This window comes from Mesorhizobium sp. M8A.F.Ca.ET.218.01.1.1, from assembly GCF_004791165.1.
Lineage (GTDB): Bacteria > Pseudomonadota > Alphaproteobacteria > Rhizobiales > Rhizobiaceae > Mesorhizobium.
The window spans coordinates 385,436-499,975 of the sequence record NZ_SRUZ01000001.1 but is presented as its reverse complement, the minus strand read 5'-3'; the positions used below and the strand labels follow the sequence as shown (position 1 = coordinate 499,975).

Sequence of the window (114,540 nt, the reverse complement as noted above, 5' to 3'; positions counted from 1 at the left end):
GACGTACTCGGTCATGTACTGCGTGAGGTTGTCGGCGACGACCTTGACGATCGGCACGTCGGGCAGGCCGGGATCGGCGAAGATATGGTCAACGCCTGCGCCGATCGAGAAGATGGCGCGCAGATTGGGCAGCGACGACATCAAATTGGGCTTGTGCTTCCACACCACCGCGTAGGTGATCGAAGGATCCTTGGCGCCGTCCGGCTCCAGCACCACCTCGCGCTCGGCCGACAACAGGTCGCGCCAGCGTTGCGGATGAAAGCCGGTGACGGCAAGCAGGATACGGCCTTTTTCCATCGCGGTTCGTTCAATCCTTCCTTGTGCGGATCACTCGCTGACCGCGCCTGTCGGAGCCGTCTCGATCTTGAAGGCTGCCGAGATCAGCGCCCGAGTATAGTCGGTTTGCGGATTTCCAAAAATCTGTTCGGAATGGCCGGCTTCGACGATCTGGCCGTTGCGCATGACGATGACGTCATTGGCCAGCGCCCGGATGACCTTGAGGTCATGGCTGATGAAGAGATAGGCGAGGTCGTGCTTGGCCTGCAAATTGCGCAGGAGATCGACGACCTGCGCCTGCACGCTCATGTCGAGCGCCGATGTCGGCTCGTCCAGCATGACGAAGCGCGGGTTGAGCACCATGGCGCGGGCGATGGCAACACGCTGGCGCTGGCCGCCGGAAAATTCGTGCGGATAGCGGTTGCGGGTCGCCGGGTCGAGGCCGACTTCGTTCAGCACGGCGGCGACCTTGTCGTCGCGCTCGTCGGGCGACAGTTTCGGCTCGTGGATCTTCAGGCCTTCCTCGATGATCTCGGCGATCGACATACGCGGGCTGAGCGAACCGAACGGATCCTGAAAGACGATCTGCAGTTCGCGTCTGAGCGGCCGCATGGCGTTGAAGGTGAGCTGGTTGATGTCGCGGCCGTTGAACTGAATGGTTCCGGTCGACGAGATCATGCGCGCCAGCGCCAGGCCGAGCGTCGTCTTGCCGGAACCCGACTCTCCGACCACACCGAGTGTCTGGCCGGCGCGCACCGTGACATCGATGCCGTCGACCGCTTTCACATGATCGACCGTGCGCCGGAAGAAGCCCTGCTTGATCGGGAACCACACCTTGATGTCCTTCCCGGTCATGACAGGCTTGGCGTCGGCATTGGCGGCCGGCGGCTTGCCTTTCGGCTCGGCGGCCAGAAGGTGGCGCGTATAGGGGTGCTGCGGGTTGGCGAAGATGTCCTTGGTTGGCCCGGTCTCGACGATCTTGCCCTTGGTCATCACGCAGACCCGGTCGGCGATCTTGCGCACGATGCCGAGGTCATGGGTGATGAACAGCATCGACATGCTCTTGCGGCTTTTGAGGCCCGCGAGCAGTTCGAGGATCTGCGCCTGCACCGTGACGTCGAGCGCCGTCGTCGGCTCGTCGGCGATCAGCAGTTCCGGCTCGTTGGCGAGAGCCATGGCGATCATGACGCGCTGGCGCTGGCCGCCCGAAAGCTGATGCGGATAGGCGTCGAGCCGCTTTTGCGGATCGCGAATGCCGACTTCGTTGAGCAGGGCCAGCGTGCGCGCCTTGGCCGGACGGTCGCCCATGCCCTGATGCAGCTTCAGGATTTCGACGATCTGATGCTCGATCGTGTGCAACGGATTGAGCGAGGTCATCGGCTCCTGAAAGATCATGGTGATCTTGTTGCCGCGCACCTGGCGCAATTGCTTCTCGCTCATGGCCAAGAGGTCGGCGCCCTGGAACAGGATCTTGCCCGACGGATGGCTGGCGCTGGGGTAGGGCAGCAGCTTCAGCACCGACAGCGCCGAGACCGATTTGCCGGAGCCGGATTCGCCGACCAGCGCCACCGTCTCGCCCCTGGCGATGTCGAACGAGATGTGGTCGACGGCAACGGACTGGCCGCCGCCCTGGCTGAAGGCGACGCTGAGGTCCTGCACGCTGAGCAAGGGCGCTCCGCTCATTTGAACGTCTTGCGCGGATCGAAGGCATCGCGCGTCGCCTCGCCGACAAAAACCAGCAGCGACAGCATCAGCGAGATGACGACGAAGCCCGATATGCCGAGCCAAGGCGCGTTGAGGTTGCGCTGCGCCTGCTTGAGCAATTCGCCGAGCGAGGCCGAACCCGGCGGCAGGCCGAAGCCGAGATAATCGAGCGAGGTCAGCGTCGAGATCGATCCGCTCAGCAAAAAGGGCAGGAAGGTCAATGTCGCCACCATGGCGTTGGGCAGCAGATGCCGGAACATGATGGTGCGGTTGGGTACGCCGAGCGCGCGGGCCGCGTTGACATATTCGAAGTTGCGGGCGCGCAGGAACTCCGCCCGCACCACCCCGACCAGCGCCACCCAGGAGAACAACAGCATCAGGCCGAGCAGGATGAAGAAGCCCGGCGGCAGGATGGCGGCGACGATGAGCAGCAGATAGAGCACCGGAATGGCCGACCAGATCTCGATGAAGCGCTGGAACAGCAGATCCGTCCAGCCGCCGAAATAGCCTTGCAAGGCACCAGCCCCAACGCCGATGAGAGCCGAGCCGGCGGTCAGGATCAGGCCGAACAGCACCGAAATGCGGAAGCCGTAGATGACGCGCGCCAGCACGTCGCGTGCCTGGTCGTCGGTGCCGAGCCAGTTCCAGTTGCCGACATTGCAGGCTGGGTCATCGGCTCCTTGCGGATACTGGTTGCAGCGCGTCTTGGCGTCGTATTGCCAGGACGGCTTGGCGGGTGCCGCTTCCGGGATGGCGTTGTTGACGGTCTGGTAGGAATAGCGGATCGGCGGCCAGATCATCCAGCCATGGGCATTGATTTCGTCCTGGATCACCGGGTCGCGGTAATCCGTGACCGCATAGAAGCCGCCGAATTTTTCTTCGGGGTAAGCGACCATTACCGGAAACAGGATTTCGCCCTTGTAGGAAGCGATGATCGGCTTGTCGTTGGCGATGAATTCGGCAAACAGCGACAGCACGAACAGGATGAGGAAGATCCATAGCGACCAGTAGCCGCGCCGGTTGGCCTTGAAATTCTGCAGGCGGCGCTTGTTGAGCGGCGACAGGAACGGCCGTGGGAGCCGCTCCGGCAAGACACCGGCGGTAACGCTTGCCTCCGACATCAGACGTCTCTCCGCTCGAAATCGATGCGCGGATCGACCCAGGTGTACATCAGGTCGGACAGGAGCCCGATGAACAGGCCAAGAAGCGAGAAGATGTAGAGATTGGCGAAAACCACGGGATAGTCGCGCTCGACCACCGACCGGAAGCCGAGCAGGCCGAGCCCGTCGAGGGAGAAGATATTCTCGATCAGCAGCGAGCCGGTGAAGAAGGCCGAGATGAAGGCACCGGGGAAGCCGGCGATGACGATCAGCATGGCATTGCGGAAGACGTGGCCGTAAAGCACCTGCCGTTCCGACAGGCCCTTGGCGCGCGCCGTCACCACATACTGCTTGCGGATTTCCTCCAGGAACGAGTTCTTGGTCAAAAGCGTCGTCGTGGCGAAGGCCGACAGCACCAGCGCCGTCAGCGGCAAGGTCATGTGCCAGGCATAGTCGGCGATCTTGGCCGGCCACGACAACTGATCCCAATTGTCGGAGACAATGCCGCGCAACGGGAACCAGTCCCAGAACGAGCCGCCGGCAAACAGCACCATCAGAAGAATGCCGAACAGGAAGCCCGGAATGGCATAGCCGACAATGACGACGCCGCTGGTCCAGACGTCGAAGGGGGTGCCGTCCCTGACCGCCTTGCGGATGCCGAGCGGGATCGAGATCAGATAGGACAATAACGTGATCCAGAGCCCGATCGAAATCGAAACGGGCATCTTCTCCAGGATCAGGTCGAGCACCGAAATATCGCGGAAATAGCTGTTGCCGAAATCGAACCTGGAATAATTCCACAGCATCATGCCGAAGCGCTCGAGCGGCGGCTTGTCGAAGCCGAACTGCTTCTCCAGCTTCTTGATGAATTCCGGATCGAGACCCTGGGCGCCGCGATATTTCGAGCTGACGTCGCCGGCCGCGTCGAAATTGGAACCGCCCGCATCGCCGCCGCCACCGCCGAGGCGGTCGCTGCCGCCCTGGTTGGTCAGCTTGGCGATGACCTGCTCGACCGGCCCGCCAGGCGCGAACTGGATGACGGCGAAGGATATCGCCATGATGCCGAACAGCGTCGGGATCATCAAAAGGATGCGGCGCAGTATATAGGCGCCCATCAGATGGTATCCTCCTCAGGGAGAGCCACCGTGTCCGGCGGCACCCCCAAGGCAGTCGCTTCAGGCCAATTGTCGACGCCGGCGCCGCCCCTCATTGTCCTGCCGGACATTTCTCCCCGTATAGGGACGGGGAGAAAGGGGCTGGCCATGATCTCGGCGCTCTTATCGCGACGCTTGTAGTTGGCGAAATCACTGATCAGAGCACCCCTCTCCCCGTCACTATACGGGGAGAGGATGCCGGCAGGCAGGTGAGGGGCAGCGCCAACGCCCGCAAGAAATTCAGCCTTTGCCAATTTTTGCCGCCTTGCCCTTATCGAACCACCACAGCGCCTCGACCGGAAAGCCGAAATCGGGCTTCTGCTCGACAAAGCCGAACATGTCCCAATAGGCGACGCGGTGATTCGCCAGATAGTATGTTGGAATCCAGTCTAGCCGCGCGCGCAAGACCCGGTCGAGCGCTCTCAGCGCCGTGACGAGTTCTGCGCGGCTTTGCGCCTTGCCGGCCGCCACGATCAGCGCGTCGATGGCCTTGCTTTTCGTACCCGGATAATTGCGCTGCCCCGGTGTGTCAGCCATCCGGGAATCATAGAGCATTTCCAGCCCGTCATCAGTCGGTGTCGCTCCGATCGACCAATGGAGCATGTTGAGATCGAAGTCGAAATCGCTCTGCCGCTGTTCATATTGCGCTGAGTCGACTTGCCTGATCGATGCGTCGATTCCGATCGCCTTCATATTCTCGGACCACGGAGTGTAGATGCGAACGATGCCGTCATCCTCCGCCAGCATTTCAACCCGCAGCCGCTCACCCTTGTCGTTGACGAGGAAACTGCCCGCGCGCTTCCAGCCGGCTTGCGCAAGCAACCGCGAAGCCTCGCCCAGCTGCTTGCGGTCATGGCCCGAACCGTCGGAGAGGGGCTGCGTTACGGCTTCACCAAAGACCTCTGGCGGCAACTCGGCACGGAACGGCTCCAGCAGGGCCAATTCCTCAGGCGAGGGCAGGCCTTCGGCTTTGTAATCCGACCGTTCGAAATTCGATTGAGCGCGTTCGTAAGAGCCGTAAAACAACGCCCGCTTCATCCACTCGAAATCGAAGCATCTGGCGATCGCTCGTCGCACCCGTTCGTCGCGAAATTGCGGGCGACGCTGGTTAAGCGCGACGCCCTGCATGTCCGGCGTCTTTTCGCCGGGAAATTCCCGTTTGACGACCTTGCCGTCCTTCAACGCTGGAAAGTCGTATCCGGTCGCCCAGACACGCGCGGTGAATTCCTCGCGAAAATGCGTATCGCCCTTTTTGAAGGCCTCGAATGCCGCCTGCCGGTCGAGATAGAAGTCGATGCGGATACGGTCGAAATTGTACAGACCGCGGTTCACCGGGAGATCGCGGCCCCAATAGTCGGCCACGCGGTCATATTCGACAGTCTGTCCGGCCGCGACGCGTCCGATCCTGTAGGGCCCCGAGCCAAGCGGCGGTGTCATCGTTGAGGCATCGAAATTGTTGGCCGTATAAAAGGCCTTGGACACGATCGGCATTCCGACGACCGCTAGGATGTTTTGCGCGGACTGTTCGCCATTGAAGGTCAGGGCAAGGGTGACGGGATCGACCGCGACCGCCTCCGTCATATGCCGCAGCGCCTTGGAAAGGTTCGGGTGGCCTTGGTCCTTGTACAGCTTCAGCGCGGAGGCGACGTCTTCGGCGGTCAGCGGCGAGCCGTCATGGAAACGCGCTTGCGGCCGAAGCGCGAAGCGGAAGCCGTTGCGGTCTTGCGACAGCGTGACGGACTCGGCAAGCAGGCCGTAGACCGCATCCGGCTCATCGAGCGCGCTTGCCATCAGGGAATCGAAGCAGAGTTCGGCGCGCGGCGGCGCCTCTCCTTTCAACACCAGGAAATTCAGTGTGTTGAAAGTCAGGAAGCTCTGATTGAGGGTTGCGCTGGGCGGCGCGAAATTCATCTGGCCGCCCTTGGGCGCGTCCGGATTGACGTAGTCGAAATGAGTGAAATCAGGCTTGTATTTGAGGTCGCCGAAGGCGGACAGACCGTGCAGCTTGATCCCGGTGGCAATGTTTGCGAAAGCCTTGCCCGGCAACAAGGCGGCGGCAGTGGCAGCTGCGCCAAGAGCGAGAAAGTCGCGGCGGGGCAGGGCCGTCATCGATTGCCGCCCCATCAATTACCGCCTTTGTATTTGGCCGCCAGCGCTTTTTCCTTGTCGAGATCGACCCACCAGGAATCGATATCGGCGCCGACATAGGCAGGCTGCTTGTCGGGGAACTTGAACTTGTTCCAATAGGCCAGCCAGACGGCGGAACGGTAATATTGCGGCACCACGTAGAAGTTCCACAGCAGGATGCGGTCGAGTGCGTGGGTGGCGGCGACGAGATCATCGCGATCGGTGGCGAAGATGATGCGATCGACCAGCACATCGACGATAGGATCCTTGATGCCCATCAGGTTGCGCGAACCGGGCGCGTCGGCGGCCTTGGAACTCCAGAAATCGCGCTGCTCGTTGCCAGGCGACTCCGACTGGCCGAACAGACCCGTCACGACATCGAAATCGAAATGGTTCACGCGGTTGATGTACTGCGTCTGATCGATGATGCGCAGGGTAGCGTCGACGCCGATCTTGCGCAGGTTGGCAATGTAGGGGCTGGCGATCACCTGGTCGGTGTCGTTCCAGCCGAGGATCTCGAACTTGAACGGTGAGCCTGTCTTGGCGTTGATCATCTTGCCGCCCTTGATGACCCACCCGGCCTTGGCGAAGAGATCGACGGCCTGCTTCAGATACTTCCGCTCCGCTTGCGGCGAATCGTAGACAGGCAGCTTGAACTCCTGAGTGAAGAGTTCCGGCGGCAGCTTGTCGCGGTATTTTTCCAGGATCTCCAGCTCCTTGCCCTGCGGCAATCCGCTGGACGCCAGTTCGGTACCCTGGAAATAGCTCGATGTGCGGGTATTGAAGCCGAAGAACAGCGTGCGATTCATGCTCTCGAAATCGAATGGTATGGTCAGTGCTTCGCGGACCAGCCGATCCTGGAACAGCGGCCGCCTCTGGTTGAGAACAAAGCCCTGCATCGGCTGTGGCGACTGTGTCTGGAAGTCCTTCTTGATGACGTCGCCTGCCTGAATGGCCGGGAAATTATAGGCCGTCGCCCATTTGCGAGAACTGTATTCGCGGTTGATGTCTTCCAGCCCACCTTTCGTGAACGCAAGCCAGGCGGCATTGTCGTCGAGGATGTAGGTGTATCGGCGCGTGTCGAAATTCTCGCGGCCGATCTTTACCGGCAGCTTAGCCGCCCAATAGTCCGGCACGCGCTGCCAGACGATTTCCGAACCGGGTTTGAAGCTGGCGATCTTGTAGGCGGCCGAGCCGAGCGGGATTTCCAGCGTCGGCTTGGTGACATCGCGCTTCTTGCCGCTGGCATCGGTGCCCTCCCACCAGTGTTTCGGCAGCACGGCAAGGTCGCCCATGATCTTGGGCAGTTCCCGGTTGCCCTTCTGGTTGAAATGGAATTCGACCTCGCGATCGGAGATGGCGACCGCATCGGTGACGTTCTCGAAATAGCGGCTGTATTGCGGGCTGTTGGCCTTCAGCACCTGGAACGACCAGATCACATCGTCGACGGTGATCGGCTGGCCATCATGCCATTTGGCGCGCGGGTCGAGCCGGTAAGTCGCCGAGGAATAGTCAGCCGGGTATTTGTAGGCGTCGGCGATCAGGGGATGGCTGACGCTGCCCTCATCGGTCGCCTGTTCCATCAGCGTGTCGTAGAGCAGGCCGCCGCCGAAGCCGACAAGACCCGCGGCAGGCGATCCCTGGACGACATAGGGGTTGAAGCTGTCATAAGTGCCGAGCAGCACCGAATTCAGCGTGCCGCCCTTGGGCGCGTTCGGATTGACGTAGTCATAGTGCTGGAAATTGTCGCCGTATTTGGATTGGCCGATCAGCGATGAGGTTGTCCGCCACTCGTCGGCCCGGGTCGTCTGCAACCCTGCTACCAGCAGGGCCGCCGCCAGCAGCGACTTGAGAAGCGTTCGGCCAACCGTCATGCACTCTCCCTTTCGCGATGCGTGCCAGATCATCCAGAAGGGCGATCCTAGATGATTTGACGCTCGTGAAAACCGCAATGCGCCGGCTTTGTCGCCGCACCGCGCATTTTCCCAACAAAAAAGCCGGGCTGAACCCGGCTTTTTCAAGGACGTCGAGATGACAATCCGGTTATTTTGCCGGCGCTGCCGGAGCGGCCGGCGCCGCGGGCTTGGCCGGTGCGGCGCCGTCAGCCGGCTTGGCGGGCGCGGAGGCGTCAGCAGCGGCGCCCGGTGCCGGCAGCGGCTTGGGATTGTCCGACAGTGTGCGCAGATAAGCGATGACGTTGGCGCGGTCCTCGTCCTTGGGCAGGCCGGCAAAGCCCATGGCCGTGCCCTTCACGAATTTCTTCGGCGAAGTGATGAAGTGGTTGATGTTGTCGTAGGTCCACTTCTCTGTGCCGCCCTTGGAGAATTCCTTCATGCCGGCCGAATAGGCGAAGCCTTCATGCTCGGCGACAGGGCGATCGACGAGATCCCACAGATCCGGGCCGACCTTGTTGGGGCCGCCCTTTTCGCCTGAATGGCAGGCCTGGCACTTCTTGAAGACGGCAGCACCGGCCTCGACATTGGCGGTCGCCAAGAGGTCGGCGATCGGCTTGGCTTCGGCGGCTGGAGCGGCAGCGCCGCCTTCGGCGGGCTCCGCAGCCTCGATGGCGAAGCCGGGCTTTTCCGGCGCCGGCGAGGCAAACAGCGCGTCCGACACAATGCCGACCGAGAAGACGACGAAAACGGTTCCGAGCAATCCGGCGAGCAGCTTGTTGACTTCGTTGGAATCCATACGCCCCTTGCTCCCTTTTCCGGCGGACCGAACCGTCCACTCCGTCCGTCGGTATCGAGACCTGCCCTCCAGGGCCGGTCAAATCGGGCGGAAACTAGGTCTTTTGCTCCAGCGTTGCAACACCTATAAGGGCGCTGCCAGTGAGACCTTTTGCCACTTTTCCTTGTCCTCTTTTCGAACGCCTCGCCAGACCGATGTCCACCTTGATCCTGATCCCGGCCCGCATGGCCTCGACCCGCCTGCCGGGCAAGCCGCTGGCCGACATTGCCGGCGCCCCGATGATCGTCCATGTCGCGCGCCGCGCGGCCGAAGCCGGGCTTGGCCGGGTGGTGGTGGCGACCGACACGCAAGGCGTGGCCGAAGCGGTGCGCGCGCATGGTTTCGAGGCGGTCATGACGCGCATCGACCATGAATCGGGTTCCGACCGCATCCACGAAGCTCTGTTGGCGCTCGATTCCCGAGGCGAGGTCGAAACGATCGTCAATGTGCAGGGCGACCTGCCGACCATCGATCCCGGCATCATCGCCGCGTCGCTCAGGCCGTTCGAGGACGCCGCGGTGGATATCGCCACGCTCGGCGTCGAGATCGTCCGCGAGGAGGAAAAGACCAATCCCAACGTCGTCAAGATCGTCGGGTCGCCGCTGTCGGCCACGCGGCTGAGGGCGCTATACTTCACCCGTGCTACCGCGCCCTGGGGCGAGGGGCCGCTCTATCACCATGTCGGTCTCTACGCCTATCGGCGCGCGGCGCTGGAACGCTTCGTCGCGCTGAAGCCGTCGCCGCTGGAGCGCCGCGAGCGGCTTGAGCAGTTGCGGGCACTGGAAGCCGGCATGCGCATCGACGCCGAGATCGTGCAGTCGCTGCCGCTCGGCGTCGACACGCCTGAAGACCTGGACCGCGCCAGGGAAATCCTTTCAAACTGAGATATCGGCATGCCTGAAAAGACCAACAGAATATCCTTCCAGGGCGAGCCCGGCGCCAATTCCGACACCGCCTGCCGCAACGTCTATCCCTCGATGGAGCCGTTGCCGTGCCCGACCTTCGAGGACGCCTTCAATGCCGTCGAGACCGGCAAGGCCGATCTCGCCATGATTCCGATCGAGAACACCATCGCCGGACGCGTCGCCGACATCCACCACCTCCTGCCGGAATCCAGGATGCACATCGTCGGCGAATATTTCCTGCCGATCCATTTCCAGCTGATGGTGCTGCCCGGGGTCAAGCGCGACGAGATCAAGACCGTACACACACATATCCACGCGCTCGGCCAATGCCGCAAATACATCCGCAAGAACGGCTGGAAGGGAGTGGTCGCCGGCGACACGGCGGGCGCCGCCAAAATGATCTCCGAGGTCAAGGATCGCACCATGGCCGCGCTGTCGCCGGCGCTGGCCGCGACGCTCTACGGGCTCGACATCATCGAGGAGAATGTCGAGGACACCGACAGCAACGTCACCCGCTTCGTCGTCCTGACCAAGAGCAAGCAATGGGCCGAGCGCCCGTCACCCGACGTCAAGATGATGACGACCTTCATCTTCCGCGTCCGCAACGTGCCAGCCGCGCTCTACAAGGCCATGGGCGGCTTCGCCACCAACGGCATCAACATGACCAAGCTGGAGAGCTACCAGCTCGGCGCCTTCACGGCGACGCTGTTTTACGCCGACATCGAGGGCCATCCCGACGATCCGCTGGTCAAGCTGGCGCTGGACGAGCTTCGCTTCTTCTCGCGCGAGGTGCGGATTCTCGGCGTCTATCCGGCCAGCGAGTCGCGCGAGCAGTGGAAGGTGGCGGATTGAGCTACCAGCCCAGCGGCACGTAGTCGATTTCCATGAAGGTCTCGACCTCCGGCACCCAGCGGTCGCGCACGAAGGCGACATGGTCGGGATGGTCGTTGTACCTGGTGTAGGCGGCCTGGTCGGCGAACTCCATCGAGAAGCCGAACTGATAGTCGTTCTTGGGGCTGACCTGCCGCAATTGCTCGAAATGCGTGACGCCCCGGATCGCCGAGAGGATTTTCCTGGCGTCGACGAGAAACCGCTTTTCCTCCAGCGAGTGCGGCGGATGCTTCAGCGTGAAGACGACGGTGTGACGGATCATTTGTCTCTCCTGCAATGACTTCGATGACTATTCGCTGTCGACCCAGGCGCGGATGAGGTGATGCGCGATGGCGCCTTTCGGCGGGGTGACCAGCGTGTCGGGATGCGTGCGGTCCAGCATCAGGCGAACCTCGTCGCGCAAAAACCAGCGGCAATCCTCCAGTTCGTTGAGGTCGGCCTGGATGTCTTCGTTGAGCGGCTCGCCGAAGCATCCGATCATCAGCGAATAGGGGAACGGCCAGGGCTGGCTCGCGTGGTAGACGACGCGGCCGAGCCGGATCCCGGCCTCCTCCAGCGTCTCGCGGCGCACCGCCGCCTCGATCGTCTCGCCGGGCTCGATGAAGCCGGCAAGTGCCGAATACATGCCCGGCGCGAAGTGCCGGCCACGCCCGAGCAGGCATTTGTCCCGCGTCGCCGTCAGCATGATCGCCACCGGGTCGGTGCGCGGAAAATGCTCGGTGCCGCAATTCGGGCAATGGCGCTTGTAGCCGCCCGCCCGCATCTGCGATTGTGTGCCGCATTTGCTGCAGAAGCGGTGGCTGGCGTGCCAGGCGAGCAGGGCCGCCCCTTGTGCCATCGCGCCGGCGGCGGCCTCGTCGATCAGTCCTTGCATATAGACCGAGCGGTAATCGATCGCCTTGACGGTTTCGGGCAACTGTTCGGCATCGATGCCGGCCAGCACCGCCAGCACCGGCCCCTGTTCGGAAAACCCGAGCAGGACGCCCTGGTCGAAGGAAGGGCTGAAGGGATCGCTCTCGGCGATGCGGTACCAAGGGTCGAAACCGCCATCGGCGAGTTTCAGGTAGAGCCGGCCGCCATTCATCAAAAGCAGCCGTGTCGTCGGATCGGCCAGCGCCTTGTCGACCGAATCGTCGGCGCGGTTCTCGGATTGCCGGTCGATCGTGTTGCCGGCAAAGCCGACGAACTGGCTCGGCTCGCGCGGGGGCGCGTCAAACAGGCGGAAGCTCATATGGACTCTGGTGCTTTGGGATGGACATGCTTGGGATAGACACAGGGAAGGCTTATAGCGCTGCCCTTATCGTTTCGGCAAACCGGCGCAGGTCGGAGCGCTGATAGGGCTCGCGCAGGCCATGCCCCCACACCGGGCCGGGCCAGCCGGGATCCCCCTCGGATCGTGCGACGACATGGATATGCAGTTGGCGCACGATGTTGCCGAGCGCGCCGGTGTTGATCTTGGTGCAGCCGCTCACCTTCTTCAGCGCCTGCGCCACCATATTGGTCTCGAAGGTCAGCATCGCCTGGTCGAGCGGCGTCATATCGTGGATCTCCTCCGCGCCCGGCCGCTGCGGCACCAGGAGCAGCCACGGCCAGCGACGGTCGTTCATCACCCGCAATTCGCACAGCCCAAGCCACATCAACTGCTCGCTGTCAGCCTCCAGCCGGGCATCCAGCGTGAATCCGGCCTTCAGGCCCGGCAGCATCGGCGTTTCCCTTGCTTTTCTTGGCTTCCTCAAACCCTGAACGCTAAAGCGGCTGCATCGGGGCTGCAAGCGAATCTCGCGGTTCGCGGTGCCGATTTGCCTGCGCACTTGCATTTCGTCGCGCAATTGCCGATATGGACAGCGGGAGGTTGGTGGTGGACGATCCACTCGCCAACCGGGTCAGGTCCGGAAGGAAGCAGCCCTAACGAGCCCGGAACGGGTCATTGTTCCAGCCTCCCACCTCATCGGCCCTCCTCGCGACATTGACGACGCATTGCAGCGCGGGCGAGACTATGCGCAGGAATCGGCGCTTTGGGCGCGGCCTTTTGGAGCTTAACGGCGAATGAGCGAAGCCGGAAATTCGGGGCCCGATAGTTTGGCGACAGGCAAGGCCGCGGCCTACCGTGTGCTGGCGCGCAAATACCGTCCGTCGAATTTCTCCGAGCTGGTCGGCCAGGAGCCGATGGTGCGCACCCTCACCAACGCCTTTGCCACCGGCCGCATCGCCCAGGCCTGGATGCTGACCGGCGTGCGCGGCGTCGGCAAGACCACCACCGCGCGTATCCTGGCGCGAGCCCTGAATTATAAAACCGCCACCGTTGATCAGCCCTCGGTCGACCTCGCCGTGCTTGGCGAGCATTGCCAGGCGATCATGGAAGGCCGCCATGTCGACGTCATCGAGATGGACGCCGCCTCGCACACCGGCATCGACGACATCAGGGACATCATCGAGCGCGTGCGCTATGCGCCCGTCTCGGCCCGCTACAAGGTCTACATCATCGACGAAGTGCACATGCTGTCCACGCAGGCCTTCAACGGCCTGCTGAAGACGCTGGAAGAACCGCCGCCGCACGTCAAATTCATCTTCGCCACCACCGAAATCCGCAAGGTTCCGATCACCGTCCTGTCGCGCTGCCAGCGCTTCGACCTGAGGCGCATCGACGCCGGCGCGCTGGTCGCGCATCTCTCCTCGATCGCCGGCAAGGAAGGCATTTCGGTCGACGACGACGCTCTTGCGATGATCGCGCGCGCGGCGGAAGGTTCCGCCCGCGATTCGCTCTCCATTCTCGACCAGGCGATCGCCCATGGCGCCGGCTCGGTCAGCGCCGAGGCCGTGCGCGCCATGCTGGGGCTGGCCGACCGCGCCCGCATCGTCGATCTGTTCGAACATGTGATGAAAGGCGATGTGGCGGCGGCGCTCGGCGAATTCCGCGCGCAATACGACACCGGCGCCGATCCGGCCGCCGTGCTGACCGATCTGGCCGAGTTCAACCATCTGGTCACCCGGCTGCGCTTCGTGCCGACCGCAATGGACGATGCCTCGCTGTCGCAGGACGAGCGCCAGCGCGGCGCCGATTTCGCCAGGGCGCTGTCGGTGCGCGTGCTGTCGCGGACCTGGCAGATGCTGCTCAAGGGCATTCCCGAGGTACAGTCCTCCAACCGGCCGGTCAGTGCCGCCGAAATGGTGCTGATCCGGCTGGCGCACGCCGCCGATCTGCCGACATTGGACGAGGCGCTGAGATCGCTGGAGAGCGGCGCCTCGGCCACCGGCGCCGCGCCGCGTCCGAACGGCGCTCCCGTGAACCCTGGCAATGGCGGTCCTGGCGGCAATGGGGCCAGCGCCGTGGCGCAGGCGCGCATGCCTGGCGGCTCGGGCGGCGCGCAGACCATGCGGCTGGTCGAGGCCGCGCCCGCTCCGGCCGCCTTCGTCGCGCCCCCGCAGCCGGCGCCGGAGACGCAAGCCGTACCGCTGAAATCGCTGGCCGACATCGTTGCCCTTGCCGACGCTCAGCGCGACGTCGCCTTCAAGGTGCTGGTCAAGCGCTGCATCCGTCTGGTGCGCATCGAACCTGGCCGTATCGACGTCGGCCTGACCGACGATGCGCCCAAGATGCTGCTCAACGAACTGACGACGAAACTGCGCGCCTGGACCGGCCGCAGCTGGCTGGTGTCGCTGTCTAAGGAGGAGGGCGGCCAGACGCTGGCCGAAATGGAATCGACGAAGCGTGAAAACGCTTTCCTCGATGCCAGGAACGACCCGACAGTCGCCGCCTTCCTGACCCGCTTTCCCGGCGCCAAGATCATCGATGTGCGCATTCCCGACACGCCGGATGCCGAAGCGAGCGAGGCCGAAATGCCGGTCGAGCCGCCGGCCGATGACGACGAACCCTGATATCCAGCACTAATCCGCAAAGGATCGGACCATGAAAGATCTTCTCGGCCTGATGGGCAAGGCGAAGGAAATGCAGGCCAAGTTCCAGGCCATGCAGGATGAGATCGCCACGGTCGAAGCCGTCGGCCAGGCTGGCGGCGGCCTGGTCAGCATCATTTTGAGCGGAAAGTTCGACATCAAGTCGCTGAAGATCGACCCGTCTTTGTTCAAGGAAGACGAGGTCGAAATCGTCGAGGATCTGATTCTTGCCGCGCACAATGACGCCAAGGCCAAGGTCGAGCAGATCATGCAGGAAAAGACCAAGGCGCTGACCGCTGGCCTGCCCATCCCGCCAGGAATGAAACTGCCTTTCTAGCGCTCGGTGCGCCATGATCGACGAGCCGTCCGAAAGACTGATCGAGCAGCGTATCCGCAACAGGATCTACGAGATTCTGGAAATCCTCGCCGATTGCGATGCCGGTGTCGATCTGGTCGGCATCAAGGGCTACTTCAATCTCTTCGAGGATTTCGTGCACCGCCCCTCGATCGAGGCCGGCACGTCGGCGCTTTCGAAGGACGAACGCGCGATCGTGCTGGAAATCGCCGAATTCCTGGAGGCGGCCTCCGAAACGAATCCTGATTTCACCAAGGCCGAGTTCATCGACAGCGACTGGCCAGGCAAGATCGCGCCGGCGGCCAGGGAGGCGCGGGCGCTGTTTCTCGGGCGGGGCCTGTTTTCAGAGAAGGTCGAAGAGGTCGAACCCGGTCGGTCGGCGGCAATCGCCGCCGGGCGATAGGCTTTCCCGCGAAAGGCGCATAGCGTTTCCCCAAGGGAATTGCGGCGAAACGAAGAGAGAGCGGTCATCATCTGTGTGAAACGACGGCTCGATCTATCTGGAAAGCCGCAATTTGTGTCAATTCGGCAACAGTCTGCCGTTAATAACGTTTTGGCCATCATTTTGCCCGAAAGTGTCTCATTCTTGCCGCAGCCTGGGGGCGGGCATTGAAGTGAGAGGGTTACCTGTTGATCGCCACGCGATGGAAGACGCCGCTGTTGCTCGGCGTCGTCACGTCTCCCCTTTTCTTGGCCGCTTGCAGCCAGACCACCTCGCACGGCATGTCGGTTGCGAGCCTGACCGACGCCATCACGCCGAGTTTCCTAAGTTCGCGCGCCTACAGTCACACGCCGAAGGACAGGGAATGCCTGGAACGGGCGATGTTCTTCGAATCCAACCGGTCGAGCCGCGATGGCATGATCGCCGTCGGCACGGTGGTGATGAACCGGCTGCGCTCGGGCAACCACGGCAGCACCATCTGCCAAGTGGTGGGTGAACCCGGGCAGTTCGCGCCGGGCGTCATGACCCGATCGATGAATTCGCGCGCAATGCCCGATGTCGAGGAGGCCGCCGACGCCGTGCTCAAGGGCGAGCGCAAGGCCAAGCTCAAGAACACGATGTATTTCCACACCGCCGGTCTGCGCTTCCCCTACAAGAACATGCACTACACCATGGTTGCCGGCGGCAATGCCTTCTATGAAAAGCGCGGCCGCAACTGGCAGCCGCTGCCGGATGAACCGACGGTTGCCATTGCCTCGGCCGAGCAGCCAGCCGCCTTGCCAGGCGTGCCTGCGGTGCGCGTCGCTTCCGCCGAGCCCGTACCTGCGGCCAAGACATCCGCTCGCACCGCTCCAGCCCAGCAGGTCTACATGACCGCCGCGGCGGAGCCGACACGCCCCGGCAAGACGGCAACCGCCCGCACCGCTGCGGCCCAGGAGACCTATGTCACTGCGTCCGCGGCGCTGACGGCCAAGTCCGCACGCGTCTCGGCGAAGCCGACACTGGTCGCCATGCAGGAGCCGATGGAGGAGCCGGATGTCGCTCGTTTCGGCGGAACCTTGACCGGCGGGGCCTCGAACAAGAGGGTGATCTCCTCGGTTGAGGGCGAGCCACAGGAAGCGGCGATGGGCTTCCAGTCGACGCCTGAAAACACCGACGCGATAGGCGCGATGATCGTCAGCCAGGGCCGCCCGCTCGAAACCAACTGATGCGTGTCGCAAACCCGCAATGGCAGGATGGCGGGACATTCGCGGACGCCGGATGTTTCAAAGCGCTCTGAAAAATCCTAGATCAGGGCGATGTCCAAGCGAATCGCCGGTCCCGAGATCGAACGCCTGATCCAACTCCTGGCCAAGGTGCCGGGGCTTGGCCCCCGTTCGGCCAGGCGCGCGGCACTGCATCTGATCAAGAAGAAGGAACAGTTGCTGTCGCCGCTCGCCGCCGCCATGGGCGAGGCCGCCGACAAGGTGCGCATCTGCTCCACCTGTGGCAATGTCGACACCTCGGATCCTTGCATGATCTGTACCGATCCACGCCGCGATGCCGCCACCTTGATCGTCGTCGAGGACGTCTCGGATCTCTGGGCGCTGGAGCGGGCGGCGGCGATGAATGTGCGTTACCACGTGCTTGGCGGCACGCTGTCGCCGCTCGACGGCATCGGCCCCGATCAGCTCAACATCCGCTCGCTGATCGACCGCATCGCCGGCGGCGAGGTCAAGGAACTCATCCTCGCCGTCAACGCGACGGTCGAGGGCCAGACTACCGCGCACTACCTCACCGATCAACTCTCCGGCTTCGAGGTCAAGATAACACGGCTGGCGCACGGCGTACCGGTCGGCGGTGAACTCGACTATCTCGACGAAGGCACGCTTGCCGCGGCGCTGCGCTCGCGGACGGCGTTTTGACACGATTGCGGAGAGGATGCGCACGATGATTGCCACGCATCTTTCGAAGCTGGTGGTGCACGCTACAGAACGCGGCTTTCGCAAGTTCAGCTTTGCATTCTTTCTTGCAGCGCTCTTTGCCCTCATCGCTGCCCCCGCGTTCGCCTCCAAGATCGACGACCAGTTCAGGACCTGGCTCCAGACCGATCTCTGGCCCGACGCCAAGGCGAAAGGCATTTCCAAAAATACGTTCGACGCCGCGTTCAACGGCATCAAGCCCAATCTCAATCTCCCCGACCTTGTCATGCCAGGCGAGAAACCGAAGACGCCGCAGAAGCAGCACCAGGCCGAGTTCGGTTCTCCCTGCGCCTATTTTGCCGAGAAGACGGTTCGTGCGGTGACATCGGGCGGGCGCACCCGCGAAGCCGCCAATGCCCGCACGCTTGCCGCGATCGAAGAGCGCTATGGCGTGCCGGGCGGAATCATTCTGGCGATCTGGGGCCGCGAGACCGGCTTCGGCGCGGCGAAGATGCCCTACGACGCCTTCGAAGTGCTGGGCACCAAGGCGTTCATGTCGACGAAAAAGGATTTCTTCCGCACCGAACTGCTGGCGGCGCTGGAAATCGTCCAGCGCGGGCTGGCCCCGGTCGGCGCGATGAAATCGTCCTGGGCCGGGGCGCTCGGCCAGCCGCAATTCATGCCGACCTCTTTCCTCGAGCATGCGGTCGATTTCGACGGCGACGGCCGAGTCGACATCTGGAATTCGACGCCCGACGTGCTGGCCTCGATCGCCAATTATCTTGTCCATTATGGCTGGGTGAGGGGACGCGGCTGGGGTTTCGAGGTGATCGTACCTGAGAGCGTCTCCTGTTCGCTGGAGGGCCCGGACCAGGGCAAAAAGATCTCGCAATGGGCCGCCATGGGCATTGAGCGCGTCGGCGGTAAAGCCTTCCCGGCGAGCGAGCTGAAGGCGGAAGGTTTCCTGCTGATGCCGGCCGGGCGCAGCGGCCCAGCCTTCATCGCGACTCCCAATTTCTACGTGCTGAAACAATACAACACCAGCGACCTCTACGCGCTGTTCATCGGCCATGGCGCCGACCGCATCGCCCATGGCGATCAGAATTTTTCCGGTAGCTGGGGTCCGGTCGGCGATCTCCACCGCTCCGACATCGCCACCCTGCAGCGGGCCCTGGAAGCCAAAGGCTATGATGTTGGCAGCGCCGACGGTCTGCCCGGCTTCAAGACCCGCCGCTCGATCGGCAGATGGCAGGAAAAGAATGGTCAGGCCGCCACCTGTTTTCCCGATGCCGGCCTGGTCGCCGCGCTGAAATAGCATCGAATTTTAGCAGATTTTTCCCGATCCCCGGCATCATTTGGCCGGCGCATGCGTCGACACGCCGCTGTGTATTCTGATCCACTGAGGCCGTCTCGCAAATCCTCGTTGCCGGGCTGGGAGTCGCCGGATAAGGTGTTGACCAACTGGACAAAAACCACGACGGTAGCGAGTCAAGGGCTTTCATTGGAGCCCTGAAAGAACACCGCAACCCTGAGCCGGGAACTCAGGTCAACAAACAACAAAACAGGGAACAATCATCATGATGATGGAAAAGCTTGCTCTACGATCCCGCATCTTGCTGGCGGGCGCCGCCATGTCGGCGCTGCTTCTGGCCGGAGCGCCGGCTGGCGCGGTCACCCCCGCCGACACGCTTGTCGAAGGTTTTGCCATCGACGACATCATCTCGATGGATCCGGGCGAGGCGTTCGAGCTGTCGACCGCCGAGGTCACCGGCAACACCTATGATCTTCTTGTCCGCCTCGACCTCAGCGACACCTCCAAGGTCAAGCCCGATCTCGCCGCAAGCTGGACCGTCTCCGACGATGGCCTGACCTATACGTTCAAGCTCAAGCCGGGCCTGAAATTCGCCTCAGGCAACCCGATCACCGCCGCCGACGTCGCCTGGTCGTTCGAGCGCGCCGTCAAGCTGGACAAGAGCCCCGCCTTCATCATCGGCCAGTTCGGCATTAGCGGCGACAACGTCACCGAAAAGGCCAAGGCGGTCGACGACACCACCTTCCAGTTCACCGTCGACAAGGCCTATGCGCCAAGTTTCGTGTTGAACTGCCTGTCGGCCACCGTTGCCTCCGTTGTCGACGCCAAGCTGGTCAAGGAACATGTCGCGGCGGTCACGCCGAGCGCCGACTACAAATGGGACAACGACTTCGGCAACGCCTGGCTGAAGACAGGCTATGCCGGCTCGGGCGCCTTCAAGCTGCGCGAATGGCGTGCCAACGAGGCCGTCGTCCTGGAACGCAACGACAATTACTACGGCGAAAAGGCCAAGCTCGCCCGCGTCATCTACCGCAACATGAAGGAAAGCTCGGCGCAACGCCTGGCGCTCGAGGCCGGCGATATCGACGTTGCCCGCAACCTCGAACCGAACGACCTCGACGCCATCGCCAAGAACGCCGACCTCACCTCGACCAGCGCGCCCAAGGGCACCGTCTACTACATCAGCCTCAACCAGAAGAACCCGAACCTCGCCAAACCCGAGGTGCGTCAGGCCTTCAAATATCTGGTCGACTATGATGCGCTGGGTTCGACCATCCTCAAGGGCATCGGCGAGATCCACCAGACCTTCCTGCCCAAGGGCGTGCTGGGCGAACTCGACGAAAACCCCTTCAAGCTCGACGTCGCCAAGGCCAAGGAATTGCTGGCCAAGGCCGGCTTGGCGGACGGCTTCAGCGTCACCATGGACGTGCGCACCGGCCAGCCGACCACCGGCATGGCGGAATCCATCCAGCAGACGCTCGGCCAGGCCGGCATCAAGCTGGAGATCATCCCTGGCGACGGCAAGCAGACGCTGACCAAATACCGCGCACGCAACCACGACATCTATATAGGCCAGTGGGGCCAGGACTATTTCGATCCGAACTCCAATGCCCAGACCTTTGCCTCGAACCCGGACAATTCGGATGCCGGCAAGTCCCACACGCTCGCCTGGCGCAATGCCTGGGACATTCCGGACCTGACCAAGCAAACGGAAGCAGCCCTGCTTGAGAAGGATTCGGGCAAGCGCGCCGATATGTACAAGGATCTCGAGAAGAAAATCCTCGACACCAGCCCCTTCGTCGTCATCCACCAGCAGCTGGAAGTTGCCGGTCTGCGCAAGAACCTCAAGGGCTTCGCGCTCGGTCCGAGTTTCGACACCAACTTCGTCGGGCCGGTCTCCAAGGAATAGTGTTCGCGGACACGCCGCATGAGCACGATTGAAAACGAAAGCGGGCGCGGCAGCGCCCGCGCCGTCGCCCTTGCATCATCGCTTGGCCGCTTCCTGGTCATTGCGGTGACGACCTATCTCGGTCTTCTCGCGGTCACTTTCTTCATTGGCCGCGTCATCCCGATCGACCCGGTGCTGGCCGTGCTCGGCGACCGGGCACCCGCCAATGTCGTGGAGCGAACGCGCCGCGAGATGGGCCTCGACCTGCCGTTGATCGAGCAGTTCTACATCTATGTGAAACATGCGCTGAGCGGCGATTTCGGCATCTCCGTGCTGACCACCAATCCCGTCATGACCGACATCCGCCGCGCTCTTCCCGCAACGACGGAACTGGCGACATTGGGGACACTGATCGGCGCGCTGTTCGGTGTGCCGCTGGGAGTGCTGGCCGCGGTCAAACGCGGTAGCCTCGTCGATCAGATTGTGCGCATCATCGGCCTGATCGGCTATTCCGTGCCCATCTTCTGGCTGGGCCTGCTGGCCCTGGTGCTGTTCTACGCCAAGCTGCAATGGGTGGCCTTCCCGGCTCGGCTCGACGTCGTCTACGAATACACTTTCACGCCGGTCACCGGCTTCTACCTTCTCGACTCCGCGATGCAGGGGCAGTGGGATGTCTTTTACGACGCCTTCCGTCACATCATCCTGCCGGCCTCGCTGCTCGGCTATTTCTCGCTCGCCTATATCAGCCGCATGACGCGCTCGTTCATGCTCAATGAACTCGCCCAGGAATACGTCGTCGCCGCGCGCGCCAAGGGCCTGTCGGAAACCCGTATCATCTGGGGCCACGCGCTGCGCAATGCCGCCGTGCCGATGGTGACCGTGATCGCGTTGTCCTATGCCGGGCTGCTCGAGGGCTCGGTGCTGACCGAGACCGTCTTCTCCTGGCCGGGCATCGGCCTCTACATCACCAACTCGCTGCAGAACGCCGACATGAACGCCGTGCTCGGCGGCACCATCGTCATCGGCTCGGTGTTCATCGGCATCAATCTCCTGTCCGATCTTCTCTACCGCGTGCTCGACCCGAGGACGAAGACCGGATGAGCAGAGGTATCGCGCTTTCGGGCTTGGCTGCGGCAAATCACCCCCACTCCGGCCCTTCGGGCCACCTCTCCCCCTGTCCGGGGGAGAGGAAAAGGCAGCCGCACGCCTGGCGCCTTTCCTCTCCTCCATCGACCGGGGGCGAGATGGTCTGCGAAGCAGACCGGAGTGGGGGTCGACGGCTTCAAGAGGCATCGTCATGACCGTCTCCGACGCCCGCCCCTTCTCCCGTCTCGAATGGTTGTTGTCGGAGCGGCCGGCATCGCGGATGCAGGCAAGGCTCGGTCGCGCCTATGTCGCCTGGCGGCGCTTTTCCGCCAATCGTTTGGCCTTTGTCGGCCTGCTGATCATCATCGCTCTGCTGCTCGTCGCCGCCCTTGCCGGTGTGCTGGCGCCGTATTCGCCGACCTTCGGCGACCTGAAGAACGCGCGTCTGCTGGCGCCGAGTGCCCAGCACTGGTTCGGCACCGACGATCTCGGCCGCGACATCTATTCGCGCATCCTCTACGGTTCGCGTTGGACGCTTTATGTCGTCGTCCTGGTCGCCATCATCGCCGCACCCATCGGGCTCCTGGTCGGCACCGTCGCCGGCTATGCCGGCGGCTGGACCGACGCGATCCTGATGCGCGTCACCGATATCTTCCTTGCCTTCCCCAAACTGGTGCTGGCGCTGGCCTTCGTCGCCGCCCTTGGCCCCGGCATCGAGAACGCCGTGCTGGCGATCGCCATCACCTCCTGGCCGCCCTATGCCCGCATCGCGCGTGCCGAGACGCTCACCGTGCGCAACTCGGACTACATCAAGGCGGTGCAACTGATGGGCGCCTCTCCCTTCCGCATCGTGTTGCGCCACATCATGCCGCTATGCATCTCCTCGCTGATCATCCGCGTGACGCTCGACATGGCCGGCATCATCCTGACGGCCGCGGGCCTCGGCTTCCTCGGCCTTGGCGCGCAGCCGCCGCTGCCGGAATGGGGCACCATGATCGCTTCGGGCCGGCGCTTCATCCTCGACCAATGGTGGGTGGCCGGTGCGCCGGGCTTCGCAATCCTGATCGTCAGCCTCGGCTTCAACCTGCTCGGCGACGGCCTGCGCGACGCGCTCGATCCTCGGAGTGGCGACCAATGAACGGCCGAACTGGGACCCTGCTTGAGGTGGATGACCTGCGGGTCACCTTTCCGACCCGCACGGGCATGGTCGAGGCGGTGCGCGGCGTTTCCTTTTCGCTTGGCCGGGAACGCCTCGGCATCGTCGGCGAGTCCGGGTCGGGCAAGTCGCAAACGGGCCGCGCCATCATGGGCCTGACGCCGCCGCAGGCCCGGATATCGGCCAATAAATTGACCTTCGACGGCATCGACCTGCTCGGCATCTCGCCACGCCAACGCCGCGCGTTGCGGGGCAACCGCATCGCCATGATCCTGCAGGATCCGAAATATTCGCTCGACCCGGTGATGAGCATCGGCCGCCAGATCGTCGAGACGCTGCGCACGCACGAAAAGGTCGGCAAGGCCGAGGCGCGCGAGCGTGCGCTGGCCATGCTCGAGGCGGTGCAGATCCGCGATCCCAAACGCGTCTTCGACCTTCACCCGCACGAAGTGTCGGGCGGCATGGGCCAGCGCGCCATGATCGCCATGATGCTGATCGCCGGGCCGGAAATGATGATCGCCGACGAGCCGACCTCGGCGCTCGACGTCACCGTGCAGCTCGATGTGCTCGGTATCCTCGACCGGCTGGTCGCGGAGCGGGGCATGGGACTGGTCTTCATCTCGCACGATCTGCGCCTGGTTTCCTCCTTCTGCGACCGCGTCATCGTCATGTATGCCGGCAAGGTGGTCGAACAACTCAAGGCCTCGGAACTCAGCCAGGCCCAGCATCCCTATACGCGCGGCCTGCTCAACTGCATGCCCAAGATCGGCGCCGACCGTCACCCGCTGCCTGTGCTCGACCGCAAGCCGGAGTGGGCGGCATGACATCAGCGATTGCCGTCGACACGCTGGAGGTGATCTTCGACCGCTTTCGCGCGCTGAAGGGCGTCAGCCTTGATGTACAGCCGGGTGAATCCTTCGGCCTGGTCGGTGAATCCGGTTCCGGGAAATCGACATTGCTGCGAGCCATCGTCGGTCTCGCGCCGGTCGCCTCGGGCAGCATCGCCGTCAACGGCAAGACGCTCGGCGCGCGCCGCGATAAGGCCTTTTACCGCGAAGTGCAGATGGTCTTCCAAGATCCGTATGGGTCGCTGCACCCGCGCCAGACGGTCGACCGCCTGCTGCAGGAGCCGCTCGCCATCCACGGCTTTGCCGACGGCGAAAAGCGCATCGAGCGCGCGCTCGACGAGGTCGGCCTCGGCAACGGTTTTCGCTTCCGTTACGCGCACCAGCTCTCGGGCGGCCAGCGCCAGCGTGTCGCGATCGCCCGCGCGCTGATCCTCGAGCCCTCGATCCTGCTGCTAGACGAGCCGACCTCGGCGCTCGACGCCTCCGTGCAGGCGGAAGTGCTCAACCTGCTGGAGGAAGTCCGGCGGCGGCGCAAGCTGACCTTCCTGATGGTCAGCCACGACCTCGCCATCATCACCCATATGTGCGAGCGTCTGATGGTGATGCAGGGCGGCGAGGCAGTGGAAAATCTGGTGGCAAACGATCTGGTCGAGCGCCGTGTGACAAAGGATTATACGCGCAACCTGCTGCGAGCCAGCGACGGGTTTGTAAGAACCGCCTGAATTCGCTCTTCCTGTGCACAGACCAACGGGGGAATTCCATGGGGGAATGGAAGTTTGCAGATCCACCCAATGTCGCGGTGCTATCGGACAAGAGTATATTCAAATCTGACGATTGGATCGCATACGTCGTGCATGAAGCTGACCACGACGACATCTACAACGAAGAAGGTGGCAGCTGGCAGTTTCACAGCAGCGACACTCGAGATCGGAACGAACGTGAGATAATGCTCGTCGGCCTGCAGGAGGTGGTTCGGCGGGATGAAAGCATCTTGGCGTTGGCCGATTTGCCGAAAGGTTGGCATGCTTGGCGCAGCTCCAAATCGTCGCCTTGGCAGCGCGCCAAATCACTCCCCTCGCCCTCCAACGATAACGAGTGATACTGCAGGATCTTAAGTCGAACCTTGCGCCAGTTCGCCGTTCTCCGGAACGGATGGGTCGTCCCCTTGCTTCGGCTCCTTGATCCTGAACCACGTCACATAAAGCGCCGGCAGGAACAGCAGCGTGATCGCCGTACCAGCGATGATGCCGCCCATCATGGCATAGGCCATCGGCCCCCAGAACACTTCGCGCGCGATCGGGATCAGCGCCAGGCTGGCGGCGGCGGCGGTCAGCGCGATCGGCCGCATGCGATGCTCCGTCGCCTCGATGACGGCGGCCCAGCGATCCTTGCCTTCAGCGACAAGATCCTCGATCTGCACGATCAGGATGACCGAGTTGCGGATCAGGATGCCGATCAGCGCCAGCACCCCGAGGATGGCGACGAAGCCGAGCGGCGCGCCACTCGGCACCAGCGCCGCCACCACACCGATCAGTCCGAGCGGCGCGACCGCCACGACCAGGAACAGGCGCTGGAAGCTCTGCAACTGCACCATCAGGATGGTCGCCATCACGAACAGCATCAGCGGCACGACGGCGGCGATCGGCCCCTGGCTCTTGGCGCTTTCCTCGACGGAGCCGGCGGTCTCGACCGAATAGCCGGGCGGCAGCTTGGTGATGAAGGCGTCGACCGACGGTTTCAGCTCGTTGACGACGGTCGCCGGCAGCACGTCGCCAACCAGGCCGGCGCGCACGGTGATGGTCGGGATGCGGTCACGCCGCCACACCGTCGGCTGCTCCAGATCGTAGCGGAAATTGGCAACCGCCGCGAGCGGGATAGCCTCGCCATTGCCCGTCGGCAGCTGGATGTTCTGCAGCGTCTCGATCGAGCCGCGCTCGGCCCCGCGCGAACGGGCCACGACATTGATCAGGTAGGTCGCGTCACGCACCTGGGTGATCGTCGATCCGCCCACCGTGCTGTTCAGCGTGCTGGCGATATCGGAGGAGGTGATGCCAAGCTGGCGCGCCTTGTCCTGCAGCACGTCGACCCTCAGCACGCGCTGTGGTTCGTTCCAGTCGAAGGTGGGTGCGGCAAGTTTCGGATTGGCCGAGATGATGCCGGCGAATTGCTGCGCCAGTTCCCGCACCGTCTGGATGTCAGGGCCGCCGACGCGATATTGCACCGGGCGCCCGACCGGTGGCCCAAGCTCGAGCGGCTTGACGAAGGCGTCGGTGCCGACGAACTCCGCGCGCAGCAGCTTCTCCAGCGCCGGCTTCACCCGGTTGCGCGCCTCGATGCTCTTGGTGACGATCACGGTCTGGCCGAAATAGGGATTGGCGGGCTGCACGTCATAGGCCAGCACGAAGCGCACCGCGCCCTGGCCGATATAGGAGGAGAAGTGGTCGATGTCGGGATTGCCGACCAGCGCCCGCTGTTCGAAGCGCTCCATCTGGTCGCGCGTCTCGGTGATCGACGAGTTCTGCGGCAGGTTCCAGTCGACGATCAGCTCCGGCCGGTCGGAAGGCGGGAAGAACTGTTGCTGGACGAGCCCGAAGCCGGCGATCGAGCCACCGAACAGGAGCACGGTCACGACGATCGTCAGCCAGTGATGGCGCACCGAGCCGACAAGCACGCGCCGGAACAGCGACGTGAACCGCCCTGGTTGGTCGTGATGCTTCTCCTTCATCGTCGCCGGCAGGATGGTGACGCCAAGCAGCGGCGCGAACAGCACCGCCACGATCCATGACACCAAGAGCGACACCGCGATGACGACGAACAGCGTGAAGGTGTACTCGCCTGCCGCGCTCGAGTTGAGGCCGATCGGGATGAAGCCGGCGACCGTCACCAGCGTGCCGGTCAGCATCGGGAAGGCGGTCGAGGTGTAGACATAGGTCGCCGCCCTGCGCAGGGTGTCGCCAACCTCCAGCCGCGCCACCATCATTTCGACCGCGATCATCGCATCGTCGACCAGCAGCCCGAGCGCGATGATCAGCGCGCCGAGTGAAATGCGCTGCAGCGATATGCCGAGATACTCCATGACGGTGAAGGTGATGGCCAGCACCAGCGGGATCGACAGCGCGACGACGAAGCCGGCCCGCATGCCGAGGCTGATGAAAGAGACGGCAAGCACGATCGCCACCGCCTCGAACAGCGCGCGCGTGAAGCCCGAGACCGCCTCCTCGACGATGACAGGCTGGTCGGCGACCAGATGCACGCCGACGCCGACCGGCAGGTCGGCCAGCACCTTGTCCATCTCCTCATGCAGCGCTTCGCCGAACTTGAGCAGATTGGCGTTGGGCTTCATGCCGATGGCAAGCCCGATCGCATCCTGGCCGTTGAAGCGGAACAGGGCTGTCGGGGGGTCGGCATAACCGCGCGTGATCGTCGCCACGTCGCTCAGCCGGAAGAACCGGTCGTTGACGCGCAGATTGATGGCGCGCAGGCTCTCCTCGGAGGCGAACTGGCCGCCGACGCGCACGCTGATGCGCTCCGGCCCGGACTGGATGACGCCGGACGGCGTGATCGCGTTCTGCGCTTGCAGGCTGGCCACGATTTGCTGCTGGTTGAGGCCAAGCGCGGCGATCTGGCGGGTCGAGAATTCGAGATAGATCGCCTCGTCCTGCGCACCGACCAGATCGACCTTGCCGGCATTGGGCACGGTCAGGATCTTGGTTCGCACATCCTCCACATAGTCGCGCAATTGGCGTGGCGTCAGCCCGTCGGCGGTGAAGGCATAGATGTTGCCGTAGACGTCGCCGAAGCGGTCGTTGAAGAACGGTCCCTGCACGCCTTGCGGAAACTGCGCCTTGATGTCGTTGACCATGTTGCGCACCTGAAGCCAGTTCGGCGCGACGTCGCGCGCCTTGGTGGTGTCCTTCAGGTTGACGAAGATGACAGTCTGGCCGGCTGTCGTCACCGACTTGGTGTAGTCGAGGCTGTCGAGTTCCTCGAGCTTTTTCTCGATGCGATCGGTCACCTGCTGCACCGTCTCCTTCACCGAGGCGCCCGGCCAGTTGGCCTGGATGATCATGGTCTTGATGGTGAAGTTGGGATCTTCCTCGCGGCCGAGATTGAGATAGGAGAAGATGCCGGCCACCACGAAGACCAGCATGAAATACCAGACCAGCGAGCGGTGGTTGAGCGCCCATTCGGAGAGGTTAAAGCCCTTCATGAGGCCCCTCCCTCGGGCACTTTCACTTTCTGGCCGTCGACGAGGCTGTGAACGCCGGCGGTGACGACGCGCATGCCGGCGTCCAGTCCTTCCGCCACGGTAAAGGTGCCGCCATTCTTCGACGCGACCTTGATATCGTGCGCGCTCACGCTCGACGTCTTTGGATCGATGATCCACACTTTTTCGGAACCGTCCTTTTCGAGCAGCGCCGAAATGGGCAGCTCGATCGTCGGCACAACCTTGGTCATGCGGGTCGCCGTCACCGTCGAGCCGAGCCTGAAGGCTTGCGGCGGATCGGTAAGCGTCAGCTTGACGCGCCGTGTGCGGGTCGAGCCCTCGGATTGGGGGGCGATCTCGCGCAATTTGGCCTCGGTCTGGATCGTCGGCAGCGACTGCAGGATGACCTGGAACGGCGTGCCGGCCGGCAGATCGCCGGTCAACTGGTCGGGGATGTCGACCACTGCCTCGCGCAGGTCCGAACGCGCCACGGTGACGATGGTCTGCCCGGGCGAAACCGTCTGGCCAACTTCGGCGCCGACGGCGGTGACGACGCCGTCGAAATCAGAAAACAGCCTGGCATAACCGAGCTGCTCCTGCGATTTCGCCAGCGAAGCCTTGGCCCGCTCGACACGGGCTTCCGCGGCCTTGCGTGCCTGCTGCGCTGCGTCGAAGACCGACTGCGGCGTATTGGCAGAGGTCAGCAACTGGCGCTGGCGTTCCTCGCTGGCGGCGGCATTGGCGAATTGCGCCTCGGCATTGGAGAGTTCGGCCTTGGCAGCCTGGACTGCCAGCTCCAGCGCGGTTGGGTCGAGTGCGGCGATCGTCGTGCCCTTGCTGACGGTGTCGCCGACCTTGACGTCGCGCGAGACGACGCGGCCGAGCAGGCGGAAGGCAAGATCGGCGCTGACCTGTGGCTCGACCGAGCCGGCGAAACCGAAAGTCTGCGTGGTGCGCGGCTCGACCACGACCGACAGCACCGGTCGGACGATTTGCGGCGGTTTTTCGTCCGATTTCGAACAGGCGGAAAGCGCGGCAAGGCCAAGCAGGACGGGTAGCAGCCGCTTCATTGCCCTGCTCCCGATATCTCGACCGTCTGGCCGGGGCTGAGCAATTGCCCGCCTGATGTAACGACGCTCTGGCCTTCGTTCAGGCCCTCGGCGATGACGACGGTACCCGAATCGAACGCCAGCACCTCGACCGGCGCCGTCGTCACCGCCTTGGTCGCGGGATCGACGATCCAGACCGCCGGCTTACCAGCGCTCGATGTCAAGGCCTGCCAGGGCAACAGGATCGCCTTCGCCGGCTTGGCGCCGACCGAGCCGATGACGGCCGCGCCCAGCGGCATACCGGCCGGCGTGTCGGGAATGAAGACCTTGACCCTGATCGAGCCCGAAGCCGGGTCGACTGCCGGCGAGATTTCGCGCACCTTGCCCCTCGCGCGGACCTGCGGGTCGGACAACAGCGTGATCGTTACCGCCGGTGAAGCCGGCGTTTTGGCGACCAGCGTCTCCTGCACGTTGAACACCGCGTCGCGGTCGCCGTCCTCGGCGACGGTGAAGACGGTCTGCGCCGCCTGCACCACCTGGCCGGTTTCGACCTGGCGTGCGGTAATCACGCCTCCCGCACCGGCCTTGAGTTCGGTGAAGGACAGATTCTGCTGGGCATTGGCAAATGCGCTCCGCGCGGCATCGACGCTGCCTTGCGCGACTTTCAGCGCCTGGTCGGCCGCGTCATAATCGCGCCTGGTGGTGAAGCCCTGGGCAAGCAGCGTCTTTTGCCGCTCGAACGTGGCCGCGGCCTGTGTCAATTGTGCCTGCGCGGCATCGAGATCGGCCTGCGCGGAGCGCAAATCGGACTCCTGCTCCTGCGGATCGATACGCGCAAGCACCGTCCCCTGATCGATATGCTGGCCGACATCGACAAGCCGCTCCGCGACGCGTCCGCCAACCCGGAACGAAAGATTGTTCAACGTACGCGCCGCGATCACCCCGGTCAGCGAGGTTCTCGGCGCATAATCGGCCATCGCCACCGTTTCGGTGCGCACCATGACCGGCAGCTTCTTTTCCGCCGCCTCCTGCTTCTGGCAACCGGCGAGCAGCGCCAGGGCCGTGCAGGCGAGAATCGAAGCGGCTGGACAAGACAAAAGGTTGAGAGTTTTAGCGGATGGCGGCGAGACGGACGATGTCACGTTGCTGCTCATGGCTCCCCTCGGCCGCGCGCCGGTCGCTGATCGCGATCCCCTCGCGGAGATTAGGAGGATAATCGATCCCGGAAAAAAGGAAACCGGTCTCGTACGCCTCTCGCCGGACTGGTTAAGTCAGGCCCAATCGACGCTGTGATGGTGTCGGCTTGAGGAAAATCTGAAATAAGGCCAGAAGGGAATTCAACGGCATCAAAACAGAACGGGCCCCATCCCGATGAGGGATGGCCCGGTGAGGGATATCATGAAGAACTCCGCCATTTCCGAACGCAAGAACCAGTCGATCTCGCGCGGCGTCGGCATGACCACGCAGATCTACGCCGACCGGGCCGAGAACTCGGAGATCTGGGATGTCGAGGGCCGCCGCTATATCGACTTCTCCTCGGGCATCGCCGTCGTCAACACCGGCCACCGCCATCCCAGGGTAATCGAGGCGGTCAAGGCGCAGCTCGACCGCTTCACCCACACCTGCCACCAGGTCGTGCCTTATGAGAGCTATGTGAGGCTGGCCGAACGGCTGAACGCCATGCTGCCCGGCAAGTTCGAGAAGAAGACCATCTTCGTCACCACCGGCGCCGAGGCGGTGGAGAACGCCATCAAGATCGCTCGCAACGCCACCGGCCGCCAGGCCGTCATCGCCTTCGGCGGCGGCTTCCATGGCCGCACCTTCATGGGCATGGCGCTGACCGGCAAGGTCGTGCCCTACAAGGTTGGCTTCGGAGCCATGCCGGGCGACGTCTACCACGTGCCGTTCCCCGTGCAACTGCATGGTGTCTCGGTCGCCGATTCGCTTGCCGCGCTCGACAAGCTGTTCAAGGCGGATGTCGATCCGGCCCGCGTCGCCGCGATCATCATCGAGCCGGTTCAGGGCGAGGGCGGCTTCTACGACGCGCCGCGTGAACTGCTGACGGCGCTGCGCAAGCTCTGCGACCAGCACGGCATGCTGTTGATCGCCGACGAAGTGCAGACCGGCTTTGCCCGCACCGGCAAGATGTTCGCCATGGACCATCACGAGGTAGCCGCCGACATCACCACCATGGCCAAGAGCCTGGCTGGCGGCTTCCCGCTGTCGGCCGTCACTGGCCGCGCCGAGATCATGGACGCGCCCAGCCCTGGTGGACTGGGCGGCACCTATGGCGGCAGCCCGATCGGCGTCGCCGCCGCGCACGCCGTGCTCGATGTGATCGAGGACGAAAAGCTCTGCGATCGCGCCAACACGCTGGGTGCGCGGTTGAAGCAGCGTCTGCAGTCGATCCGTGACGACGTGCCCGAGATTGTCGACATCAGGGGTTTGGGCTTCATGAACGCGGTGGAGTTCAACGACGTCAAGAAGGGCCTGCCGTCGGCCGAGATCGCCAACGCGATCCGCCTGAAAGCGCTCGACAAGGGCCTGATCCTGCTGACCTGCGGCGTCTACGGCAACGTCATCCGCTTCCTGGCGCCGATCACCGTCCAGGACGAGGTCATGAACGAAGCGCTCGACATTCTGGAAAGCTCGATCCGCGAGGTCTGCGCCGCCTGAACGGCGCTTACCTTCTCCCTGTCACAACACGGGGAGAAGGTGCCGGCAGGCGGATGAGGGGCGGCGCGGACGTCTGAATTGACTCCTGTCGCCAATACCGCCTCGTCTCGGCCAGCAGATTGTGCCTATTTGACCTGCGCTCGTTTTCGCAGTGCTTCGAAATAGCCATCATCAACCGAGGGACCCGGTTCGGATGACGCGCCCTCAAGGAGCAGATGCAGAAGCCGTTGACGGTCTTGATCGCGGCGGATCAACTCACCGAAATATTCGCTCGTCACGGGCTGGCTCCATGTTCTGGAATGTCGCCAGTGCCGCCTTCAGCCCGTCCGGGCCTGCGGCCACCATCTGCGGCGTTGGCGAAAAACCGGCACTGAGCATCTTGCGGCCAAGCATGTGGTCGCCGGGGCGGTTGACGGATTCGATGCCGAGCAGCCGGTCACCGGCATAGTGGTAGATCGAGAATTTGTTGTCGCGCAGGTCGCCGAGCACGACATGGCTGTCGCCGCCGGCGGTCAGGCCAACCATTTGCAGCTTCATGTCGCCAATGTCGGACCAGAACCATGGCACCGCTGAATAGGCGTCGGTGTGACCGGTAATTGTCCGGGCGGCGAGCCGCGCCTGGTCGGTGGCGTTCTGCACCGATTCCAGCCTGACATCGCCGCCGGTGAACCAGTGCCGATACGAGGCGGCGTCGCCGATGGCCAGAATCTCCGGCACCGAACTGCGCATCTGATGATCGACGCGGATGCCGTTGGCGACAGCAAGGCCCGCGGCTTGCGCCAGTTCGACATTCGGCACGGCGCCGATGCCGACCACGACCATGCGCGCCGGCAGCCTTTCGCCAGACGAGGTGATCGCGGCCGTGACATTGCCGTCTTCGCCTTCGAGCCTTGAGATCGAGGTTCCGGTCAGGACGCGCACGCCGGTCGCTTCCAGCCTTTGCCGGACATGGCTCGCCACCACCGGCGCCACGGCGCGGCCGAGCAGCCGGTCGACTGCTTCGACAACCGTCACGGTGCGACCGGCCGCCCGCAGCGTCGCGGCGATTTCCAGCCCGATAAAGCCGCCGCCGAGGATGACGATATCTTCGCTCTCAGCGCTCAGCTCCCGGATCAGCCGCGCGTTGGCCAGCGAGCGCAGCGACACCACGCCCGACAGATCGGAGCCTGGCAGCGGCAGGGCGCGCGGGCGCGATCCGGTCGCCAGGATCAGATTGTCGAAGGCAAGTGCGCCGCCGCCGGCAATGTCGAGACCGTGGCGACCGGCATCGATGCGCTCGATCCGGATCCCAGGCCGGTAGTCGATGGCGCTGCCGGTGTAGAAGGCCTCGCCCCGAAGCGGTTGAGGCTTGGCTTCGGCATCCTTGATGAAGGTCTTCGAGAGCGGCGGCTTGTGGTAGGGCAGTTCGTTCTCGTCGCCGACCAGGATCACCGGCCCATCATAGCCATCCTCGCGCAGACTGGCGGCCGCCTGCACGCCCGCATGACCCGCACCGACAATTACCACGCCGTTCTTCATCGCATTCCGATCCCGATCGATCCTAGGACGTCTCGCCAAGTGGCAATTGTCTGACGCCGCCGCAAGAGAGGGTTTGCGGGTCGCACCCGGGACGGCGACTGTCAATCGTACAGTTCGGCCGCAAAGCCGATGCAGCGGGCGCGTAAAGTTGACCATCGTAGTTTAGAATAATTCTAAACTATTGTTTCAATTGGCTTTTCCAGTAATTTTCATTGACTTCCATCGCACTCGAAGCTTTAAGGAAGCCGCGCATTGGCGCATCCCTTTGATGTCTGGGCCTTGAACCCGTTCGATTGGAGGCATTTTGGTGTCTTTTTTCCCTGAGCCGCGCGATCGCGCGGCATGTCTTGCGCCCAACGGCATGAATGTGGCCTGGCGCGGGTTGGCGCGTGCGCCGCTTAGAAAATTTCCGAGGAACTGGAGAGCGATAATGACAGCACGATATGGCGGCAGGCTGGCGGCGATCGGCGCCACGGCGCTGCTGACGGCAGCGGTGTTCGTGCTGCCTGCCAAGGCGGAAACCGATGCCAAGGCGGTCATCAAGACCTATGCCGACATCGGGCTTGCCAAATATGAGGATTCGCTGACCACGGCGCAGGCGCTCGACAAGGCGGTCGACGCGCTGCTTGCCAACCCGTCGGCGGAAACGCTCAATGCCGCCCGCGACGCCTGGAAGGCATCGCGCGTGCCCTACCAGCAGACCGAGGTCTACCGCTTCGGCAACAAGATCGTCGATGACTGGGAAGGTGAGGTGAATTCCTGGCCGCTGGACGAAGGCCTGATCGACTATGTCGCCAAGAGCTACGGCACCGAGTCGGACGCGAATTCGCTCTATACGGCCAATGTGATCGCCAACAAGGAGATCGAGATCAACGGCAAGCAGGTCGATGCCTCGAAGCTTTCGCCGGAATTCCTCTCCGGCACGCTGCAGCAGGCCGGCGGCGTCGAGGCCAACGTCGCCACCGGCTATCACGCCATCGAATTCCTGCTCTGGGGCCAGGACCTGCACGGCACCGGTCCGGGCGCCGGCGAGCGTCCCTATACGGATTACGACCTGAAGAACTGCACCGGAGGCAATTGCGACCGTCGCGCAGAGTACCTGAAGTCGGCGACTGGCCTTCTGGTCTCGGACCTCCAGAAGATGGTCAACGACTGGAAGGAAGACGGCGCGGCGCGCAAGAACCTTGTCGATGGCGAGCCGAACACCGCCATCTCGGTGATCTTCACCGGCATGGGCTCGCTCTCCTACGGCGAGCTGGCAGGCGAACGCATGAAGCTTGGCCTGTTGCTGCACGATCCGGAAGAGGAGCATGACTGCTTCTCCGACAACACCTACAACTCTCATCTCTATGATGCCGTCGGCATCCGCGCCGCCTATCTCGCCAGCTACACGCGCCTGGACGGCACCGTCGTTTCGGGTTCCTCGGTGCACGACATGGTGAAAGCGGCCGATCCGGCAATCGACAAGGAGCTGTCCGACAAGCTCGATGTCACCGTCGCCAAGATGGAAGCGATCAAGGCGCGAGCCGAGGCCGGCGAGGCCTACGACCAGCAGATCGCCGAGGGCAATACCGCGGGCAATGCCACCGTTCAGGCGGCAATCGACGCATTGATCGACCAGACCAAGTCGATCGAACGCGCCGTTGGCGTGCTGAAGCTCAATGCCATCGCCTTCGAAGGCTCCGACAGCCTCGACGCACCCGACAAGGTGTTCAAGTAAGCCTGCCATCCGCAGCCAAACGGCGCCGCACGGGCGCCGTCAGCCAGAGCGACGAAATGCTGATCTGCCATTGCAACATCATCACCGAAAAGGAGATCGAGCAGACGATCATCGGCCTGCTGGATCAGGATCCCTGGCAGCTCATCGTGCCGGCAAAGGTCTATCACGCCATGCACAAACGTGGCCGCTGTTGCGGCTGCTTCCCAAATGTGGTCGAAACGATCATTCGGGTCACCGAGAACTACCACGCCCGCTCGCAGGCGAGCGGCGTGGACATCGTTTCACATCTGGATCGCGTCAGAGGCCTGCGCGTCCAATACGGGAGCAGAGCCCATGAAAGGCGAACCACAGATCATCGAGCGGCTTAACGAGGCTCTTTTTCTGGAGCTCGGCGCCGTCAACCAGTATTGGGTGCATTTCCGTCTGCTCGAGGATTGGGGATACGCCAAGCTGGCCAAGAAGGAGCGGGCGGAATCGATCGAGGAGATGCACCACGCCGACAAACTGGTCGCCCGCATCATCTTCCTTGAAGGCCACCCCAACCTGCAGTCCCTGGCGCCGCTGCGCATCGGCCAGAACGTCAAGGAAGTACTCGAATCCGACCTTGCCGGTGAGTATGACGCGCGCACTGCTTACAAGCGCTCGCGCGAAATCTGCGAGGAAGCGGGCGACTACGTGACGATGAAACTGTTCGAGGAACTGCTGACCGATGAGGAAAGCCATATCGACTTCCTCGAGACGCAGCTCGACCTGCTGGCCTCGATCGGCGAGGAAAAATACGGCCAGCTCAACGCCGCATCGGCGGACGAGGCGGACTAAGGATATGCGGGAATGCGGCGCCTCTTAGACTTCCCGCGCCGCTTGCGGCGGGCAAAAGCCCCGCTGCCCCTCCGGAAAACACCAGCCATATCGGCTGGTCGGCGCGGCATCATTTTCATGCTGGCGCTGACATCCTCCGCCATCGCCGGCGACCTTCAACCCGCCGGCCTCGCCACTTCGCGCACCGACCTCAATGCCAAGGATCAGGCGCGCGTCACCGCCGTCAGCAGGCCGACCACGGATTTCTCCAAACCCGAGCCCTTCGAACTGATGCAAGGTGGCGCCGGCACCTCGCGGAAGGACGTCAGCCGTGATTCCTTCTCGCAATCGTCAGTCAACCTCACCTTCGAGGAAGAAGGCACCTTCAAGCTCGGCAACGCGCTTTTCCGCAAGAATTGGGTGTCGTCGCCATCCTCGACGCAGGCCTCGGACGGACTCGGGCCCCTGTTCAACGAACGGGCCTGCCAGAACTGCCATCTGAAGGATGGCCGTGGCCGGCCGCCACAAGGCGATGCCGGCACCACCTCGATGTTCCTGCGGCTGGCGCGCGACGCAAGCAGCGCGGAAGAGAAGGCGGCGCTTGCCGACCACAGGCTGCTCAATCTCCCGGACCCGGTCTATGGCACGCAGTTGCAGGAACTAGCCGTCCCTGGCCTCAAGGGCGAGGGCAGCATGCGTGTCGACTATCAGGAACGTAAGGTGGAGCTGACGGACGGCACCGTCATTTCCCTGCGCAAACCCACCTACGCGGTAGACGATCTTGGCTATGGGCCGCTCGATCCGCGCACCACGCTGTCGCCGCGCCTGACGCCGCCCATGATCGGCCTTGGCCTGATCGAACAGATCGCGCCGGCGGACATTCTGGCCCATGCCGACCCGGACGACAGGGACGGCGATGGCATCTCCGGCAAGCCGAACATCGTGCGTGATGGCCTGAGCGGTGAACTGACGCTTGGCCGCTTCGGCTGGAAGGCGCAGGCCGCGTCGATCCGCCGGCAGGCCGCGGACGCCTTTGCCGGCGACATCGGCATCTCGACACCCGAGGAGCCGAAACACTGGGGGGATTGCACCGCCGCGCAGGAGAAATGCCTCGCCATGCCCAACGGCGTGCAGGCGCGCCTCGGCCCGGCCGAGGCGCCGGCGCCGGTGATGGATCTCGTCACCTTCTATTCGCGGAACCTGGCGGTGCCGGCGCGGCGCGATCTCGCCTCGCCCGATGTGCTCGCCGGCAAGAAGGTCTTTTACGAAATCGGCTGCGTTGCCTGCCACACGCCGAAATTCGTCACCCGTCGCGATGCGCCCGACAGGGCGCAGGCGTTCCAGCTGATCTGGCCTTATTCCGATTTCCTGCTGCACGACATGGGGCCGGACCTTGCCGACGGCCAGGCCGTGGGCGAGGCGACAGGCAATGAGTGGCGCACCCCGCCGCTATGGGGGATCGGCCTCACCGAAACGGTCAACGGCAATTCCTTCTATCTGCACGACGGCCGTGCGCGGTCTTTGGTCGAGGCTATCCTGTGGCATGGTGGCGAGGCGCAAAAGGCGCGCGACCGCTTTGCCGCCGCAAACGCCACCGAGCGCGATGCGCTGGTCAAATTCCTGGAGTCACTGTGATGCTGAAGCGTTTCGCGCTGGTTCTCGTTCTTCCGCTGGTTCTACTGGCCGCATTGCCCGCATCGGCCGCGGTCAAAGCCACGGACGTCGTCCAGCGCGCGATCGACGGTTTTGTCCGCCCGGCCTATGCCGATCTGCACCAGCATACGGAAGCCCTCGCCAAGGCGATGCACAAGCTCTGCGAGGCGCCCTCGCAAGGGGAGCTTGATGCGGCGCGCGCGGCGTTCTCGGCTACCGTCTATGCCTGGTCATCGGCCGAGATCATCGGTTTCGGGCCGATCAAGGAGAACAACAGGGCGGAGCGCATGCTGTTCTGGCCGGACCGCAAGAGCATCGGTCTGAAACAGGTGCAGGCGGCGCTGTCGGGCAAGGATTCCACCGCCACCGATCCTGCGCAGCTTGCCGACAAGAGCGTTGCCATGCAGGGGCTCGGCGCGCTGGAATTCGTGCTTTACGGCGACGGCGCCGATGCCTTGACGGGCAAGGACGAACCCTATCGCTGCGCTTATGGCGCGTCCGTTGCAGGCAACATCGAAACCATCGCCGCCGATGTCAGCGCGGCCTGGAGCAAACCGGACGGCTTCGCGGCACTCTGGGCCAATCCGGGGCCGCAGAATGCGCTCTATCGCGATGGCAACGAAACAGTCACCGAACTGGTCGGCGTCTTCATCAACGAGCTGGAAATGGTCCGGGATGTCCGCCTCAAAGGCTTTCTGGGCGCTACGCCCGACGCCGACAAGCCAAAACAGGCGATCTACTGGCGTTCGCAAAACACCGCCAATGCGCTGGCTGGAAATCTGGCCGGCATCGATGCGCTGTTTCAGGTGTCGAAGCTTGGCGACGCGCTGCCGCCGGATGCGCGTTGGATGGCGGAATCGATCCACATCCAGCTGGTCAACGGCGTTGCGGCTGCCAAGGCCGTCCAAGGCCCGATCGACAGGGCGCTCGCTGATCCGGCGCTGCGCGAAAAACTCGATCATCTCGTCCTGATCACCTCCAGCCTGTCGACCCTGATCGGCACCAGGCTGACCGCCGAATTCGGCCTGACAGCCGGCTTCTCGTCGCTGGATGGGGACTGAGCATGAAGAGATTGCTCATCGATCGCCGCGATTTCCTCAGGGCCGCCGGCATCGGCTTTGCCGCCGCGGTGACGCCCTCAGCCTGGGCAACCACGCTTGCTGCGGATGCCGTCTTTGCCACCGCCTTCGTCAAGCGCGATGGCAGTTTTGGCGCCGCCGTCCTGTCCGAGGCCGGCAAGGTGCTGCATGCGATCGACCTGCCCGATCGCGGCCACGACGTCACCTTCGATCCCGTATCGAGGCGTTCGGTGGTTTTCGCCCGCCAGCCCGGCACCTTCGCCGTCGTGTTCGATCACTCCGGGCGCGACGCTCCGCTGACCATCGCCAGCATCGCCGGCCGGCATTTCTTCGGCCATGGCGTGTTCTCGCCCGACGGCGCGTTGCTCTACGCCACCGAGAACGATTTCGACAACGCGGCCGGCGTGGTCGGCGTCTATGACGCGCGGGCGAAATTCAATCGCATCGGCGAATTCCCCACCTACGGCATGGGTCCGCACGAACTTCTGCTCTTGGGCGACGGCAGGACGATCGCGGTCGCCAATGGCGGCATCGAGACCCATCCTGACTTTGGCCGCGCCGAGCTCAACATCGCCACCATGAAACCGTCCTATGTGCTGGTCGACCGCGTCACCGGGGATCTGATCGAAAAACATGAATTGCCGGCTGCACTGCACCAGCTGTCGATCCGCCACATGGATGCCGACTGGTCCGGCACCGTCTGGTTCGGTTGCCAGTACCGGGGCCCCGGCGCCGATCGTCCGCTGCTGGTCGGCCGCGCCGCGCGTGACAAGGATCTGGCTTTGCTCGACATGCCGCAGAATGTGCTGTCCGGCTTCCGCAACTATATCGGCTCGGTCGCCGCCAATCCTGTTGCCGGTACCGTTGCCGTATCCTCGCCAGAGGGCAATTCGCTGGTCGTCATCGATGCGGGCAGCGGCGGGGTCGTCTCCTCCAATACGCTGGTCGAGGTCTGCGGCGTGGCCCCTGACGGGGCCGGGTTCATGGCCACAACGGGCGCCGGCGAGATCATCGAGGACAGTGGTGCCACGCGGTCGGAGCCAGACTATGTCTGGGACAATCACATGCTGCGCATAGAGCAGGCGGCATAAGCTCTTCTGCCAGCCCAAACCGAAGCCGCTTAACAAATTGTGCACTATACCCTTGCGGTTGCGCGCTGTGGCGGGCACAGGGAGTTGTTTCTAGGAACCGGTCGTTTCATGAAGGTACTCGCCATCGACTGTGCCGCCAGCCTCTGCGCCGCCTGCGTCTACGACGCGGCGGGTGGGCAGGAACTCGGCCGTTCGGTGCTTGATCTGGGCAAAGGCCATGCCGAGCACCTGATGGCCGTCATTGCAGGGGCGTTGAGGGCCGGCGCGACCGACTACGCCGGCCTTGGCGCCATCGCCGTCTCCGTCGGCCCCGGTTCCTTCACCGGCCTGCGTGTCGGCGTGTCGACCGCGCGCGGCCTGGCGCTGGCGCTCAAGGTGCCGGCAATCGGGGTAACGACGCTCGAAGCGCTGGCCGCCGAGGCGGCAACCGCATTTCCAGGCCGTGCCGTGCTGGCGGCGCTCGATGCCGGACGGGAGGAAATCCATGCCGCTCTCTACGATGAAATGTCAGTTTTGACTTACGGTCCGGCCGTGGCCACGCTTGCGAATGCGGCGGCCATGGCGTCGGAACGTTCCGCGGTGCTTGCCGGCACGGCCGCGACGCCGATCGCTGAAGCGGCCGGCCGACCCTTCGACATCGGGCCTCGGACGGCCACCGCCGACATTCTCACCTACGCCCGGCTTGCTGTCGCGAAGGGGCAGGGCGAAAGGCCGAAACCGCTTTATCTGCGCGGCGCCGATGCCATGCCGCAGGCCGGGTTTATACTTTCGAGGCAAAGACCATGATCCCGAAAAGTGGAAGCCGGTTTTCGCGGACAAACGGCCCCGTTTGTCCAGAGATCATGGTCAGACGAGAAAACGAGAGTTGATGCGCATACCTTTTCTCCAATCGCGTCGCCGGGACTACGCGCTCGAGCCGCTCAGGATCACCGACAGCCCCGCTATATCGGTACTGCACCGCGAGGATTTTGTCCGCCCATGGACCGACGGTGAGTTCGCCGCCTTGCTCGAACAGGACACCGTGTTCGGTTATGCCGCCCGCGAAACGGGGCAAGGCGCCAAGCCGCCTGTTGGCTTCGTCCTCGCTCGGCTGGCCGCGGGCGAAGGTGAAATCCTGACCGTCGCGGTGGCGCGGTCGCATCGCCGCCAAGGCCTGGGCTGGCAGTTGATGGACGCCGTGCTGCGCGAACTGCATTCGCAGCGCGCCGAGGCGCTGTTCCTCGAGGTCGACGAGACCAATGCCGCCGCGATCGCCCTCTATCGTCGGCTGGGTTTTCGGGAAGTCGGCAAGCGTCCGGATTACTACAAGTCGCCCGATCGCGGCCCGACCGGCGCGCTTGTCATGCGCCGCGATCTTCGCTAGCGAGGGATCGGGTAGGGCCAGGACATATGATCGGAAAAATCAGGATTTTCCTGGCGCTGGGCCTCGTCGTCGCCGGGTCGCTGGTTTTCGTGCCGCTGCAGATCCTGTCGATGAAAACCGGCTGGTGGCCGGAAACCGTCATCCTCAAGATCTGGCACAGGCTGATCATCCGGGCGCTCGGCATGCGTATCCATGTCAAGGGGACGCTCTCCGACAAGCGTCCGTTGCTGGTTGCCTCCAACCACATCTCCTGGACCGACATCATGGTGCTGGGCTCTTTTGCCGATGTGAAATTCATCGCCCGGGCCGACATGGAAGGCTGGCCGCTGATCGGCATGCTGTCGAAGCTGCAGCGCACCGTCTTCATCGAGCGTGAGCGCAAGCGCTCCTCGGGCGACCAGGCCAGCGAGATCGCCAGCCGCATGGCCAAGGGCGACGCCATGGTGCTGTTCGCGGAGGGGTCGACCGGTGACGGCAATATCGTCCTGCCCTTCAAGAGCACGTTGTTCGGCGCCGCCTCGATGGCGATCTCGGAAGGGGCCGCGCAGGAAGTGTTCATCCAGCCGGTGGCGATCGTCTACACGCGCCTGCACGGCGTGCCGCTTGGCCGCCGCCACCGCCCGATCGCGGCCTGGATCGGCGACGAGGACCTGATGCCTCATCTCAAGGTGCTGATGGCCGAGGGCGCGCTCGACGTCGAGGTGCATTTCGGCGAACCGATCGCCTTTGCCAAGGGCTCAAACCGCAAGGAAACGGCCAAGCTGATGGAAGGCCAGGTGCGCGAGATGATGCAGGCGGCGCTCGCCGATCCCCTCCCGAGCCGTTAGCCGCCGGCAGGCGCCAGCCGGCGCATGCCGAGAATCGTCTGTTTTTTGTCACGGAAAGGCGTTAGAAGCCGCCGGATGGACTTGAACACGATTGAAAGCGACGACATCGGCACTGCGGCCGGACAGCCGGCGGTGCGCGCCACGGCAGAGAAGAAGGTCTTCATCAAGACCTATGGCTGCCAGATGAACGTCTATGATTCTCAGCGCATGACCGACGCGCTGGCCGCCGACGGCTATACCGCGACCGATGCCATCGGCGAAGCCGATCTGGTGCTGCTCAACACCTGCCACATCAGGGAGAAAGCCGCCGAAAAGGTCTATTCCGAACTCGGCCGCATCCGCGACATGAAGGCCGAACGCGCCGGTGCCGGCCGCGAGATGCTGATCGGCGTCGCCGGCTGCGTGGCACAGGCCGAGGGCGCCGAGATCATCCGCCGGTCGCCGGCCGTCGACCTGGTCATCGGTCCGCAGACTTATCACCGTCTGCCCGATGTGCTGGCGCGGGTGCGCGGCGGCGAGAAGATCGTCGAGACCGAATACGCCATCGAGGACAAGTTCGAACATCTGCCGCAGCCGAAGCGCGCCGCGTTGCTCAAGCGCGGCGTCACCGCCTTCCTCACCGTCCAGGAAGGCTGCGACAAGTTCTGCACCTTCTGCGTCGTGCCCTATACGAGAGGCTCGGAAGTGTCGCGGCCGGTGGCGCAGATCGTCGCGGAGGCCGAGCGCCTGGCCGAGGCCGGGGTGCGCGAGGTGACGCTGCTCGGCCAGAACGTCAACGCCTGGCATGGCGAGGGCGATAATGGCGCGGAATGGGGTCTCGGCCGCCTGCTGTTCCGGTTGTCTGAAATCCCCGGCCTGGCGCGGTTGCGCTACACCACCAGCCATCCGCGCGACATGGACGACGAATTGATCGCGGCGCACCGCGACCTGCCGTCGCTGATGCCCTATCTGCATCTGCCGGTGCAATCGGGCTCAAACCGCATTCTGAAGGCGATGAACCGCAGGCATACGGCCAAGGACTATCTGGCGCTGCTCGACCGCATCCGTGCCGCGCGCCCCGATATCGCGCTGTCGGGCGACTTCATCGTCGGTTTCCCCGGCGAGACCGAGGCCGATTTCGAGGCGACCATGGAACTGGTGCGCCAGGTGAACTACGCCTCGGCCTTCTCGTTCAAATATTCGCCGCGTCCCGGCACGCCGGGGGCCGACATGCCTGACCACGTGCCGGAAACGGTCAAGGACGAGCGCTTGCAGCGCCTGCAGGCATTGCTGCTGAAACAACAGCAGGATTTCGGCTCGAGCCTGGTCGGCAGCACCATCGATACGCTGATCGAGAAGCCCGGCCGTCAGGCCGGCCAGAAGGTCGGCCGCTCGCCTTGGCTGCAGCCGGTTATTGTTGATGAAAAGGCCGGCGAAATCGGTGACATTATCAAGGTGCGAATCACGAAGACGGGCTACAACAGCCTGTTCGCCGAATTGGCCTGATGGTCTCGGCAGATGAGGAGAGACGGTTGAGCGCAGCGGAGCTGAAGAATCTGCCCCCGGTACCGGCATCCGGGGCTTCTGACATGGCGCACATCGTTCTGACTTTCGACAACAATAAGCTTGCCAGCGCCCTTTACGGCCAGTTCGACGAAAACCTCGCCCGGCTCGAGCAGAAACTCGGCGTCGATATCCGTTCGCGCGGCAACCAGCTGACCATCAAAGGATCGGCGTCCGCCGCCGAACAGGCGCGCCGTGCCTTGGACAATCTCTACGGCATCCTGCAGAAAGGCGTCGATATCGGCCAGTCCGATGTCGACGGTGCCGTTCGCATGGCTATCGCCGCCGACGACCAGCTCACACTGCCGACACTGGAGCGCAAGGGCAAGGTTTCCGCCGCCCAGATCGCCACCCGCAAGAAGACGATCTATGCCCGTTCGCTCAACCAGGACGCCTATATGCGGGCGCTGGAGCGTTCGGAGCTGGTGTTCGGCATCGGTCCGGCCGGCACCGGCAAGACCTACCTGGCGGTGGCGCATGCGGCGATGCTGCTCGAGCGTGGCATGGTCGAGCGCATCATCCTGTCGCGGCCGGCAGTCGAAGCCGGCGAACGGCTGGGCTTCCTGCCGGGCGATATGAAGGAGAAGGTCGATCCGTATCTGCGCCCGCTCTACGACGCGCTTTACGACATGATGCCGGCCGACAAGGTCGAGCGCGCCATTGCGGCCGAAGTGATCGAGATCGCGCCGCTAGCCTTCATGCGCGGCCGCACGCTGGCGCATGCCGCGGTGATCCTGGACGAGGCGCAGAACACCACGCCGATGCAGATGAAGATGTTTCTCACCCGTCTCGGCGAGAACTCGCGCATGATCGTCACCGGCGATCCGACCCAGATCGATCTTCCTCCGAGCACCAAATCGGGCCTGGTCGAGGCTTTGCGTGTCCTTGACGGTGTTGCAGGCGCGGTAACCGTGCGCTTCAACGATGTCGACGTCGTTCGCCATCCGCTGGTGGCTGAAATCGTCAGGGCCTATGACCGGGACGCCAAGCTGGCGCGCGGCCTTGGCGCCGAGAATTGATGTGACGATGCAGCCTCATGCCTGAGGACAACACATCCGGCGGCGGGAGCCTTCCGGTTCCCGTCGAGATCGATATATCGATTGAAGCGGGCGGCTGGCCCGATGAAGCAAGCCTGACGCGGCTGGTCGATCGCGCGGTTGATGCCGCCTTTGCCGAGACCGGTGTGACGGGTCATTCCGAACTCAGCATTGTTTTTTCCGACGATGCCCATATCCGTACCTTGAATGCGGACTGGCGCGGCAAGGACAAGCCCACCAACGTCTTGTCTTTCCCGGCTTTTCCGCATGTGAATGGTGGCCCACTGCCGCCGATGCTCGGCGACATCGTGCTTGCCGCCGAAACCGTGGCGCGCGAAGCGGCACTGGAAGACAAGCCGCTGGAGAACCATATCTGCCATCTCGTCATCCATGGCCTGCTGCACCTCATGGGCCATGATCACGAGACCGACGCCGAGGCCGAGGAGATGGAAGCCATCGAGCGCGCCGCGCTTGCAAGGCTTGCCATTCCCGATCCCTACGCGTAACTAAAAAAGACCAATTGACCGGACGACGATGAACGACAAACCAGAGACTGCCGCCCGCCCCGACGCCGGCAGTGCGACCAAGGCTTCCGATACGTCGGAAGAGGGATCAAGTCCGAGTACCATCACTGGCAGCGCCGCCATCGAGCCGTCGCCTGCCGGTCCCTCGCTGTTCAACCGGGTGCTGGGCCTGTTCCGGCAACGCAATGGCACCAGCCTGCGCGAGGAGATCGCCGGCGCGCTCGCCGAGACGACGAGCGATGTCGAATCCTTCTCGCCTGGCGAGCGTGCCATGCTCAACAACATCCTGCGCCTGCGCGAAGTGCGCGTCGAGGACGTCATGGTTCCGCGCGCCGATATCGAGGCGGTCGAGATCGCCACGACGCTTGGTGACTTGCTTGGCATGTTCGAACAATCCGGCCATTCCCGCATGCCGGTCTATTCCGAGACGCTCGACGACCCGCGCGGCATGGTCCATATCCGAGACGTGCTGGCCCATATCACCAAGCTGGCGCGCGTCAGGAAAGGCCGCACGAGCCGCAAAACGCCCGTCGCCACGGTTCTTGATCTTGCCCAGGTCGACCTCGCGCGCACCATCGGCGAGCTCAATCTGATCCGCCAGGTCCTGTTCGTGCCGCCGTCGATGCTTGCTTCCGACTTGATGGGCCGCATGCAGACGACGCGCACGCAAATGGCCCTGGTCATCGATGAATATGGTGGCACGGACGGCCTCGTCTCGCTCGAGGACATCGTCGAGATGGTGGTCGGCGACATCGAGGATGAGCACGACGACGATGAGCCGATGATCACCCAGACCGGCGACGGCGTGTTCATCGTCGATGGCAAGGCCGAGATCGACGAGGTCGCCAAGATGATCGGCGAGGATTTCGCCGCGGGTGAACATGGCGAATATGTCGACACCATTGGCGGCATGATCTTCAACACGCTCGGCCGCGTGCCGGCGCGTGGCGAGGTGGTGCAGGCCATCCCCGGCTTCGAGTTCCATGTGCTCGATGCCGATCCGCGCCGCGTCAAGCGCGTGCGCATCGTGCAGAGCCAGAAGGGCGAGCGCCGCCGGCGCGCCACGGCGCGCACCGAACAGGCCTGAAAAGCTGCCGCGCAATGACAATCGAGGATCCGTTCAAGCATCCAGCCCTCGGTTCTGGTGTGTTCTACCGCGACCCGCGTGCGGCGCTGGATTGGCTCGAAGCGGCCTTCGGCTTCGAGCCCAGCATGGTGGTCAGCGATACCGGCGGGAAGCTGATCCATGCCGAGATGCGGTTCGGGGATGGTTGCATCATCGTCGATTCCGAATGGGCCGATCATGTCGCGAGCCCCGCATCGGTCGGTGGCAAGAACACGCAGTCGGTCTATATCAGGCTGAAAGACGGCCTCGATGCGCATTGCGAGCAGGCCCGCGCGGCCGGTGCCGCCATAATCCAGGAACCGGCGGACCAGTTCTACGGCGAACGCCAGTATCGGGCGCGCGATCCCGAAGGCCATGTCTGGACGTTCACGCAGCCAATCCGTTCTGTTTCCCGTGAGGAGGCCGAGCGCCTGGGTGGCTTGCGCATCGAGGGTTGGCACCGGTAGAGCCATGGTCGGTCATGCGGCCGGCGTTTGGAGTGCAGGCCGCGGCCTGATAAATCTTGGCTCCTGATTCGCGCGACTCGGAAGTATTCATGGTGCGCCTTGCCGGCCGGATAATTCTGCTCTGGGGCTGGCGCCGCGCGCTGGTGGCCTTTCTCGCCGGAGCGCTGGCGGTGCTGGGCCAGGCGCCTTACGATTTCTTCGCCGCCTGTTTCATTTCGTTTCCGGTGCTGGTCTGGCTGCTCGACGGCGCGACCGGCGAAGCCTCCGGCAGCCTGGTCCGGCGCCTGCGGCCGGCTTTCGCCGTCGGCTGGTGGTTTGGCTTCGGTTATTTCCTCGCCGGCCTTTGGTGGATCGGCTCGGCGCTGCTGGTCGAGGCCGACGATTTTGCCTGGGCGCTTCCCTTCGCCGTGGTCGGCATTCCTTTCGCGCTCGCATTTTTCTATGGCTTCGCAACGATGGTCGCCCGCCTCCTGTGGAGCAGCGATATCGGCCGTATCGCTGCCCTTGCCTTCGGTTTTGCGCTGGCGGAGTGGCTGCGCGGCTTCCTGTTCACCGGATTTCCCTGGAATGCCATCGGCTACGCGGCGATGCCGGTCCCCCTTTTGATGCAAAGCGTCTCGGTGACCGGCATGATCGGCATGAACGCGCTCGCGGTTTTCCTTTTCGCACTGCCGGCGCTGCTGGCGGCCCGCCGGCATCTTCGGCTGGGCGCCGCCCTGTTTGTCCTGCTCGTCGCCGCCCATGCCGGCTTTGGCTATGTCAGGCTCGCGGCCCCCGAAAAGCCGGCGGCGCGCAGTCTCGATGTCCGTATCGTCCAGCCGGCCGTCGACCTGTCGGAAAAGTGGGATGCCTCGGTGCGCGACCGCATCTTCGCCACCTTGCTGGGCCTGTCTTCCAAGGCGCCGGATCCAGGTCACGAAAAACCGCAACTGATTCTGTGGCCGGAAACCTCGGTGCCGTTCCTTTTCACCGAGCGCCCCGATGCCTTGACGGCGCTGGGCGACATGCTGGGCGACGGCCAGATGCTGATCGCTGGCGTCGTGCGCGAAGAGGGCGGCTCGGCGGCAAGCCCCGACAGCCGCTACTACAACTCCGTCGTGGCGATCAACGACAAGGGCGAGATCGCCGATGCCGTGGACAAGGTTCATCTGGTGCCGTTCGGCGAGTACCTGCCTTTTGCCGACCTGCTCGGCCGTTTCGGCATCGAACAGCTCGTCGCTGGGCCGATGACGTTCACGGCTGGCAACGAGCGTCATCCCATCACGCTGCCGGGTGGCCTTCGTGCCCTGCCATTTATCTGTTATGAGGTGATCTTTCCCGATCTGGTGGCAGTTGACGCTACGTCAGCGCAGCTTATTGTGAACGTTACCAATGATGCATGGTTCGGCGACACGCCGGGACCGTATCAGCATTTCAGGCAGGCCCAGATTCGCGCGGTGGAGAACGGATTGCCCCTGTTGCGTGCTGCCAACAACGGCATCTCGGCCGTTGTCGACCCCCGTGGCCGCGTCGTCGATGCGCTGGCCATCGACGCGCGCGGGGCCATCGATGTGAAGGTTCCTGTTTCCGAACAGACGGTGATTTCGTCCCGTCAGCGGCGCATTAACGGGACGCTGATCATGTTGCTGTTTGCGCTGGGAGGGGTGCTGTTGAACGTAAGGCAAAGGCTACGGGTGAATTGACAGTTGGCACATTAGAAACTCATACTGTACCGCCTGAAAATTTCTCGAAGCCGGTGGATCGTTCTGTTGGGGCAGTCGCCTCCGGTTTTCTTTGGGCAGGAAAAAAATCACAAAGCCGAAAAAATTCGGCGAGGAAAAAATGACAGAAGAAAACAAGAAGAAACCGAATCCCATCGACATCCACGTTGGAAGCCGGGTCCGGCTTCGCCGCAATATGCTCGGAATGAGCCAGGAAAAGCTGGGCGAGAATCTCGGCATCACGTTTCAACAAATCCAGAAATATGAAAAGGGCACCAATCGCGTCGGCGCCAGCCGTCTGCAGGCGATAGCCTCCATACTCGGCGTGCCCGTCGCCTTCTTTTTCGAGGATGCGCCGGGCCAGGAGCTGACGGCCAACCGTGGTTTTGCCGAGGATAGCTCGATGGCTTTCGCCGTCGAATTCTGCGGCAGTCCCGAAGGGCTTCAGCTCAACCGGGCCTTTGTCAAGATCGCCGACGTCAAGGTGCGCCGCAGGATCATAGACCTGGTGAAATCGCTCGCCGAGGACGATCTCGACTGATCCGCGATGCGCTTCGCACCGGCGGCGTGCGCCGCCGGTGGCACAAGATATCGTCTCCGACATTCAGGCCAGACCGGCGGCAACGCTTGACGAGCAGCGCTTTGCCCCGCTAACACGTGGCGCGCCAAAATCGGCAGCCTGCCGATCGTTTTTCAAGAGGGGACACCCGTGACGCGGCAGAACTACTTCTTTACCTCGGAATCCGTTGCCGAGGGCCATCCCGACAAAGTCTGTGACCGGATCTCCGACGAAATTGTCGATCTGGTCTATCGTGAAGCCAAGAAGACCGGCATGGACCCGTGGAAAGTCCGTGTCGCCTGCGAGACGCTGGCGACCACCAACCGCGTCGTCATCGCCGGCGAGGTGCGCGTCCCCGAGACGCTCTTGAAGAAGGACAAGGCCGGCAACATCCTCAAGGATGCCGCGGGCCACCCGGTCGTCAATCCGGCGAAGTTCAAATCCGTCGCCCGCAAGGCGATCCGCGAGATCGGCTACGAGCAGGCCGGCTTCCACTGGAAGACGGCCAAGATCGAGGTCCTGCTGCATGGCCAGTCGCCCGACATCGGCCAGGGCGTGGACAACGCGGCCGACCGTCAGGGCGAGGAAGGTGCCGGCGACCAGGGCATCATGTTCGGCTATGCCTGCCGCGAGACGCCTGACCTGATGCCGGCGCCGATCTACTACAGCCACAAGATCCTCGAACTCCTGGCCGCCGCCCGTCACGAGAACAATGGCGAGGCCGGCAAGCTTGGCCCCGATGCCAAGAGCCAGGTCACCGTTCGCTATGTCGACGGCAAGGCCGCGGAGGCGACGCAGATCGTGCTGTCGACCCAGCATCTCGATTCGAGCTGGGATTCCAAGAAGGTCCGCAAGGTCGTGGAACCCTATATCCGCGAGGCATTGGGCGACCTCAAGATCGCTGACGACTGCATGTGGTACATCAACCCGACCGGCAAGTTCGTCATCGGCGGTCCGGACGGCGATGCCGGCCTGACGGGCCGCAAGATCATCGTCGACACCTATGGCGGCGCGGCCCCGCATGGCGGCGGCGCCTTCTCCGGCAAGGACACCACCAAGGTCGACCGGTCGGCCGCCTATGCGGCGCGCTACCTGGCCAAGAACGTCGTGGCGGCGAAGCTTGCCGACCGCTGCACCATCCAGCTGTCCTACGCCATCGGCGTCGCCCAGCCGCTGTCGGTCTATGTCGACCTGCACGGCACCGGCAAGGTCGACGAGGCCAAACTCGAGGATGCCCTGCGCACCGTGATGGACCTGTCGCCGTCCGGCATTCGCCGTCATCTCGATCTCAACAAGCCGATCTACGCCAAGACGTCGTCTTACGGCCATTTTGGCCGCAAGGCTGGCCGTGACGGGTCTTTCTCCTGGGAAAAGACCGATCTGGCCAAGGCGCTCAAGGATGCTGTCGCGGCCTGAGGGCGGCGGCAGGACTTGCGCCAATCGATGCGTGACGGGGACAGGCCAAGCCGCACGACCGAAGCCTTCTTCGGCCGTCGGCGCGGCAAACCCGTTCGCCCGCAGCAAGCGGCGGCGCTGGAAAGCGGGCTTGGCGCCTATCGGCTCGATCTGACGGCTGAAGCCCCGTCGGATCCGCGGACCCTGTTCAAAACCGAGGTTTCGGCGGTTCGGCTCGAGATCGGCTTTGGCGGCGGCGAACATCTTCTGCATCGCGCGACCGAGGCGCCGACGATCGGCTTCATCGGCGTGGAGCCCTTCGTCAACGGCATGGCCAAGATGATGATGGCGGTGCGGGCAGCGCCGCTGGCCAATCTCAGGGTCTACGACGACGACGCCACCCAGTTGCTTGACTGGCTGCCGCCGTCCTCGCTCGACGGTATCGACCTTCTCTATCCCGACCCCTGGCCTAAGAAGAAGCACTGGAAGCGGCGTTTCGTCAGCCCGGTCAATCTCGACCGTTTCGCGCGCGTCCTGAAGCCGGGCTCAAAATTCCGCTTCGCGTCCGACATCGACACTTATGTGAACTGGACCTTGCTGCATTGCCGGGCGCATGGCGCTTTTGCGTGGCAGGCGGATGAGGCAGCCGACTGGCATCGTCCCTATGAGGGTTGGCCGGGTACACGCTATGAGGCCAAGGCCATTCGCGAGGAGCGCCGGCCGGCCTATCTTACCTTCATCAGGACGTAGGCGCTCCCGACCGTCGACGGCTCCGGCAACTTGCCGGGAGCCGAATCGAATGCTCATCGCAGTCAGAAACGGCCGATCCTGTTGAATATGGCCGGGTCCATGCCGAGATTGCGCAGGTCGTCGGCTCGTGGCTTACGCCCGGCTTCCACGGCGCGCGATGCGGCAACGGCGCTGCCGAATGTGGTGAAGAGATCGCCCAAGGCAGAGAATATCCTGCGGCTGCTCATGATCTTGTCCTTCCGCGCGCCAGCGCGAGCCAATTCAATTCATTTGATGGCTAACAAATAAGAGCGCGACGCGGGCTCTCACAGGGGGATTGCCGCATGGCGGCCATGCGCCTGGAACAACCCTGAACCCACAGGCTTTTGTCCGGCCGGGACTGCGGACTTGAAACACCAGCCCGGATCGTTTATATCAGCCTCAAATTCTTGGTCGGTATGACGAAGAGTGGGTCCACCCGGTCCCGCTCTTTTTTATTACCTGCCGATAGGTTCGAAACGAACGACAGGCAATTGATGACTGCAACGGCAAGCGAAGGTGACGACCGCATCATCCGCGAAAGCGGCATCGATGCGCGCATTGCGCTGATCGTCCAGCCGGTGCTGCGCGGCATCGGCTTTCGCCTCGTGCGCGTGCATCTGTCCGGCCAGAACGGACTGACGCTGCAGATCATGGCCGAGCGTGAGGACGGCACCATGACCGTCGAGGATTGCGAAGAGGTCAGCCGCGCGGTGTCGCCGGCGCTCGACGTCGATGATCCGATCGAAAAGGCCTATCATCTCGAAGTTTCTTCGCCCGGAATCGATCGGCCCTTGGTGCGCAAATCGGATTTCGTGACCTGGACCGGTCATCTGGTGAAGATGGAGACTTCGGTCGTCGTCGCCGATCGCAAGCGTTTCAAGGGCAAGATCGCCGAGGCCGGTGAGAACGATGTGCTGATCGAGCGCGACAAGGCGGCCTATGGTGAGGAGCCGACGGTGCGCGTGCCCTACGATGCCATTGCCGATGTCCGGCTGATCCTGACCGACGACCTCATTCGCGAAGCGTTGTCGAAGGACAACAGGGCGCGCAAGGAAGCCAAGAGACGCCGCGGTGAACCGGACGACGATGTGTCCGAGGGTGCGGAACCGGACGTCACGGAAGAACACGAACAGGAAATTTGATTGAGCTGCCGGGCGCAAAGGTCCGGCGAACAGGCTCGGGAGAAAGAACATGGTTGTAAGCGCCAACAGACTTGAACTGCTGCAGATTGCCGATGCGGTCGCGCGTGAAAAGTCGATCGACAAGTCGATCGTCATCGCCGCCATGGCCGATGCGATCCAGAAGGCGGCGCGTTCGCGTTATGGTCAGGAGACCAACATCCGCGCCGACATCAACCCGAACACTGGCGAGATGAAGCTGCAGCGGCTGATGGAAGTGGTCGAGAAGGTCGACGATTACGCCACCCAGATCGCCATTTCCTCCGCCCGCGAGCGCAATCCCGACGCCCAGCTCGGCGATTTCATCGCCGAACAGCTGCCGCCGATGGATTTCGGCCGCATCGCCGCCCAGTCTGCCAAGCAGGTTATCGTGCAGAAGGTGCGCGAGGCCGAGCGTGACCGCCAGTACGACGAGTACAAGGACCGTATCGGCGAGATCGTCAACGGCACCGTCAAGCGCGTCGAATATGGCAACGTCATCGTCGATCTCGGCCGTGGCGAAGCGATCATTCGTCGCGACGAGCTGATTCCGCGTGAAAACTACAAATATGGCGATCGCGTCCGCGCCTATGTCTACGACGTGCGCCGCGAGCAGCGTGGCCCGCAGATCTTCCTGTCGCGCACCCATCCGCAGTTCATGGCCAAGCTCTTCACCATGGAAGTGCCTGAGATCTATGACGGCATCATCGAGATCAAGTCGGTCGCCCGCGACCCGGGCTCGCGCGCCAAGATCGCCGTCATCTCGCGTGATAGCTCGATCGATCCGGTCGGCGCCTGCGTTGGTATGCGCGGCAGCCGCGTCCAGGCCGTCGTCGGCGAATTGCAGGGCGAGAAGATCGACATCATTCCGTGGTCGCCTTCGGCCGCCTCCTTCATCGTCAATGCGCTGCAGCCGGCGGAAGTCGCCAAGGTCGTGCTCGACGAGGATGCGGAGCGCATCGAAGTGGTGGTTCCCGACGATCAGCTGTCGCTGGCCATCGGCCGCCGCGGCCAGAACGTGCGCCTTGCCTCGCAGCTCACTGGCTGGGATATCGACATCCTGACCGAGGCCGAGGAATCCGAGCGCCGTCAGAAGGAATTCGTCGAGCGCTCGGCGCTGTTCATGGAAGCGCTCGATGTCGACGAGATGGTCGGTCAGGTGCTGGCCTCCGAAGGTTTCACCAGCGTCGAGGAAGTCGCCTATGTCGATGCCGGCGAAATCGCCTCCATCGACGGCTTCGATGAGGATACCGCCTCTGAAATCCAGACCCGCGCCCGCGAATATCTGGAGAAGATCGAAGCCGAGCACGACGAGAAGCGCAAGGCGCTGGGCGTTTCGGATGATCTGCGCGAAATTCCAGGCGTCACCACCGCCATGATGGTGACGCTCGGCGAGGACGGCGTGAAGACGATCGAGGATTTCGCCGGCTATGCCGCCGACGACCTCACCGGCTGGAAGGAACGCAAGGACGGCGAGACCAAGGTCTATCCCGGCGTGCTGGCCAACCACGGCGTTTCGCGCGCCGATGCCGAGCAGATGGTTCTGGCCGCTCGCCTCAAGGCCGGCTGGATCACCGAGGACGAGCTTGCGGCCGAAGAAGAAACGGCTGACGAAGCCGTTGGTGCGTGAGGTGAAACCGCATCGCACACAACCCGCCCTTGGACGAGATGAACGATCGCACCTGCATCGTCACCCGAAAACAGGCCGAACCGGATGAACTGATCCGGTTCGTCGTCGGTCCGGATTCGGCCGTCGTTCCCGATCTCAAGCGAAATCTGCCCGGCCGTGGTTGCTGGGTGAGTGCCGACCGCCTACATATCGAGAAGGCGGCGGCCAAGAACCTTTTTGCCCGCGCCTTCAAGGCACAGGTGGTCGTACCGCCCGATCTCGGCGGCATGGTCGACGGGTTGCTCTCCAGGTCCGCTTTAGGCATGCTGGGCCTTGCCCGCAAGGCAGGCGCGATTTCGCTGGGTGCCACCAAGGTGGAGAGCGCGGTGCGCGGCGGGCTGGCGCTTTTCGTGCTCCACGCGACCGAGGCATCCGACGACGGCGTACGCAAGATCAGCCAGGCGCGGCGGGCGACCGTCCATATTGGCGGCCCTTCCATCCTTGCCTACAAACTTTTCTCCGAGGCCGAGTTGAGCTTGGCATTGGGGGGTACAAATGTGATACATGCTGCCGTCCTCGCGGGAGACGCGGGTAAGGCGGTCCAGAAGCGCATGGTTGCGCTCGACCGATATCGGGGCGGAACCCCGGACGATCTTGCAATGCTTGCGGCCGTTGCTGACGAAGATGATGCTGCAGAGGATATGGAATGAACGATACGAAATCGGGCGACGACAAGACGTTGAGTGTTACACCGAAGAAGACCTTGACGCTGAAGCGCCCCGGCATGGAACAGGGCACTGTGCGCCAGAACTTCTCGCACGGCCGTACCAAGTCGGTCGTGGTCGAGACCAAGAAGCGCAAGTTCTCGCTGCCCGGCGATAAGCCGGAGCCGGTTGCCGCTCCGGCTGCGCCCGTCTTCACGCCGAAGCCGGCGGTCGTGGCGGCACCTGTCGTGCAGGAAGCGCCCAAGGCGCCGCCCCCGCCGCGGCCTCCGGTCGAGCGCAGCGGCATGGTGCTGAACGAATTGTCGCGCAGCGAAATGGACGCGCGCCGCAGGGCGCTCGAGGGCTCGAAGGTCCGCGAGGTCGAAGACCGTCAGCGCGCGGCCGAAGAGGCCAAGCGCCGCGCCGAGGACGAAGAGCGCCGCAAGCGCGAACGCGAGGACTCCGCGCGCCGCCAGGCCGAGGAAGAGGCACGGCTGCAGACCGAGGCCGAATCGCGCCGTCGCGCCGAGGAAGAGGCTCGCCGTCGCGCACCGCAAGCCGCTGAGTTGGCGACCGCCGACGAGGAGGAAGAGGTCAAGCCGAAGCGGGCGATCGCTGGTGCGCCGGTGCGCCGCCTGGTCACGCCCGAAGTGGCGCGCCCGGCCAAGCCGACCAAGAGCGAGGAAGACCGCCGCCGTGGCAAGCTGACACTGAATTCCGCGTTGTCCGACGAGGATGCGCGGGCCCGTTCGCTGTCGTCGATGCGTCGCCGCCAGGAAAAATTCAAGCGCGCGATGCACAATGAGCCGCGCGAAAAGGTCATGCGCGAAGTGATCCTGCCCGAGACCATCACCATCCAGGAACTGGCGCAGCGCATGTCCGAGCGTGCTGTCGACCTGGTCAAGTACTTCATGAAGCAGGGCCAGATCCTGAAGCCGGGCGACGTCATCGACGCCGACACGGCCGAGCTGGTGGCCACCGAATTCGGCCACACGGTTCGCCGCGTCGCCGAGTCCGACATCGAGGAAGGCCTGTTCAACATCGCCGACCGTCCGGAAGACCTCGTGTCGCGTCCGCCGGTCGTCACCATCATGGGCCACGTCGACCACGGCAAGACGTCGCTGCTCGATGCCATCCGCAACGCCAATGTCGTTTCCGGCGAGGCCGGCGGCATCACCCAGCATATCGGCGCCTATCAGGTCGAGAAGAACGGTCAGAAGATCACCTTCATCGACACGCCCGGCCACGCCGCCTTCACGGCCATGCGCGCCCGTGGCGCCCAGGCGACCGACATCGCCATCCTGGTGGTTGCGGCCGACGACAGCGTCATGCCGCAGACGATCGAATCGATCAGCCATGCCAAGGCGGCCGGCGTTCCGATCATCGTGGCGATCAACAAGATCGACAAGCATGACGCCGATCCGCAGAAAGTGCGCTCGGAACTCTTGCGCCACGAGGTCTTCGTCGAATCGATGGGCGGTGAGGTGCTGGACGTCGAAGTGTCGGCGACCAAGGGCACCAATCTCGACAAGTTGCTCGAAGCGATCCTGCTGCAGGCCGAAATCCTCGACCTCAAGGCCAACCCCGACCGCACCGCCGAAGGTGTCGTCATCGAGGCGCAGCTCGACAAGGGCCGTGGTCCCGTCGCCACCGTGCTGGTGCAGACCGGCACGTTGATGCCGGGCGACATCCTCGTCGCCGGCAACGAATGGGGCCGTGTGCGCGCGCTCGTCAACGATCGCGGCGAGCAGATCAAGGAAGCGCCGCCGGCGATGCCGGTCGAGGTGCTCGGCCTTCAGGGAACCCCGCAGGCCGGCGACCGCTTCGCGGTGGTCAACAACGAGGCCCGCGCCCGCGAGATCACCGAATATCGCCAGCGTCTGGCACGCGAGAAGGCGGTGGCCAGGCATGCCGGCCAGCGTGGCTCGCTCGAACAGATGATGTCGCAGTTGCAGACGAGCGGGCTGAAGGAATTCCCGCTGGTCATCAAGGGCGACGTGCAGGGTTCGATCGAAGCGATCAATGCTGCCCTGGACAAGCTCGGCACCGACGAAGTGCGTGCGCGCATCGTTCATTCCGGCGCCGGCGCCATCACCGAAAGCGACGTCTCGCTGGCGGAAACGTCCGGCGCGGCGATCATCGGCTTCAACGTGCGCGCCAATGTGCAGGCGCGTGCCGCGGCCGCGGCCGCGGGCATCGAGATCCGCTACTACTCGATCATCTACAACCTGGTGGATGATGTGAAGGCGGCTCTGTCGGGCCTGCTGTCGCCGGAGCGTCGCGAGACCTTCATCGGCAATGCCGAGATCCTCGAGATCTTCGACATCACCAAGGTCGGCAAGATCGCCGGCTGCCGTGTCACCGAGGGCAAGGTCGAGCGTGGCGCGGGCGTGCGCCTGATCCGCGACAACGTGGTCATCCACGAAGGCACGCTGAAGACCCTGAAGCGCTTCAAGGACGAGGTTTCGGAAGTCCCGGGCGGCCAGGAATGCGGCATGGCCTTCCAGAACTACGAAGACATGCGCGTCGGCGACATCATCGAGTGCTTCCGCGTCGAGATGGTGACCCGCACACTCTGAGTTCGAGTGGCTTGTCGATATTGGGCGGTGGTCGAAAGACCGCCGCCTTGGTGCTATTGAGAATGACCGTTTGAGACATGCGGCACGGTCCTATCCCGCGCCTCACGCTTTCAGGATTGAGAAAAATGCCCCGTTCCACAACATCAAGCCCATCCCAGCGCATGCTGCGCGTCGGCGAGCAGGTGCGCCATGCACTCTCCGAAACCTTGCAGCGCGGCGAAATCATCGACCCGTTGATTGAAAATTCGGTCGTTTCGGTCTCGGAAGTGCGCATGTCGCCCGATCTCAAGATCGCCACCGCCTTTGTTTCTCCGCTCGGCGCCAAGGATGCCGACGCGGTGATCGAGGCGCTGAACAAGCATGCCAAGTTCGTGCGCGGCCGTGTCTCCGGCGCGCTCAGGCAGATGAAGTACATGCCGGAATTCCGCTTCCGGCTCGATACCTCCTTCGACAATTTCGCCAGGATCAACGACCTGCTGAAATCGCCCGAAGTGGCGCGCGATCTGGATACCGACGACAACAAGGAAGAAGAATGATGGGGCGTCGCGGCAAGAAGAAGGGCCGGCCGGTTTCCGGCTGGGTGGTGCTGGACAAGCCGGTCGGCATGGGCTCGACCGAAGCCGTCTCCAAGATCAAATGGCTGTTTCAGGCCGAAAAGGCCGGCCATGCCGGCACGCTCGACCCTCTTGCCTCCGGCATGCTGCCGATCGCGCTCGGCGAAGCCACCAAGACCGTGCCCTACGTGCAGGACGGCGCCAAGATCTACCGCTTCACCGTTGCCTGGGGCGATGAGCGCTCCACCGACGATCTTGAAGGGCCGGTGACGAAGAGCTCCGACCTGCGTCCGGCGGAAGCCGAGGTGCGGGCGCTGCTGCCGAAATACACCGGCGTCATCATGCAGACGCCGCCGCAATTTTCGGCGATCAAGATTGCGGGCGAGCGCGCCTACGACCTCGCCCGCGAAGGCGAGATGGTCGACATACCGCCGCGTGAGATCGAGATCGGCCGGCTCGATATTGTCGAGCACAAGCCGGACCAGACGATTTTCGAAGTCGAATGCGGTAAGGGCACCTATGTGCGTTCGCTGGCCCGCGACATGGGCCGCGACCTCGGCTGCTTCGGCCATATCAGCGAGCTGCGCCGGGTCGAGGTCGAGCCGTTCACGCCAGAGGACTTCGTCACCATTGCCGAACTCGAGGCCGCCCGCTTCGGCGCCACTGGCGATGAGAATTCGGAAGCGGCCGACGACGCCGAACCGGCAGACGCGGTGGCCAAGCCGGTCGACTTCGGCGCCATCGACACGCTTCTGGTGGACACCTCGGCTGCCCTCGACTGCCTGCCGCAGATCGCCATCAGCGATGACGCGGCGACAAAGATCCGCCTCGGCAATCCTGTCATCATTCGTGGCCGTGACGCACCGGTGGAGGCCGAAGAGGCCTGCGCGACGTCACGCGGCAAGCTGGTCGCCATCGGCGCGATCGAGCAAGGCATGTTCAAGCCCAAGCGGGTCTTTGCCGGGTGATGCCACTCATCTAATGTCGGTGCGACATCGCGGCAGAGGGGCTCCATGGCAAAGGCTGACACGGTCAAGAAGCGCGCGCCGGTGAAGACGAGGCGGCCGCCTGTCGGCGCCTCGCCCGGTACGCTGATCGCCGATCCGGCGGCGCGGCGCTCCGAATTGCGGCTGACCTTGATCTCGCCGCAGAAATTCAAGACCATCGAGAATGCCAGCATCGACGATGTCAAGGCCAATTGCCGGAAATGGCCCGTCATCTGGCTCGACTGCACCGGCCTCGCCAACATCCAATTGATCGAGGAGATCGGCCGCATCTTCAGCCTGCATCCGCTGGCGCTGGAGGATGTTGTCAACACCGGCCAGCGGCCGAAAGTCGACTTCTTCGAGGATCACGCCTTCGTCGTCGTGCGCATGATCGACGATGTCACGTCGCATCGTTACGAGCAGATCGCTCTCTTCCTCGGCGAGAACTTCGTCGTCACCTTCCAGGAGCGCGAGGGCGATCCCTTCGATCCCGTGCGCAAGCGCATCGAGAGTTCGGCGCCCAACCGCTTGCGCACTCGCGGCGCCGATTATCTCGCCTATGCGCTGATCGACGCCATCGTCGACAGCTATTTTCCGCCGATCGAGGCTGCCGGCGACCTGGTCGACAGCATCGAGGACCAGATGCTGCATTCGACGCACAAGCACCAGATGCGGCAGCTGCACGAATTGCGGCGCGATGCCAATGTCCTGAAAGGCGTGCTGTGGCCGATGCGCGATGCGCTGGCGACGCTGATCCGCAACGATGTGTCCTATGTCAGAGCTGAAACCAAGGTCTTCCTCAACGACACGCTCGACCATTCGCTCAGGCTGATCGAGCTGGTCGAGACCCAGCGCGACATGCTGACCGGGCTGATCGAGATGCACCTGTCGCTGAGCCAGGCGCGCACCAACGACGTCATCTCTTACCTCACCATCGTCTCGGTCATCTTCATGCCGCTCACCTTCCTCGTCGGCGTCTGGGGCATGAACTTCAGTCCCGACGCCTCGCCATGGAACATGCCGGAGCTGCGATCCTACTATGGTTATCCGGCGGCACTCGTCTTCATGCTGCTCGTCGCGGTCGGGCTGATCGCCTTCTTCAGATGGAAGAAGTGGCTTTAGCCACGGCGAAAGGCTTCTTTCATACCGCAAAAGCCGCGACAAAGCCGGCTTGTGAATTGGGCTGGTGTTTTTCGGGGAATTGCACTATATGCGCCGCAGCATAGCGCCTTGACGCTTTGCATGCACGGCCCCTGCTGGACGACATCCCGGCTGTGGGCGACCCGTTTCCTCAAACAGATAAGGAAAAACACGATGTCGATTACTGCCGAGCGCAAACAGGAATTGATGGGTGAATTCGCAACCGCCAAGGGCGATACCGGGTCTCCGGAAGTCCAGGTGGCCATCCTTTCCGAGCGCATCAAGAACCTGACCGACCATTTCAAGGACCACAAGAAGGATAACCATTCCCGCCGTGGTCTGCTCGCTCTCGTGTCCCAGCGCCGCAGCCTGCTTGATTATCTCAAGCGCAAGGACGACGCGCGCTATCAGACACTGATCGAGAAGCTCGGTCTGCGCCGTTGACGAATTGACCGGCGGACTTTCTTCGGAAAGTCCGCCGGTCACGCATTCTGCCAGCCGTGTCGGCTGGCCAGACCCGGTTTCGAGCGTGCAGAGGGCCACTCGAAACCGCCCATGGACGGTCATGGGGCAGGATTGCAGGACGCTCGTGCGCGCTCTTCGCGCCTAAATCATCCGAGCTTCCCGTTGTCTTGCCCGTGGCTGCCCGAGAAAGGAAGCCAGGGAAAGGGCATCCGCGCACCGTGAAACGGCGCGCCCCTTTCCGCTTATTAAGGACAAGACATGTTCAATCACCACAAAGTGGAAATCGAATGGGGCGGCCGTCCGCTCATCCTGGAAACCGGCAAGATCGCGCGCCAGGCCGATGGCGCTGTGCTCGCCACTTATGGCGAGACCAAGGTGCTGGCCACCGTCGTTTCGATGAAGGAGCCGAAGCCCGGCCTCGATTTCTTTCCGCTGACCGTCAACTACCAGGAAAAGACCTATGCCGCCGGCAAGATCCCGGGCGGCTATTTCAAGCGTGAAGGCCGTCCGAGCGAAAAGGAAACGCTGGTTTCCCGCCTCATCGACCGCCCGATCCGCCCGCTCTTCGCCGACGGCTACAAGAACGACACGCAGATCGTCGTCACCGTCGTGCAGCACGATCTCGAAAATGATCCGGACATCCTGTCGATCGTCGCCACCTCGGCGGCCCTGACGCTCTCCGGCGTTCCGTTCATGGGCCCGGTCGGCGGCGCCCGCGTCGGCTACATCAACGGCGAATATGTGCTGAACCCGCATGTCGATGAGATGCAGGAATCCAAGCTCGACCTCGTTGTCGCCGGCACCGCCGACGCCGTGCTGATGGTCGAGTCGGAAGCCAAGGAACTTGGCGAAGAGCTGATGCTCGGCGCCGTCATGTTTGGCCACAAGGGTTTCCAGCCGGTCATCGACGCCATCATCAAGCTGGCCGAAGTTGCAGCCAAGGAACCGCGCGACTTCACCGCGCCGGATTATTCCGCGCTTGAGGCCGAGATGCTGAAGATCGTCGGCGACGAGCTCAGCAATGCCTACAAGAACGTCGACAAGCAGAAGCGTTACGCCGCGGTCGACGCCGTCAAGGCGAAGGTCAAGGCCGCGTTTGCCCCCGCTGAAGGCGAGGACGCAAAGTACACCTCCGAACAGATCGGCTCGGTGTTCAAGGAGCTCCAGGCCAAGGTCGTGCGCTGGAACATTCTCGACACCGGCTCGCGCATCGATGGCCGCGACCTCAAGACGGTTCGCAAGATCGTTTCCGAAGTCGGCGTCCTGCCGCGCACCCATGGTTCGGCGCTGTTCACCCGCGGCGAGACCCAGGCGCTGGTCGTCGCCACGCTCGGCACCGGCGAGGACGAGCAGTATGTCGATTCCCTGACCGGCATGTACAAGGAGAAGTTCCTCCTTCACTACAACTTCCCTCCCTATTCCGTCGGTGAGACCGGCCGCATGGGTTCGCCGGGCCGCCGCGAAATCGGCCACGGCAAGCTCGCCTGGCGCGCCATCCGTCCGATGCTGCCCTCCGCTGACCAGTTCCCCTACACGCTGCGCGTCGTCTCGGAGATCACCGAGTCCAACGGTTCGTCGTCTATGGCCACCGTCTGCGGTACCTCGCTGGCGCTGATGGATGCCGGCGTGCCGCTGGCCAAGCCGGTTGCCGGCATCGCCATGGGCCTGATCAAGGAAGGCGAGCGCTTCGCCGTGCTCTCCGATATCCTTGGCGACGAAGATCATCTCGGCGACATGGACTTCAAGGTCGCCGGCACCGAAGGCGGCATCACCTCGCTGCAGATGGACATCAAGATCGATGGCATCACCGAGGAGATCATGAAGATCGCCCTTGGCCAGGCCAAGGACGGCCGCCTGCACATCCTCGGCGAAATGGCCCATGCCCTGACCGGCGCCCGTCCCGAACTCGGCGAGTTCGCGCCGCGCATCGAGGTCATGCACATCCCGACCGACAAGATCCGCGACGTCATCGGTTCGGGCGGCAAGGTCATCCGCGAGATCGTCGAGAAGACCGGCGCCAAGATCAACATCGAGGACGACGGCACGGTCAAGATCGCTTCCTCGAACGCCAAGGAGATCGAGGCGGCCAAGAAGTGGATCCACACCATCGTCGCCGAGCCGGAAGTCGGCGAAATCTACGAAGGCACGGTCGTCAAGACCGCCGACTTCGGCGCCTTCGTCAACTTCTTCGGTCCGCGTGACGGCCTCGTCCACATCTCGCAGCTCGCCAACGACCGGGTCGCTAAGACCTCGGACGTCGTCAAGGAAGGCGACAAGGTCTGGGTCAAGCTGATGGGCTTCGACGAGCGCGGCAAGGTTCGCCTGTCGATGAAGGTCGTCGACCAGGCCACCGGCAAGGAAATCGCCCGCGACAAGAAGACCGAAGGCGAAGAAAACGCCGCCTGATCGGTCCGACGGAAAAACGAGGCGGGCGCGGCTTAGGTCGCGCCCGTTTTTGTTTATGGAGCACGGCTATGTCCGCTGAAGCGCTGAAGACGCTTTTTCACCCGTTCGAGGCCGAGGCTCTTTCCTTGCCGCGGCAGGGCCAGCGCGTTCTCTTCCTTGGCGCCGAACCCGGCCTGCGCCTGCCGCCGGCTTTCGAGGCTACGCTCAATCTCGTACAGGGCTTCCGGCCGTATTTCCGTGCGTTGCAGGCGGCCGGCTTCACGGTCACGCCGCAATCGGCCGGTGACGGTTTTGATGCCGCGTTGGTGCTCGCCGGCCGCCATCGCGGCCAGAACGAATTGCGCATCGCCGAGGCTATGGAGCGCGTGGCAGAGGGCGGATTGATCGTCATTGCCGGTGGCAAGGAGGATGGCATTGCCAGCCTGCGCAAGCGTGTCGGCGATCTTGCGCCGCTCGATGGCCACATGCCGAAATATCACGGCATTGCCTTCTGGCTGCGCCGCCCGGCTGACATGCAGGCCGCCGCCGTACTTCGCACCGCCAATCCCGCCTTGCTGGTTGGGGACCGGTTCCACACCGCGCCCGGCATGTTCTCCTTCGATCGCGTCGATGCCGGCTCGAAACTGCTGGTCGACAACCTGCCCGGCGATCTGCGTGGCAGCGCGGCCGATTTCTGTGCCGGCTGGGGCTATGTGGCGGCGGAGATGGCCGCCCGCTCGCCGGGCTTGTCGGCGCTCGATCTATACGAGGCCGATTTCGACGCGCTGGAGGCGGCCAGGGGCAATCTCGGTAACACCATGGCACAGGGCTTCTTCTGGACGGACCTGCTCGCCGAGCCTGTGGAGCGCCGCTACGACGTCATCGCCATGAACCCGCCCTTCCATCGCAGCCGTGCGGCGGAGCCTGAGATTGGTGCCGGCATGATCCGCGCGGCAGCCAAGGCCCTGAAGCCCGGCGGACGCCTGTTCATGGTCGCCAACCGGCAGCTTCCTTACGAAGCCGTCCTGTCAGCGGCCTTCGCCAGCCACGCAGAGCTTGCTCGTGACGGCATGTTCAAGGTGTTTTCGGCGCGCCGCTGAGGCAACGGCGGGAGCCATGGCGCTCAATGGAGGTTGGCGACTCGCCTGGTATCTTCGGCCGCATGGCCACCGATACTGGCCGTGAGCGGTGCTGGCCGGCCGAAGAGGTAGCCCTGCACCACCTCGCAGCCGGCGGCCCTGAGCAGCGTCGCCTGGCTTTCGGTCTCGACGCCTTCGGCGATGATGCTGACGCCGAGCGCCCGCGACAGCCCGACGATGGTCGACACGACGGCGCCGGAGCTGGCGTCGGTATCGATGCGGCTGATGAAGGAACGATCGATCTTCAGCTTGCCGAACGAGAAGTCGATCAGATAGCTGAGGTTGGAATAACCGGTGCCGAAATCATCGACGGCGACCGAGATGCCCATCTCGGCAAGCTCTTTCAGGATGGCGGCCGCGCGGTCGCGGTCCTGCATCATCGCCGTCTCGGTGACTTCCAGCTCCAGCCGTGACGGCTTGATGCCCGTGGTCCGCATCGTGTCGCGTACAAGGCCGACGAAGTCCTTGGTCATGAACTGGACCGGCGAGATGTTGACGGCGACGAAACAGTCGTCCGGCAGATGGCGGGCATCGCTGCAGGCCTTGCGCAGCACCCATTCGCCGATCGGGTTGATCATGCCGGTCTCCTCGGCGATCTGGATGAACTCCATCGGCGGGATCATGCCGCGTTCGGGATGCTGCCAGCGGATCAACGCCTCGTAGCCGACGATGCGGCCGGTCGGGAGGTCGAGCTGCGGCTGGTAGTGCAGGTCGAAATCACCGCGTTCAAAGGCGCTGTGCAGCTCGGATTCGACCCACTGGCGATGGTCGGCCACGCGTCCCATCTCGCTGTCGAAGACCGACCAGTTGCCAACTCCGCTCGCACGCGCATTCTGCAGCGCCAGGTTGGAGCGCCGCAGGATGAGGACCGGATCGACACCGTCCTTGGGCATCGCCACGATGCCGACGGACAGGCTCACCGATTGCTGGTGGCTGCTGAGTTCATACGGCTCCATCATTTCGTCGATGAGCCTCTCGACCATGCTTTCCAAGGTTCCCTGGATCAGATGGTCCGGGAGCAGCACTGCGAACTCGCCGGCCCCGATGCGTCCGATCGGCGCGCGCGCGGGCACGCAGCTGTGCAGCCGCTTGGTGAAGGCGCGGATCAGTTCGTCGCCCTGGGTGTAGCCGATCGCGTCGTTGATCTGTTTGAACCGGTCGATGTCGATGTCGATCAGGAACACCGGTTCCCCGGTACGGCTTGTCGCGCATGCCGCCTCGGCGATCTTGCCGACCATGGCCGGCCGCGCCAGCAGTCCGGTCAGCTTGTCGAAATGGGTTTCATTGAAGACGAAATCCGCCGATTCATCGATGCCTGCGAAGAAGGACATTGCCGCCACCGATGCCGCAAGCGCGCAAAGCGCGGCCATGATCGCGACCATCATGTCAGCTGATATGCCGGCAAACCCCTCGCCGAGACCGTGCTTCAGGCCCCAGATGCCGAGGACGAAACTGCCAATGCCCGAACTTGCTATCGTGAGCAGTCGGAACACTGGCGTTCGCTTCGGGTTGCTGACGGCAGGCATGAAAAGGTCCCCAGGTCGGAGACCCTATAGCGGAAACCCTCTTAAAATGAGTTTCCGCGAATGCATTCAATTTTACTGGAGAGGATTATTTTCTTGACTGGGAAAGGACCTGCTTGACGGGACCGCTCTTCAGTCTCCGCCGCCATCCGTCTGCTTCAATTCATCGAGCGCCGGCATCGAGACGATATGGTAGCCGGAATCGACATAGTGGATTTCGCCGGTGACACCGGAAGCGAGGTCGGACAGGAGATAGAGCGCGGAGCCGCCAACCTCGTCGATCGTCACGGTCCGGCGCAACGGCGAATTGCGCTGCTGGTAGGAGAACATGTGGCGGGCGTCCGAAATGCCGGCGCCGGCCAGTGTGCGCACCGGACCGGCCGAGATGCCGTTGACGCGGATGCCGCGCGGACCGTAGTCATTGGCGAGGTAGCGCACGCTGGCCTCGAGCCCGGCCTTGGCGACGCCCATGACATTATAGTTCGGCATGACGCGGACCGAGCCGGCATAGGTCAGCGTGACCATCGAGCCGCCGGCAGTCATCAGCGGCGCTGCATTGCGCGCCACCTCGGTGAAGGAATAGCAGGAGATCACCATGGTGCGGACGAAATTGTCCCGGCTGGTGTCGGCATAGAGGCCCTTCAACTCGTTCTTGTCGGAAAAGCCGATGGCATGGACGACGAAGTCCAACCCGCCCCATTCCTTGCCAAGCGTCTCGAACGTGGCGGCGACCGAAGCGCTGTCCTCGACGTCGCAGGGAACGACCAGCGAAGCGCCGAGCTTGTCGGCGAGCGGCTTGACCCGGCGGCCGAAAGCGTCGCCCTGGTAGGTGAAGGCGAGTTCCGCCCCATGTTCGGATAATTTCCGGGCTATGCCCCAGGCGATCGAATGATCGTTGGCGACACCCATGACAAGCCCGCGCTTGCCCTTCATCAATCCGTCCATAGCCGGCAATCCTTATGTAAAACTTGGCCCTATGCGGAATAGCGCTGGAAAACGAGCGTTGCGTTGGTGCCGCCGAAACCGAAGGAATTCGACAGAACGGTGTCGATCGCGGCGTTGTCGATGCGCTTGCGCACGATCGGCATGCCCTCGAATTCCGGATCGAGCGTCTCGATATGGGCGCTTTCTCCGATGAAGCCGCCTTGCATCATCAGGATCGAATAGATGGATTCCTGCACACCGGCCGCGCCCAGGGAATGGCCGGTCAGCGATTTCGTCGACGTGATGAACGGCATCTTCTCGCCGAACACTTCACGGATCGCGCCCATTTCCTTGGAATCACCGACCGGGGTCGAGGTGCCGTGGGTGTTGATGTAGTCGACCGGCGTGGAGACCGTCGCCAGCGCCTGGCGCATGCAGCGAACCGCGCCTTCGCCCGAGGGCGCCACCATGTCGTAGCCGTCCGACGTCGCGCCATAGCCGACGATCTCGGCGTAGATCTTGGCGCCGCGCGCCTTGGCGTGTTCCAGCTCTTCCAGCACCAGCACGCCGGCGCCGCCGGCGATGACGAAGCCGTCGCGATTGGCGTCATAGGCGCGCGATGCGGTGGAGGCCCTGTCGTTGAACTTCGACGACATGGCGCCCATGGCGTCGAACAGGTCCGACATCGTCCAGTCGAGATCCTCGTGGCCGCCGGCAAAGACCATGTCCTGCTTGCCCCACTGGATCAATTCGTAACCATTGCCGATGCAATGCGCCGAGGTCGAGCAGGCCGACGAGATCGAATAGTTGACGCCATGGATCTTGAACCAGGTGGCCAGCGTCGCCGACGCGGTCGACGACATCGCCTTCGGCACCGCGAAGGGACCGATGCGCTTGGGGCTGCCGTTCTTGAGCGTGGTCTCGGCGGCCTCGACGATGGTGCGGGTGGAAGGACCGCCCGAACCCATGACGATGCCGGTGCGCTCGTTGGTGATGTCGCTCTCGCCGAGGCCTGCATCCGCGATCGCCTGGTCCATGGCAACGTGATTCCAGGCCGCGCCCTGGCTCAGGAAGCGCATCGCGCGGCGGTCGATCATGGCGGAAGGGTCGAGCGTCGGCGCGCCCCAGACCTGGCAGCGGAAGCCATGCTCCGCGAAGGAATCGGAAAAGCTGATGCCGGATCTGGCGTCATGCAGCGAGGTCTGCACCTCATTGGCATTGTTGCCGATCGACGACACGATGCCGAGGCCTGTGACTACGACACGTCTCATTCGCAACTCCTTCCAGGGATGCTGGCCAGTGTGCGGGCCAGGGCTGCGGTCAAGCGACCGCCGACTGCTTTGACAGACCGACCTTCAGGTCCGTCGCCGCGTATATGGGCTCACCATCCGCCTTCATCCAGCCATCAGCGATGCCGAGCACCAGCCGGCCGCGCATTACACGCTTGAAATCCACGCCATACTCCACCTTCTTGACCGATGGCGTGACCATGCCCTTGAACTTGACCTCTCCGGTCGACAGCGCCATTCCCTTGCCGGGTTCGCCGAGCCAGCCGAGATAGAAGCCTGTCAATTGCCACAGGGCGTCCAGGCCGAGGCAGCCAGGCATGATCGGATTGCCGATGAAATGGCAGGCAAAGAACCACAGGTCGGGCTTGATATCGAATTCGGCGCGGATGAAACCCTTGTCGAAGGCGCCGCCGGTCTCGCTGACCTCGGTGATACGGTCGAACATCAGCATCGGCGGGTAGGGCAGCTGGGCATTGCCCTCTCCGAACAGCTCGCCGCGGGCGCAGGCCAGCAATTCTTCGTAGTCGTAGCTGGATTTCGAACCCGCCATCAATTTCTCCCCATATCGTCCGGGCGGTAGCGCGCCCTTGTCGTTGGTGTCCTAACACAATCTGTTTCAGGCCGGAAACCGGCGTTTGCGCTTAACCCGCCAGTCTGCCCGGGTCAATGCGCGCTATTGATCGCATTCGGGCGACAGAATATATGTCAACCGGGGTCCGGGTTCGGCATATATTCATTTTTTTGCCACTCTGGGCGTGTCTTGAAGCGGGACTGTGAGCTTGGAAGACCAGATGGACCGGGGCTGCCGGAAGGAAAATGTCGCTGTGGACAAGCGGGTACGTGAAGCCGGCCTGAGGCCGACGCGTCAGCGCATTGCGCTGGCCGACCTGCTTTTCGCCAAGGGCGACCGCCATTTGTCGGCTGAGGAACTGCACGAGGAGGCGCAGGCCGCCGGCGTGCCGGTGTCGCTGGCCACCGTCTACAACGCGCTTCACCAGTTTACCCAGGCGGGGCTGCTGCGTATCCTCGCCGTCGAAGGTTCCAAGACCTATTTCGACACCAATACCTCCGATCACCACCATTTCTATATCGAAGGCGAAAACAGGATTTTCGACATCGCCAACGGCCCGGTCACGGTCACCAACCTGCCGGACCCGCCCGAGGGCATGGAAATCGCCAATGTCGATATCGTGGTGAGGCTGCGTCCCAAGCGTCCGGAATGACCGGCGAAGCCGGAACAATCGGTGTGGGATGAAACCCTTGGATTGGATAGTGCGGCTCGAATGGGCCGTCGTGGCGGTTGCCGCAATCGTCTTCTATGGCGCGACGGGCGTTTCCTGGTGGCTTTTCGCGTTGCTCATCCTGGCGCCGGACCTGTCGATGCTGGGTTATCTCGGTGGACCTCGCATCGGCGCCCTTGCCTACAACGCCTTGCACATTCTGATCGTACCGGTGCTTCTGCTGCTTGCCGGGCATCTCGCCGGCAGTGCGGTCGGCAGCGCCATCGCACTGATCTGGAGCGCTCATATCGCAATCGACCGTGCACTGGGTTACGGCTTGAAGCTGTCAACGGGGTTTCAGGACACCCATCTTGGCCCTATCGGGCGCAAACGCGAGACGTTCAGTCCTTGACCCGCTCGCCCGGATAGGCGCCCCAGACGACCGACTGGGCAAGCCAGCCGGTGTGGCCGTCGAGCGTCATTTCGCACCATTGGCCGTCGCAGGACTTGATCGTGCCCATAACGCCCGGTTCGACGATCGCCACCACCCTGGCATCCTTGTCGGGACCCTTCAGAAGATTGACCTGGCCGCCCTTGCCGCGCTGCCAGGGCGCGATGATCGCCGTGCGCCGGCCCGATAGCAGCGATTGGTTGATCCATCCTTCCGAGCCATCGGCGTCGCGCACGCGCCGCCACGTATCGAACTCCTGGATGATCTCCATCGGCAGGCCAGCCTTCATATACATCCAGTCGACCGAATAGTTGGCGCCGGGGCCGACGCGCGAGTTGACGCGGCCGGATTTCAGGCTGACGAATCGCGGCAGCGGCAGCCCGCTCGGTCCGAGCGTGATGGCGCTCTGGGCAGGGGCGGCCGCGCTCTGCGCGCCGGCAAGCGGAGAATAGAGGAGAGCGCCGAGAAATGCTGCGCTGAGGGCCAGGCGAAGCGACGCGAAACCAGACACTTTCGTTCCTTTCGGCGCCGGCCCGACGGCTGCGGCACCCCTTTTTCTTTGTCTTCGGCGGCACCGCTTGTTACATGGGTAAAATCGGCTACCGCGACCAGCTTTCAGTTTCGCCGGTCTTGGTTAAAGAGGTCTCAACGAGGGAAACAATGCCAGGCAAAAAGAAGCCTCTCGTGGTCATCACGCGAAAGCTGCCCGACCCGGTCGAGACCCGCATGCGCGAACTGTTCGACGCAAGGCTGAATGTCGAGGACCGGCCGATGACGCAGCCGGAACTGGTCGCCGCGGTCAAGGAAGCCGACGTGCTGGTGCCGACCGTAACCGACCACATCGATGCCGCATTGATCGCCCAGGCCGGCGACAACCTCAAGCTGATCGCCAATTTCGGCAACGGCGTCGACAAGATCGACGTGGCGGCGGCGGCCAAGAAAGGCATCACCGTCACCAACACGCCCAACGTGCTCACCGAAGATACCGCCGACATGACCATGGCGTTGATGCTGGCTGTGCCGCGCCGGCTGGCGGAAGGCGCCAATGTGCTCACGGGCGACAAGAAATGGGCCGGCTGGTCGCCGACCTGGATGCTTGGCCGGCGCATCTGGGGCAAGCGGCTCGGCATTGTCGGCATGGGCCGCATCGGCACCGCCGTTGCCAGGCGGGCCAAGGCTTTCGGCCTGTCCATCCACTATCACAACCGGCATCGCGTGCTGCCGGCGGTCGAGGATGGGTTGGAGGCGACCTATTGGGAGAGTCTTGACCAGATGCTGGCCCGCATGGACATCATCTCGGTCAATTGTCCGTCGACGCCGGCGACCTTCCATCTTCTGTCGGCACGGCGGCTGGCATTGCTGCAGCCCACCGCTTATATCGTCAACACCGCCCGCGGCGACATCATCGACGAAGAAGCGCTGGTCAAGCTCATCCAGGACGGCAAGATCGCCGGCGCCGGCCTCGACGTCTACGAGCACGAGCCGGCCCTTAACGCCAAGCTCTTGAAACTCGCCGCCAGGAACAAGGTCGTGCTTCTGCCGCATATGGGCTCGGCCACGCTCGAGGGCCGCATCGACATGGGCGAGAAGGTCATCATCAATATCCGCGCCTTCGTCGACGGCCATCGTCCGCCGGACCGCGTGCTGCCGCTCAGGACCTGAAACTGTCCAGGCGCAGGCTCGCCGTTCAATGTAACGCGACGCTTACGAGATCGTTTTGCGCATGGTGATGGAGGTCGGCCTGTCATAGCCGTCATGCGCCGTCCGTCCGGTTTCGCGAAATCCGAGCCGGGCGAAGGCGGCATGATTGGTGGTGAGCTCGATCCTCGTCTCGAGCTCGATGGCGGCCTTGCCGCGGCTGCGGGCCAGATCTTCGGCCGCTTGCATCAGCCGTCGGCCAATGCCGTGCCCCTGGCGGTCCGGGGCGACGGCGAGCTTGCCGACATAAAGACCGTCAGCTCTTTCAAGAGCAAAAACGCAGCCCACGATCCTGTCGCCGTCGAGTGCCAGGAAGCCGGTCTCCCGCAGCGCCTTGGTGCGCAGCGCATCGGCTGTGAGCAGGTGAGCCGACGACGGCGGGTCGATGATGCCGTCCATAAAGGCGAAGGCACGCATGATGAGGGCAAGCACATCACCCCAGCGGCCGAAATCGGCTGGGATCCGCGTGATCGAAACATGGGAATGTTCCAAGATCAGCGTCTCTTGTAGCGGATCGTCTCGAAGCGCGCGGCCAGCGCATCATAGAGCAGCAGCCGGCCGATCAGCGGCTCGCCTATGCCGGTGATCAGCTTGATCGCCTCCATCGCCTGCAGCGTGCCGACGACCCCGGTCAGCGCTCCGAGCACCCCCGCCTCGGCGCAGGACGGCACAAGCCCCGGCGGCGGGGCCTCGGGAAACAGATCCCGATAGCTCGGGTTTGGCTTGCCGTCACTGCCGTTTTCGAAAGGCTTCAGCACGGTCACCGAGCCATCGAAGCGTCCAACGGCTGCATGCACCAGCGGCTTCTCTTGGCTGGCGCAGGCATCGGCCACCACATAACGCGTCTCGAAATTGTCGGACCCATCGACGACGACATCGTACCTGGCGACGAGGGCGGGGGCGTTCTCGGCGGTCAGCCGGAATGTGTGCGTTTCGACTGATATGTTGGGATTGATACGAGCGATCGCCGCCTCGGCGCTTTGGGTCTTCAGCATGCCGATCGTATCGGTGCCATGGATGACCTGGCGCTGCAGGTTGGAGAGAGAAACGGCGTCGTCGTCGACCACGCCGAGCGTACCGACGCCGGCCGCTGCGAGATATTCAAGCACCGGCGCACCGAGCCCGCCGGCGCCGATCACCAGGACCCGCGCCTGCTTGAGCTTCTGCTGGCCCGCGCCGCCGACCTCGGGCAGCACGATGTGGCGGGCATAGCGTTCGATCTCGTCGGCGGTGAGCGCTGTGGTCATATCAGGACCATATAGTGGTCGAAAAAGCTTGTCAGGGGTCTTCGGTTGGCCCAACCGTACCATGGTCGACAGTCAGGAACTGCGCTCGGCCACGCAGGCTGGAAAACAGCGCCGCATCGGTTCCCGTCATGAAAGCCTGGCATTTCAGTTCCTCCAGGATCGAGAACAGTGCCGCGCGCCGTCCGCCGTCGAGATGCGCCGCGATCTCGTCGAGCAGCAGGATCGGCGTCAGCCCGGACATTTCCCCGGTCAGCCGGGCATGCGACAGCACGATGCCGACCAGCAGTGCCTTCTGTTCGCCGGTCGAGCAGAGTTCGGCCGGCATCGCCTTGGGCCGGTGCCGGACCATGAGGTCTGAGCGGTGCGGGCCTTCGAGGGTGCGTCCGGCGGCACGGTCACGGTCTCGGCCATCGGCAAGCGCCCGCCGGAACCGCTCCTCGACGTCGACCGCCGGGGCGCCGGCAATCTCGGCCTCCAGGTCACCTGAAAGGCCGATATCGGCCTGCGGAAACGGTCCGGTGTCGGGCAGCCTGCCGATCATGGCGGCCAGCAGCCGCACCATTTCGGCGCGCGCCGCGGCGATCGCCACGCCGGTCTCTGCCATCTGCGTCTCTATCGCCTCGAACCAGCCGGCATCCCGCGAGCCTTCCGTCAGCAAACGGTTACGGCCCCGCATCGCCTTCTCGTAATCGAGCGCACGCTGGCCATGTCCCGGATCGATCGCCAGCACCAGCCGGTCGAGAAAGCGCCGGCGATCCGCGGCAGGTCCGGTGAACAACGAATCCATCGCCGGCGTCAGCCACACGACCCGCAGCCACTCCAGCATGCCCTCGGCCCGCGCGGGGGCTCCGTTTATACGCACCCGCCTGCCGCTTTCCGCCGTGTCGCCGCCGGAGATGCCCGTGCCGATCTCGACCTCGCCGTCAGGCCCGTCGAGCCGGGCATGCAGGGCAAAGCCGCCATCGCCACCCTCACGTGCCACATCCCCATAAGGCGCGCGACGCAAGCCGCGCCCGGGCGTCAGGAAGGAGATCGCTTCGAGGAGATTGGTCTTGCCGGCACCATTGTCGCCCGAAAAGACCACGGCGCCCGGCGCAACATCTATCGCCAGGGTCGCGTAGTTACGAAAATTGGTAAGCGTAAGCTTACTTATATGGGTTTGTGCCGGCAACCGCTATCCGCCTGTGGAAGTCACCGCAACCAACGCCCGCCGCCGGCCGTATTCGCCAGGCGCCGCCGCGCCGGCTATACCCGCATCGGCATCAGCACGTAAAGCGCGGTCTCGTCGGCCATGTCGTGGATCAGCGTCGGTGAACCGGCATCTGCCAGCATGAATTTGGCTTCCGTGCCGGTCAGCTGCGCGGCGACATCGAGCAGATATTTGGCATTGAAGCCGATCTCGATCGGGTCGGCCGAATAGTCTGCCGCCAGTTCTTCCGTTGCGCTGCCCGAATCCGGATTGTTGACGGCAAGCGTCACCTGGCCTTCGCTGATCGAGAGCTTCACCGCGCGGCCGCGTTCGGAGGAGATGGTCGAGACGCGGTCGACCGCGGCGGCGAAGCTCTGGCGGTCGAGGATCAGCTTCTTGTCGTTGCCGGTCGGGATGACCCGCTGATAGTCGGGGAAGGTGCCGTCGATCAGCTTCGAGGTCAGCACGACGCTGCCGATGGTGAAGCGGATCTTGGTGTCGGACAATTCGGTGGTCACGGCGACGTCCGGATCGTCGACCAGCTTTTGCAGTTCACTTACCGTCTTGCGCGGAATGATGATGCCCGGCATGCCCTCGGAGCCAGCCGGTGCGTCGATCTCGGCGCGCGCCAGGCGGTGGCCGTCGGTCGCCACCGAGCGCAGCTTCAGCTTGCCGCCGACTTCATGCGTGTGCAGGTAGATGCCGTTGAGATAGTAGCGCGTCTCCTCGGTGGAGATGGCGAACTGCGTCTTCTCGATCAGGCCCTTCAGTGCCACCGAGTCGAGGCGGAAGATGTGCGAGAAGGATCCGGCCGAAAGCTCGGGAAAGTCGGATTGCGGCAGGCACTGCAGGCGGAAGCTGGAGCGGCCCGACGTCACCGTCATGGCGTTGCCGTCCTCATCCGTCTTCAGCATCACCTCGGCGCCGTCGGAAAGCTTGCGCACGATGTCATAGAGCAGGTGCGCGGGGACCGTCGTCGCGCCGCCGCGCTCGACCTTGGCGGGTGTCGCTTCCGTCACCTCCAGGTCGAGGTCGGTGGCCTTCATTTCGAGGCTGGCGCCTTCGGCGCTGAGCAGCACGTTGGACAGGATCGGTATGGTGTTGCGCCGTTCGACCACGCGGTGCACGTGGTTGAGCGACTTCAGGAGATTTGACCGTTCCAGGATAACACGCATGACGAAACAGGCTCGCTTGAATGAATGAACGGGTCTCCGGCTACCGGCGCCCCGCGAAAGCTCTGAACAGGCTTCAGAATCTACGCAAACTGACAGGAAAAAACCAGTGAACGCAAGCCCGCGCCACCGGTTCGGGCCGGTTACGCGGGCTTTCTGGGGATAAAGCTGGCCAACCCCACGAGCGGGCGGTTTTCGGCCGCTCAGGCCTGGTCGTTGATCAGCCTTCTCAGCAATTCCAGTTCCTGCGCCAGCGTGTTGTCATTGCCGGAAAGATCCTCGATCTTGCGCACGGCGTGCAGCACCGTCGTGTGGTCGCGGCCGCCGAAGCGCCGTCCGATTTCCGGCAGCGAGCGCGGCGTCATCACCTTCGACAGATACATCGCGACCTGCCGCGGCTTGACGATGGTGCGTGTGCGCCGGTTGGACAAAAGTTCCGTCTTCGAGACGTTGTAGTGGCGCGCCACGATGCGCTGAATATCCTCGATGCGGACCCGCTTCGGCTCGCCGGTGCGATAGATGTGGCCGAGAATCTCGTCGATGCGGTCGATTGTGATCTGCGGTTCGAACGACTGGCGAAACAGGAGCTGGTTGAAGGCGCCTTCCAGTTCGCGTCCGCTACCAGTCACGGTGCGGGCAACGTGGTTGAGGATCTCTTCGGAAATGTCGAGCGATGCATCGTCGATCCTGGCTGTGGCCAGGCGCAGTTTGAGCATGCCGAGCCGCATGGCGAAGTCGGGTGCCGACATTTCGAGCGCGACGCCGCCATTGAGGCGCGAACGGACCCGCGGTTCGAGCGATTCCAGCTCCGACGGTGGCCGGTCGGCGGCGACGACGACCTGCTTGGCGCTGTCGAGCAACATGTTGATCAGATGGCAGAATTCATGCTGGATCGACTTGCCCTGCAGGAACTGCATGTCGTCGATGATCAAGAGGTCGATGTCGCGCAACTGCTCCTTGAGCGTCAATGCGTTGTTGTCGCGGATCGCGGTGGCGAAGCGCCACATGAAATACTCGGCGGTGAGATAGACGACGCGGGACTTCGGGTTCTGCTTCAGCGATTCCGCGGCAATGGCCTGCAAGAGGTGCGTCTTGCCGAGCCCGACGGTGGCATGCAGGAAAAGCGGATTGAAGCGCACCGCGCTCGACTGCGATTCCGCCACGGCCTTGGCGGCGGCGAAGGCCACGCGGTTCGAGGGGCCTTCGATGAAGGAGCCGAACGTGTAGCGCGGGTCAAGCGGCGATCCCAGCACGTTGTGGCGGAACTCGCTCTCGACCGGCACACCCGGACGCGGCATGGGAGACCGTTCCACCCTGCCTGGGCTGACCGTGCCGGCGGCCAGCGCCGTCTGCGTCTGCCGTGTCATCTTGCGCGCCGGCGCCAATTCCGGTTCAGGCTGGCTGCGTCCCTGACGGGTCGCGGTGCGCACGACGATCTCGATCTTGAGAAGCTCGGGATCCTCCTGCTTCCACAGCTCGGAAATGAGATCGTGATAGTGGCCGTTGATCCACGAGCGCAGGAACGCGGTGGGCACGGAGATGCGGACAATGCCCTTGGAAGCTTCCGCGACCTTCATGCGGCCGAACCAGCTGGAATAGACTTCGGTTCCCAGGCGCGCCTTCAACTGGGCCTTGACCCGGTCGAATTTCTGTTCCGCGTCGCTGGAGACCGCCATCTCGTTTGCTCCGATCAAAGTTCCAGGAAATGGGAGGTCGCCCGTAAGCTCCCTTTCGATGCCGCTCTGCATGATCGAGTTCCTTGCCTTTCTGTACCTGTTTTTTCGCCGGGGATGCGCCTCCTGCATCCTTTTTCCAGCGACCGTGTCTTCGCTACGATGCCCGTTGCCGCCGCTGGCAATGAACGTCGCCCACTATCCAAGGGAACCGGTGCCGGCCCATGGAAGCCAGTCCGCGTTGGGTATGTCAGGGCAATACGAAACCGTCCGGCGAAAGAGCGCCGGCGCGCCGTCCTACCTGCCATGTCTAGTTACGCCAGTCCCCTACCGTATCGAAAAAGAGCAAACCATACCCGTCCACGGACTTGATCCGCGTCGCAAATCCCGCCAATTTTAGCTGGCCGCGTCAGGCTGGGTTAAGGGCAAGAGGCCCGTCCCTTTCGATAGATCGACATTACCGAAATCGCTGTGGATAGGGCAAGGCCACGTCTAACGGATTTTTAAGGAATCTGGTTACCTCGGGCGGGTTCGAGCGCCATGCCGCAGTGGCATATTTTGACAAAGCCATTGTGATTCAAACCCTTTTCCGACGAATATGAAAAAGCCGGGCCGGCGCGAAATTTTCTGAAATAATTCTCTTGACAGCCAGTTGTCCTCCCGTCGCTTCGGCGCGTTGTGGACAAGCTGTGGATGACTGTCGCTAACCAATTGAAAAATATTGGGTATTTCTGTGAGGCGGGATTTTTCTAGGCGCCGCTTTTCAAGCGTGCCGATCATCAGCGGGCATGCATGTGCCGGCAAAGCATTTCGAACTCTGGAATCTGCATTTGCAGCTGTTTGCGGCTATTCTTTTTAAGTACTTGCCGGCAAACGAAAAAACCCGGCGCGATCGGCCGGGTTCGAAGAAGATCGTCCTGGGAAGGCGATGTCAGGCCGACAGCACCTTGAGGCGCTGGGCCAGGCGCGACACCTTGCGGGATGCCGTGTTCTTGTGGATCACGCCCTTGGTCGCGGCGCGCATCAATTCCGGCTCGGCAGCCTTGAAGGCGGCCTGTGCGGCGGCCTTGTCGCCGGAGGCGAGTGCCTCCTCGACCTGGCGGACGTAGGTGCGGACGCGCGAGCGGCGGTTCTTGTTGATCGCTGCGCGGCGGGCGATCTTGCGCGTTGCCTTTTTGGCCGAGGATGTGTTGGCCATGATGCCTCTCTTCTGATCTGGTCGGCGCACGCGGCGTGCCGCAGGGCGCAAAAAACAAACGGGCAGCCACGGGGCCGCCTCGGTTGGTGCGGCTTATAGTTCAGCTTTTCCGGCGCGTCAACGCCGCCTGGCGTTCTTTTTGGCCAAGGCCACGGGTTTCGGGCGCCGGCCTGCAACGCCCTACCGGTTGGTGAAATTCGGCTTCCGTTTTTCGGCGAACGCCGCCATGCCTTCCTTCTGGTCTTCGAGCGAGAAAAGCGAATGGAACAGGCGGCGTTCGAAGCGCAATCCCTCGGCAAGCGTCGTCTCATAGGTCCGGTTGACCGCTTCCTTGGCCATCATCACCGACGGCAGCGAGAAATCGGCGATTTTGGCCGCCGCCTTGACGGCCTCTTCGACCAGCTCGCCGGCCGGAACGACCCGCGACACGAGGCCCGAACGTTCGGCCTCGGCGGCGTCCATCATCCGTCCGGTCAGGCACATGTCCATCGCCTTCGATTTGCCGACGAACCGGGTCAGGCGTTGCGACCCGCCCATGCCGGGAATGACACCGAGCGTGATCTCGGGCTGGCCGAATTTGGCCGTGTCGGCGGCAATGATGAAATCGCACATCATGGCGAGTTCGCACCCGCCACCGAGCGCATAACCGGCCACCGCCGCAATGATCGGCTTTCGCGCCCGCGTCAGTTCCTCCCAGCCGACGAAGAAATCCTGCACATAGGCATCGACGAACGCGATCTCCTGCATTTCCTTGATGTCGGCACCCGCCGCGAAGGCTTTGTCGGAGCCGGTGATGACCATTGCGCCAATGCCCGTGTCGCCGCCGAAATCCTTCGCCGCCGCCACCACCTCGGCCATGACCCGCGAATTGAGGGCGTTGAGCGCCTTTGGCCGGTTCAGCGTGATCAGCCCGACCTTGCCGCGCCTCTCGGTGATGATTGTCTCATAGGCCATTGGCTGCTTCTCCTTCCTCGACACCGGTCTAGCTCACGTCTGACACGCCCGGCAATAGAAGGTCGAACGTCCGCTCTGCACGATGCGCTCGACATGGCCGCCGCAGCCGGGCTTCGGGCAAGGCTCACCTTCGCGGTCGTAGACGGCGAAGGAATGCTGGAAATAACCCAGCGATCCGTCGGTGTGCATATAGTCGCGCAGTGAAGATCCTCCCGCCGCGATGGCATCCGATATGACCGAGCGGATCGCCTCGGCGAGGCGATCGCTTTGTTCCCTGGCCTTCTTGCCTGGCCTGGCAATGGTGCCTGCCTCGCGCAGCGGTGACAGGCCGGCACGCCAGAGCGCCTCCGAGACATATATATTGCCTAAGCCGGCGATCAGCCTCTGGTCGAGAAGCGCTGCCTTGAGCGGCGATCTGCGGCCTTTCAGCAACGAGGCAAGCAGAACGCCGTCCAGCGCATTGCCGGTGGGTTCGACGCCCAGTCCGGCGAGCATCGGATGCGTCTCCGGCGGCTCTTCCGTAAACAGCATGAAGCCGAAGCGGCGCGGATCGTTGAAGATCACACGTGACCGCCCGCCGGCCGCCGAAACGACATGGAACACGACATGATCGTGCGCCGCGCTCTTCGAGCGCTCATGGTGGAACACGCCCGGCGTCTCGTCGTCGTCGCCGGTCTCGATGCGAAAGGAGCCGGACATGCCGAGATGGCAGATCAGCACCGGACCGCCCTGCATATGCATGGTCAGGTATTTGGCGCGCCGGCCGAGCGCCGTGATCGTCCTGCCGGTCAGCCGCTCCGAAAACCGTTCGGGGAAGGGGAAGCGCAGGTCCGGCCGTCTCATCTCGACCTTGGCCAGATTGGCGCCTTCCAGGACCGGCTGCAGCCCGCGCCGGACGGTCTCGACTTCAGGCAATTCAGGCATGGCCGCCAATCATCGCATGGAAGGATGTGCCGTTGCGGCCGCGCGCCAGCGCGAGGTGTTCGGCAACGGTCTCGCCGATATCGGCGAATGTCGCCCTCAGCCCTATGTCGCCGCCTTTGAGACCAGGTCCAGTGCCGATGACCGGGATCCGTTCACGCGTATGATCGGTGCCGCGCCAGGTCGGGTCGTTGCCGTGATCGGCGGTCAGGATGAGAAGGTCGCCCTGCTTCAGCTTGGCGAACGCCTCCGGAAGCCTCCGGTCGAAGGCCTCGAGGGCGGCCGCATAACCGGCGACATCGCGGCGATGGCCGAATTCTGTATCGAAATCGACGAAATTGGCGAAGACGAGGTCGCCGTCGGTCGCCTCGTCCATCGCGACCAGCGCCTGGTCGAACATGGCCATGTTGCCTGCGGCCTTGCGGACTTGCGAAATCCCGCGATGGGCGAAGATGTCGCCGATCTTGCCGACGGCGATGACGCGGCTGCCGCGCGCCGTCAGCCGGTCGAGCAATGTCGGCTCGGGCGGCGGCACGGCGTAGTCGCGGCGATTGTAGGTCCGCTCGAAGGTGGCAGATGTCTCGCCGACGAACGGACGCGCGATCACCCGTCCGATCCTCAGCGGGTCGACCAGCCGGCGCACCACCTGGCAGAATTCATAGAGCCGCTCGAGGCCGAAATGGGCCTCATGCGCGGCGATCTGCAGGACGGAATCAACCGATGTGTAGCAAATCGGCTTGCCGGTGCGGATGTGCTCCTCGCCGAACCGCTCAATGATCTCGGTACCTGGCGCATGGCAATTGCCGAGGATGCCGGGCACCTTTCCTTCGCGGATCATCGCCTCGGTCAGGTCGGCCGGAAAGGCGGGAACCGTGTCCGGGAAATAACCCCAGTCGAAGCGCACCGGCAGGCCCGCGATCTCCCAGTGGCCGGAAGGCGTGTCCTTGCCACTCGAAATCTCTTGCGCCGCGCCATGGAAGGCATTGGCGAGCAGGTTCGTCCCGAAATGCGTAAAACCCAGTCCTGTCGCCGTCTCGGCCGCCTTGCCAAGTCCCAGCGATGCCATATGGGGGACGAACAGTGGTCCCTGGCGAAGCCCTTCGCGATCCGCGCGGCCTTCCGCGCAAGCTTCGGCGATGTGCGCCAGCGTGTTGGCGCCGGCGTCGCCATAGCTTTCGGCGTCGGCCGCGCCGCCGATGCCGAAGGAATCCAGGACAAAGAGGAAAGCACGCGCCATCGGGTCATTTGTTGCCAGTGTGGACGCCCAGACATAGGGTTCCACGGCGACGTTGGCAATTCGGAAACCAAACCGCAACGGCTTGGCGCGATACTCAAATCCATGTCGCCCAAAAGTGCGCAGCGGTTTTGCGACAACGACATGGACAAGCTAAGGGATCCATGCGCGGTTTGGACAATGAGATACAGGCACAAGATCAAGTGCCGCGACGAGTTGGGCATGTCCATGGACGGAACAAAGGGCAAGGCGGTCCTGTCATGAAGGCTGCGCTCAAGGCTTGGACTGCCCTCATGGCTGTGAACGGCGCATTCTGGTGCGGACCGGCCTGGGCGGACTGGCGCGATGATATCGGCACATTTCGCATCGGCGTCGTGGCCGAGCCCGGCGCCGGCAACGCCGTTCCGGGGCTGGCGGTGTTGACGCAAGCCTTTACCGATGCGCTCGGCATGAAGGTCGAATTCGTCGTTGCCCGCGATTACGCGGCACTGATCGAGGGACAGGCCAATGCACGGATCGAATACGCCATCTATTCGGCGACCGCCTATGCCACGGCGCTGCAACGCTGCGGATGCATCGAGCCGCTCGTGGCGCCGGTCGATTCCGACGGTGCGGCCGGCATCCGCTCGGTATTGCTGACCCGGGATGGCAGACTGCGCGGCCTGGCCGATATGGAGACCCACCGGATCGCCGTGCCGCCGCCGGACAGCGTCGGCGGTTCGCTTTTGCCCTTGGCGGGGTTAGCCGCCGAACACGTCGAAATCGCCGAGGATGCACCGTTTCTCGTCCATGCCGCCTCGGCGTCGGCGGCCGAAACCATGCTTGTCGAAGGCGCGGCCGACGCCATGTTCGGCTGGGTGAAGGCGGCGGCCGACGGCCAGCCGCGACTGGCCGGGGGCACGCAGGCAAGGCTCGACGCATCAGGCCTTTCGGCGTCGGCCACTCAGGTGGTGTGGACGTCGGGTCTGCTGCGATACGGCCCCCATGCGGTACGCAGCGATCTCGATCCGGAAGCCAAGCGCCGGCTGACCGTATTCCTCACCAATCTCAAATCGACGACGCCGGATGTCTACGACCTTCTGGAAGCGAGGCATGCCGGCGGCTTCATGCCCGTGGTTCCCAAGGACTATGCTGCGGCGGAGGCCATCGTGCGGATGGTGTCGGTCGATGGTGGGCGGCAATGAGCCCTCAGCAGTCGCTGCAAGGGATCGTGACGCTTCTGCGGGGGCGCAGATAATATGTTTCGCTCATCGTCATGCCTTTGGCGAGCGTCTCGATAAACCCAAGCTTCTGTTGGGTGTCTGTCGTCCAGCCGACGATCGGCTGGTAGCCCAGGGTGCTGTCGACGCGGACGAGAAAGGTCCCGGCGACCTTGAGCGCTGTCGGAACCGTAGTGGTCGAGCCCGCCGCTGCACCGACGCTGTATGCACCACTGGTCACCTTGCGTGACCACACCACCAACACCTTTGGCGTGGGATCGGTGGTGACCTGTATGGCTGTGATGGTGATGTCCGGCACCGAGCGGTTGTAGGGTTGAAGGGTTACGCTGCCGATCTTCATGATGGCATCGAGGTCCGCCTTGACGATGGTCGGCTGTTGCGTGACGAGATCGGCGACCATGCTGCCGATGCGGCTGACCTTCTTGCTCGTCTCGATGGCCTGCGAGGCCTCCATGGTCATGAAATACATGATCAGCAGGACAGGCGCGATAAGCGCGAACTCGACCGCCGCGACGCCGCGGCGATTGGACCAGAATCGGGCTGATTTGCCCCAAAGCCCCGCAATTCCCAGATGTGCCCCCGCACGCATCATACTCGTTGCCTTTTTTCTTGTTGTTGCTTCCGTGATGGCATCAATTGTCGAACGGCTCGTTCTGCCAGGTCACCGAAGCGAAATGGAGGGTTTTGTTACCTCCCATCGACTGCGCCATCAGGTTGGTCATGATGGGCCATTTGTAGAAGACCCGCAGCATGTTCCTTGACTCCGCCGCACCCGCCGTGACGGTAAAGGGCACATCCGCGCCACTTTTCGTCAGCTGAATATTACCGCCCTGAATCCTGAAGCCGGCCAGGGCCGCGTCGGCGAATGTCGTGTATTGGCGAAGATCGACGCTCAACTGATTGGGACAATCCTGGGAAACGATGATTTCCAGCTTGTCGCAGATCATGTTCTTCAAATTGTCCCCGGCGATGTCCGCGGCCTTCAACTGGCCGGTGCGCAGCCGGCGCGCGACATCGTCGGTGATGTTGGCCATCACCTCCTGGCTGGCAAACGAGATGCAGCTCTCGAGGATGGCGAACACCAGGAGTGCGAACGGTATGGCAAGCAACGCGAACTCCAGCGCCGTGCTGCCGCGTCGGTCGCGCACGAAGCGTTGGAAAGGCCCGGTACGCTCCACCTTGCGCTGATCTGTCGAGCCGAGTTCCATGCTCATGCGATGTTCCTGCCATCCCTGGACGGTGCTGACAGGTGTATTAACCCAAACCGATTGAGGTCCGGTTTGAATGATCGTTAAAGTCGGCGCGCGCGTTTTAACCAGCAGGTAACCTGGGCGATGGCGCGCTCCCGTGCCGCCTATTTGCTGACGCTCATCTCGGCTTCGGACGATTTCTCCGCATCGCTCTTGTAGGAGCTTTCGCAATAGGGCGTGCACGACATGGTCTGGACATCCGCGCGGCGGTAAATGCGAACCGACGAGGCTGCCTGGCGAACCACGGTAACCTGTGTGTCGACGATCGGGCTGCCTTCCTGGTCGAGAACGACGAGGTTGGTGACACCGAAACCCTTGCCGGTGAGCACGATCGTCGAGGCATCCTGGACGGAAGCGTCGGCGATTGCCGGGTTGCCCACGACGATCGTGTCGGCGGGGCGCGACAGTTTCACGATCTTGGCCTGATTCATGGTGACTTCGATGTCGGCGCCAGCCCTGGCGGGTGTAATCAAGCTGGCGGCGGCAAGAAGCGCGGCAATCAGGATTGAGGATCTCGGCACGGCCATCAAGGCGCTCCACGCAAGCGGACTGTTCAACGGAACATGAACGAGATTGGTGAACCAACGGTTAAGTGGGCTTGCCGCCGGCGGATGGAGCGGTCGGCATGGCTGCCCGCCTGGCCGGATGGGCGCGGGGGGTGGCAAGCTTCCCCAAGCCCTTGCCTTTTGCGGCGTTGACCCGCGAAACGAAACATTAGCCAGCGCTTAGTATGGAGTTAACCACGCACTTGGTTCGAGCCGGGAAAGGAATCGGTAAGGCTGTTTATTAAGCCGATCGAAAGAGCTTCTCCCTAGATTGGCAGCATCCGATCAACCATCACAGAAGTTGACGGAAGTGCTGTAACACGTGGAGTAGGAGCTCTCGAATGTCTAACCTTTTTGCACGTTTCGTGAAGGACGAATCCGGCGCGACCGCTATCGAATATGGTCTGATCGCCGCTCTCATCGCGCTCGCCATCATCACCGGCGCCGGCGCACTCGGCAATGCCATCAACGCCAAGTTCACTTCGATCGGCAGCACGCTGAACAGCAGCGGCAGCTAATCTGCTTATTGCCGATCGATCGGATCGCATTCAGGACAGGGGCCGCCACAGGGTGGCCCCTGTTTTATTTTACTTGTTTCGGACCGCGGCGGAACAGTCGTCTTTTCACCACTGACCTCATCAATCGTTAATCGAACCAGCCTAGATTGAGTTTCTGTGGAATCCGCACAATAGGCACAATCGCCGATGCTTGAAGCCCTGATCTTCGTCGTCTTTCCGTTCTGCATGCTGTTTGCCGCGATCTCCGACATGTTGTCGATGACGATCGCCAATCGCGTGCCGGTGCTGCTTGTCGTCGTCTTCGCCCTGGTGGCGCCGCTGACGGGCATGGACTGGGCGGCCTATGGCTGGCATTTCGCCGCCGGCGCCATCGTCCTGGCCGTGACGTTCGGCCTGTTCGCCTTGGGTGGCATGGGCGGTGGCGATGCCAAGCTGCTGGCCGCCACGGCCGTGTGGATGGGGCTCAACGTGCAGCTCGTCGAATATCTTGTCGCCTCGACAATCATCGGCGGCCTTCTGACGATCGCGATCCTGCTTTACCGGAAATCGCCGCTGGCGGTTTTCACCGGACGCAATCCATTCCTGCGGCATTTCGCGGAAGAGTCGGCCGGTGTTCCCTACGGGATCGCGCTCGGCCTTGGTGGCCTGCTGACCTACCCGGACTCGCCTTTGATGGTGTGGGCGCTGGCAAGGCTGGCGAGCTGAATTCATCAAATTTTTCGTGGGCTGACATGGCTTACACGCCGGCTTTACGGAGCGGCGGCCCAGCCTTTCCGCGCATCGCGGCGCGATCCGTCCAATTTATGTAAACCTTAAATTAATCACGATCGTAAGCATTGCATTAACCTTGTTTTGACGATTGCCGCTGCAAAGTCCGGCTTGGCTACGTGGTTTGCCAAGGGCGAGGGTTCGGACAGATGCCAGCATCCCGATTGATTATTCTGAGCGTGGCGGTGGCCGCGGCGGGCGGTGCTGGCTATGTGGCGAAAAACATGGTCGCTCCGCCGCCTCAGGTCGTCGTCGATTCTGGCCCCCAGGCGCCCGCGGTGTCCCTGCAGGACGTGCTTGTGCTCTCGGGCGATGTCGCAATGGGCAACGCGCTCGAGAACAACATAGCCTGGCAATCCTGGCCCGCTGACGGCATCAACGCGAATTTCATCACCAAGGCCACCGCTCCCGATGCTTTGGAGAAACTCAAGGGGTCGATTGCCCGCGTGGCGATGTACGCGGGCGAGCCGGTGCGGCGCTCCAAGCTGATCGGCGAGGGACAAAGCTTCATGTCGTCCATCCTGCCTTCCGGCATGCGGGCGGTCGCAACGACGATATCGGCGGACACTTCGGCCGGCGGCTTCATCCTTCCAAACGATTTCGTCGACGTCATCATGACCCGCAGGGCCGATGCCAGCACCGGTGGCGCCGGCTTCAACACCGAGACCATCCTCAAGAATATCCGCGTCCTGGCGATCGACCAGACCATCCAGGAGGACGAGGAAGGCAAGAAGACCAGGGTGGGCCAGACCGCCACGCTGGAGCTGACCCCCAAACAGGCGGAGATCATCACCGTTGCCCAGCAGATGGCGGATCGCCTGACTCTGGCGCTGCGGGCGATCGCTGACACCCAGGAAAAGAATGTGGATGAGGCCGACTATCTCGTTTCCGGCAATGGCCGCCGGGGAACGGTGAGGCTGATCAAGTCGGGCGAAGTCTCCGAAGTAGGAGCAAGAAAATGAGGCTAAGCGCTAAACTGCCGGCCATCCTAGCCACGGCATTCGGCCTGCTGCTCGTCGGAGCGAATGTGCAGGGCGTCGAGGCGAAGAGCACGCAGGTGTCGGCCACGACAGCCACCCAGCGCGTCAAGCTTGGCCTCAACAAGTCGGTGGTCATAGACCTGCCGAGCGATGCCTATGACATTCTTGTCGCCAATCCCTCCGTTGCCGACGCGGTGACCCGCACCGCAAGGCGTATCTACCTCTTCGGCAAGGCGGTCGGCGAAACCAACATCTTCGTCTTTGGGCCGAACGGCGAACAGATCGCCAGCCTGGATCTGGCCATCGAGCGCGACGTCGCCGGCCTGGAGGATTATATCAAGCGCTTCCTTCCGACCTCGGCCGTCAAGGTTGAACTGCTGAATGACAACGTGGTTCTGACCGGCACCGTGGATACACCCTTGGATGCCAAGCGTGCCGAACAGCTGGCAAACATGTTTGTGTCCGGCGGTGAAGCGACGACGGGACAATATTCGCAGACCGCTGCCGGCGGCTCGGCCCAGAGCGGTGTCGACATCAACAACCCTGACCAGGAGCGCCGCGTCAGCCAAATCGTCAATTTGCTGCAGATCATCGGTGACGATCAGGTCACGCTGAAGGTGACGGTCGCCGAAGTCAGCCGTTCGGTGATGAAGCAGCTCGGTGTCAACATGGTCGGCAGCGGCGGCAGCAACGGCATCAGCTACGGCGCGCTCAGCGACAATTTCACCGGCCTCGGCAAGCAACTGTCGAATTCCGGCTTCACGATCGGCGCCTCGGGGTTGCAGGCCTATATCAACGCCATGGAACAGTCCGGGGTCATGAAGACGCTGGCCGAGCCGACCCTGACTGCTGTTTCTGGCGAGAAGGCGACGTTCCGGGTTGGCGGTGAATACAACATGGTGAGCGGCGTCACCGCGAACGTATCGACCGACAACCAGACCGGCCTGAAGAACTATACCATCGACAAGATCGAATATGGCATCGGCCTGGAGTTCCAGCCGGTGGTGCTGTCTCCCGGTCGCATCAGCCTGAAAGTCAGAACGTCGGTCTCCGAGCCGACCACCGAAGGGTCCGTTTCGCTGTCCTCGGGTGTGACGAGTCCCGGCACGAATATCCTGTCTCTGCGCAAGCGTCTTGCCGATACGACCGTGGAACTGCCCTCCGGCGGCTCCATGATGATCGCTGGCCTTGTTCGCGACGATGTCAGGCAGGCCATCAACGGCTTGCCCGGGCTGACGAAGATTCCAGTGCTCGGCGCGCTCTTCCGCAGCAGGGATTTCGTGCGCAACGAGACCGAGCTCGTCATCATCATCACGCCCTATCTGGTGAAGCCGGTGGCGCGCAATGAGCTGGCCAAGCCGGACGACAATTTCAACCCGCCGAGCGACGGCGCCGGCATGTTCCTTGGGCGCGTCAATCGCGTCTACGGCACCATGCAGACCGACAGGCCCAACGGCCGCTATCACGGCGTTGTCGGCTTCATCTACAAGTGAACGGGAAAGCGGACATGTCTCAGTCAGCACTTAAGGCAAGGACCATGGCGATGCGCTCCGGCCGTTCTCGGATAGGCCTGCGAGCGCTTCCGATCATGGCGGTGGCGGTGTCGGCTCTGCTGGCCGGTTGTGCCCAGCGCGACAGCGTTACCGTCGGCGCCATCCCCGACGACTATCGCACCAATCATCCGATCGTCATCGCCGAGAAAAACCAGAAGATCGATCTTCCTGTTGGCGCCGGTGACCGCGGCATGACCGGCTCGCAGCGCGACACGCTCCTGGGTTTCCTCGACGGCTATGACAAGAGTGCCGCTCCGACATTGACGATCCAGATTCCAAGCGGATCGGCCAACGAAGTCGCCGCAACGGCGGCCGGCCATGATTTCGCTCGGCTCGCGTTCGCTGCCGGGATCAAGCGCGACCGGATCGTCGTGGTCTCCTATCAAGCGGGATCGAGCGAGGCATCAGCCCCGGTTCGCGTCTCCTACATCGCGGTGAGGGCACAGACCGACAAATGCGGTCGTTGGCCCGCTGACCTGGTGGAGACGTCGGAGAACAAGCACTACGCCGATTTCGGCTGCTCCTATCAGAACAATCTTGCCGCCCAGGTGGCCAATCCGGGAGATCTTCTCGGGCCGCGCAAGTCCACCACTATTGATGCGGCCAATCGCAGCAAAGCCATCGGTGTCTACCAAGACAGGGGCATTTCGGATGAATTCCTCGGCAACTCGGAAGTGACTTACTAAGCCGCCCTCGGAAAGAAGCGACGTCAGGAACAGGCCACGGAAAGAGCATGACCATGAGCAACCTTGCCTATGACGCCACCGTGGAGGGCGGTGATACCTCGCTGCAGGACGTCGCCGCGATGCAGGCGTTGCGGCCGGTTCCGCGTATTTCGATCCAGGCATTCTGCGAGACGGAGGGCGTTGCCAATCCGGTCCAGCGCGCCGGCGAGGACCGCCGCATGACCAAGGCGCATCTCAAGGTCCATATGGGCGGCGTCCCCACGGCAATCGAGTTCTACCAGTCGGCGCCGACACCGAACCTGATCCTGCTGGAATCGCGCAGCGAACCCAAGCAATTGCTGGAGCAGCTCGCCCAGCTTTCGGAATATTGCGATCCATCCTCGAAAGTGGTGGTGATCGGCCATTACAATGATGTTGGTCTCTATCGCGAGCTCATCCGCTCCGGCATCTCCGAATATGTCATCGCGCCGGTGTCGATGGCCGACGTCGTCAGCGTCGTCTCGTCGATCTTCGTCGATCCGGAAGCTGAACCGCTCGGTCGCTCGGTCGCCTTCGTCGGCGCCAAGGGTGGCGTCGGCTCTTCCACGATCGCCCACAATGTTGCCTGGGCAATGTCCTCCCTGTTCAAATCCGAGGTCGTTGTGGCCGACCTCGATCTCGCCTTCGGCACCGCCAACATCAATTTCGATCAGGATCCGGCCCAAGGCATCGCCGAGGCTGTGTTCTCGCCCGAGCGCATCGACGAAGTCTATCTCGACCGGCTGCTGACCCAATGCGCCGAGCATCTGTCGCTGCTCGCGGCGCCCTCGACGCTGGAACGCGTCTACGACTTCGATCCCGACGCCTTCGCGCAACTTGTCGATACCGCGCAGCGCAGCGTGCCGCTCCTTGTTCTCGACGTTCCCCATGTCTGGACGGGATGGGCCAAGAACACGCTGGTCAAGGCCGACGAAATCGTCATCACGGCGACGCCGGAGCTGGCCAATCTGCGCAACACAAAGAACCTGGTCGACATGCTCAAGCGGCTTCGCCCGAACGACCCGCCGCCGAAATTGATCATCAACCAGGCCGGCATACCCAAGCGGCCGGAGATCTCGCCATCCGATTTCGCCGAGCCGCTCGGCCTGACGCCGATGTCGGTCATCGGCTTTGATCCCTTGCTGTTCGGCAATGCCGCGAACAACGGGCGCATGCTGGGCGAGATGGATGCCAAGAACCCGGTTGTGGCCACGATCAACGAGATTGCTCATGTGCTGACCGGCCGCAGCGAAATCAGGGCGAAAAAGAAGGCTGGCCTGGGCAGTCTGCTCGGCAAGCTCTCGCGCAACAAGAAGTGACGAAATGGGGTCGGTAGTCGGTCATGTTCGGTAAAAGAGGCAACGACGACGGCAACCGGTTCAAGCCGGAATTTCGCCAGCCGGCGCCGGCACCGGCGCCGGTCGCGCCGGCCGCCGCGGTTTCGGTGGACACAGCGGTTCTTGCCCGGCCCGCGGCCACGCCGCAGCCGAGCGCGCCTGTCGCGCCACCCGCCAGGCGCGCGGTCGAGGCGCCACCGATGGCGCCGGAACCGAGGAGAGGCCGCGAAAAGAGCGAAACCTATTACGATACCAAGAGCCAGGTTTTCTCGGCCCTGATCGATACGATCGACCTGTCGCAACTCGCCAAGCTCGATCCCGAAAGCGCCCGCGAGGAAATCCGCGACATCGTCAACGATATCATCGCGATCAAGAACTTCGCGATGTCGATCGCCGAGCAGGAAGAACTGCTCGAGGACATCTGCAACGACGTGCTTGGCTATGGGCCGCTTGAGCCGCTGCTCGCGCGCGACGACATCGCCGACATCATGGTCAACGGGTCCAAGAACGTCTACATCGAAGTCAACGGCAAGGTCGAACAGACCGGCATCCGCTTCCGCGACAACCAGCAGTTGCTCAACATCTGCCAGCGCATCGTCAGCCAGGTCGGCCGCCGCGTCGACGAATCCAGCCCGATCTGCGACGCCCGTCTTCCCGACGGATCGCGGGTCAACGTCATTGCACCGCCGCTGGCCATCGACGGCACCGCGCTCACCATCCGCAAATTCAAGAAAGACAAGCTGACGCTCGACCAGCTGGTCAAGTTCGGCGCCATCTCTCCGCAGGGAGCCGAAGTTCTCAAGATCATCGGCCGCGTCCGCTGCAACATCGTCATTTCGGGCGGCACCGGCTCCGGCAAGACGACATTGCTCAATTGCCTGACCAACTACATCGACCGTGATGAGCGCGTCATCACCTGCGAGGACTCGGCCGAACTGCAACTGCAGCAGCCGCATGTCGTGCGCTTGGAAACGCGTCCCCCCAACCTCGAGGGCGAGGGCGAGGTGACGATGCGCGACCTGGTCAAGAACTGCCTGCGCATGCGGCCCGAACGCATCATCGTCGGCGAAGTGCGCGGACCCGAGGTCTTCGACCTTCTGCAGGCGATGAACACCGGCCATGACGGCTCGATGGGAACGATCCACTCCAACAGCCCGCGCGAATGCCTGAACCGCATCGAATCCATGATCGCCATGGGCGGCTATTCGCTGCCGCAGAAAACCGTGCGCGAAATCGTCGTCGGCTCCATCGACGTGATCATCCAGGCGGCTCGCCTGCGCGATGGATCGCGCCGCATCACCCATATCACCGAAGTGATCGGGATGGAGGGCGACGTCATCATCACGCAGGATATCGTCCTCTACAACATCAAGGGCGAGGACGCCAACGGCAGGTTGCTGGGTGAACACGTCTCGACCGGCATCGGCCGCCCCCATTTCTGGGAGCGGGCTCGATACTATGGCGAGGAGCAGCGTCTCGCCACGGCGCTCGAAGCCATGGAGAAACGTGCTGACTGACGCATCCGCGGGCGTGAAGGTTCAGGTCGATGTTTGGAATTGACGGCACCGTATTGGCGTTTGTCGTGCTCGCCGGCTTCAGCGCCGGCGCGGTCGCCTATGCATTTCTGTTCAACCAGATCAGCAATGAGAAACAGGCCGGAAAGCGGCTTGAAACGATCAAGGCCGCCGAAACGGACCGCTCTGTCGTCAAGGCGACGCGCGACCGCGCGGCGGACGCGGCCAAGCGCCGTAAATCGGTGCAGGATTCCCTGAAGGAGCTCGACGAGAAGCAGAAGACCAAGGACACCGCCGTCAAGAAGCCGCCGCTGAAAGCCCAGCTTCGCCAGGCTGGGATGAAGGTGCCGATCGAGCGTTTCTATATCTATTCGGCCATATGCGGCCTCGCGCTGACAATCGTCGCGTTCATGGTCGGTGCGCCGATGATCGTATTGCCCGGTATATTGCTCGCCGGAGCGCTCGGCTTGCCGCGTTGGTTCGTTTCTTTTCGTCGTACCCGCCGCGTCAAGGCGTTCCTCAACGAATTTCCAAACGCGCTCGATATCATCGTCCGGGCGGTCAAGTCCGGCCTGCCGCTGAACGACGCCGTGCGCCTGATCGCCAATGAATCCCCTGAGCCCGTGAAGACCGAGTTTCGCCGAATAGTCGATTCGCAGCAGATGGGCCTGTCGATCCCCGACGCGACCTTGCGCATGCCCGAAACCATGCCATGCACCGAGGCGAGTTTCTTCGGCATCGTCATCCAGATCCAGTCGCAGGCCGGCGGAAATCTCTCCGAGGCGCTGGGCAACCTTTCGCGCGTGTTGCGCGACCGCAAGAAGATGAAGGCCAAGGTCGCGGCACTGTCGATGGAAGCGAAAGCATCCGCCGCCATCATCGGCGCCTTGCCTTTCATCGTCGCCTTTCTCGTCTATCTCTCCAGTCCCAACTATTTGATGCCGCTGTTCACGACCAGCGTCGGTCATCTAATACTCGGTTTCGCCGCCGTCTGGATGTCGATCGGCATCTTCGTGATGCGCAAGATGATGAACTTCGAAGTCTAGGACCGCGGCATGACCGAACAAGTCATCAAATCACTGACGGATCCCAGCTTCCTGATTGCGCTGCTGGTCGCCATCGCCGTGTTCGCAACCGTCTTTACGCTGCTGCCGGCGATCGGCGGAAACCAGCTCAAGGCGCGCATGAAGTCGGTCGCGCTGGAGCGTGATGAGCTTCGCGCCAAGCAGCGCGCGCGGCTCGCGAACGAGGCCGATCGCCGCCGCAAGGGTCTGCGCGAGCAACAGTCGGTCGGCATGCGCAACATTGTCGACCGGCTCGATCTGCGGCGTGCGTTGGCCGACGAGGCCACCTTGCAGAAACTCAAGGTTGCAGGCTTTCGCGGGCAGAATCCGCTAACGCGTTTTCTGTTCTTCCGCCTGGTGCTTCCTTTTGTCGGCTTCGCGCTCGGTCTGGTCTATATCTTCGTGCTCGGCGGATTGCCCGACAAGCCATTGGTGATCCGGCTGTTCGTCTGCGTCCTCGTTGCCTATGGCGGCTTCTACGCGCCGGTCCTCTACGTCAACAACCGCGCGACCAAGCGCAAGCAGTCGATCCAGATGGCGTGGCCGGATGCGCTCGACCTGATGCTGATCTGCGTGGAGTCCGGCATGTCGGTGGAAGCCGCGCTGCGCAAGGTCGCCGACGAGATCGGCGCGCAGTCGGTGGCCCTGGCAGAAGAATTCATCCTGACCAACGCCGAGCTCTCCTATCTGCAGGAACGCAAGCAGGCTTATGAAAACCTGGCCGGCCGCACGGGGCTGGAATCGGTCAAGTCGGTGTCGCAGGCGCTTGTCCAGGCCGAGCGCTATGGCACGCCGGTGGCTCACGCGCTGCGCGTGCTTGCCAGCGAAAGCCGCGACATGCGCATGAACGCCGCCGAGAAAAAGGCCGCCGCCCTGCCGCCCAAGCTCACCGTGCCGATGATCTTGTTCTTCCTGCCGGTGCTGTTCGCCATCATCCTGGGGCCGGCGGGCATCCAGGTCAGCCAACGCGGTATCTTTGGCGATCATTCAGGCGGGGCCGCGTCGACCAGCCAGTAGGCCAACGCAGAATCCGTCCGCGGAAACAAAAAGCCGCGCTGCAATGGAGCGCGGCTTTTTTATGATTTTCGGTAAGCTCGTGGCGATCAGTTGGTGGCGGTTTTCGGCGGTTTCGCCTTGTCCTGATCCTTGAGCTGGCTCCAGGCGTTCTGCTGGGCCAGCATCTGCCTGAGATAGGCAACGTTGGCCTGCGCCTGTTCGGGCGAAAGTTCCTGCGAGGCGATCTTCTCGGCTTCGTCGAAACGGCCCTGCAGGCCGACAACGAGCGCCAGGTTCTGGCGTACCCGGCTGTCGGCGTTCGGCTGCTGGGCGGCCGACCGCATATAGGTCTCGGCGGTGCGCAGATCCCCTTCCAGCACATAGGACATGCCGAGATTGGAAAGGACCGAAGGCTCGTTGGGCTTGAGTTCGAGCGCTTTGCGGTAAAGCTGGCGCGCGTCGTCCTTCTGGTTGAGCTGGTCAAGTATGGCCGCTTCGGCGGAGACCAGCCTCCAGTCGGGATATTCCGGCGTCTGCGCGCGGCGCACCGCGTCGAGCGCCGCCTCGAACTGGCCGTTGGCGGCCAGCGCCTTGCCGTAGGCGGCGAGTACGTCGCGGTCCTTCGGATAGGCGATCGCCAGCTTGCGCATCACCGCAAGCGACTGGTCGGCGTCGCCATCCATCTGCAGCGCCGCCGCGAAGTTGGTCGCGATGCGCTTGTCGTTGGGGTTCCTGGCGTAGGATTGGCCGAGTGCGGCGGTGGCATTGTGCAGTTCTCCCGCCGACATCGTCTCCAGCGGCTTGCCGCTGGTGCGTCCGATCGAGCCGGTGGTGAGCTTGTCGGTCGCGCATCCCGCGACACCTGCCGCGAGCGCCAGCATGAATGCCGTGGTGATGAGCCGTTTTCCCCGGATGTCTATCGTGCGGTTGGTCGGCATCGGCACCCTGGGCCTCCATTCATGCGCGTGGCCATTGCGTGGCCATCTTCCCTCCAGCAGAAATATTCTGTTAACCCTAACGGAGGGTTAAGAAGCGCCGACTCGGGGCGAGCTCGGCAGGAGAAACATCTGATGGCTGTGGAACTGGTCGAGAACAAGCTGAAGAACCCACTGCCGGTCCATCTGGTCGGCAGGGACGGCCTGGAGGCGGCCGGTCTGTCGCCGTCTATTGTCGCTTGGGCCAGGGCAAACGGCTTTTCCGGCGAGGCCGGCAGGACGCTGGCCGTGCCCGGCGAGAACGGAGCGCTCGGCGGCGCCATGTTCGGTATTGGCGACGGCGAGGGCGCGCTCGCCCTGGGCGCGCTGGCGAAAACCCTGCCGGAAGGCGACTGGCACTTCGCCTCGGCGCCGGCCGAGCCGGAACTGGCGGCAATCGCGTTGGCGCTCGGCGGCTATGTCTTTACCCGCTACGGCAAGAAGCCGGGCAAGCAGCTGCGCTTCGAGCTGCCGGCCGGCGTCGATGTGCAGCGCGTTCGCCGCATCGCCGATGGCGTTTTCCTGACGCGCGATCTGGTCAACACACCGACCAACGATATGGGGCCGGACGATCTGGAGAGGGCAGTGCGGGCCTTGGCTGGGACCCACAAGGCCGAAGTCTCCGTCATCAAGGGTGAAGACCTGCTCACACAGAATTTCCCGATGATCCACGCCGTCGGTCGTGCCTCGTCCGGCGCGCCGCGCTTGATCGACATGACATGGGGGCAGCAAGGCGCGCCGAAGGTCACCCTGGTCGGCAAGGGTGTCTGCTTCGACACTGGCGGCCTCGACATCAAGCCGTCCTCGGGCATGCTGTTGATGAAGAAGGACATGGGCGGCGCCGCCAATGTGCTTGGCTTGGCTTCGATGATCATGGCCGCCGGGCTCAACGTACGGCTGCGGGTGCTGATCCCCGCGGTCGAGAATTCGATTGCCGGCAACGCTTTCCGGCCCGGTGACGTGCTGGCGAGCCGCAAGGGTATATCAGTCGAGATCGGCAACACGGACGCCGAGGGGAGGCTGGTGCTGGGCGATGCGCTGGCGCTGGCCGACGAGGAGGAACCGCGGCTCCTGGTCGACATGGCGACCCTGACCGGAGCCGCCCGCGTCGCGCTCGGCCCCGACCTGCCGCCCTTCTACACCGATGACGAGGCGCTTGCCTCGGAGCTGGCGGCGGCATCGCTGGCGGTCGAGGATCCGCTGTGGCGCATGCCGCTATGGCGGCCCTACGATGCGAAACTGTCGTCGAAGATCGCCGACATCAACAACGTCACCACGGACGGTTTCGCCGGTTCCATCACCGCGGCGCTGTTCCTCAAGCGCTTCGTCGAGAAGACCGCGAGCTGGGCGCATTTCGATATCTTTGCCTGGAACCCCGCCGATCGCCCCTATGGCCCCGCCGGTGGCGAGGCGCAAGGCATCCGGGCGCTGGAGCGGATCATCTCGACGCGTTATGGCTGATGGCCGCAACCAGAGCCGGCAAATTGCTGAAACTGAAACGGAACCGAAACAATTTGCCGTCATGATGGCGCGATGTCGATTGCGATGCGCCCGAGCCAGGCCTTGCGACTGTGGCAGCAAGTGATGCTGTCACAGGTGCGCGAGGATGCGCCCGATCTCACCATGCGTCAGACGGCGATCCTGTTCACCATCTATCTCGATCCGCCGCCGCATACGGTGCGCGGTCTTGCCGCCCGCCTCAACGTCACCAAGCCGGTCATCACACGCGCGCTCGATACGATGGGCGCGCTGAAACTGGTGTCGCGCCATCGCGACGAGCTCGACAAGCGCAATGTCCTGATCAAGCGCACCGTTGAAGGCGCGCTCTTTGTCGAGCGCTTCGGCGATGGTATCATTGCCAAGGCCCACGAACTGCCGATCTGACTGTATTGCCCATTCAACAGGGTTGCCGATTTTGACCGCTCACGACGCACGCCTTCATGCTTTCCGCTCCGATCTCGCCGATGCCAGGTTGAAAGGAGAAGTCGCTGCCGACCGTTTCGTAGCGGGCCGGCCAGCGCGGATTTCGGTGCCGGTGGCCGATATCCGCAAGGCGCCGAAGCTGGATTCAGGCGTCAACACGCAAGCTCTGTTCGGCGACGATATCCTGGTTTTCGAGGACAGAGAAGGCTGGGCGTGGATCCAGGCCGAGCGAGACGGCTATGTCGGCTATGTCGCCGACAGCATGCTGGGCGGGCGGGACCATGCGTCCACCCATATCGTCTCGGTGCCGCGTACGTTCCTTTATCCCGGTCCGGATCTGCGCTTTCCGATCGCCGGGCAACTGTCGATGGGATCGACCGTAACGGTGACGGGTGCCGCCGAAACACGCGGCACGCACTATGCCCTGCTGCCGTCGGGTGAAGCCATGATCGCTGGCCATCTGCGGCCGATCGGCGAAGTGGCCGGCGACTATGTGTCCGTGGCCGAGACGTTTCTCGGCACGCCCTATCTGTGGGGCGGTGTTTCCGGCTTCGGCATCGATTGCTCCGGCCTGGTGCAACTGGCCATGCGCATGGCTGGCAGGGAGGTGCTGCGCGATTCCGACATGCAGGCCGCTTCGGTCGGCGAGCCGCTCGAGCCGGGCGCCGATTTTTCGGGGTTGCGACGTGGTGACCTGGTGTTCTGGAAAGGTCACGTCGCCATCATGACCGACGCCCAAACCATGATCCACGCCAACGGCCACACCATGCTGGTATCGCGCGAAGGGCTGAAGGAAGCGGTCGCCCGCATCGGCTATCTCTATGGCGGACCGACGGGGTTTCGGCGGCCGTAAGGCTTTTTTCGATCCCCTTTTGTTCCGATTCTGCTTGGCGATTGCGCGCCGCCGCGCTACCTCTGGCGGGTGACCGAGCTGCCGCGCCTCGCCGACCAGAATGCCGCCGTCGTCTTGCCCGAGCCATTCGTAAAATGGTTCGGCGAGAAGGGCTGGTCGCCGCGCGCGCATCAGATCGAACTGCTGGCGAAAGCCCAGGCCGGGCAATCGGTGCTGTTGATCGCGCCGACCGGCGCCGGCAAGACGCTGGCCGGCTTCCTGCCGTCGCTGACCGAACTGGCCGTCAGGCCGAGGCGAAAACCAGGCCAGGCGCGGCGCGGCATCCACACGCTGTACATCTCGCCGCTGAAGGCACTGGCCGTCGACATCGAGCGCAATCTCGGCAAGCCGGTCGAGGAGATCGGCCTGCCGGTCACCATCGAAACGCGCACCGGCGACACCCCCGCCCACAAGCGCCAGCGCCAGAAGCTTGCGCCGCCCGACATCCTGCTCACCACACCAGAGCAACTGGCCTTGCTGATCGCGGCAGGCGATGCGAGGCGCTTCTTCGAGGATTTGCGCTATGTCGTGCTCGACGAATTGCATTCGCTGGTGACGTCGAAGCGCGGCCATCTGCTGGCGCTTGGGCTGGCGCGGCTGCGCAGCTTCGTCCCTGGCCTGCAGACGATCGGGCTGTCGGCGACGGTGGCCGAGCCGGACGAATTGCGGCGCTGGCTGGTCAGCCAGAACCCACCCGGTGACATGGCGGAATTGATCACCGTGACGGGTGGGGCGAAGCCCGAAATCTCGATCCTCGATTCCGAGGAGCGCGTGCCGTGGGCGGGGCACTCGGCGCGCTACGCCACGCCGGAAATCTACCGCGAGATCAAGCGCCACAAGACGACCTTGCTGTTCGTCAACACGCGCAGCCAGGCGGAGCTGCTGTTCCAGGAGTTGTGGCGGGTCAACGAGGACACCTTGCCGATCGCCCTGCATCATGGCTCGCTCGACGTCGCCCAGCGCCGGCGTGTCGAAAAGGCAATGGGCGACAACGCATTGCGCGCCATCGTCGCCACCTCGACGCTCGATCTCGGCATCGACTGGGGCGATGTCGACCTGGTCGTGCATGTCGGCGCGCCAAAGGGGGCCAGCCGGCTGGCGCAGCGCATCGGCCGCGCCAACCACCGCATGGACGAGCCGTCGAAGGCGATCCTGATTCCCGCCAACCGTTTCGAGGTGCTGGAATGCCGGGCCGCGCTCGACGCCAATTATCTCGGTGCGCAGGATACGCCGCCGCTGGTCAATGGCGGGCTCGACGTGCTGGCGCAGCATGTGCTGGGCTGCGCCTGCGGCGCACCGTTCCGGGCCGATGACCTCTATGAAGAGGTGCGAACGGCGGCACCCTATGCCGGCCTCGATCGTCCGACCTTCGACCGTGTCATCGATTTCGTCGCCACCGGCGGCTACGCGTTGAAGAATTACGAGCGCTACGCCCGCATCCGCCTGAACAAGGATGGGATGTGGCGCGTATCCAATCCGCGCGTCGCCCAGCAATACAGGCTGAATGTCGGCACCATCATCGAGGTGCCGGCGCTCAATGTGCGCTACGTCAAGGCCGGCAGCAAAGGCGCGGCGTCGCACGGCGGCCGCGTGCTCGGCAAGATCGAGGAGGCGTTCCTCGAAACCTTGACGCATGGCGACACCTTCATGTTTGCCGGCAAGGTGCTGCGCTTCGAAGGTATCCGCGAGAATGAATGCTTCGTCTCGAATGCGCCCGGCAGCGACGCTAAGGTGCCCTATTATGGCGGCGGCAAGTTTCCGCTGTCGACGTACCTTGCCGAACAGGTCCGCATCATGCTCGACGATCCGCAGCGTTGGAAGAAGCTGCCGGAGCAGGTGGCCGACTGGCTGCGGTTTCAGTCGGACAAATCGATGCTCCCCAAGCGCGACGATTTGCTGATCGAGACTTTTCCGCGCGGCAACCGCCATTATCTGGTCGCCTATCCCTTCGAGGGCAGGCTGGCGCACCAGACGCTTGGCATGCTGCTCACCCGTCGCCTCGACAGGGCGGGCGCCAGGCCGCTTGGCTTCGTCGCCACCGACTATGCCTTGGCCATATGGTCGCTGGGCGACATGGGTGCGATGTTCAAAGCCAGGAAACCTTCACTCGGCGCGCTGTTCGACCAGGACATGCTGGGCGACGATCTCGAAGCCTGGCTGGCCGACAGCTGGCTTCTCAAGCGCACCTTCCGCAACTGCGCGCTGATCTCGGGCCTGATCGAAAAACGCCACCCCGGCCAGGAGAAGAGCGGCCGCCAGGTCACGGTGTCGACCGACCTGATCTACGATGTGCTGCGCAGCCATGAGCCGGACCACATCCTGCTTCAGGCGACGCGTGCCGATGCGGCGACCGGCCTGCTCGATGTCAGCAGACTTGCGGACATGCTCTCGCGCATCCAGGGTCGAATCATGCATAAGGCGCTCGAACAGATATCGCCGCTTGCCGTGCCGATCATGCTCGAGATCGGCAAGATGCCGGTCAATGGCGAGGCCGATGAAACGCTGCTGATGGATGCGGCGACGCTGGTCGAGGAGGCCATGGGGCCCGGGATGGTTGACGAATGACCTTTTCGCTGGCGCGCGCATCGCTGATCGCCGAGGCCGACCTTGTCGGCATCGCGGGCGCGCGCGCGGTCTGCGATCCGCGCGGCGTGCTCTATTTTCCCGAGCTCAAGCTGCTGACAGTTTCTGACCTGCATCTGGAGAAGGGCTCGTCGCTGGCCAGGCGCGGCACACTGATCCCGCCCTACGATACCGGCGCGACCCTGCTGCGATTGCAGGCGGTGATATCGGACTACCAGCCGTCGATCATCATCAGCCTGGGTGACAGTTTCCACGATGGCGGCGGCGCCAAGCGCATGCATTCGAGCTTTCGCGAACGGCTGGAGGCGCTGATGGCAGGCCGTGACTGGTTCTGGGTCGCCGGCAATCACGACCCGGAGGCGCCGGCGGACCTGCCCGGCGAGACCGTGCGGGAACTGGCCATAGGTTCCCTGCTGTTCCGGCACGAGCCGTCGAAGGTGCGGGTCGAGGGCGAGATTTCAGGCCACCTGCATCCCTGCGCGCGCATCGTGCAGCAAGGCCGTTCGGTGCGCAGGCGCTGCTTTGCCGGCGACGGCGGCCGCATGATCATGCCGGCTTTCGGTGCCTATACCGGCTCGCTCAACGTGCTCGACCGCGCCTATGCCGGCTTGTTCCGGCTGGAGTCGCTGATGGCTTACATGCTTGGCACTGACCGCATCTTCGCCATCTCCGGTTCGATGCTGCGGCCGGGTTGAGGGTCGCCGCCTGGTCTTGGTGAAGCTCAAGTCTTCTTAAGCGCAGCATGAATGCGGTCAAGTGCTTCTTCCGCGCCGCGGTATCCCTGCGCTGCCGAGCGTTTTAACCATTGGATGGCAAGGTCATCATTCTGCTCAACCCCAACACCTTTGAGATACATCAATGCCACGTTGAATTGCGCCTTGCTGTCATTCAGTTGCGCAGCCTTTTCGTACCAATAGAAGGCTAGCTTGGGGTTCTTATCTACAATCTCGCCGGTCAGGTAAGCCACGCCCAAATTAATTTGCGCGTCAACATTACCTTGCTCAGCTGCTTTGGTTAACCAAAGTACCGCATCGGAACCACTTTTGGGCACTCCCGTCCCAGAAAAATACGCGTATCCAAGATACTGCTGAGCTTCGGGCAAACCTCGGATCGCCGCCTTGCGCCATAGCTCCGCCGCTTTGGAATCATCCTGCTGAACGCCCTTGCCCCAGGAGTACAAAAGTCCAAGGTTCAACTCGGCCACTGCCATGTCTTGATCCGCCGCCTTGCCCCACCATTCGGCAGCTTTGGAATAATCCAGTGGAACACCCAGTCCTCTGGAATACAGAAATCCGACGTTAAATTGGGCAATGGCATCACCCTTTTGGGCGAGAGCCGTCCATTCTTTGTACGCTTCTGAATAATTATTCGCTTTAAAGGCGGCTTCGGCTTCGAGCGCGCCTGCTATTAAATTGCAGGGTGCAAGGATAAACATACATGCGGCGAACAAGCCGAGTGCGAGATAGGTCGGAGAGCGGAAGGCAGCGAGATTCATCGCCTTGAACTACGAATAGAGAACTGGAGCATTCTGGATTTAAAGGATAGTATCGACTCCGCTGTCAACAATAATGCCGAATTTTACTGTCGCTCAGAGAGCTGGCGGAAGTCATTTTCAGCTGTCCTATCGTCCATAATAAAGCGTGACGGTGTGCTTCGCCTCGGCGAAGAACAGCCAGCGTTCGACCAGCATGCCGGTGAACTGGACGATTGCAGCGAGCCCTGAAGAGACCGCCGCAAAGGGCCAGGGCAGGGCGAAGGTGGCGGTGAGCAGCAGGATGGGTAGAGCGAACGCCAGCGCCTGCGTGATCCGGCGCAGCTTCGCGCTGTGCTTGCGCGCGATGCGGAAGCCCATTTCCTTGAGCAGGTAGTTTTCCTCGGTATGCGGCCATTCCAGGGATCGCACCGTGCCGCCGGAGAGCCCGGTCGCGGTGTTCGCGTTGGTCGCGATTTCAAGCTGGTCATTGTGGCGCCAGGTCGCCAGCTTCCAGCCCCAGCCGAGCAAGGTGAGCAGTACGGAAGCGGCGAGCGGGACAGTCGAGCCGACCGCAAAGCCTTGCAGCAGGGCATTCACGAGCACGCAGCCGCTCATCGCCGAGAAGATCAGATAGCCGGGCAAGGTGTAGGGGCTGTGCCATTGGGCAATCGGCTTGAGCGATGCATAGATCATGCCGGTCATGCAGACCGTGACAAAGGCGCCGAAGGTGGCCAGAACGCCCGCGGCCGCCACCCAGCCATCGAGGCGGCCAAGGAAGACCCAGCCCAGGCCGAAGAGGCCCGCCGGGATGAAGGTGATGACCGACAATACGCCTTCGCGCGACAGCCATGAACTGCGCCATTGCGAGAACGCCCGCCAGGCACGTTCAGGTCTGCCGAGATGGCGGGTCGATGACAGCAGGCCGGCCGCGATCAGGCCGAGCGCCAGGCCAATGCCGACGAAGCCCGGCCAGAAATCGGGCGCGATGAGGCCGAGCGGGCCGAGCACGCCGAGCATTGCGAGCAACCCATAGCCGGCACCCGTAGCGGTGGTGAAGAAAACGACCGAAAAAGCTGGATGCATGGATGGTCAGCTCGAAAGCATGCGGTCGACCCAGCCAAGGAAAGCACCCTCGGCCCGCACCGGCTCCAGCGCCTTGGCCGGCACCGATGCGGCGCGCTGCGTATGGGCGCGCGGCGGCAGGTATTTGTTGGTCGGGCGATAGCCAAGCTCGGGCATCAGGTCGACCCCGCCGCGATCCGCCACCAGTTGCGAGACGGCGGATTGGGGATCGCCGAGGTCACCGAAATGCCGGGCGCTGGTCGGGCAGGCGGCGACGCAGGCCGGCACGCGGTCTCCTTCGGCCAGATTGTCGTTGTAGATGCGGTCGACGCAGAGCGTGCATTTCTTCATCACGCCGACATCCGTGTCGAACTCGCGCGCGCCGTAAGGGCACGCCCAGCTGCACAATTTGCAACCGATGCACTTGTCCTCGTCGATCAGCACGATGCCGTCCGAGGCGCGTTTGTAGGAGGCGCCCGTCGGACAGACGGTGACGCAGGCCGGCGTCTCGCAATGCAGGCAGGAGCGCGGGAAGTTCACCGTGCGCCCGCCCATCTCGGTGATGTGCTCGTAGCTGTGCACGCGGTTGAACCAGACGCCGTCGACATGGCCGCCGTAAGGGTCGATGTCGGTCAGCGGCGCCATGTGACCGCCGGTGTTCCACTCCTTGCAGGCGGTGACGCAGGCCTGGCAGCCGACACAGGTGTCGAGGTCGACGACGAGGCCGAGCTTCTTGCCGCCCGGACTTGGAAGACAGGTCATTCGGCCGCCTCTCTTGCCCGGCGAAATTCGGCGCCGAAAGTGAGCTTGTCGGGCGAGGGTTCGAAATGTGGCGGCTGGCGAAATCTTTCGAATTGCGGCTCGGTGAAGCCGGCTTCCTCATCAGCGCATTTGACGATGCGCACGCGCAGATCGAACCACGCAGCCTGTCCCGTGACTGGATCGGAATTCGAATAACGTCTGCCGCTGGCATCGGCAGAAGTCTGGTCACCGATGATGTGGTTGAGCAGGAAGCCGCGATTGCTCTCGGCCGCATTGTCCTTCAGCCCCCAGCTGCCGCGCCTTTTGCCGATCGCGTTCCAGGTCCAGACCGTGCTTTCGTTTACTCCGTCGACCAGCTTGATCTGCCCCTTCACCTTGCCATTGATGCTCTCGATCCACACCCAGTCGTCATCGACAAGGCCAAGGCCGGCCGCCGTCCGGTGATGTACGAACAGCCGGTTCTGGCTGGTGATCTGCCGCAACCACGCGTTTTGCGAACCCCAGGAATGGTACATGTGCATGGGCCGCTGCGTCAGCGCGTGCAGCGGGTATTTTTCCAGGTCCACGGCCTGTTCCTCGAAGGGCATGTACCAGAACGGCAGCGGATCCATGTAGGTCTCGATGCGCCGGCGTTCGCCTTCGGGCGGCACCACCCGGCCATGTCCGCGCGCGGCCAGCCGAAAACGCTGCATCGGTTCGGAATAGAGCTGGAAGACGACCGGCTCGGCCTTGGGAATGAAGCCCAGTTGCACGGCGAAATCGAGATAGGAGCGGTTGGCCATCTTGTAGTAGCGCTGGTCGTCAGTGAAGTCGTGGTGCCAGAAGCCGCCATTGTCGATGTAGCGCTGCAACTGGTCCGGATTGGGCTCGCCCTTGCCGATGGAAGTGCCTTCCTTGCCGCGCCAGCCGGCCAGCGGGCCGATGCCAGGCGTGCGCTCATGGTTGACGATGTAGTCGGCATAGTCGCTGTACTTTGCCGAGCCGTCGTCATTGACAAACCCCGGCAGCCCAAGCCGCGCGCCGAGTTCGATCATGACCGACTGGAACGGCCTGACGTCGCGGTCGGGCTCGACGACGGGATGGCGGATGGCGTCCCCCGGCCCGTCGGCATGGCTGATCGGCCGGTCGAGTAGGCTGATGCAGTCATGACGCTCGAGATAGGTGGTGTCGGGCAGCACGAGGTCTGCGAACGGCACGGTCTCGGAGTAATAGGCGTCGGAATAGATGATGAATGGGATCCTGTAGTTGCCCGCCTCATCACGGTCGGTGAGCATGGCCATGGTCTCGACCGTGTTCATCGAGGAGTTCCACGCCATGTTCGACATGTACATCAGCAGCGTGTCGATCGGGTACGGGTCGCCGGCCCAGGCGTTGCGGATGACGGTGTGCATCAGACCATGCGCCGCAAGTGGCGAATCCCAGGAATAAGCCTTGTCGATGCGCAGCGGCGTGCCGGCCTCATCGACCAGCAGATCGTCGGGTCCACAAACGAAACCGAGGGGCATGCCGTCGAGCGGCGTCATCGGCCTCACGTCCTTGCCGCAGGGCTTCGGACCCGGCGGGGCGGACCGGGGGTAGGGCGGCTTGAAGCGGAAGCCGCCAGGCACGTCCACGGTTCCGAGAAGCACCTGCAGCAGGTGAATGGCGCGACAGGTATGAAAGCCGTTGGAATGGGCGGAGATGCCGCGCATGGCATGCATCGAAACAGGTCGGCCCTTGATCGTCTCATGCCGGCGCCCGGCCCAATCGGTCCAGGCGACCGGCAGTTCGATCACCTCTTCGAAGGCGACATGTGCAAGTTCGGCGGCGATCCGGCGGATCGTATCGGCGGCAATGCCGCAACGCCCGGCGACCGCGTCGGGTGCGTAGCTCTCGTCGAGATAGCGGTCCGCAATGAGCCGGAACACCGGAACGCACCTGCGCCCGTCGACCGTGAAGCTGCCGGTCAGTGCCGGCTTCGCATCTGGATCGGTTGCGTTGACGGAGGTCTTCGCCACCCGGTCCCAAGCGACCAGAGCGCTGTCGCCATCGCGCAGAAAGAGCCCATCATCGGCGGCGCCAGGATCCTGGATGACCAGGACATGCGCGTTGGTGTAGCGGAGCAGATAATCGAGATCGACGCGGCCGGCCTTCAAGAGTTCGTGGATGAGCGCGAACACGAACAGGCCGTCAGTGCCGGGTCGGATGCCGATCCAGTCATCGGCGATCGCATTGTAACCGGTCCGGCAGGGATTGATCGACACCACCTTGGCGCCGCGCGCCTTGAGCTTGCCCAGTCCGATCTTGATCGGGTTGGAGTCATGGTCCTCGGCGACGCCGAACAGCATGAAGTATTTCGTGTTGTCCCAATCGGGCTCGCCGAACTCCCAGAACGAGCCGCCGATCGAGTAGAGGCCACCGGCTGCCATGTTGACCGAACAGAAGCCGCCATGGGCAGCGAAGTTCGGCGTCCCAAACTGGCTCGCCCACCAGCCTGTCAAGGATTGCGACTGGTCACGTCCGGTGAAGAAGGCGAGTTTTTTGGGGTCGGTCCGGCGGATATGCGACAGCCGCTCGGTGGCGATCGAGAAGGCTTCCTCCCACTCGATCTCGCGGAACTCACCCGAGCCGCGCGGGCCGGTGCGCAAGAGCGGCTTCTTCAGCCGGGCCGGGCTGTAGTGCTGCATGATGCCGGAGCTGCCCTTGCCGCAGATCACGCCGCGATTGACTGGATGGTCCTTGTTGCCGTTGATGTAGCGGATCTTGCCGTCCTTGATGTGCACGTCGATCCCGCAGCGGCAGGCGCACATGTAGCAGGTCGTCTTGGCGATGCTGTCGGAAACATCTGGGGAGGTGTCGACGCCGTCGCCTTCATCGGGCGCGCGCGTGTCGGCAAGCTGGCGTTGCGAGGGGGCTGAATTGGCGCCGCGCGGTCCTTGCATCATGATCCCGTGGTGCTCGCGCGGCCGGCGAATTTGGCGCGCGTCTTCGGTCCGGGGCCGCGCATGTAATGCTCTTCGGGGTGATATCGATCACCGGCCAATCGCCGCCGGATGCCGCGGGTCCAATGCGCAAGCAGGGATCTGAACCGCCCGATCATTTTATTCTCTGCGACCTGCAGGCCAATTTTTTCTAACTTCGGCTAAAAAAGTAGAATAAAGCTATCGATCCGTCTAATCAGTTGTTCTTGTAAATTCGATCGATATTGGTTCTTAATGCAGGCATGACCCTGGACCAGTTGCGCATTTTCGTCGCCGTCGCAGAGCGCGGCCACATGACCAAGGCAGCAGAGCTTCTCGGCATTTCCCAGTCGGCCGCGTCGGCGGCCATTCGCGCGCTGGAAGAGCAGCACGGTGTCCATCTGTTCAACCGCGTCGGCCGCAACATAGAGCTGGCCCAGACCGGCCACCGGTTCCTGCCCGAGGCCAAGGCCGTGCTGGAGCGGGCTGCCGCCGCCCGCAACGTGCTGGAACATGTTTCGCAGACGGTCGCCGGCAGCCTCTCGATCGCCGCCAGCCTGACCATCGCCAGCTACTGGCTGCCGCGCCGGCTGGCCTCCTTCCACGAGGCCTATCCGGCCGTCAGGCTTAGCGTCACCATCGGCAACACGAGGCAGGTCGAGGCCAGCGTGCTCGATGGAACCGCCGATCTCGGCTTGGTCGAAGGGCGCACCGAATCCGACATATTGCGCCGCGCCAAGGTCGATACCGACCGGTTGATGCTGGTCGTTGCCAGCTCCCATCCGCGGATCGCCGAAATCGCGCCGGGCCGCCCCGACATCACGGGCCTGCGCTGGATCATCCGCGAGGGCGGCTCCGGCACGCGCGAGGTGCTGGAGGATCTGGCGCGCCGCGAGGGGGTTTCACTTGCCGACCTGCAGATATTCCTGGTGCTGCCCAGCAACGAGGCGGTTCGCCAGGCCGTCGAAGCGGGCGCCGGCGCGACCATCATTTCGGAGCTGGTCGTCGGGCACGCGGTCGCCGAGGGGAGCCTGAGAGCCGTGCCGATCGAATTGCCGAAGCGCGACTTCGCCATGATCACCCATCGCGACCGCCAGGCAAGCCTGGCCCAGATGGCGCTGAAGGCGCATCTGGCTGCAGAGATGAACGGGTCAGGGTAGGATCAGCCGAACTTCCGCTGCGCATCGAGTGCCAGGCCAAGCCCGACCGATCCGAACATGTCGCCGTCTATGACAGAAGCCTGCGGCACCAGCGACAGGATCTCTCGTCTTGCCAGCGGGATCGCGGTCGAGCCTCCCGTCAGGAACACGGCGGTGATGTCCGATGGCTTGACCTGAGCGTCGCGAATGGTCTGACCGACCGTTTCGGTGACCCGCTCGATATCTCGGGCAATCGTGGCCTCCAGCCCGTCGCGCGTGATCCCGGCGGCGAACGCCGCGTCAGGCAGCTTCACCGCCACCTCCGCCGATGACCTGTTGGTCAGTTCTATCTTGGCCTGTTCGACCAGCGCCGCCAGAGCGTGCCCGTAGCGGTGCTCGACGATGTGGATGAAGCGGTCGACCAGGTCGGCACGCACGGCCTCGTAACGGATCTGGCGGAGATGCGTCATCGCCTTGGCGGTATAGACCAGGTTGATGCGCTGCCATGTGGCGAGGTCGATGAAATAGCTGGCCGGCAGATTGCGCTTGCCGTCCTTGGTCGCGGAGAGGTAGCCGAGCTGCGGCATGACATGGGCGATGCTCAGCAACCGGTCGAAATCGGTGCCGCCGATATGGATGCCGCGGCTGGCCAGGATGTCGTCCTTGCGGTCGGTCGATCGCGAGCGCTCCGGCGAGACCCGCACGATCGAGAAGTCGGACGTGCCGCCGCCCATGTCGATGATCAGCGCCAGTTCCTCGCGCGTTACCTTCTGCTCGTAGTCGAGCGCCGCGGCAATCGGCTCGAACTGGAAAGCGATGTGCTTGAAACCCTGGGCACGGGCGGCCTTCTCGAGCTCGCCTTGCGCCTTCGCGTCGGCTTGCGCATCGTCATCGACGAATTGCACCGGGCGGCCGAGCACCACGCTTTCTACCACGCCGCCGGCGCCCTCTTCGAGCCGCGTCTTCAGATGGCCGATGAACAGGCCGATAATGTCGATGAAGCCGATCTGGCGCGCCTTGATACGCGTCTTCTCATGGGCGAGCGAACTGCCGAGCACGCTCTTCAGCGAGCGCATTAGGCGGCCTTCGATGCTGTCGGTATAATCGCCGATCGCGCGACGGCCGAAATAGGTGTGGCCGTCCTCGAAGTTGAAGAACACGGCACTTGGCAAGGTGGGCTGTTCGCCCTCCAGCGGGACCAGCCGCGCCTTGCCGTTCCGGATCACGCCCACCGCGGAATTGGACGTGCCGAAGTCGATGCCGCCGAATGCCCGATGCATTGCAGCCTCCTGTAATTGTTTCGTGGCGGCAAGACAGCGGCGATGCATCGCGCTGTCATCCGGAAGGCCGGACCGCTCTGGCGAATGGTATGTGCGTGTTTGCCCTTGGGCTGGGAGGCGGCGGTTTATCGCATGGTGGGGAAAAGGGGAACCCCTCTTTTCCCCGAGCGTCAATCTTTGCGGAACACCAGCCGGCCGAGCCAGCCGGTCACCATGGCCAGCGATATGGCGAACACGCCATAGAGGAACGAATAGTCGTGGGCGACGCGGAAGATCGATTGTTCGAAGCCCGACTTGCGGATTTCGAGTTGCGCCGAACTCTCCTTGATGAACAGGCCGCTCTTGAACAGGAAGGCGCGCGCCTTGTGCGTGCCGACCGGCACATTCGGCGCCAGCCTGACCGTGGCGCGAAACAGGTTCTGCGACAGGAATTGCACGCCACCGACATTCTCGCTGTAGAGGCCCGCGGCGGCCTTGCGCTCGCGCAGTGCCGCCGTGAATTCCTCGATCGTCGCCGGGCTGTCACCGGCATCGGCGGGCTGCATATAGAGGTTGGACGCGCCGAGCGACAATTGCTTGTAGCTGTTGGGTTCGGTGATGTCCTGCAGCGGCCGCGTCGTCGCCACCGAATAGGACACCGGCACATTCTCGAAGGTCTCTGAATCCAGATTGATCCAGACGCCCAGCACCCGGTCCTTGCGGCGCACCACCACCGGTTTGGGCGGCCCTTCGAGCACGACGATGACGTCGTAGCGGCCCTGGCGTGCCACCAGTGGGTCGGGATTTTCCAGCGAACCGAAAATGGTCAGGTCGGCGCCGGAAAAACCGGCGGTGATCGACACCGCGTCGGTGGAGAGGCCGATCTGGATGCCTTCCGTCAATGGCGTCTGCGCCTTCGCCGGCGGGGCGGCGGTCAGGGACAGGAGAGCGACGGTTGCGAGCGCCTTCATGCCTTTCATCAGTTGAGGCCCAAGCCGGACAACGAATAAAGGTTGGGCGGCGTGACGAACAGATCGATGGCGAGCCGGATCGCCACCGCCAGCACCAGCAGCGCCAGCAGGGCTCTCAATTGCTCGCCGCGCAGCCGCTGGCCGGCCTTGGCGCCATACTGTGCCCCGGCCACGCCGCCGGCCATCAAAAGGAAGGCCAGCATCACATCGACGGTCTGGTTGGTGGTGGCGTGGACCAGCGTCGTGTAGGCGGACGTGAAGATGATCTGGAACAGCGAGGTGCCGATGACGACATTGGTCGGCACTTTCAAGAGATAGATCAGCGCCGGCACCATGATGAAGCCGCCGCCGACGCCCATGATCGACGACAGGAACCCGATGCCGGCGCCAAGGCCGAGCACCGGAATGACGCTGACGAACAGTTTCGACGCGCGGAAGCGCATCTTCAGCGGCAAGCGATGGATCCAGTTGTGCTGGCCGGATTTCTTCAGCACCGGTGCCGCACCGCTGCGCGTGGCGCGCAACGCGCTGATGCTCTCGACCAGCATCAGCCCGCCGACGGTGCCGAGCAGCACGACGTAGAGCAGCGAGATGAACAGGTCGAGCTGGCCGAGCCTGCGCAGGAAGCCGAACACGTAGATGCCGGCGGTGGAACCGACGATGCCCCCGGCGAGCAGCACGCCGCCGAGCTTGAAGTCGAGCGTGCCTCGCTTCATGTGCGAAAGGACGCCGGAGACGGAAGAAGCGATGACCTGGTTGGCGCCGGTGGCGACCGCGATTGCCGGCGGGATGTTGTAGAAGATCAAGAGCGGCGTGATGAGAAAGCCGCCGCCCACCCCGAACATGCCCGACAGGAAGCCCACCGCGGCGCCCATGGCCAGCAGCACGAAGACGTTGACGGAAATTTCCGCGATCGGGAGATAGATGCCCACCCGTCAGTCTCGATCAGTTTGCCTGTCGGCGAATAAAGCCGTTGCGGGCAGTATCGCATCGAAAAGCCAATTTTGTCTTGCGCCGACGCGGCAGCGGGGTCAAACCCCGCCACCGCGCCGAAACAAAAAACAACTCAATCAGTTAACAGGCAAATGTATGGCAAGGGCGTCGTGGAAACGACGCTTCTGCCGTTATTTGCGCGCCAGCAATGCCTTGACCAGTTTCTCGTCGACCGCGCCGGTCGCCGGCAGCTTGTTGGCGGTCTGGAAAGCGATGATCGCGTTCTTGGTTTTCTCGCCCATCACGCCGTCGGCGCCGCCTGCGTCATAGCCGTTCTTGTTGAGGATGAGCTGGATATTCTTGACCGCCTTCTTCATGTCGATGCCGGCGGTCGTCTGCGGCGTGCCTTCCTGCCAGGATTCGGGAATGTCCACCGAATTGGCCGCGTTGAGCGGCTTGGCCTTCCACAATTCTGTCGCGGCGCGCGCCCGCTCGAGCTGCTCGGGCCGCAGCGCATTGGCGATCTCGTCGCGCTTGGCCGCGGCATCCTTGTCGCCGGTCTTGGCGACAAGCGCGAACCATTTATAGGACTCTTCCAGGTTCTGCTTCATGCCGACGCCCTTGGCGGCCAGGATACCGAGATTGAACTGGCTGTCCTTGACGCCGAGGTCGGCGGCCTCCTGGAACCAGTGCGCGGCCGATTCATTGTCGGTCACGCCGTCGGCGGCCATGGCGAACAGCACCGCCAGATTGTGCATGGCACTGGCGTTGCCCTGCGCGGCGGCGAGCTGGTACCAGGTCTTCGACTTCTTGATGTCGCGCGCGACGCCGATGCCCTTCTCGTAGAAATTGCCGATACGGTATTCGGCCGGCGCGAAGCCGAGTTCCGCCGATTTCTCGTACCATTTGGCGGCCGCCGGCATGTCTTCCTTGACGCCGCGCGACTCGGCGTAGCGCGAGCCGACCTCGAACAGTGCCTTGGCGTCGCCAGCGGCGGCGGCGTCACGCAAAGCAACGGGGCCGGCTTCGGCCGGGATGTCGAACTTGGTCGCGGCTGTCGCCGCCGGCTTGTCCATCGGCGCAACGGTGCCGGTCGTGTCGTTGGCCGTTGCCTCGGCGGCGGCCGTTGGCGCGGCTGATGCAGGTTGGGCATCGGCATCCGACGCCTGCGTACCGCTGGTGACGGCGGCTGGTGCCGGATCCGTTAAGGTAGGAGCAGCGGTCATCGGAGCAACAGGCGCCGGCGAGGCCGAAGCCATCGCGTCGGGAGCCATGGCCGGCGCGACGGGTGCTGGAGCGGGCTCGGCGGTAGGCGCGGGCATCGCGTCCGTATCCGACGGCATGGCCATGACGGTCTGCGCCGCCATGTCGTCCTTGCTTGGCGGCGCGGATTGTTCCGCCTGCCTGACGGTAGGGGCCGGCGCGCTGTCCGTCGCCACCGGTTGGACTTCGGTCTTAGGCTGGCTGGCGGTATCGACAGATGCCGTCTTCACCGGCTGCGAGGCGACGATGGGAGCCGCGTCGTTGCTTGCCACCTGGGCGGGATCCGAAAGAAACGCCTTGCCGAGCTGCAGGCCGGCAAGCGCCAGCATGATCGCTGCCGCCGCCATCAGGATCGGCTTGCGCCGCGCCTTGAGCAGGTCACCTATCCTGAGCGCCTTGACCGGGCCTTTCATCGTCGACTGGCGCTTCAGGGCGTCGGCCTCGGCCGCGGCCGCCTGCGCCGCGCGCCGGGCAGCGGCGATGAAATCCGATTTCGCGGCGTCGCTGTCGCCGGGCTTTGCCGGTTGTCCCCGCTCGTCGCGCACGCGCTTCATGATGGCATTGAGGTCGGGCGCGCCGGAGCCGGGCTCCAGCGGGCGGTTGGCGACTTTCGGGTCGAGCGGCTCGTCGAGATCGACACTCGGGATATCGGCGTCCGGCGCCGGGCCGGCCAGCGGCGGAACATCCGCCGCCTTCTTGCTCTTGAAGGCGCGCGCCAGCCCGCCGAACATCGACTTGCGGCCAGCAGGCTGGTCTTTTCTGGTGGTGGCGTCGGAACCGAGTGCGGCCATCGCGGCGGCGGCGGCGGCTTCCGCCGGCGAGCGCGCCCCCGGCCGGGCCGAAAAGCCCGATTCGACGTGCAGTGCCGGCTCGACTGACGAAGCAGGCTCGGCGCGCAATATGGCCGCGGCACGCGCGTCCAGATCGGCCATGTCGCCGGTCAGCGGCAGCGGCTCGTCCATGGTCATCGACGGCGCGTTCACCGCCATCTTGGACCGCCGTGCGCCACGCCAGCCGCCCGGTTCGGTCGGAGCCGCATCCAGCAGTTCGCTTACCGCTTCGGACGGGTCGCTGGTTTCCAGCGAACCCAGCCTGTCGACGATCTTGAGCAGTGTATCGTGAATGGCCTCGAAGGTGCGCGAATTGCGTTCGTCGGAACGCCGCGTCAATGTCTCCAGTGTCTTCAGATCCTGGGCGAGGCCGGAAACCGCGGCCGTATTGGTGCTCGTTCCGGCCAGCGAGCGCACGGCGTTCTCGGCTGCCTCGCGTGCGGCGCCGAGGATGGAATCGCGGGTCCCGGCCAGCGCTTTCTCGATTTCGTTGAGGCGCGGGCTGATGTCCTCGAAGTCCGGCAGCGGCGTGCTGGGCCTGGAAAGATGCGCCGACAGGCCGGCGACCTGAGCCTCCAGGCTGCGGATCAGCGCCGGATCAATGCCGGCCACCTGGGCCGCCGAGGCGTCCAGCCGGCTTGAGATATCCTCGAGCCGGCTTTCCAGCCCGCGGATCGCCGCCTCGCCGGCGGGATCGGGAGCGCGCGTTTCCATGCGCTTGGCCAGCGCGGTGAAGCGGGCATCGATGGCGTCCATGATGCCGGCGCTGTCGACCTGCGGCATGCTGCGCTGGTCCAGCCGGTCGGCAACCTCGTCCAGCCGGCGCTCGAGATCGCGAAACAGCATGTTGCCCTGTTCGATGGCGTCGCCCTGGCGACGCTCCATCATGCCCGACAGCACGTCGAAGCGCTGCTCCAGCCCGTGGAAGATGTAGTCGGCGTCGGGCATGGCCGGCGCCTGATCGATCTTGTCTGCGATCAGCGCGATCTGCTTGGCGAGCCGTTCCATCGCCTGCTCGGGCAGGTTGGCGCGGCCGGCGAGGTCATCGACCCGGCTCGACAGTGTGTTCAGCCGGTCGATCACGACATTGCCGGGACGGTCCTGCGCCACTTCCTCGATCTGCTGCGCGAGCGAGTCGATCCGCTTCTCGATGCGCTCGAAGGCTTCGTGGTCGATTGAATTCGCCTGTGCGGCGACTGTCGAGGCCACGATGGCGCGGGAAATCTCGTCCAGCCGCTCGTCGATCATGGCCAGCGTGCCGCCGCCGCGATTGTCCTGCTGGCTGGCGAAATGGTCGACCGCGCCGGCCAGCGTGCGGACCTTTTCCTCCAGCGAGCGCAGCGACAGCGATTCCGGCAGGTTGTTGACGGCGTTGCTGATCTGCTCCAGCCGGTCGGTCAAGGCCGCGAGGGCGGGATCGTCGGAGCGCTTGCGCTGGTCGGCGTCGACGCGGTCCTCGAAAGCCGTCCAGCGGCGGTCGAAATCGTCCCAGCGGCGGTCGACCTTCTGCACGCTCTCCTCGCGCGCCAGCGTGTCGAGCGCGGCCTTGACCTGCTCGAGCTCCAGCCGCAGCAGGTTGACGCTCCTGTCGTCACTCTTCTCCGACAGCGATTTGATGGCGCCGGAGAGCCGCTCGAATTCCACGCCGAGTTCGGCGCTGCCCTTGCCTGTCGCGCCGGGCTTGGCGTTCGCCTGGAAGGCGCGGTCGATGTCCTTGCGCAGCGCGTCGAATTCGCGCTGCAGCCCTGAAGTCACCTGGTGGCGCAGTTCCTCGCGCATGCCGCGCAGCTCGCCGGCGATCTTGCCGACCATGGCGACGCTGTCTTCCTGGCCGCGCACGCGGTCGATGTCGCGCGCGATCGCCTGATAATTCTGGTCGAAGGCGGGCGAAGGCGCCGGGTTCTGCGCACGCGGTGCCGGCTGCGGATCCTCATACCAGCGCTGCTGGGCTGTCGGCTGTGCGGCGGGATAACGCGGATCGGTGGCGGGGTAGCGCGGATCGGCGCCATATTGGCGAGGAACGGGCCGTGCCGTCGCGTCCTCACGCGTCTGCCCCAGGCGCTGCTCCAGGGTCTCCAGCGAGCGGTTCAGCTGCTCGAGCGTTGTCTGCGGCTTGCGCTGCCTGCCGGCATTGAGTGTATCGAGGTAGGACCGCTTGCTGTTCATCGGTGCGTCCGTCTTTCAGATTGGCCGGCTTGCGACCAGCTCCCCAAGTCCCTGCCGGAACGAGGCGACCGCGCTTGCATGCCACGGTGGAAGACAAGCTTCCCGGGTTTCACCCGCGCTCCGAAAAACCGTGAAAATTCGATACAGGATAACCACGGGTAGCCGACACGCGCACATTTCGCCCAACGTGGTAAACAACGCGTTAACCAAGCTTAAGAAGTTGCAAGGAAGTTGGCTGTCGCGACTTCCGGTGCGGCATAAAGCACCGTTCTCAGAACGCCCTTGCGTCATGAGGCGGCTATCGGTATAGAATTGACGTAAACGTAAATGGCGCACAACTGTGCTGTTTTGCGATTTGTTTGTTGAAACCACGGCCGGAAGCACGCCCCCGCTTCCAGTCAGGCGACGCATGGTCCAGGACCGCGACGCCACCAGACGGGGAAGCCAGTAACCATGAAGCTTATCTCGGCCGGCGAGACCGCGGCCAATACCAATAATGCATCCGTCGAAGCCGGCGAGGATCTCTCCCGCATCGGCGAAATGGCCAAAAAGTACGGCGTGACGCTGCGTACGCTGCGTTTCTACGAGGACAAGGGCCTGCTCAACCCGCAGCGCGACGGTTCGACCCGTCTCTATACGCGCCGCGACAAGGCCAGGCTG

The 114,540-nt window shown here is 63.4% G+C and carries 104 protein-coding genes and 1 other RNA gene (2 of these 105 only partly in view); 64 read left to right on the top strand and 41 right to left on the bottom strand.

The window, feature by feature from the left end; all coding sequences use genetic code 11:
- The 7 genes from EN861_RS02415 to EN861_RS02380 all read right to left on the bottom strand — a co-directional run.
- On the bottom strand, positions 1-297 hold the 5' portion of the coding sequence (locus tag EN861_RS02415) for a glyoxylate/hydroxypyruvate reductase A (RefSeq protein ID WP_127278434.1). It extends 645 nt beyond the left edge of the window; 297 of the gene's 942 nt are visible here — the first part of the coding sequence; the start codon lies at positions 295-297; its stop codon lies beyond the left edge, outside the window.
- A 30-nt stretch (positions 298-327) separates the two neighbouring features.
- Positions 328-1,959 carry an ABC transporter ATP-binding protein gene (locus tag EN861_RS02410; RefSeq protein ID WP_135862146.1) on the bottom strand — a complete coding sequence of 544 codons (1,632 nt, stop codon included), beginning with the start codon at positions 1,957-1,959 and terminating at the stop codon, positions 328-330.
- Positions 1,956-3,101, bottom strand: coding sequence for an ABC transporter permease (locus tag EN861_RS02405; RefSeq protein WP_127870712.1), 1,146 nt, complete (start codon positions 3,099-3,101; stop codon positions 1,956-1,958). The genes EN861_RS02410 and EN861_RS02405 overlap by 4 nt, the downstream gene beginning before the upstream one ends.
- A complete protein-coding gene (locus EN861_RS02400) occupies positions 3,101-4,195 on the bottom strand; it encodes a microcin C ABC transporter permease YejB (protein WP_135862143.1) in 1,095 nt (364 codons plus the stop codon). Before EN861_RS02400 ends, EN861_RS02405 begins: the two co-directional genes overlap by 1 nt.
- A 279-nt stretch (positions 4,196-4,474) precedes the next feature.
- Positions 4,475-6,343, bottom strand: a complete 1,869-nt coding sequence (locus tag EN861_RS02390) for an extracellular solute-binding protein (RefSeq protein ID WP_135862137.1) — start codon at positions 6,341-6,343, stop codon at positions 4,475-4,477.
- Positions 6,344-6,357: 14 nt separating this feature from the next.
- Complete coding sequence (locus EN861_RS02385) at positions 6,358-8,235, bottom strand: extracellular solute-binding protein (RefSeq protein WP_135862135.1); 1,878 nt, start codon at positions 8,233-8,235, stop codon at positions 6,358-6,360.
- 169 nt (positions 8,236-8,404) lie between these two features.
- Positions 8,405-9,052, bottom strand: coding sequence for a cytochrome c family protein (locus EN861_RS02380; RefSeq protein WP_127870715.1), 648 nt, complete (start codon positions 9,050-9,052; stop codon positions 8,405-8,407).
- Positions 9,053-9,246: 194 nt separating this feature from the next.
- On the opposite strand from EN861_RS02380, the gene EN861_RS02375 reads away from it, so the two are divergent.
- Together EN861_RS02375 and EN861_RS02370 are read left to right on the top strand one after the other, a co-directional pair.
- Entirely contained in the window at positions 9,247-9,975 is a 729-nt protein-coding gene (locus tag EN861_RS02375) for a 3-deoxy-manno-octulosonate cytidylyltransferase (RefSeq protein WP_127870716.1), read from the top strand.
- Positions 9,976-9,984: 9 nt separating this feature from the next.
- A complete protein-coding gene (locus EN861_RS02370; RefSeq protein ID WP_127279079.1) occupies positions 9,985-10,848 on the top strand; it encodes a prephenate dehydratase in 864 nt (287 codons plus the stop codon).
- Position 10,849: 1 nt separating this feature from the next.
- On the opposite strand, the gene EN861_RS02365 is transcribed toward EN861_RS02370, so the two are convergent.
- Genes EN861_RS02365 through EN861_RS02355 form a run of 3 tightly spaced genes read right to left on the bottom strand, consistent with a single transcriptional unit; the run spans position 10,850 to position 12,590 of the window.
- Entirely contained in the window at positions 10,850-11,149 is a 300-nt protein-coding gene (locus EN861_RS02365; protein ID WP_015314049.1) for a Dabb family protein, read from the bottom strand.
- A gap of 27 nt (positions 11,150-11,176) precedes the next feature.
- Positions 11,177-12,118, bottom strand: a complete 942-nt coding sequence (nudC, locus tag EN861_RS02360; RefSeq protein WP_135862133.1) for an NAD(+) diphosphatase — start codon at positions 12,116-12,118, stop codon at positions 11,177-11,179.
- Positions 12,119-12,170: 52 nt separating this feature from the next.
- A complete protein-coding gene (locus tag EN861_RS02355) occupies positions 12,171-12,590 on the bottom strand; it encodes an HIT family protein (RefSeq protein WP_135862131.1) in 420 nt (139 codons plus the stop codon).
- A 144-nt stretch (positions 12,591-12,734) separates the two neighbouring features.
- Here EN861_RS02355 and ffs point away from each other — a divergent pair.
- The 13 genes from ffs (at position 12,735) to EN861_RS02290 (ending at position 24,868) form a co-directional block, all read left to right on the top strand.
- Positions 12,735-12,831, top strand: an RNA gene (ffs, locus tag EN861_RS02350) — signal recognition particle sRNA small type.
- Between the two features lie 102 nt (positions 12,832-12,933).
- Positions 12,934-14,763, top strand: a complete 1,830-nt coding sequence (locus EN861_RS02345) for a DNA polymerase III subunit gamma/tau (protein WP_135862129.1) — start codon at positions 12,934-12,936, stop codon at positions 14,761-14,763.
- A 31-nt stretch (positions 14,764-14,794) separates the two neighbouring features.
- Complete coding sequence (locus EN861_RS02340) at positions 14,795-15,118, top strand: YbaB/EbfC family nucleoid-associated protein (protein WP_135862127.1); 324 nt, start codon at positions 14,795-14,797, stop codon at positions 15,116-15,118.
- 13 nt (positions 15,119-15,131) lie between these two features.
- Positions 15,132-15,539 carry a hypothetical protein gene (locus EN861_RS02335; RefSeq protein ID WP_127280301.1) on the top strand — a complete coding sequence of 136 codons (408 nt, stop codon included), beginning with the start codon at positions 15,132-15,134 and terminating at the stop codon, positions 15,537-15,539.
- Between the two features lie 227 nt (positions 15,540-15,766).
- Positions 15,767-16,786: a cell wall hydrolase gene (locus tag EN861_RS02330; protein ID WP_135862125.1), complete on the top strand. Its 1,020-nt coding sequence runs from the start codon at positions 15,767-15,769 to the stop codon at positions 16,784-16,786.
- A 90-nt stretch (positions 16,787-16,876) separates the two neighbouring features.
- Positions 16,877-17,482 carry a recombination mediator RecR gene (recR, locus tag EN861_RS02325; protein ID WP_127280959.1) on the top strand — a complete coding sequence of 202 codons (606 nt, stop codon included), beginning with the start codon at positions 16,877-16,879 and terminating at the stop codon, positions 17,480-17,482.
- A 25-nt stretch (positions 17,483-17,507) separates the two neighbouring features.
- Positions 17,508-18,794, top strand: a complete 1,287-nt coding sequence (locus EN861_RS02320) for a lytic murein transglycosylase (RefSeq protein WP_127280960.1) — start codon at positions 17,508-17,510, stop codon at positions 18,792-18,794.
- Positions 18,795-19,056: 262 nt separating this feature from the next.
- Positions 19,057-20,700: an ABC transporter substrate-binding protein gene (locus EN861_RS02315; protein WP_135862123.1), complete on the top strand. Its 1,644-nt coding sequence runs from the start codon at positions 19,057-19,059 to the stop codon at positions 20,698-20,700.
- Positions 20,701-20,718: 18 nt separating this feature from the next.
- Positions 20,719-21,780: an ABC transporter permease gene (locus EN861_RS02310; RefSeq protein ID WP_127278745.1), complete on the top strand. Its 1,062-nt coding sequence runs from the start codon at positions 20,719-20,721 to the stop codon at positions 21,778-21,780.
- Positions 21,781-21,976: 196 nt separating this feature from the next.
- Positions 21,977-22,903: a nickel transporter permease gene (gene nikC / locus EN861_RS02305; RefSeq protein WP_127278746.1), complete on the top strand. Its 927-nt coding sequence runs from the start codon at positions 21,977-21,979 to the stop codon at positions 22,901-22,903.
- Positions 22,900-23,745, top strand: a complete 846-nt coding sequence (locus EN861_RS02300) for an ABC transporter ATP-binding protein (RefSeq protein ID WP_127278747.1) — start codon at positions 22,900-22,902, stop codon at positions 23,743-23,745. Before nikC ends, EN861_RS02300 begins: the two co-directional genes overlap by 4 nt.
- The gene (locus EN861_RS02295) at positions 23,742-24,491 is read left to right on the top strand and encodes an ABC transporter ATP-binding protein (protein ID WP_127278748.1); all 750 of its coding nucleotides are present in this window, start codon (positions 23,742-23,744) and stop codon (positions 24,489-24,491) included. The genes EN861_RS02300 and EN861_RS02295 overlap by 4 nt, the downstream gene beginning before the upstream one ends.
- Before the next feature lie 38 nt (positions 24,492-24,529).
- Positions 24,530-24,868 (top strand): hypothetical protein, encoded by a 339-nt coding sequence (locus EN861_RS02290; protein WP_127278749.1) that lies wholly within the window; start codon positions 24,530-24,532, stop codon positions 24,866-24,868.
- A 12-nt stretch (positions 24,869-24,880) separates the two neighbouring features.
- Here EN861_RS02290 and EN861_RS02285 read toward each other — a convergent pair whose 3' ends face one another.
- Genes EN861_RS02285 through EN861_RS02275 form a run of 3 tightly spaced genes read right to left on the bottom strand, consistent with a single transcriptional unit; the run spans position 24,881 to position 30,179 of the window.
- Positions 24,881-27,979, bottom strand: coding sequence for an efflux RND transporter permease subunit (locus tag EN861_RS02285; RefSeq protein WP_127278750.1), 3,099 nt, complete (start codon positions 27,977-27,979; stop codon positions 24,881-24,883).
- Positions 27,976-29,046 (bottom strand): efflux RND transporter periplasmic adaptor subunit, encoded by a 1,071-nt coding sequence (locus tag EN861_RS02280; RefSeq protein WP_135862120.1) that lies wholly within the window; start codon positions 29,044-29,046, stop codon positions 27,976-27,978. The genes EN861_RS02285 and EN861_RS02280 overlap by 4 nt, the downstream gene beginning before the upstream one ends.
- Positions 29,043-30,179 (bottom strand): efflux RND transporter periplasmic adaptor subunit, encoded by a 1,137-nt coding sequence (locus EN861_RS02275; RefSeq protein WP_135862118.1) that lies wholly within the window; start codon positions 30,177-30,179, stop codon positions 29,043-29,045. The genes EN861_RS02280 and EN861_RS02275 overlap by 4 nt, the downstream gene beginning before the upstream one ends.
- A gap of 244 nt (positions 30,180-30,423) precedes the next feature.
- Here EN861_RS02275 and EN861_RS02270 point away from each other — a divergent pair, with 244 nt between their 5' ends.
- Positions 30,424-31,701 (top strand): 4-aminobutyrate--2-oxoglutarate transaminase, encoded by a 1,278-nt coding sequence (locus tag EN861_RS02270; RefSeq protein ID WP_135862116.1) that lies wholly within the window; start codon positions 30,424-30,426, stop codon positions 31,699-31,701.
- Positions 31,702-31,956: 255 nt separating this feature from the next.
- Here EN861_RS02270 and EN861_RS02260 read toward each other — a convergent pair whose 3' ends face one another.
- Entirely contained in the window at positions 31,957-33,219 is a 1,263-nt protein-coding gene (locus EN861_RS02260; protein ID WP_135862114.1) for an FAD-dependent oxidoreductase, read from the bottom strand.
- Between the two features lie 430 nt (positions 33,220-33,649).
- On the opposite strand from EN861_RS02260, the gene EN861_RS02255 reads away from it, so the two are divergent.
- From EN861_RS02255 to EN861_RS02170, 18 genes are all read left to right on the top strand, one after another.
- Positions 33,650-34,939, top strand: coding sequence for an imelysin family protein (locus EN861_RS02255; protein WP_127870731.1), 1,290 nt, complete (start codon positions 33,650-33,652; stop codon positions 34,937-34,939).
- A gap of 56 nt (positions 34,940-34,995) precedes the next feature.
- On the top strand, positions 34,996-35,307 hold the full coding sequence (locus EN861_RS02250) for a (2Fe-2S)-binding protein (RefSeq protein ID WP_127279217.1): 312 nt from the start codon (positions 34,996-34,998) through the stop codon (positions 35,305-35,307).
- A complete protein-coding gene (gene bfr, locus EN861_RS02245) occupies positions 35,273-35,758 on the top strand; it encodes a bacterioferritin (protein WP_127870732.1) in 486 nt (161 codons plus the stop codon). The genes EN861_RS02250 and bfr overlap by 35 nt, the downstream gene beginning before the upstream one ends.
- 12 nt (positions 35,759-35,770) lie before the next feature.
- Positions 35,771-37,372, top strand: a complete 1,602-nt coding sequence (locus tag EN861_RS02240; RefSeq protein ID WP_135862112.1) for a di-heme oxidoredictase family protein — start codon at positions 35,771-35,773, stop codon at positions 37,370-37,372.
- Complete coding sequence (locus tag EN861_RS02235; protein ID WP_135862110.1) at positions 37,372-38,451, top strand: imelysin family protein; 1,080 nt, start codon at positions 37,372-37,374, stop codon at positions 38,449-38,451. The genes EN861_RS02240 and EN861_RS02235 overlap by 1 nt, the downstream gene beginning before the upstream one ends.
- A gap of 2 nt (positions 38,452-38,453) precedes the next feature.
- The gene (locus EN861_RS02230; RefSeq protein ID WP_135862108.1) at positions 38,454-39,560 is read left to right on the top strand and encodes a DUF1513 domain-containing protein; all 1,107 of its coding nucleotides are present in this window, start codon (positions 38,454-38,456) and stop codon (positions 39,558-39,560) included.
- A gap of 108 nt (positions 39,561-39,668) precedes the next feature.
- Positions 39,669-40,346, top strand: coding sequence for a tRNA (adenosine(37)-N6)-threonylcarbamoyltransferase complex dimerization subunit type 1 TsaB (tsaB, locus tag EN861_RS02225; RefSeq protein WP_135862106.1), 678 nt, complete (start codon positions 39,669-39,671; stop codon positions 40,344-40,346).
- Between the two features lie 82 nt (positions 40,347-40,428).
- Positions 40,429-40,923 carry a ribosomal protein S18-alanine N-acetyltransferase gene (rimI, locus tag EN861_RS02220; RefSeq protein WP_127870736.1) on the top strand — a complete coding sequence of 165 codons (495 nt, stop codon included), beginning with the start codon at positions 40,429-40,431 and terminating at the stop codon, positions 40,921-40,923.
- Positions 40,924-40,949: 26 nt separating this feature from the next.
- Positions 40,950-41,750, top strand: coding sequence for a 1-acyl-sn-glycerol-3-phosphate acyltransferase (locus EN861_RS02215; protein WP_135862105.1), 801 nt, complete (start codon positions 40,950-40,952; stop codon positions 41,748-41,750).
- Positions 41,751-41,825: 75 nt separating this feature from the next.
- Complete coding sequence (gene miaB, locus EN861_RS02210; RefSeq protein ID WP_135862102.1) at positions 41,826-43,235, top strand: tRNA (N6-isopentenyl adenosine(37)-C2)-methylthiotransferase MiaB; 1,410 nt, start codon at positions 41,826-41,828, stop codon at positions 43,233-43,235.
- Positions 43,236-43,318: 83 nt separating this feature from the next.
- On the top strand, positions 43,319-44,311 hold the full coding sequence (locus EN861_RS02205) for a PhoH family protein (RefSeq protein WP_224536181.1): 993 nt from the start codon (positions 43,319-43,321) through the stop codon (positions 44,309-44,311).
- Positions 44,312-44,328: 17 nt separating this feature from the next.
- Positions 44,329-44,835 carry an rRNA maturation RNase YbeY gene (ybeY, locus tag EN861_RS02200; protein ID WP_127870739.1) on the top strand — a complete coding sequence of 169 codons (507 nt, stop codon included), beginning with the start codon at positions 44,329-44,331 and terminating at the stop codon, positions 44,833-44,835.
- Positions 44,836-44,863: 28 nt separating this feature from the next.
- Positions 44,864-45,940 carry a hemolysin family protein gene (locus EN861_RS02195; protein ID WP_127279026.1) on the top strand — a complete coding sequence of 359 codons (1,077 nt, stop codon included), beginning with the start codon at positions 44,864-44,866 and terminating at the stop codon, positions 45,938-45,940.
- A gap of 14 nt (positions 45,941-45,954) precedes the next feature.
- A complete protein-coding gene (locus EN861_RS02190) occupies positions 45,955-46,425 on the top strand; it encodes a VOC family protein (RefSeq protein ID WP_135862100.1) in 471 nt (156 codons plus the stop codon).
- Positions 46,426-46,514: 89 nt separating this feature from the next.
- Positions 46,515-48,107 (top strand): apolipoprotein N-acyltransferase, encoded by a 1,593-nt coding sequence (gene lnt / locus EN861_RS02185; RefSeq protein ID WP_135862098.1) that lies wholly within the window; start codon positions 46,515-46,517, stop codon positions 48,105-48,107.
- A 139-nt stretch (positions 48,108-48,246) separates the two neighbouring features.
- The gene (locus EN861_RS02180) at positions 48,247-48,666 is read left to right on the top strand and encodes a helix-turn-helix transcriptional regulator (protein ID WP_127279029.1); all 420 of its coding nucleotides are present in this window, start codon (positions 48,247-48,249) and stop codon (positions 48,664-48,666) included.
- A 168-nt stretch (positions 48,667-48,834) separates the two neighbouring features.
- Positions 48,835-50,100: a methionine adenosyltransferase gene (gene metK, locus EN861_RS02175; protein ID WP_027142039.1), complete on the top strand. Its 1,266-nt coding sequence runs from the start codon at positions 48,835-48,837 to the stop codon at positions 50,098-50,100.
- A gap of 27 nt (positions 50,101-50,127) precedes the next feature.
- Positions 50,128-50,829 carry a tRNA (guanosine(46)-N(7))-methyltransferase TrmB gene (locus EN861_RS02170; protein WP_135862096.1) on the top strand — a complete coding sequence of 234 codons (702 nt, stop codon included), beginning with the start codon at positions 50,128-50,130 and terminating at the stop codon, positions 50,827-50,829.
- A 62-nt stretch (positions 50,830-50,891) separates the two neighbouring features.
- Here the strand turns inward: EN861_RS02170 and EN861_RS02165 are convergent, their stop codons facing one another.
- On the bottom strand, positions 50,892-51,056 hold the full coding sequence (locus EN861_RS02165) for a hypothetical protein (protein WP_135862094.1): 165 nt from the start codon (positions 51,054-51,056) through the stop codon (positions 50,892-50,894).
- Positions 51,057-51,344: 288 nt separating this feature from the next.
- Between EN861_RS02165 and rimP the strand changes: the two genes are divergently transcribed.
- The 10 genes from rimP to EN861_RS02115 all read left to right on the top strand — a co-directional run bounded on the left by rimP (position 51,345) and on the right by EN861_RS02115 (position 63,529).
- A complete protein-coding gene (gene rimP / locus EN861_RS02160; RefSeq protein WP_127279033.1) occupies positions 51,345-51,992 on the top strand; it encodes a ribosome maturation factor RimP in 648 nt (215 codons plus the stop codon).
- Positions 51,993-52,041: 49 nt separating this feature from the next.
- Positions 52,042-53,637 carry a transcription termination factor NusA gene (gene nusA / locus EN861_RS02155; RefSeq protein WP_027142036.1) on the top strand — a complete coding sequence of 532 codons (1,596 nt, stop codon included), beginning with the start codon at positions 52,042-52,044 and terminating at the stop codon, positions 53,635-53,637.
- Positions 53,638-53,675: 38 nt separating this feature from the next.
- Entirely contained in the window at positions 53,676-54,326 is a 651-nt protein-coding gene (locus tag EN861_RS02150; RefSeq protein ID WP_013891268.1) for an RNA-binding protein, read from the top strand.
- Positions 54,323-56,899: a translation initiation factor IF-2 gene (infB, locus tag EN861_RS02145; RefSeq protein WP_127279032.1), complete on the top strand. Its 2,577-nt coding sequence runs from the start codon at positions 54,323-54,325 to the stop codon at positions 56,897-56,899. The genes EN861_RS02150 and infB overlap by 4 nt, the downstream gene beginning before the upstream one ends.
- A 125-nt stretch (positions 56,900-57,024) precedes the next feature.
- Positions 57,025-57,435, top strand: coding sequence for a 30S ribosome-binding factor RbfA (rbfA, locus tag EN861_RS02140; RefSeq protein ID WP_127279031.1), 411 nt, complete (start codon positions 57,025-57,027; stop codon positions 57,433-57,435).
- Positions 57,435-58,421, top strand: coding sequence for a tRNA pseudouridine(55) synthase TruB (gene truB, locus EN861_RS02135; protein WP_135862956.1), 987 nt, complete (start codon positions 57,435-57,437; stop codon positions 58,419-58,421). The genes rbfA and truB overlap by 1 nt, the downstream gene beginning before the upstream one ends.
- A gap of 45 nt (positions 58,422-58,466) precedes the next feature.
- Positions 58,467-59,561 (top strand): magnesium/cobalt transporter CorA, encoded by a 1,095-nt coding sequence (gene corA / locus EN861_RS02130; RefSeq protein ID WP_135862091.1) that lies wholly within the window; start codon positions 58,467-58,469, stop codon positions 59,559-59,561.
- A gap of 192 nt (positions 59,562-59,753) precedes the next feature.
- Positions 59,754-60,023, top strand: coding sequence for a 30S ribosomal protein S15 (gene rpsO / locus EN861_RS02125; RefSeq protein ID WP_006202929.1), 270 nt, complete (start codon positions 59,754-59,756; stop codon positions 60,021-60,023).
- Between the two features lie 279 nt (positions 60,024-60,302).
- Complete coding sequence (gene pnp / locus EN861_RS02120; RefSeq protein WP_127276880.1) at positions 60,303-62,450, top strand: polyribonucleotide nucleotidyltransferase; 2,148 nt, start codon at positions 60,303-60,305, stop codon at positions 62,448-62,450.
- 68 nt (positions 62,451-62,518) lie between these two features.
- On the top strand, positions 62,519-63,529 hold the full coding sequence (locus EN861_RS02115) for a class I SAM-dependent methyltransferase (protein ID WP_135862089.1): 1,011 nt from the start codon (positions 62,519-62,521) through the stop codon (positions 63,527-63,529).
- 23 nt (positions 63,530-63,552) lie between these two features.
- Here EN861_RS02115 and EN861_RS02110 read toward each other — a convergent pair whose 3' ends face one another.
- The 4 genes from EN861_RS02110 to fabA form a co-directional block, all read right to left on the bottom strand.
- Positions 63,553-65,094: a bifunctional diguanylate cyclase/phosphodiesterase gene (locus EN861_RS02110; protein ID WP_127870745.1), complete on the bottom strand. Its 1,542-nt coding sequence runs from the start codon at positions 65,092-65,094 to the stop codon at positions 63,553-63,555.
- Positions 65,095-65,223: 129 nt separating this feature from the next.
- Positions 65,224-66,036, bottom strand: coding sequence for an enoyl-ACP reductase FabI (gene fabI / locus EN861_RS02105; RefSeq protein WP_135862086.1), 813 nt, complete (start codon positions 66,034-66,036; stop codon positions 65,224-65,226).
- Between the two features lie 29 nt (positions 66,037-66,065).
- Positions 66,066-67,286 (bottom strand): beta-ketoacyl-ACP synthase I, encoded by a 1,221-nt coding sequence (gene fabB, locus EN861_RS02100; protein ID WP_127870747.1) that lies wholly within the window; start codon positions 67,284-67,286, stop codon positions 66,066-66,068.
- Positions 67,287-67,335: 49 nt separating this feature from the next.
- Positions 67,336-67,854: a 3-hydroxyacyl-[acyl-carrier-protein] dehydratase FabA gene (fabA, locus tag EN861_RS02095; protein WP_127276870.1), complete on the bottom strand. Its 519-nt coding sequence runs from the start codon at positions 67,852-67,854 to the stop codon at positions 67,336-67,338.
- A 241-nt stretch (positions 67,855-68,095) separates the two neighbouring features.
- Here fabA and irrA point away from each other — a divergent pair, with 241 nt between their 5' ends.
- Complete coding sequence (irrA, locus tag EN861_RS02090) at positions 68,096-68,527, top strand: iron response transcriptional regulator IrrA (RefSeq protein WP_027142023.1); 432 nt, start codon at positions 68,096-68,098, stop codon at positions 68,525-68,527.
- A 28-nt stretch (positions 68,528-68,555) separates the two neighbouring features.
- A complete protein-coding gene (locus EN861_RS02085; RefSeq protein ID WP_135862084.1) occupies positions 68,556-68,936 on the top strand; it encodes a DUF4260 domain-containing protein in 381 nt (126 codons plus the stop codon).
- On the opposite strand, the gene EN861_RS02080 is transcribed toward EN861_RS02085, so the two are convergent.
- The gene (locus tag EN861_RS02080) at positions 68,926-69,486 is read right to left on the bottom strand and encodes an SH3 domain-containing protein (protein WP_127276864.1); all 561 of its coding nucleotides are present in this window, start codon (positions 69,484-69,486) and stop codon (positions 68,926-68,928) included. The two genes, EN861_RS02085 and EN861_RS02080, sit on opposite strands and share 11 nt — an antisense overlap.
- A 149-nt stretch (positions 69,487-69,635) precedes the next feature.
- Here EN861_RS02080 and EN861_RS02075 point away from each other — a divergent pair, with 149 nt between their 5' ends.
- Entirely contained in the window at positions 69,636-70,637 is a 1,002-nt protein-coding gene (locus EN861_RS02075) for a D-glycerate dehydrogenase (RefSeq protein WP_127276862.1), read from the top strand.
- A gap of 42 nt (positions 70,638-70,679) precedes the next feature.
- Here the strand turns inward: EN861_RS02075 and EN861_RS02070 are convergent, their stop codons facing one another.
- The 9 genes from EN861_RS02070 to EN861_RS02030 all read right to left on the bottom strand — a co-directional run bounded on the left by EN861_RS02070 (position 70,680) and on the right by EN861_RS02030 (position 80,264).
- Entirely contained in the window at positions 70,680-71,165 is a 486-nt protein-coding gene (locus EN861_RS02070; protein WP_245511980.1) for a GNAT family N-acetyltransferase, read from the bottom strand.
- Positions 71,166-71,167: 2 nt separating this feature from the next.
- Complete coding sequence (locus tag EN861_RS02065) at positions 71,168-71,920, bottom strand: molybdopterin-synthase adenylyltransferase MoeB (protein ID WP_127870749.1); 753 nt, start codon at positions 71,918-71,920, stop codon at positions 71,168-71,170.
- A gap of 31 nt (positions 71,921-71,951) precedes the next feature.
- Positions 71,952-73,091, bottom strand: a complete 1,140-nt coding sequence (gene recF / locus EN861_RS02060) for a DNA replication/repair protein RecF (RefSeq protein ID WP_135862082.1) — start codon at positions 73,089-73,091, stop codon at positions 71,952-71,954.
- Between the two features lie 74 nt (positions 73,092-73,165).
- Entirely contained in the window at positions 73,166-74,284 is a 1,119-nt protein-coding gene (dnaN, locus tag EN861_RS02055) for a DNA polymerase III subunit beta (RefSeq protein ID WP_127276856.1), read from the bottom strand.
- A 200-nt stretch (positions 74,285-74,484) separates the two neighbouring features.
- On the bottom strand, positions 74,485-76,029 hold the full coding sequence (gene dnaA, locus EN861_RS02050; protein ID WP_127870750.1) for a chromosomal replication initiator protein DnaA: 1,545 nt from the start codon (positions 76,027-76,029) through the stop codon (positions 74,485-74,487).
- 856 nt (positions 76,030-76,885) lie between these two features.
- Positions 76,886-77,152 carry a 30S ribosomal protein S20 gene (gene rpsT / locus EN861_RS02045; RefSeq protein ID WP_027026587.1) on the bottom strand — a complete coding sequence of 89 codons (267 nt, stop codon included), beginning with the start codon at positions 77,150-77,152 and terminating at the stop codon, positions 76,886-76,888.
- Positions 77,153-77,332: 180 nt separating this feature from the next.
- Positions 77,333-78,106: an enoyl-CoA hydratase gene (locus EN861_RS02040; protein WP_127279777.1), complete on the bottom strand. Its 774-nt coding sequence runs from the start codon at positions 78,104-78,106 to the stop codon at positions 77,333-77,335.
- A gap of 33 nt (positions 78,107-78,139) precedes the next feature.
- The gene (mutM, locus tag EN861_RS02035) at positions 78,140-79,030 is read right to left on the bottom strand and encodes a bifunctional DNA-formamidopyrimidine glycosylase/DNA-(apurinic or apyrimidinic site) lyase (protein WP_127279776.1); all 891 of its coding nucleotides are present in this window, start codon (positions 79,028-79,030) and stop codon (positions 78,140-78,142) included.
- A complete protein-coding gene (locus EN861_RS02030) occupies positions 79,023-80,264 on the bottom strand; it encodes a phosphopentomutase (RefSeq protein WP_127279775.1) in 1,242 nt (413 codons plus the stop codon). Before EN861_RS02030 ends, mutM begins: the two co-directional genes overlap by 8 nt.
- Positions 80,265-80,521: 257 nt before the next feature.
- On the opposite strand from EN861_RS02030, the gene EN861_RS02025 reads away from it, so the two are divergent.
- Complete coding sequence (locus EN861_RS02025) at positions 80,522-81,445, top strand: phosphate/phosphite/phosphonate ABC transporter substrate-binding protein (RefSeq protein ID WP_127870751.1); 924 nt, start codon at positions 80,522-80,524, stop codon at positions 81,443-81,445.
- Positions 81,446-81,449: 4 nt separating this feature from the next.
- Here EN861_RS02025 and EN861_RS02020 read toward each other — a convergent pair whose 3' ends face one another.
- The 3 genes from EN861_RS02020 to EN861_RS02010 form a co-directional block, all read right to left on the bottom strand.
- Positions 81,450-82,073 (bottom strand): TadE/TadG family type IV pilus assembly protein, encoded by a 624-nt coding sequence (locus EN861_RS02020; RefSeq protein WP_127280724.1) that lies wholly within the window; start codon positions 82,071-82,073, stop codon positions 81,450-81,452.
- 40 nt (positions 82,074-82,113) lie between these two features.
- Entirely contained in the window at positions 82,114-82,695 is a 582-nt protein-coding gene (locus EN861_RS02015; protein ID WP_127280725.1) for a TadE/TadG family type IV pilus assembly protein, read from the bottom strand.
- Between the two features lie 140 nt (positions 82,696-82,835).
- Positions 82,836-83,258 carry a pilus assembly protein N-terminal domain-containing protein gene (locus EN861_RS02010; protein WP_127280726.1) on the bottom strand — a complete coding sequence of 141 codons (423 nt, stop codon included), beginning with the start codon at positions 83,256-83,258 and terminating at the stop codon, positions 82,836-82,838.
- 359 nt (positions 83,259-83,617) lie between these two features.
- Between EN861_RS02010 and EN861_RS02005 the strand changes: the two genes are divergently transcribed.
- The 9 genes from EN861_RS02005 to EN861_RS01965 all read left to right on the top strand — a co-directional run bounded on the left by EN861_RS02005 (position 83,618) and on the right by EN861_RS01965 (position 92,731).
- A complete protein-coding gene (locus EN861_RS02005) occupies positions 83,618-83,794 on the top strand; it encodes a Flp family type IVb pilin (RefSeq protein ID WP_056569967.1) in 177 nt (58 codons plus the stop codon).
- Positions 83,795-83,980: 186 nt separating this feature from the next.
- Complete coding sequence (locus tag EN861_RS02000; protein ID WP_127870752.1) at positions 83,981-84,499, top strand: prepilin peptidase; 519 nt, start codon at positions 83,981-83,983, stop codon at positions 84,497-84,499.
- Positions 84,500-84,711: 212 nt separating this feature from the next.
- Positions 84,712-85,524: a Flp pilus assembly protein CpaB gene (cpaB, locus tag EN861_RS01995; RefSeq protein WP_127278980.1), complete on the top strand. Its 813-nt coding sequence runs from the start codon at positions 84,712-84,714 to the stop codon at positions 85,522-85,524.
- A complete protein-coding gene (locus tag EN861_RS01990) occupies positions 85,521-87,035 on the top strand; it encodes a type II and III secretion system protein family protein (protein ID WP_127278981.1) in 1,515 nt (504 codons plus the stop codon). Before cpaB ends, EN861_RS01990 begins: the two co-directional genes overlap by 4 nt.
- A gap of 14 nt (positions 87,036-87,049) precedes the next feature.
- Positions 87,050-87,781 (top strand): CpaD family pilus assembly protein, encoded by a 732-nt coding sequence (locus tag EN861_RS01985; protein ID WP_127278982.1) that lies wholly within the window; start codon positions 87,050-87,052, stop codon positions 87,779-87,781.
- Between the two features lie 53 nt (positions 87,782-87,834).
- Entirely contained in the window at positions 87,835-89,118 is a 1,284-nt protein-coding gene (locus EN861_RS01980) for a CpaE family protein (RefSeq protein ID WP_189343568.1), read from the top strand.
- A gap of 23 nt (positions 89,119-89,141) precedes the next feature.
- Entirely contained in the window at positions 89,142-90,653 is a 1,512-nt protein-coding gene (locus tag EN861_RS01975; RefSeq protein ID WP_127870753.1) for a CpaF family protein, read from the top strand.
- 29 nt (positions 90,654-90,682) lie between these two features.
- Positions 90,683-91,696 carry a type II secretion system F family protein gene (locus EN861_RS01970; protein ID WP_127278985.1) on the top strand — a complete coding sequence of 338 codons (1,014 nt, stop codon included), beginning with the start codon at positions 90,683-90,685 and terminating at the stop codon, positions 91,694-91,696.
- A 9-nt stretch (positions 91,697-91,705) separates the two neighbouring features.
- Positions 91,706-92,731: a type II secretion system F family protein gene (locus EN861_RS01965; RefSeq protein ID WP_127278986.1), complete on the top strand. Its 1,026-nt coding sequence runs from the start codon at positions 91,706-91,708 to the stop codon at positions 92,729-92,731.
- Positions 92,732-92,817: 86 nt separating this feature from the next.
- Here EN861_RS01965 and EN861_RS01960 read toward each other — a convergent pair whose 3' ends face one another.
- Entirely contained in the window at positions 92,818-93,648 is an 831-nt protein-coding gene (locus tag EN861_RS01960) for a tetratricopeptide repeat protein (RefSeq protein ID WP_135862952.1), read from the bottom strand.
- Positions 93,649-93,780: 132 nt separating this feature from the next.
- Here EN861_RS01960 and EN861_RS01955 point away from each other — a divergent pair, with 132 nt between their 5' ends.
- The 5 genes from EN861_RS01955 to pdeM all read left to right on the top strand — a co-directional run bounded on the left by EN861_RS01955 (position 93,781) and on the right by pdeM (position 99,777).
- Positions 93,781-95,145 carry a leucyl aminopeptidase family protein gene (locus EN861_RS01955; RefSeq protein ID WP_127279771.1) on the top strand — a complete coding sequence of 455 codons (1,365 nt, stop codon included), beginning with the start codon at positions 93,781-93,783 and terminating at the stop codon, positions 95,143-95,145.
- Between the two features lie 72 nt (positions 95,146-95,217).
- On the top strand, positions 95,218-95,568 hold the full coding sequence (locus EN861_RS01950) for a MarR family winged helix-turn-helix transcriptional regulator (protein ID WP_015319324.1): 351 nt from the start codon (positions 95,218-95,220) through the stop codon (positions 95,566-95,568).
- 31 nt (positions 95,569-95,599) lie between these two features.
- Positions 95,600-96,460 carry an NlpC/P60 family protein gene (locus EN861_RS01945; protein WP_127279772.1) on the top strand — a complete coding sequence of 287 codons (861 nt, stop codon included), beginning with the start codon at positions 95,600-95,602 and terminating at the stop codon, positions 96,458-96,460.
- Between the two features lie 69 nt (positions 96,461-96,529).
- The gene (locus EN861_RS01940; protein WP_135862080.1) at positions 96,530-99,064 is read left to right on the top strand and encodes a ligase-associated DNA damage response DEXH box helicase; all 2,535 of its coding nucleotides are present in this window, start codon (positions 96,530-96,532) and stop codon (positions 99,062-99,064) included.
- Complete coding sequence (pdeM, locus tag EN861_RS01935) at positions 99,061-99,777, top strand: ligase-associated DNA damage response endonuclease PdeM (protein ID WP_135862078.1); 717 nt, start codon at positions 99,061-99,063, stop codon at positions 99,775-99,777. The genes EN861_RS01940 and pdeM overlap by 4 nt, the downstream gene beginning before the upstream one ends.
- Before the next feature lie 26 nt (positions 99,778-99,803).
- Here pdeM and EN861_RS01930 read toward each other — a convergent pair whose 3' ends face one another.
- From EN861_RS01930 to EN861_RS01915, 4 genes are all read right to left on the bottom strand, one after another.
- Complete coding sequence (locus tag EN861_RS01930; protein ID WP_127280003.1) at positions 99,804-100,577, bottom strand: tetratricopeptide repeat protein; 774 nt, start codon at positions 100,575-100,577, stop codon at positions 99,804-99,806.
- Positions 100,578-100,703: 126 nt separating this feature from the next.
- Positions 100,704-101,639, bottom strand: a complete 936-nt coding sequence (locus tag EN861_RS01925; RefSeq protein ID WP_127280002.1) for a dimethyl sulfoxide reductase anchor subunit family protein — start codon at positions 101,637-101,639, stop codon at positions 100,704-100,706.
- 6 nt (positions 101,640-101,645) lie between these two features.
- On the bottom strand, positions 101,646-102,380 hold the full coding sequence (locus EN861_RS01920; RefSeq protein WP_127280001.1) for a 4Fe-4S dicluster domain-containing protein: 735 nt from the start codon (positions 102,378-102,380) through the stop codon (positions 101,646-101,648).
- On the bottom strand, positions 102,377-105,301 hold the full coding sequence (locus EN861_RS01915; RefSeq protein ID WP_135862076.1) for a molybdopterin oxidoreductase family protein: 2,925 nt from the start codon (positions 105,299-105,301) through the stop codon (positions 102,377-102,379). Before EN861_RS01915 ends, EN861_RS01920 begins: the two co-directional genes overlap by 4 nt.
- 281 nt (positions 105,302-105,582) lie before the next feature.
- On the opposite strand from EN861_RS01915, the gene EN861_RS01910 reads away from it, so the two are divergent.
- The gene (locus tag EN861_RS01910) at positions 105,583-106,479 is read left to right on the top strand and encodes a LysR family transcriptional regulator (protein WP_127280996.1); all 897 of its coding nucleotides are present in this window, start codon (positions 105,583-105,585) and stop codon (positions 106,477-106,479) included.
- A gap of 2 nt (positions 106,480-106,481) precedes the next feature.
- Here the strand turns inward: EN861_RS01910 and EN861_RS01905 are convergent, their stop codons facing one another.
- The 4 genes from EN861_RS01905 to EN861_RS01890 all read right to left on the bottom strand — a co-directional run bounded on the left by EN861_RS01905 (position 106,482) and on the right by EN861_RS01890 (position 113,880).
- Positions 106,482-107,738 carry an Hsp70 family protein gene (locus tag EN861_RS01905; protein ID WP_135862074.1) on the bottom strand — a complete coding sequence of 419 codons (1,257 nt, stop codon included), beginning with the start codon at positions 107,736-107,738 and terminating at the stop codon, positions 106,482-106,484.
- 170 nt (positions 107,739-107,908) lie between these two features.
- Positions 107,909-108,697, bottom strand: a complete 789-nt coding sequence (locus tag EN861_RS01900; protein WP_127280140.1) for a TIGR02186 family protein — start codon at positions 108,695-108,697, stop codon at positions 107,909-107,911.
- On the bottom strand, positions 108,697-109,620 hold the full coding sequence (locus EN861_RS01895) for a sulfite exporter TauE/SafE family protein (RefSeq protein ID WP_127280139.1): 924 nt from the start codon (positions 109,618-109,620) through the stop codon (positions 108,697-108,699). Before EN861_RS01895 ends, EN861_RS01900 begins: the two co-directional genes overlap by 1 nt.
- A 192-nt stretch (positions 109,621-109,812) precedes the next feature.
- Positions 109,813-113,880, bottom strand: coding sequence for a peptidoglycan-binding protein (locus EN861_RS01890; RefSeq protein ID WP_135862072.1), 4,068 nt, complete (start codon positions 113,878-113,880; stop codon positions 109,813-109,815).
- A 453-nt stretch (positions 113,881-114,333) separates the two neighbouring features.
- Here EN861_RS01890 and EN861_RS01885 point away from each other — a divergent pair, with 453 nt between their 5' ends.
- A protein-coding gene (locus tag EN861_RS01885; RefSeq protein ID WP_135862070.1) for a MerR family DNA-binding transcriptional regulator crosses the window boundary here: on the top strand, positions 114,334-114,540 show its 5' end (the start). The gene runs 255 nt beyond the window's last position; 207 of the gene's 462 nt are visible here — the first part of the coding sequence; its start codon is at positions 114,334-114,336; the stop codon falls past the right edge of the window.

Excerpts from the sequence above, each read along its gene's own strand:
- EN861_RS02410 (WP_135862146.1), bottom strand. The coding sequence starts at position 1,959 with ATGAGCGGAGCGCCCTTGCTCAGCGTGCAGGACCTCAGCGTCGCCTTC.
- EN861_RS02405 (WP_127870712.1), bottom strand. The coding sequence starts at position 3,101 with ATGTCGGAGGCAAGCGTTACCGCCGGTGTCTTGCCGGAGCGGCTCCCA.
- EN861_RS02400 (WP_135862143.1), bottom strand. The coding sequence starts at position 4,195 with ATGGGCGCCTATATACTGCGCCGCATCCTTTTGATGATCCCGACGCTG.
- EN861_RS02390 (WP_135862137.1), bottom strand. The coding sequence starts at position 6,343 with ATGACGGCCCTGCCCCGCCGCGACTTTCTCGCTCTTGGCGCAGCTGCC.
- EN861_RS02385 (WP_135862135.1), bottom strand. The coding sequence starts at position 8,235 with ATGACGGTTGGCCGAACGCTTCTCAAGTCGCTGCTGGCGGCGGCCCTG.
- EN861_RS02380 (WP_127870715.1), bottom strand. The coding sequence starts at position 9,052 with ATGGATTCCAACGAAGTCAACAAGCTGCTCGCCGGATTGCTCGGAACC.
- EN861_RS02375 (WP_127870716.1), top strand. The coding sequence starts at position 9,247 with ATGTCCACCTTGATCCTGATCCCGGCCCGCATGGCCTCGACCCGCCTG.
- EN861_RS02370 (WP_127279079.1), top strand. The coding sequence starts at position 9,985 with ATGCCTGAAAAGACCAACAGAATATCCTTCCAGGGCGAGCCCGGCGCC.
- EN861_RS02365 (WP_015314049.1), bottom strand. The coding sequence starts at position 11,149 with ATGATCCGTCACACCGTCGTCTTCACGCTGAAGCATCCGCCGCACTCG.
- nudC (WP_135862133.1), bottom strand. The coding sequence starts at position 12,118 with ATGAGCTTCCGCCTGTTTGACGCGCCCCCGCGCGAGCCGAGCCAGTTC.
- EN861_RS02355 (WP_135862131.1), bottom strand. The coding sequence starts at position 12,590 with ATGCTGCCGGGCCTGAAGGCCGGATTCACGCTGGATGCCCGGCTGGAG.
- EN861_RS02345 (WP_135862129.1), top strand. The coding sequence starts at position 12,934 with ATGAGCGAAGCCGGAAATTCGGGGCCCGATAGTTTGGCGACAGGCAAG.
- EN861_RS02340 (WP_135862127.1), top strand. The coding sequence starts at position 14,795 with ATGAAAGATCTTCTCGGCCTGATGGGCAAGGCGAAGGAAATGCAGGCC.
- EN861_RS02335 (WP_127280301.1), top strand. The coding sequence starts at position 15,132 with ATGATCGACGAGCCGTCCGAAAGACTGATCGAGCAGCGTATCCGCAAC.
- recR (WP_127280959.1), top strand. The coding sequence starts at position 16,877 with ATGTCCAAGCGAATCGCCGGTCCCGAGATCGAACGCCTGATCCAACTC.
- EN861_RS02320 (WP_127280960.1), top strand. The coding sequence starts at position 17,508 with ATGATTGCCACGCATCTTTCGAAGCTGGTGGTGCACGCTACAGAACGC.
- EN861_RS02315 (WP_135862123.1), top strand. The coding sequence starts at position 19,057 with ATGATGATGGAAAAGCTTGCTCTACGATCCCGCATCTTGCTGGCGGGC.
- EN861_RS02310 (WP_127278745.1), top strand. The coding sequence starts at position 20,719 with ATGAGCACGATTGAAAACGAAAGCGGGCGCGGCAGCGCCCGCGCCGTC.
- nikC (WP_127278746.1), top strand. The coding sequence starts at position 21,977 with ATGACCGTCTCCGACGCCCGCCCCTTCTCCCGTCTCGAATGGTTGTTG.
- EN861_RS02300 (WP_127278747.1), top strand. The coding sequence starts at position 22,900 with ATGAACGGCCGAACTGGGACCCTGCTTGAGGTGGATGACCTGCGGGTC.
- EN861_RS02295 (WP_127278748.1), top strand. The coding sequence starts at position 23,742 with ATGACATCAGCGATTGCCGTCGACACGCTGGAGGTGATCTTCGACCGC.
- EN861_RS02290 (WP_127278749.1), top strand. The coding sequence starts at position 24,530 with ATGGGGGAATGGAAGTTTGCAGATCCACCCAATGTCGCGGTGCTATCG.
- EN861_RS02285 (WP_127278750.1), bottom strand. The coding sequence starts at position 27,979 with ATGAAGGGCTTTAACCTCTCCGAATGGGCGCTCAACCACCGCTCGCTG.
- EN861_RS02280 (WP_135862120.1), bottom strand. The coding sequence starts at position 29,046 with ATGAAGCGGCTGCTACCCGTCCTGCTTGGCCTTGCCGCGCTTTCCGCC.
- EN861_RS02275 (WP_135862118.1), bottom strand. The coding sequence starts at position 30,179 with ATGAGCAGCAACGTGACATCGTCCGTCTCGCCGCCATCCGCTAAAACT.
- EN861_RS02270 (WP_135862116.1), top strand. The coding sequence starts at position 30,424 with ATGAAGAACTCCGCCATTTCCGAACGCAAGAACCAGTCGATCTCGCGC.
- EN861_RS02260 (WP_135862114.1), bottom strand. The coding sequence starts at position 33,219 with ATGAAGAACGGCGTGGTAATTGTCGGTGCGGGTCATGCGGGCGTGCAG.
- EN861_RS02255 (WP_127870731.1), top strand. The coding sequence starts at position 33,650 with ATGACAGCACGATATGGCGGCAGGCTGGCGGCGATCGGCGCCACGGCG.
- EN861_RS02250 (WP_127279217.1), top strand. The coding sequence starts at position 34,996 with ATGCTGATCTGCCATTGCAACATCATCACCGAAAAGGAGATCGAGCAG.
- bfr (WP_127870732.1), top strand. The coding sequence starts at position 35,273 with ATGAAAGGCGAACCACAGATCATCGAGCGGCTTAACGAGGCTCTTTTT.
- EN861_RS02240 (WP_135862112.1), top strand. The coding sequence starts at position 35,771 with ATGCGGCGCCTCTTAGACTTCCCGCGCCGCTTGCGGCGGGCAAAAGCC.
- EN861_RS02235 (WP_135862110.1), top strand. The coding sequence starts at position 37,372 with ATGCTGAAGCGTTTCGCGCTGGTTCTCGTTCTTCCGCTGGTTCTACTG.
- EN861_RS02230 (WP_135862108.1), top strand. The coding sequence starts at position 38,454 with ATGAAGAGATTGCTCATCGATCGCCGCGATTTCCTCAGGGCCGCCGGC.
- tsaB (WP_135862106.1), top strand. The coding sequence starts at position 39,669 with ATGAAGGTACTCGCCATCGACTGTGCCGCCAGCCTCTGCGCCGCCTGC.
- rimI (WP_127870736.1), top strand. The coding sequence starts at position 40,429 with ATGCGCATACCTTTTCTCCAATCGCGTCGCCGGGACTACGCGCTCGAG.
- EN861_RS02215 (WP_135862105.1), top strand. The coding sequence starts at position 40,950 with ATGATCGGAAAAATCAGGATTTTCCTGGCGCTGGGCCTCGTCGTCGCC.
- miaB (WP_135862102.1), top strand. The coding sequence starts at position 41,826 with ATGGACTTGAACACGATTGAAAGCGACGACATCGGCACTGCGGCCGGA.
- EN861_RS02205 (WP_224536181.1), top strand. The coding sequence starts at position 43,319 with ATGGCGCACATCGTTCTGACTTTCGACAACAATAAGCTTGCCAGCGCC.
- ybeY (WP_127870739.1), top strand. The coding sequence starts at position 44,329 with ATGCCTGAGGACAACACATCCGGCGGCGGGAGCCTTCCGGTTCCCGTC.
- EN861_RS02195 (WP_127279026.1), top strand. The coding sequence starts at position 44,864 with ATGAACGACAAACCAGAGACTGCCGCCCGCCCCGACGCCGGCAGTGCG.
- EN861_RS02190 (WP_135862100.1), top strand. The coding sequence starts at position 45,955 with ATGACAATCGAGGATCCGTTCAAGCATCCAGCCCTCGGTTCTGGTGTG.
- lnt (WP_135862098.1), top strand. The coding sequence starts at position 46,515 with ATGGTGCGCCTTGCCGGCCGGATAATTCTGCTCTGGGGCTGGCGCCGC.
- EN861_RS02180 (WP_127279029.1), top strand. The coding sequence starts at position 48,247 with ATGACAGAAGAAAACAAGAAGAAACCGAATCCCATCGACATCCACGTT.
- EN861_RS02170 (WP_135862096.1), top strand. The coding sequence starts at position 50,128 with ATGCGTGACGGGGACAGGCCAAGCCGCACGACCGAAGCCTTCTTCGGC.
- EN861_RS02165 (WP_135862094.1), bottom strand. The coding sequence starts at position 51,056 with ATGAGCAGCCGCAGGATATTCTCTGCCTTGGGCGATCTCTTCACCACA.
- rimP (WP_127279033.1), top strand. The coding sequence starts at position 51,345 with ATGACTGCAACGGCAAGCGAAGGTGACGACCGCATCATCCGCGAAAGC.
- nusA (WP_027142036.1), top strand. The coding sequence starts at position 52,042 with ATGGTTGTAAGCGCCAACAGACTTGAACTGCTGCAGATTGCCGATGCG.
- EN861_RS02150 (WP_013891268.1), top strand. The coding sequence starts at position 53,676 with ATGAACGATCGCACCTGCATCGTCACCCGAAAACAGGCCGAACCGGAT.
- infB (WP_127279032.1), top strand. The coding sequence starts at position 54,323 with ATGAACGATACGAAATCGGGCGACGACAAGACGTTGAGTGTTACACCG.
- rbfA (WP_127279031.1), top strand. The coding sequence starts at position 57,025 with ATGCCCCGTTCCACAACATCAAGCCCATCCCAGCGCATGCTGCGCGTC.
- truB (WP_135862956.1), top strand. The coding sequence starts at position 57,435 with ATGGGGCGTCGCGGCAAGAAGAAGGGCCGGCCGGTTTCCGGCTGGGTG.
- corA (WP_135862091.1), top strand. The coding sequence starts at position 58,467 with ATGGCAAAGGCTGACACGGTCAAGAAGCGCGCGCCGGTGAAGACGAGG.
- rpsO (WP_006202929.1), top strand. The coding sequence starts at position 59,754 with ATGTCGATTACTGCCGAGCGCAAACAGGAATTGATGGGTGAATTCGCA.
- pnp (WP_127276880.1), top strand. The coding sequence starts at position 60,303 with ATGTTCAATCACCACAAAGTGGAAATCGAATGGGGCGGCCGTCCGCTC.
- EN861_RS02115 (WP_135862089.1), top strand. The coding sequence starts at position 62,519 with ATGTCCGCTGAAGCGCTGAAGACGCTTTTTCACCCGTTCGAGGCCGAG.
- EN861_RS02110 (WP_127870745.1), bottom strand. The coding sequence starts at position 65,094 with ATGCCTGCCGTCAGCAACCCGAAGCGAACGCCAGTGTTCCGACTGCTC.
- fabI (WP_135862086.1), bottom strand. The coding sequence starts at position 66,036 with ATGGACGGATTGATGAAGGGCAAGCGCGGGCTTGTCATGGGTGTCGCC.
- fabB (WP_127870747.1), bottom strand. The coding sequence starts at position 67,286 with ATGAGACGTGTCGTAGTCACAGGCCTCGGCATCGTGTCGTCGATCGGC.
- fabA (WP_127276870.1), bottom strand. The coding sequence starts at position 67,854 with ATGGCGGGTTCGAAATCCAGCTACGACTACGAAGAATTGCTGGCCTGC.
- irrA (WP_027142023.1), top strand. The coding sequence starts at position 68,096 with ATGGACCGGGGCTGCCGGAAGGAAAATGTCGCTGTGGACAAGCGGGTA.
- EN861_RS02085 (WP_135862084.1), top strand. The coding sequence starts at position 68,556 with ATGAAACCCTTGGATTGGATAGTGCGGCTCGAATGGGCCGTCGTGGCG.
- EN861_RS02075 (WP_127276862.1), top strand. The coding sequence starts at position 69,636 with ATGCCAGGCAAAAAGAAGCCTCTCGTGGTCATCACGCGAAAGCTGCCC.
- EN861_RS02065 (WP_127870749.1), bottom strand. The coding sequence starts at position 71,920 with ATGACCACAGCGCTCACCGCCGACGAGATCGAACGCTATGCCCGCCAC.
- dnaN (WP_127276856.1), bottom strand. The coding sequence starts at position 74,284 with ATGCGTGTTATCCTGGAACGGTCAAATCTCCTGAAGTCGCTCAACCAC.
- dnaA (WP_127870750.1), bottom strand. The coding sequence starts at position 76,029 with ATGCAGAGCGGCATCGAAAGGGAGCTTACGGGCGACCTCCCATTTCCT.
- rpsT (WP_027026587.1), bottom strand. The coding sequence starts at position 77,152 with ATGGCCAACACATCCTCGGCCAAAAAGGCAACGCGCAAGATCGCCCGC.
- EN861_RS02040 (WP_127279777.1), bottom strand. The coding sequence starts at position 78,106 with ATGGCCTATGAGACAATCATCACCGAGAGGCGCGGCAAGGTCGGGCTG.
- mutM (WP_127279776.1), bottom strand. The coding sequence starts at position 79,030 with ATGCCTGAATTGCCTGAAGTCGAGACCGTCCGGCGCGGGCTGCAGCCG.
- EN861_RS02030 (WP_127279775.1), bottom strand. The coding sequence starts at position 80,264 with ATGGCGCGTGCTTTCCTCTTTGTCCTGGATTCCTTCGGCATCGGCGGC.
- EN861_RS02025 (WP_127870751.1), top strand. The coding sequence starts at position 80,522 with ATGAAGGCTGCGCTCAAGGCTTGGACTGCCCTCATGGCTGTGAACGGC.
- EN861_RS02020 (WP_127280724.1), bottom strand. The coding sequence starts at position 82,073 with ATGATGCGTGCGGGGGCACATCTGGGAATTGCGGGGCTTTGGGGCAAA.
- EN861_RS02015 (WP_127280725.1), bottom strand. The coding sequence starts at position 82,695 with ATGAGCATGGAACTCGGCTCGACAGATCAGCGCAAGGTGGAGCGTACC.
- EN861_RS02010 (WP_127280726.1), bottom strand. The coding sequence starts at position 83,258 with ATGGCCGTGCCGAGATCCTCAATCCTGATTGCCGCGCTTCTTGCCGCC.
- EN861_RS02005 (WP_056569967.1), top strand. The coding sequence starts at position 83,618 with ATGTCTAACCTTTTTGCACGTTTCGTGAAGGACGAATCCGGCGCGACC.
- EN861_RS02000 (WP_127870752.1), top strand. The coding sequence starts at position 83,981 with ATGCTTGAAGCCCTGATCTTCGTCGTCTTTCCGTTCTGCATGCTGTTT.
- cpaB (WP_127278980.1), top strand. The coding sequence starts at position 84,712 with ATGCCAGCATCCCGATTGATTATTCTGAGCGTGGCGGTGGCCGCGGCG.
- EN861_RS01990 (WP_127278981.1), top strand. The coding sequence starts at position 85,521 with ATGAGGCTAAGCGCTAAACTGCCGGCCATCCTAGCCACGGCATTCGGC.
- EN861_RS01985 (WP_127278982.1), top strand. The coding sequence starts at position 87,050 with ATGTCTCAGTCAGCACTTAAGGCAAGGACCATGGCGATGCGCTCCGGC.
- EN861_RS01980 (WP_189343568.1), top strand. The coding sequence starts at position 87,835 with ATGAGCAACCTTGCCTATGACGCCACCGTGGAGGGCGGTGATACCTCG.
- EN861_RS01975 (WP_127870753.1), top strand. The coding sequence starts at position 89,142 with ATGTTCGGTAAAAGAGGCAACGACGACGGCAACCGGTTCAAGCCGGAA.
- EN861_RS01970 (WP_127278985.1), top strand. The coding sequence starts at position 90,683 with ATGTTTGGAATTGACGGCACCGTATTGGCGTTTGTCGTGCTCGCCGGC.
- EN861_RS01965 (WP_127278986.1), top strand. The coding sequence starts at position 91,706 with ATGACCGAACAAGTCATCAAATCACTGACGGATCCCAGCTTCCTGATT.
- EN861_RS01960 (WP_135862952.1), bottom strand. The coding sequence starts at position 93,648 with ATGCCGACCAACCGCACGATAGACATCCGGGGAAAACGGCTCATCACC.
- EN861_RS01955 (WP_127279771.1), top strand. The coding sequence starts at position 93,781 with ATGGCTGTGGAACTGGTCGAGAACAAGCTGAAGAACCCACTGCCGGTC.
- EN861_RS01950 (WP_015319324.1), top strand. The coding sequence starts at position 95,218 with ATGTCGATTGCGATGCGCCCGAGCCAGGCCTTGCGACTGTGGCAGCAA.
- pdeM (WP_135862078.1), top strand. The coding sequence starts at position 99,061 with ATGACCTTTTCGCTGGCGCGCGCATCGCTGATCGCCGAGGCCGACCTT.
- EN861_RS01930 (WP_127280003.1), bottom strand. The coding sequence starts at position 100,577 with ATGAATCTCGCTGCCTTCCGCTCTCCGACCTATCTCGCACTCGGCTTG.
- EN861_RS01925 (WP_127280002.1), bottom strand. The coding sequence starts at position 101,639 with ATGCATCCAGCTTTTTCGGTCGTTTTCTTCACCACCGCTACGGGTGCC.
- EN861_RS01920 (WP_127280001.1), bottom strand. The coding sequence starts at position 102,380 with ATGACCTGTCTTCCAAGTCCGGGCGGCAAGAAGCTCGGCCTCGTCGTC.
- EN861_RS01915 (WP_135862076.1), bottom strand. The coding sequence starts at position 105,301 with ATGCAAGGACCGCGCGGCGCCAATTCAGCCCCCTCGCAACGCCAGCTT.
- EN861_RS01910 (WP_127280996.1), top strand. The coding sequence starts at position 105,583 with ATGACCCTGGACCAGTTGCGCATTTTCGTCGCCGTCGCAGAGCGCGGC.
- EN861_RS01905 (WP_135862074.1), bottom strand. The coding sequence starts at position 107,738 with ATGCATCGGGCATTCGGCGGCATCGACTTCGGCACGTCCAATTCCGCG.
- EN861_RS01900 (WP_127280140.1), bottom strand. The coding sequence starts at position 108,697 with ATGAAAGGCATGAAGGCGCTCGCAACCGTCGCTCTCCTGTCCCTGACC.
- EN861_RS01890 (WP_135862072.1), bottom strand. The coding sequence starts at position 113,880 with ATGAACAGCAAGCGGTCCTACCTCGATACACTCAATGCCGGCAGGCAG.